At 42.2% G+C, this 113680-nt stretch carries 124 protein-coding genes and 3 riboswitches (2 of these 127 cut by a window edge); of the genes, 81 read left to right on the forward strand and 43 right to left on the reverse strand.

Features of this window, described 5'->3' with window-relative positions; all coding sequences use genetic code 11:
* The 4 genes from ACFX4I_RS02535 to ACFX4I_RS02550 form a co-directional block, all read left to right on the forward strand.
* Positions 1–1404 carry the 3' portion of a spore germination protein gene (locus ACFX4I_RS02535; protein WP_377418956.1) on the forward strand. 108 nt of this gene lie to the left of the window's left edge, so the window shows 1404 of its 1512 coding nt (coding positions 109–1512); its start codon lies beyond the left edge, outside the window; it ends in the stop codon at positions 1402–1404.
* Between the two features lie 23 nt (positions 1405–1427).
* Positions 1428–2528, forward strand: a complete 1101-nt coding sequence (locus ACFX4I_RS02540; protein WP_377418959.1) for a GerAB/ArcD/ProY family transporter — start codon at positions 1428–1430, stop codon at positions 2526–2528.
* On the forward strand, positions 2525–3604 hold the full coding sequence (locus ACFX4I_RS02545) for a Ger(x)C family spore germination protein (RefSeq protein ID WP_377418962.1): 1080 nt from the start codon (positions 2525–2527) through the stop codon (positions 3602–3604). Before ACFX4I_RS02540 ends, ACFX4I_RS02545 begins: the two co-directional genes overlap by 4 nt.
* 85 nt (positions 3605–3689) lie before the next feature.
* Positions 3690–5369, forward strand: a complete 1680-nt coding sequence (locus ACFX4I_RS02550) for a glycoside hydrolase family 13 protein (protein ID WP_377418965.1) — start codon at positions 3690–3692, stop codon at positions 5367–5369.
* 39 nt (positions 5370–5408) lie between these two features.
* Here ACFX4I_RS02550 and ACFX4I_RS02555 read toward each other — a convergent pair whose 3' ends face one another.
* Complete coding sequence (locus ACFX4I_RS02555) at positions 5409–6860, reverse strand: amino acid permease (protein ID WP_230300542.1); 1452 nt, start codon at positions 6858–6860, stop codon at positions 5409–5411.
* A 96-nt stretch (positions 6861–6956) separates the two neighbouring features.
* Positions 6957–7142: riboswitch (Lysine riboswitch) on the reverse strand.
* Between the two features lie 239 nt (positions 7143–7381).
* Positions 7382–8344, reverse strand: coding sequence for a LacI family DNA-binding transcriptional regulator (locus ACFX4I_RS02560; RefSeq protein WP_377418968.1), 963 nt, complete (start codon positions 8342–8344; stop codon positions 7382–7384).
* Positions 8345–9005: 661 nt separating this feature from the next.
* Here ACFX4I_RS02560 and ACFX4I_RS02565 point away from each other — a divergent pair.
* From ACFX4I_RS02565 to rodA, 5 genes are all read left to right on the forward strand, one after another.
* Positions 9006–9929: a metal ABC transporter solute-binding protein, Zn/Mn family gene (locus tag ACFX4I_RS02565; RefSeq protein WP_377418970.1), complete on the forward strand. Its 924-nt coding sequence runs from the start codon at positions 9006–9008 to the stop codon at positions 9927–9929.
* Between the two features lie 12 nt (positions 9930–9941).
* On the forward strand, positions 9942–10697 hold the full coding sequence (locus tag ACFX4I_RS02570; RefSeq protein ID WP_230300539.1) for a metal ABC transporter ATP-binding protein: 756 nt from the start codon (positions 9942–9944) through the stop codon (positions 10695–10697).
* 7 nt (positions 10698–10704) lie between these two features.
* Complete coding sequence (locus ACFX4I_RS02575) at positions 10705–11631, forward strand: metal ABC transporter permease (protein ID WP_214791276.1); 927 nt, start codon at positions 10705–10707, stop codon at positions 11629–11631.
* Positions 11628–12509: a metal ABC transporter permease gene (locus tag ACFX4I_RS02580; protein ID WP_377418974.1), complete on the forward strand. Its 882-nt coding sequence runs from the start codon at positions 11628–11630 to the stop codon at positions 12507–12509. The genes ACFX4I_RS02575 and ACFX4I_RS02580 overlap by 4 nt, the downstream gene beginning before the upstream one ends.
* Before the next feature lie 147 nt (positions 12510–12656).
* The gene (gene rodA, locus ACFX4I_RS02585) at positions 12657–13829 is read left to right on the forward strand and encodes a rod shape-determining protein RodA (protein WP_230300538.1); all 1173 of its coding nucleotides are present in this window, start codon (positions 12657–12659) and stop codon (positions 13827–13829) included.
* A gap of 81 nt (positions 13830–13910) precedes the next feature.
* On the opposite strand, the gene ACFX4I_RS02590 is transcribed toward rodA, so the two are convergent.
* Both ACFX4I_RS02590 and ACFX4I_RS02595 read right to left on the reverse strand, forming a co-directional pair.
* Positions 13911–14246: a spore coat protein gene (locus tag ACFX4I_RS02590; RefSeq protein ID WP_377418977.1), complete on the reverse strand. Its 336-nt coding sequence runs from the start codon at positions 14244–14246 to the stop codon at positions 13911–13913.
* Between the two features lie 13 nt (positions 14247–14259).
* Positions 14260–14538 carry a hypothetical protein gene (locus ACFX4I_RS02595; protein WP_377418980.1) on the reverse strand — a complete coding sequence of 93 codons (279 nt, stop codon included), beginning with the start codon at positions 14536–14538 and terminating at the stop codon, positions 14260–14262.
* A gap of 149 nt (positions 14539–14687) precedes the next feature.
* Here ACFX4I_RS02595 and ACFX4I_RS02600 point away from each other — a divergent pair, with 149 nt between their 5' ends.
* A complete protein-coding gene (locus ACFX4I_RS02600; RefSeq protein WP_377418982.1) occupies positions 14688–15605 on the forward strand; it encodes a proline dehydrogenase family protein in 918 nt (305 codons plus the stop codon).
* 49 nt (positions 15606–15654) lie between these two features.
* On the opposite strand, the gene ACFX4I_RS02605 is transcribed toward ACFX4I_RS02600, so the two are convergent.
* Complete coding sequence (locus ACFX4I_RS02605) at positions 15655–15789, reverse strand: YuzL family protein (RefSeq protein ID WP_072273724.1); 135 nt, start codon at positions 15787–15789, stop codon at positions 15655–15657.
* Between the two features lie 162 nt (positions 15790–15951).
* On the opposite strand from ACFX4I_RS02605, the gene ACFX4I_RS02610 reads away from it, so the two are divergent.
* The 22 genes from ACFX4I_RS02610 (at position 15952) to ACFX4I_RS02710 (ending at position 39294) form a co-directional block, all read left to right on the forward strand.
* The gene (locus tag ACFX4I_RS02610) at positions 15952–18381 is read left to right on the forward strand and encodes a 3-hydroxyacyl-CoA dehydrogenase/enoyl-CoA hydratase family protein (protein ID WP_377418985.1); all 2430 of its coding nucleotides are present in this window, start codon (positions 15952–15954) and stop codon (positions 18379–18381) included.
* 73 nt (positions 18382–18454) lie between these two features.
* Positions 18455–19633, forward strand: coding sequence for an acetyl-CoA C-acetyltransferase (locus ACFX4I_RS02615; RefSeq protein WP_377418988.1), 1179 nt, complete (start codon positions 18455–18457; stop codon positions 19631–19633).
* Positions 19634–19701: 68 nt separating this feature from the next.
* Complete coding sequence (locus ACFX4I_RS02620) at positions 19702–21489, forward strand: acyl-CoA dehydrogenase family protein (protein ID WP_377418991.1); 1788 nt, start codon at positions 19702–19704, stop codon at positions 21487–21489.
* Between the two features lie 141 nt (positions 21490–21630).
* Positions 21631–21987: an arsenate reductase family protein gene (locus tag ACFX4I_RS02625; RefSeq protein WP_230300582.1), complete on the forward strand. Its 357-nt coding sequence runs from the start codon at positions 21631–21633 to the stop codon at positions 21985–21987.
* Positions 21988–22082: 95 nt separating this feature from the next.
* Positions 22083–22466 (forward strand): glycine cleavage system protein GcvH, encoded by a 384-nt coding sequence (gcvH, locus tag ACFX4I_RS02630; protein WP_034310122.1) that lies wholly within the window; start codon positions 22083–22085, stop codon positions 22464–22466.
* 92 nt (positions 22467–22558) lie between these two features.
* Positions 22559–22924 carry a toprim domain-containing protein gene (locus ACFX4I_RS02635; protein WP_048688210.1) on the forward strand — a complete coding sequence of 122 codons (366 nt, stop codon included), beginning with the start codon at positions 22559–22561 and terminating at the stop codon, positions 22922–22924.
* Between the two features lie 3 nt (positions 22925–22927).
* Entirely contained in the window at positions 22928–23236 is a 309-nt protein-coding gene (locus tag ACFX4I_RS02640; protein WP_230300581.1) for a thioredoxin family protein, read from the forward strand.
* A 145-nt stretch (positions 23237–23381) separates the two neighbouring features.
* Positions 23382–23488: riboswitch (SAM riboswitch) on the forward strand.
* A 100-nt stretch (positions 23489–23588) separates the two neighbouring features.
* Positions 23589–24899 carry an O-acetylhomoserine aminocarboxypropyltransferase/cysteine synthase family protein gene (locus tag ACFX4I_RS02645; protein WP_283932353.1) on the forward strand — a complete coding sequence of 437 codons (1311 nt, stop codon included), beginning with the start codon at positions 23589–23591 and terminating at the stop codon, positions 24897–24899.
* Between the two features lie 117 nt (positions 24900–25016).
* Positions 25017–25129, forward strand: a riboswitch (SAM riboswitch).
* Positions 25130–25282: 153 nt separating this feature from the next.
* Positions 25283–26317: a methionine ABC transporter ATP-binding protein gene (locus ACFX4I_RS02650; RefSeq protein ID WP_283932352.1), complete on the forward strand. Its 1035-nt coding sequence runs from the start codon at positions 25283–25285 to the stop codon at positions 26315–26317.
* Complete coding sequence (locus ACFX4I_RS02655; RefSeq protein ID WP_230300530.1) at positions 26310–26978, forward strand: methionine ABC transporter permease; 669 nt, start codon at positions 26310–26312, stop codon at positions 26976–26978. The genes ACFX4I_RS02650 and ACFX4I_RS02655 overlap by 8 nt, the downstream gene beginning before the upstream one ends.
* A 15-nt stretch (positions 26979–26993) precedes the next feature.
* Positions 26994–27830, forward strand: coding sequence for a MetQ/NlpA family ABC transporter substrate-binding protein (locus tag ACFX4I_RS02660; protein ID WP_309519684.1), 837 nt, complete (start codon positions 26994–26996; stop codon positions 27828–27830).
* A gap of 673 nt (positions 27831–28503) precedes the next feature.
* Entirely contained in the window at positions 28504–28644 is a 141-nt protein-coding gene (locus ACFX4I_RS26385; RefSeq protein WP_483878221.1) for a YuzK family famiily protein, read from the forward strand.
* Between the two features lie 451 nt (positions 28645–29095).
* A complete protein-coding gene (gene sufC / locus ACFX4I_RS02665) occupies positions 29096–29881 on the forward strand; it encodes a Fe-S cluster assembly ATPase SufC (RefSeq protein ID WP_377418996.1) in 786 nt (261 codons plus the stop codon).
* A gap of 15 nt (positions 29882–29896) precedes the next feature.
* Complete coding sequence (sufD, locus tag ACFX4I_RS02670; protein WP_230300527.1) at positions 29897–31198, forward strand: Fe-S cluster assembly protein SufD; 1302 nt, start codon at positions 29897–29899, stop codon at positions 31196–31198.
* Positions 31198–32427, forward strand: coding sequence for a cysteine desulfurase (locus ACFX4I_RS02675; RefSeq protein WP_076368172.1), 1230 nt, complete (start codon positions 31198–31200; stop codon positions 32425–32427). Before sufD ends, ACFX4I_RS02675 begins: the two co-directional genes overlap by 1 nt.
* Positions 32417–32845, forward strand: coding sequence for a Fe-S cluster assembly sulfur transfer protein SufU (sufU, locus tag ACFX4I_RS02680; RefSeq protein WP_076368171.1), 429 nt, complete (start codon positions 32417–32419; stop codon positions 32843–32845). The genes ACFX4I_RS02675 and sufU overlap by 11 nt, the downstream gene beginning before the upstream one ends.
* 55 nt (positions 32846–32900) lie before the next feature.
* Positions 32901–34298: a Fe-S cluster assembly protein SufB gene (gene sufB / locus ACFX4I_RS02685; protein ID WP_061465485.1), complete on the forward strand. Its 1398-nt coding sequence runs from the start codon at positions 32901–32903 to the stop codon at positions 34296–34298.
* Positions 34299–34493: 195 nt separating this feature from the next.
* Entirely contained in the window at positions 34494–35342 is an 849-nt protein-coding gene (locus tag ACFX4I_RS02690) for a DUF72 domain-containing protein (protein ID WP_377419000.1), read from the forward strand.
* Positions 35343–35425: 83 nt separating this feature from the next.
* Positions 35426–36253 carry a sulfite exporter TauE/SafE family protein gene (locus ACFX4I_RS02695; RefSeq protein ID WP_377419002.1) on the forward strand — a complete coding sequence of 276 codons (828 nt, stop codon included), beginning with the start codon at positions 35426–35428 and terminating at the stop codon, positions 36251–36253.
* A 16-nt stretch (positions 36254–36269) separates the two neighbouring features.
* On the forward strand, positions 36270–37661 hold the full coding sequence (locus ACFX4I_RS02700; protein WP_377419005.1) for a bifunctional metallophosphatase/5'-nucleotidase: 1392 nt from the start codon (positions 36270–36272) through the stop codon (positions 37659–37661).
* A gap of 55 nt (positions 37662–37716) precedes the next feature.
* A complete protein-coding gene (locus ACFX4I_RS02705) occupies positions 37717–38019 on the forward strand; it encodes a YunC family protein (protein WP_230300523.1) in 303 nt (100 codons plus the stop codon).
* Between the two features lie 258 nt (positions 38020–38277).
* Positions 38278–39294 (forward strand): HD-GYP domain-containing protein, encoded by a 1017-nt coding sequence (locus ACFX4I_RS02710; RefSeq protein ID WP_377419008.1) that lies wholly within the window; start codon positions 38278–38280, stop codon positions 39292–39294.
* 22 nt (positions 39295–39316) lie between these two features.
* Here the strand turns inward: ACFX4I_RS02710 and yunB are convergent, their stop codons facing one another.
* Both yunB and ACFX4I_RS02720 read right to left on the reverse strand, forming a co-directional pair.
* Positions 39317–40066, reverse strand: coding sequence for a sporulation protein YunB (gene yunB, locus ACFX4I_RS02715; protein WP_230300522.1), 750 nt, complete (start codon positions 40064–40066; stop codon positions 39317–39319).
* Between the two features lie 87 nt (positions 40067–40153).
* The gene (locus ACFX4I_RS02720; RefSeq protein WP_377419011.1) at positions 40154–41143 is read right to left on the reverse strand and encodes a M23 family metallopeptidase; all 990 of its coding nucleotides are present in this window, start codon (positions 41141–41143) and stop codon (positions 40154–40156) included.
* Positions 41144–41330: 187 nt separating this feature from the next.
* On the opposite strand from ACFX4I_RS02720, the gene lipA reads away from it, so the two are divergent.
* Positions 41331–42245: a lipoyl synthase gene (gene lipA, locus ACFX4I_RS02725; RefSeq protein ID WP_230300521.1), complete on the forward strand. Its 915-nt coding sequence runs from the start codon at positions 41331–41333 to the stop codon at positions 42243–42245.
* Between the two features lie 37 nt (positions 42246–42282).
* Here the strand turns inward: lipA and ACFX4I_RS02730 are convergent, their stop codons facing one another.
* Positions 42283–42945, reverse strand: coding sequence for a YhcN/YlaJ family sporulation lipoprotein (locus ACFX4I_RS02730; protein ID WP_230300520.1), 663 nt, complete (start codon positions 42943–42945; stop codon positions 42283–42285).
* A gap of 113 nt (positions 42946–43058) precedes the next feature.
* On the opposite strand from ACFX4I_RS02730, the gene ACFX4I_RS02735 reads away from it, so the two are divergent.
* A complete protein-coding gene (locus ACFX4I_RS02735) occupies positions 43059–43334 on the forward strand; it encodes a YutD family protein (RefSeq protein ID WP_076368161.1) in 276 nt (91 codons plus the stop codon).
* Positions 43335–43364: 30 nt separating this feature from the next.
* Here the strand turns inward: ACFX4I_RS02735 and ACFX4I_RS02740 are convergent, their stop codons facing one another.
* Positions 43365–43652: a cytosolic protein gene (locus ACFX4I_RS02740; protein WP_377419014.1), complete on the reverse strand. Its 288-nt coding sequence runs from the start codon at positions 43650–43652 to the stop codon at positions 43365–43367.
* 71 nt (positions 43653–43723) lie between these two features.
* Positions 43724–43990: a DUF3055 domain-containing protein gene (locus ACFX4I_RS02745; protein WP_098371475.1), complete on the reverse strand. Its 267-nt coding sequence runs from the start codon at positions 43988–43990 to the stop codon at positions 43724–43726.
* 259 nt (positions 43991–44249) lie between these two features.
* Between ACFX4I_RS02745 and ACFX4I_RS02750 the strand changes: the two genes are divergently transcribed.
* Complete coding sequence (locus ACFX4I_RS02750; protein WP_377419017.1) at positions 44250–44834, forward strand: DUF86 domain-containing protein; 585 nt, start codon at positions 44250–44252, stop codon at positions 44832–44834.
* Positions 44835–44857: 23 nt separating this feature from the next.
* Complete coding sequence (locus ACFX4I_RS02755; protein ID WP_098371474.1) at positions 44858–45625, forward strand: TIGR01457 family HAD-type hydrolase; 768 nt, start codon at positions 44858–44860, stop codon at positions 45623–45625.
* A gap of 59 nt (positions 45626–45684) precedes the next feature.
* Here the strand turns inward: ACFX4I_RS02755 and ACFX4I_RS02760 are convergent, their stop codons facing one another.
* Positions 45685–46182 (reverse strand): phosphatidylglycerophosphatase A family protein, encoded by a 498-nt coding sequence (locus ACFX4I_RS02760; RefSeq protein WP_228467560.1) that lies wholly within the window; start codon positions 46180–46182, stop codon positions 45685–45687.
* A gap of 187 nt (positions 46183–46369) precedes the next feature.
* Here ACFX4I_RS02760 and yutH point away from each other — a divergent pair, with 187 nt between their 5' ends.
* The 5 genes from yutH to thrB all read left to right on the forward strand — a co-directional run bounded on the left by yutH (position 46370) and on the right by thrB (position 51880).
* Positions 46370–47371, forward strand: a complete 1002-nt coding sequence (gene yutH / locus ACFX4I_RS02765; RefSeq protein ID WP_230300519.1) for a spore coat putative kinase YutH — start codon at positions 46370–46372, stop codon at positions 47369–47371.
* 105 nt (positions 47372–47476) lie between these two features.
* Complete coding sequence (locus tag ACFX4I_RS02770; RefSeq protein WP_377419020.1) at positions 47477–48391, forward strand: L,D-transpeptidase family protein; 915 nt, start codon at positions 47477–47479, stop codon at positions 48389–48391.
* Between the two features lie 191 nt (positions 48392–48582).
* Positions 48583–49881 carry a homoserine dehydrogenase gene (locus ACFX4I_RS02775; protein ID WP_230300517.1) on the forward strand — a complete coding sequence of 433 codons (1299 nt, stop codon included), beginning with the start codon at positions 48583–48585 and terminating at the stop codon, positions 49879–49881.
* Complete coding sequence (gene thrC, locus ACFX4I_RS02780) at positions 49878–50939, forward strand: threonine synthase (RefSeq protein WP_230300516.1); 1062 nt, start codon at positions 49878–49880, stop codon at positions 50937–50939. The genes ACFX4I_RS02775 and thrC overlap by 4 nt, the downstream gene beginning before the upstream one ends.
* Positions 50936–51880, forward strand: a complete 945-nt coding sequence (thrB, locus tag ACFX4I_RS02785; RefSeq protein ID WP_377419024.1) for a homoserine kinase — start codon at positions 50936–50938, stop codon at positions 51878–51880. Before thrC ends, thrB begins: the two co-directional genes overlap by 4 nt.
* Before the next feature lie 192 nt (positions 51881–52072).
* On the opposite strand, the gene ACFX4I_RS02790 is transcribed toward thrB, so the two are convergent.
* Positions 52073–52309 (reverse strand): NifU family protein, encoded by a 237-nt coding sequence (locus tag ACFX4I_RS02790; protein ID WP_034310199.1) that lies wholly within the window; start codon positions 52307–52309, stop codon positions 52073–52075.
* A gap of 166 nt (positions 52310–52475) precedes the next feature.
* Here ACFX4I_RS02790 and ACFX4I_RS02795 point away from each other — a divergent pair, with 166 nt between their 5' ends.
* A complete protein-coding gene (locus ACFX4I_RS02795) occupies positions 52476–52805 on the forward strand; it encodes a YuzD family protein (RefSeq protein WP_377419027.1) in 330 nt (109 codons plus the stop codon).
* Between the two features lie 90 nt (positions 52806–52895).
* Here the strand turns inward: ACFX4I_RS02795 and ACFX4I_RS02800 are convergent, their stop codons facing one another.
* The gene (locus tag ACFX4I_RS02800) at positions 52896–53963 is read right to left on the reverse strand and encodes an NAD(P)/FAD-dependent oxidoreductase (RefSeq protein WP_214791220.1); all 1068 of its coding nucleotides are present in this window, start codon (positions 53961–53963) and stop codon (positions 52896–52898) included.
* 286 nt (positions 53964–54249) lie between these two features.
* Between ACFX4I_RS02800 and ACFX4I_RS02805 the strand changes: the two genes are divergently transcribed.
* Together ACFX4I_RS02805 and ACFX4I_RS02810 are read left to right on the forward strand one after the other, a co-directional pair.
* Entirely contained in the window at positions 54250–54486 is a 237-nt protein-coding gene (locus ACFX4I_RS02805) for a YuzB family protein (RefSeq protein WP_098371467.1), read from the forward strand.
* Positions 54487–54697: 211 nt separating this feature from the next.
* Positions 54698–55060, forward strand: a complete 363-nt coding sequence (locus ACFX4I_RS02810; RefSeq protein WP_098371466.1) for a HesB/IscA family protein — start codon at positions 54698–54700, stop codon at positions 55058–55060.
* Positions 55061–55185: 125 nt separating this feature from the next.
* Here the strand turns inward: ACFX4I_RS02810 and ACFX4I_RS02815 are convergent, their stop codons facing one another.
* The 3 genes from ACFX4I_RS02815 to ACFX4I_RS02825 all read right to left on the reverse strand — a co-directional run bounded on the left by ACFX4I_RS02815 (position 55186) and on the right by ACFX4I_RS02825 (position 56913).
* Positions 55186–55602, reverse strand: a complete 417-nt coding sequence (locus tag ACFX4I_RS02815) for an NAD(P)H-binding protein (RefSeq protein WP_377419030.1) — start codon at positions 55600–55602, stop codon at positions 55186–55188.
* Positions 55603–55610: 8 nt separating this feature from the next.
* Positions 55611–55766: a hypothetical protein gene (locus ACFX4I_RS02820; RefSeq protein WP_377419034.1), complete on the reverse strand. Its 156-nt coding sequence runs from the start codon at positions 55764–55766 to the stop codon at positions 55611–55613.
* 154 nt (positions 55767–55920) lie between these two features.
* Entirely contained in the window at positions 55921–56913 is a 993-nt protein-coding gene (locus ACFX4I_RS02825) for an NAD(P)/FAD-dependent oxidoreductase (protein WP_230300512.1), read from the reverse strand.
* A 472-nt stretch (positions 56914–57385) separates the two neighbouring features.
* Between ACFX4I_RS02825 and ACFX4I_RS02830 the strand changes: the two genes are divergently transcribed.
* The 4 genes from ACFX4I_RS02830 (at position 57386) to ACFX4I_RS02845 (ending at position 60567) form a co-directional block, all read left to right on the forward strand.
* Positions 57386–58600 carry an NAD(P)/FAD-dependent oxidoreductase gene (locus ACFX4I_RS02830; protein ID WP_377419037.1) on the forward strand — a complete coding sequence of 405 codons (1215 nt, stop codon included), beginning with the start codon at positions 57386–57388 and terminating at the stop codon, positions 58598–58600.
* Positions 58601–58839: 239 nt separating this feature from the next.
* Positions 58840–59319, forward strand: coding sequence for an NUDIX domain-containing protein (locus tag ACFX4I_RS02835; RefSeq protein WP_076368524.1), 480 nt, complete (start codon positions 58840–58842; stop codon positions 59317–59319).
* A 107-nt stretch (positions 59320–59426) separates the two neighbouring features.
* Complete coding sequence (locus tag ACFX4I_RS02840; RefSeq protein ID WP_230300510.1) at positions 59427–59744, forward strand: YuiB family protein; 318 nt, start codon at positions 59427–59429, stop codon at positions 59742–59744.
* A gap of 130 nt (positions 59745–59874) precedes the next feature.
* Positions 59875–60567, forward strand: a complete 693-nt coding sequence (locus ACFX4I_RS02845) for a 3D domain-containing protein (protein ID WP_230300509.1) — start codon at positions 59875–59877, stop codon at positions 60565–60567.
* Between the two features lie 74 nt (positions 60568–60641).
* On the opposite strand, the gene ACFX4I_RS02850 is transcribed toward ACFX4I_RS02845, so the two are convergent.
* Together ACFX4I_RS02850 and ACFX4I_RS02855 are read right to left on the reverse strand one after the other, a co-directional pair.
* Positions 60642–61445, reverse strand: a complete 804-nt coding sequence (locus ACFX4I_RS02850) for a cobalamin-binding protein (RefSeq protein ID WP_377419042.1) — start codon at positions 61443–61445, stop codon at positions 60642–60644.
* A gap of 9 nt (positions 61446–61454) precedes the next feature.
* Positions 61455–61937: a divergent PAP2 family protein gene (locus ACFX4I_RS02855; protein ID WP_230300507.1), complete on the reverse strand. Its 483-nt coding sequence runs from the start codon at positions 61935–61937 to the stop codon at positions 61455–61457.
* Positions 61938–62207: 270 nt separating this feature from the next.
* On the opposite strand from ACFX4I_RS02855, the gene ACFX4I_RS02860 reads away from it, so the two are divergent.
* Positions 62208–63713, forward strand: coding sequence for a leucyl aminopeptidase (locus tag ACFX4I_RS02860; RefSeq protein WP_377419046.1), 1506 nt, complete (start codon positions 62208–62210; stop codon positions 63711–63713).
* Positions 63714–63774: 61 nt separating this feature from the next.
* On the opposite strand, the gene ACFX4I_RS02865 is transcribed toward ACFX4I_RS02860, so the two are convergent.
* Positions 63775–64104: a YuzC family spore coat inner layer protein gene (locus ACFX4I_RS02865; protein WP_141992975.1), complete on the reverse strand. Its 330-nt coding sequence runs from the start codon at positions 64102–64104 to the stop codon at positions 63775–63777.
* 319 nt (positions 64105–64423) lie between these two features.
* Between ACFX4I_RS02865 and ACFX4I_RS02870 the strand changes: the two genes are divergently transcribed.
* The 6 genes from ACFX4I_RS02870 to ACFX4I_RS02895 all read left to right on the forward strand — a co-directional run bounded on the left by ACFX4I_RS02870 (position 64424) and on the right by ACFX4I_RS02895 (position 69324).
* Positions 64424–65173 (forward strand): GTP cyclohydrolase II, encoded by a 750-nt coding sequence (locus tag ACFX4I_RS02870; RefSeq protein ID WP_230300505.1) that lies wholly within the window; start codon positions 64424–64426, stop codon positions 65171–65173.
* 13 nt (positions 65174–65186) lie between these two features.
* On the forward strand, positions 65187–66287 hold the full coding sequence (ribD, locus tag ACFX4I_RS02875; protein WP_377419049.1) for a bifunctional diaminohydroxyphosphoribosylaminopyrimidine deaminase/5-amino-6-(5-phosphoribosylamino)uracil reductase RibD: 1101 nt from the start codon (positions 65187–65189) through the stop codon (positions 66285–66287).
* Between the two features lie 16 nt (positions 66288–66303).
* The gene (locus ACFX4I_RS02880; protein ID WP_377419052.1) at positions 66304–67401 is read left to right on the forward strand and encodes an FAD-dependent monooxygenase; all 1098 of its coding nucleotides are present in this window, start codon (positions 66304–66306) and stop codon (positions 67399–67401) included.
* A gap of 15 nt (positions 67402–67416) precedes the next feature.
* Positions 67417–67980 (forward strand): 5' nucleotidase, NT5C type, encoded by a 564-nt coding sequence (locus tag ACFX4I_RS02885; RefSeq protein ID WP_377419055.1) that lies wholly within the window; start codon positions 67417–67419, stop codon positions 67978–67980.
* Between the two features lie 127 nt (positions 67981–68107).
* Complete coding sequence (locus ACFX4I_RS02890) at positions 68108–68506, forward strand: hotdog fold thioesterase (RefSeq protein ID WP_230300501.1); 399 nt, start codon at positions 68108–68110, stop codon at positions 68504–68506.
* Between the two features lie 98 nt (positions 68507–68604).
* Entirely contained in the window at positions 68605–69324 is a 720-nt protein-coding gene (locus tag ACFX4I_RS02895) for an MOSC domain-containing protein (RefSeq protein ID WP_377419058.1), read from the forward strand.
* 53 nt (positions 69325–69377) lie between these two features.
* Here ACFX4I_RS02895 and mnhG read toward each other — a convergent pair whose 3' ends face one another.
* The 11 genes from mnhG to ACFX4I_RS02950 form a co-directional block, all read right to left on the reverse strand.
* A complete protein-coding gene (mnhG, locus tag ACFX4I_RS02900; protein WP_377419061.1) occupies positions 69378–69716 on the reverse strand; it encodes a monovalent cation/H(+) antiporter subunit G in 339 nt (112 codons plus the stop codon).
* Positions 69700–69936, reverse strand: a complete 237-nt coding sequence (locus ACFX4I_RS02905) for a Na(+)/H(+) antiporter subunit F1 (protein WP_370017115.1) — start codon at positions 69934–69936, stop codon at positions 69700–69702. Before ACFX4I_RS02905 ends, mnhG begins: the two co-directional genes overlap by 17 nt.
* A gap of 47 nt (positions 69937–69983) precedes the next feature.
* Positions 69984–70460 carry a Na+/H+ antiporter subunit E gene (locus tag ACFX4I_RS02910; protein ID WP_061465442.1) on the reverse strand — a complete coding sequence of 159 codons (477 nt, stop codon included), beginning with the start codon at positions 70458–70460 and terminating at the stop codon, positions 69984–69986.
* A 6-nt stretch (positions 70461–70466) separates the two neighbouring features.
* Complete coding sequence (locus ACFX4I_RS02915) at positions 70467–71948, reverse strand: Na+/H+ antiporter subunit D (protein ID WP_377419064.1); 1482 nt, start codon at positions 71946–71948, stop codon at positions 70467–70469.
* Entirely contained in the window at positions 71941–72282 is a 342-nt protein-coding gene (locus ACFX4I_RS02920; RefSeq protein WP_061465440.1) for a Na(+)/H(+) antiporter subunit C, read from the reverse strand. The genes ACFX4I_RS02915 and ACFX4I_RS02920 overlap by 8 nt, the downstream gene beginning before the upstream one ends.
* Complete coding sequence (locus ACFX4I_RS02925) at positions 72282–72704, reverse strand: Na(+)/H(+) antiporter subunit B (protein ID WP_098371445.1); 423 nt, start codon at positions 72702–72704, stop codon at positions 72282–72284. Before ACFX4I_RS02925 ends, ACFX4I_RS02920 begins: the two co-directional genes overlap by 1 nt.
* The gene (locus ACFX4I_RS02930) at positions 72701–75106 is read right to left on the reverse strand and encodes a Na+/H+ antiporter subunit A (RefSeq protein WP_377419067.1); all 2406 of its coding nucleotides are present in this window, start codon (positions 75104–75106) and stop codon (positions 72701–72703) included. The genes ACFX4I_RS02925 and ACFX4I_RS02930 overlap by 4 nt, the downstream gene beginning before the upstream one ends.
* A gap of 1055 nt (positions 75107–76161) precedes the next feature.
* A complete protein-coding gene (locus ACFX4I_RS02935) occupies positions 76162–76578 on the reverse strand; it encodes a penicillin-binding transpeptidase domain-containing protein (RefSeq protein ID WP_377419070.1) in 417 nt (138 codons plus the stop codon).
* The gene (locus tag ACFX4I_RS02940) at positions 76566–77021 is read right to left on the reverse strand and encodes a hypothetical protein (protein WP_377419073.1); all 456 of its coding nucleotides are present in this window, start codon (positions 77019–77021) and stop codon (positions 76566–76568) included. The genes ACFX4I_RS02935 and ACFX4I_RS02940 overlap by 13 nt, the downstream gene beginning before the upstream one ends.
* 30 nt (positions 77022–77051) lie before the next feature.
* Positions 77052–77435, reverse strand: a complete 384-nt coding sequence (locus ACFX4I_RS02945; RefSeq protein WP_377419076.1) for a transglycosylase domain-containing protein — start codon at positions 77433–77435, stop codon at positions 77052–77054.
* Positions 77436–77463: 28 nt separating this feature from the next.
* Positions 77464–77850 carry a transglycosylase domain-containing protein gene (locus tag ACFX4I_RS02950; RefSeq protein ID WP_377419080.1) on the reverse strand — a complete coding sequence of 129 codons (387 nt, stop codon included), beginning with the start codon at positions 77848–77850 and terminating at the stop codon, positions 77464–77466.
* A gap of 249 nt (positions 77851–78099) precedes the next feature.
* Here ACFX4I_RS02950 and kapD point away from each other — a divergent pair, with 249 nt between their 5' ends.
* Positions 78100–78723 carry a 3'-5' exonuclease KapD gene (kapD, locus tag ACFX4I_RS02955; RefSeq protein WP_377419083.1) on the forward strand — a complete coding sequence of 208 codons (624 nt, stop codon included), beginning with the start codon at positions 78100–78102 and terminating at the stop codon, positions 78721–78723.
* 40 nt (positions 78724–78763) lie between these two features.
* Here the strand turns inward: kapD and kapB are convergent, their stop codons facing one another.
* Positions 78764–79150 (reverse strand): kinase-associated lipoprotein KapB, encoded by a 387-nt coding sequence (gene kapB, locus ACFX4I_RS02960; protein ID WP_230300492.1) that lies wholly within the window; start codon positions 79148–79150, stop codon positions 78764–78766.
* Positions 79151–79328: 178 nt separating this feature from the next.
* Here kapB and ACFX4I_RS02965 point away from each other — a divergent pair, with 178 nt between their 5' ends.
* From ACFX4I_RS02965 to ACFX4I_RS02980, 4 genes are all read left to right on the forward strand, one after another.
* A complete protein-coding gene (locus ACFX4I_RS02965) occupies positions 79329–79919 on the forward strand; it encodes a peptidylprolyl isomerase (protein ID WP_098371439.1) in 591 nt (196 codons plus the stop codon).
* Positions 79920–80053: 134 nt separating this feature from the next.
* Positions 80054–80278, forward strand: a complete 225-nt coding sequence (locus ACFX4I_RS02970; RefSeq protein ID WP_063234074.1) for a hypothetical protein — start codon at positions 80054–80056, stop codon at positions 80276–80278.
* A 185-nt stretch (positions 80279–80463) separates the two neighbouring features.
* The gene (locus ACFX4I_RS02975) at positions 80464–80940 is read left to right on the forward strand and encodes a GNAT family N-acetyltransferase (protein WP_377419086.1); all 477 of its coding nucleotides are present in this window, start codon (positions 80464–80466) and stop codon (positions 80938–80940) included.
* A 28-nt stretch (positions 80941–80968) separates the two neighbouring features.
* Complete coding sequence (locus ACFX4I_RS02980; protein WP_098371437.1) at positions 80969–81583, forward strand: PH domain-containing protein; 615 nt, start codon at positions 80969–80971, stop codon at positions 81581–81583.
* Between the two features lie 40 nt (positions 81584–81623).
* On the opposite strand, the gene ACFX4I_RS02985 is transcribed toward ACFX4I_RS02980, so the two are convergent.
* Positions 81624–82481, reverse strand: coding sequence for a manganese catalase family protein (locus ACFX4I_RS02985; RefSeq protein WP_377419089.1), 858 nt, complete (start codon positions 82479–82481; stop codon positions 81624–81626).
* Positions 82482–82624: 143 nt separating this feature from the next.
* Here ACFX4I_RS02985 and ACFX4I_RS02990 point away from each other — a divergent pair, with 143 nt between their 5' ends.
* The gene (locus tag ACFX4I_RS02990) at positions 82625–83380 is read left to right on the forward strand and encodes a TraR/DksA C4-type zinc finger protein (RefSeq protein WP_377419092.1); all 756 of its coding nucleotides are present in this window, start codon (positions 82625–82627) and stop codon (positions 83378–83380) included.
* 42 nt (positions 83381–83422) lie between these two features.
* Here ACFX4I_RS02990 and ACFX4I_RS02995 read toward each other — a convergent pair whose 3' ends face one another.
* Positions 83423–84598, reverse strand: coding sequence for a MalY/PatB family protein (locus ACFX4I_RS02995; protein ID WP_377419094.1), 1176 nt, complete (start codon positions 84596–84598; stop codon positions 83423–83425).
* Positions 84599–84698: 100 nt separating this feature from the next.
* Here ACFX4I_RS02995 and ACFX4I_RS03000 point away from each other — a divergent pair, with 100 nt between their 5' ends.
* Positions 84699–84959: a DUF1871 family protein gene (locus ACFX4I_RS03000; RefSeq protein WP_230300488.1), complete on the forward strand. Its 261-nt coding sequence runs from the start codon at positions 84699–84701 to the stop codon at positions 84957–84959.
* Between the two features lie 128 nt (positions 84960–85087).
* Positions 85088–85279, forward strand: a complete 192-nt coding sequence (locus tag ACFX4I_RS03005) for a hypothetical protein (protein WP_377419097.1) — start codon at positions 85088–85090, stop codon at positions 85277–85279.
* Here ACFX4I_RS03005 and ACFX4I_RS03010 read toward each other — a convergent pair.
* Positions 85254–86096, reverse strand: a complete 843-nt coding sequence (locus ACFX4I_RS03010) for an alpha/beta fold hydrolase (RefSeq protein ID WP_377419100.1) — start codon at positions 86094–86096, stop codon at positions 85254–85256. The two genes, ACFX4I_RS03005 and ACFX4I_RS03010, sit on opposite strands and share 26 nt — an antisense overlap.
* 304 nt (positions 86097–86400) lie before the next feature.
* On the opposite strand from ACFX4I_RS03010, the gene ACFX4I_RS03015 reads away from it, so the two are divergent.
* Complete coding sequence (locus tag ACFX4I_RS03015) at positions 86401–86901, forward strand: Lrp/AsnC family transcriptional regulator (protein WP_230300486.1); 501 nt, start codon at positions 86401–86403, stop codon at positions 86899–86901.
* A complete protein-coding gene (locus ACFX4I_RS03020; RefSeq protein ID WP_230300485.1) occupies positions 86898–88067 on the forward strand; it encodes an aminotransferase in 1170 nt (389 codons plus the stop codon). The genes ACFX4I_RS03015 and ACFX4I_RS03020 overlap by 4 nt, the downstream gene beginning before the upstream one ends.
* Before the next feature lie 161 nt (positions 88068–88228).
* Here the strand turns inward: ACFX4I_RS03020 and ACFX4I_RS03025 are convergent, their stop codons facing one another.
* Positions 88229–88582: a helix-turn-helix domain-containing protein gene (locus ACFX4I_RS03025; protein ID WP_230300484.1), complete on the reverse strand. Its 354-nt coding sequence runs from the start codon at positions 88580–88582 to the stop codon at positions 88229–88231.
* Positions 88583–88723: 141 nt separating this feature from the next.
* Entirely contained in the window at positions 88724–90067 is a 1344-nt protein-coding gene (locus tag ACFX4I_RS03030; protein WP_230300483.1) for a sodium-dependent transporter, read from the reverse strand.
* A gap of 346 nt (positions 90068–90413) precedes the next feature.
* On the opposite strand from ACFX4I_RS03030, the gene yugI reads away from it, so the two are divergent.
* Positions 90414–90818, forward strand: a complete 405-nt coding sequence (gene yugI, locus ACFX4I_RS03035; RefSeq protein ID WP_063234086.1) for a S1 domain-containing post-transcriptional regulator GSP13 — start codon at positions 90414–90416, stop codon at positions 90816–90818.
* 147 nt (positions 90819–90965) lie between these two features.
* Here the strand turns inward: yugI and ACFX4I_RS03040 are convergent, their stop codons facing one another.
* Positions 90966–91199, reverse strand: a complete 234-nt coding sequence (locus ACFX4I_RS03040) for a DUF378 domain-containing protein (protein WP_063234087.1) — start codon at positions 91197–91199, stop codon at positions 90966–90968.
* 180 nt (positions 91200–91379) lie between these two features.
* On the opposite strand from ACFX4I_RS03040, the gene ACFX4I_RS03045 reads away from it, so the two are divergent.
* From ACFX4I_RS03045 to ACFX4I_RS03055, 3 genes are all read left to right on the forward strand, one after another.
* On the forward strand, positions 91380–92567 hold the full coding sequence (locus ACFX4I_RS03045) for an iron-containing alcohol dehydrogenase (protein WP_377419104.1): 1188 nt from the start codon (positions 91380–91382) through the stop codon (positions 92565–92567).
* A 147-nt stretch (positions 92568–92714) separates the two neighbouring features.
* Positions 92715–94061 carry a glucose-6-phosphate isomerase gene (locus tag ACFX4I_RS03050; RefSeq protein ID WP_377419107.1) on the forward strand — a complete coding sequence of 449 codons (1347 nt, stop codon included), beginning with the start codon at positions 92715–92717 and terminating at the stop codon, positions 94059–94061.
* Between the two features lie 229 nt (positions 94062–94290).
* Positions 94291–94695 carry a YugN-like family protein gene (locus ACFX4I_RS03055; RefSeq protein ID WP_377419110.1) on the forward strand — a complete coding sequence of 135 codons (405 nt, stop codon included), beginning with the start codon at positions 94291–94293 and terminating at the stop codon, positions 94693–94695.
* Here ACFX4I_RS03055 and ACFX4I_RS03060 read toward each other — a convergent pair.
* Both ACFX4I_RS03060 and ACFX4I_RS03065 read right to left on the reverse strand, forming a co-directional pair.
* The gene (locus ACFX4I_RS03060) at positions 94692–95684 is read right to left on the reverse strand and encodes a potassium channel family protein (protein ID WP_377419113.1); all 993 of its coding nucleotides are present in this window, start codon (positions 95682–95684) and stop codon (positions 94692–94694) included. The two genes, ACFX4I_RS03055 and ACFX4I_RS03060, sit on opposite strands and share 4 nt — an antisense overlap.
* A gap of 243 nt (positions 95685–95927) precedes the next feature.
* Positions 95928–97214, reverse strand: coding sequence for a glycosyl hydrolase family 18 protein (locus ACFX4I_RS03065; protein WP_377419116.1), 1287 nt, complete (start codon positions 97212–97214; stop codon positions 95928–95930).
* 166 nt (positions 97215–97380) lie between these two features.
* Between ACFX4I_RS03065 and ACFX4I_RS03070 the strand changes: the two genes are divergently transcribed.
* The gene (locus ACFX4I_RS03070; RefSeq protein ID WP_076368100.1) at positions 97381–97590 is read left to right on the forward strand and encodes an alpha/beta-type small acid-soluble spore protein; all 210 of its coding nucleotides are present in this window, start codon (positions 97381–97383) and stop codon (positions 97588–97590) included.
* Positions 97591–97650: 60 nt separating this feature from the next.
* On the opposite strand, the gene ACFX4I_RS03075 is transcribed toward ACFX4I_RS03070, so the two are convergent.
* Positions 97651–98394 (reverse strand): glycerophosphodiester phosphodiesterase, encoded by a 744-nt coding sequence (locus ACFX4I_RS03075; RefSeq protein ID WP_377419119.1) that lies wholly within the window; start codon positions 98392–98394, stop codon positions 97651–97653.
* A 153-nt stretch (positions 98395–98547) separates the two neighbouring features.
* Between ACFX4I_RS03075 and ACFX4I_RS03080 the strand changes: the two genes are divergently transcribed.
* The 4 genes from ACFX4I_RS03080 (at position 98548) to ACFX4I_RS03095 (ending at position 102846) form a co-directional block, all read left to right on the forward strand.
* Positions 98548–99375 (forward strand): undecaprenyl-diphosphate phosphatase, encoded by an 828-nt coding sequence (locus ACFX4I_RS03080; RefSeq protein WP_377419122.1) that lies wholly within the window; start codon positions 98548–98550, stop codon positions 99373–99375.
* Between the two features lie 376 nt (positions 99376–99751).
* Positions 99752–101074: an APC family permease gene (locus tag ACFX4I_RS03085; protein ID WP_230300476.1), complete on the forward strand. Its 1323-nt coding sequence runs from the start codon at positions 99752–99754 to the stop codon at positions 101072–101074.
* 148 nt (positions 101075–101222) lie between these two features.
* Entirely contained in the window at positions 101223–102413 is a 1191-nt protein-coding gene (locus ACFX4I_RS03090) for an MFS transporter (RefSeq protein WP_230300475.1), read from the forward strand.
* A gap of 103 nt (positions 102414–102516) precedes the next feature.
* Positions 102517–102846, forward strand: a complete 330-nt coding sequence (locus ACFX4I_RS03095; RefSeq protein WP_230300474.1) for a hypothetical protein — start codon at positions 102517–102519, stop codon at positions 102844–102846.
* 106 nt (positions 102847–102952) lie between these two features.
* On the opposite strand, the gene ACFX4I_RS03100 is transcribed toward ACFX4I_RS03095, so the two are convergent.
* Positions 102953–103096 (reverse strand): hypothetical protein, encoded by a 144-nt coding sequence (locus tag ACFX4I_RS03100; protein WP_230300473.1) that lies wholly within the window; start codon positions 103094–103096, stop codon positions 102953–102955.
* 144 nt (positions 103097–103240) lie between these two features.
* Between ACFX4I_RS03100 and ACFX4I_RS03105 the strand changes: the two genes are divergently transcribed.
* The 3 genes from ACFX4I_RS03105 to ACFX4I_RS03115 all read left to right on the forward strand — a co-directional run bounded on the left by ACFX4I_RS03105 (position 103241) and on the right by ACFX4I_RS03115 (position 107331).
* Complete coding sequence (locus tag ACFX4I_RS03105) at positions 103241–104104, forward strand: STAS domain-containing protein (RefSeq protein WP_283932326.1); 864 nt, start codon at positions 103241–103243, stop codon at positions 104102–104104.
* A 163-nt stretch (positions 104105–104267) separates the two neighbouring features.
* A complete protein-coding gene (locus ACFX4I_RS03110) occupies positions 104268–104705 on the forward strand; it encodes a hypothetical protein (protein WP_377419126.1) in 438 nt (145 codons plus the stop codon).
* A gap of 256 nt (positions 104706–104961) precedes the next feature.
* A complete protein-coding gene (locus ACFX4I_RS03115) occupies positions 104962–107331 on the forward strand; it encodes a penicillin acylase family protein (RefSeq protein WP_377419128.1) in 2370 nt (789 codons plus the stop codon).
* 53 nt (positions 107332–107384) lie between these two features.
* On the opposite strand, the gene ACFX4I_RS03120 is transcribed toward ACFX4I_RS03115, so the two are convergent.
* Together ACFX4I_RS03120 and ACFX4I_RS03125 are read right to left on the reverse strand one after the other, a co-directional pair.
* On the reverse strand, positions 107385–107603 hold the full coding sequence (locus ACFX4I_RS03120) for a hypothetical protein (protein ID WP_081395591.1): 219 nt from the start codon (positions 107601–107603) through the stop codon (positions 107385–107387).
* A complete protein-coding gene (locus ACFX4I_RS03125; protein ID WP_230300469.1) occupies positions 107596–108219 on the reverse strand; it encodes a sigma-70 family RNA polymerase sigma factor in 624 nt (207 codons plus the stop codon). The genes ACFX4I_RS03120 and ACFX4I_RS03125 overlap by 8 nt, the downstream gene beginning before the upstream one ends.
* A 156-nt stretch (positions 108220–108375) precedes the next feature.
* Here ACFX4I_RS03125 and ACFX4I_RS03130 point away from each other — a divergent pair, with 156 nt between their 5' ends.
* The 4 genes from ACFX4I_RS03130 to ACFX4I_RS03145 all read left to right on the forward strand — a co-directional run.
* On the forward strand, positions 108376–108540 hold the full coding sequence (locus ACFX4I_RS03130; protein WP_230300468.1) for a YvrJ family protein: 165 nt from the start codon (positions 108376–108378) through the stop codon (positions 108538–108540).
* A gap of 402 nt (positions 108541–108942) precedes the next feature.
* Positions 108943–109782: a GNAT family N-acetyltransferase gene (locus tag ACFX4I_RS03135; RefSeq protein WP_377419132.1), complete on the forward strand. Its 840-nt coding sequence runs from the start codon at positions 108943–108945 to the stop codon at positions 109780–109782.
* A gap of 11 nt (positions 109783–109793) precedes the next feature.
* On the forward strand, positions 109794–110252 hold the full coding sequence (locus tag ACFX4I_RS03140) for a DinB family protein (protein ID WP_309519694.1): 459 nt from the start codon (positions 109794–109796) through the stop codon (positions 110250–110252).
* Positions 110253–110600: 348 nt separating this feature from the next.
* Positions 110601–113680, forward strand: partial view of a bifunctional 2',3'-cyclic-nucleotide 2'-phosphodiesterase/3'-nucleotidase gene (locus ACFX4I_RS03145; protein WP_377419135.1) — the 5' portion only. 739 nt of this gene lie beyond the right edge of the window; the window shows 3080 of its 3819 coding nt (coding positions 1–3080); its start codon is at positions 110601–110603; the stop codon falls past the right edge of the window.

A 113680-nucleotide genomic window follows, 5' to 3' on the forward strand; every position in this document is an offset into this window, starting at 1 on the left:
CTTGCCTTCCAATTCCCGAATGATGATGGCTATACTATTTCCTACTTCAATTCACTGGTTAGTGTACAACAGCTTCATGAACAAGTATTGGCTGTCATGTCGAATCAACCAAAGAAGGATCTTATGCAATTAAAAGGCGATATTCCGATGGAAGATATGAAATTGACCGCTGATCTAAAAGACATTCAAAGGTTGGTTTTGGCAGGATCAATCATGATTCAATACAAGCAAGATGATGAAATGTGCTTGCTGATTCCATGTGTTCACAGTGTGAAAAGGCAAATTTCCACACCCGAGTCGGAGTATACGGTCGTTGGGTCCAAGGAGGCCTTTGTTGAATCGCTTGATTCGAATCTGAATTTGATCCGTAACCGGTTGCCCACTCCTGAATTGCAGTCCAAGGAATTCCGGGTCGGTAGCATCTCGCAAACAAGGTTAGCGGTTCTCTACATAGATGGGGTAGTAAATCAACAGTTCGTTAATACAGTCATGCAGAGAATAGATGATATTGAGTATGATACGATCGTCGATATTTCGTTTGTAAGCCAGATGATCACGGATAATCGGAATTCGATGTTTCCGCAACTGATTGATACGGAGCGGCCTGATCATCTGGCCAGTGTATTATCGGAAGGGAAAGTAGGGATCATGCTGGATGGATCTCCTCATGCATTAGTTGGTCCAAATACCATCATATCGTTCTTTTCATCATTTGAAGATTATTTTCAAATTTGGAATCTTGGCACCTCATTCCGTTTGATTCGGCTTTTCGCAGTGCTGTTTTCCGTTTTATCTTCACCTCTGTATGTTGCCGTTTTAACCTATCATTATCAAGTGATTCCAACGGATTTGCTGCCAATCTTAATTTCATCCAGGGGAGTGATCCCCTTTCCGCCGATCTTGGAAGCCATCTTGCTGGAAGGGACGATTGAATTGCTGAGGGAAGCAGCGGTCAGGCTGCCTGCTAAGGTTGGCTCCACCATTGGCATTGTTGGCGGTATAGTCATCGGTACAGCTGCTGTGGAAGCTGGATTTGTCAGTAATGTCTTATTGATGCTTGTCGCTTTGGCTGCCTTGGCTTCATTTACGGTGCCGATTTACCAAATCAGTAATACAATCCGCCTTATCCGCTTCCCTTTTCTAATTGCAGCCCAGTTATACGGTCTGTTTGGAATAGCTTTATGCAGTGCATTCATTTTAAGTCATTTATTGAAATTGACTTCGCTTGGCAGTCCTTATTTAGACCCGCTTTACCCGTTAAGAATTCATGACTTTAAAGATAGTCTCATTCGTCTCCCTTTTTCAAAGCAGAAAAAACGCCCTCAATTTCTGCGGACGGAAAATCCACTAAGGATAAGGAAGGAGGCGGAAAAGCGAAACTCCCATAGTGATATTGATGAATAAGGTGTAGAAAGCGGTGAGAAGGTATGGAAGTCAAACCAAATGAAACTAAACTAATATCTCCATTTTTTGTTTTTTTCCTCATGCCCGGCATGCAGATTGGGGTAGGGATATTGGGGTTTGAACGTGTCATAGCGAAAGAGGCTGGTCAAGACGCATGGTTATCTGTCCTCATATCAGGGTTGATCATAAATGTTCTGCTTTGGATGTGTTTCAAGCTTTTAGGCAGGGGTCCCCAAACACTTGATTTGGTCGCCATCCACAAAGATTTGTTCGGTAAATGGGTCGGAAATGCTTTCAATATATTATTCATCCTCTACTTTATAATGATCTCCATCATTCTTATCAGGACTTATTTAGAAGTCATTCAGGTTTGGATGTTCCCTGGTGTCAATGTCCTGATGCTAATAACCGTCATTCTTATTCTCGTGTATAGTTTTGTGGAGGGAGGGTTCAGGGTCATCACCGGTTTTTGCATAATCGGGCTTATTATCGGATCGCCATTATTCCTTTTGAATTATTTCCCATTGAAGTACGCCCACTTTGAAAATTTGGGTCCTTTTCTTGATCATTCCTTTTTGGAAATCATGAAGGCCTGTAAGAAAATGACCCTGAATTACCTTGGTTTTGAATTACTCCTCATTTATTACCCTTTCATTAAAAACGGTGAAAAATCTCAAAAGTGGGCCCACTTAGGGGCGGTGTTTACTATGGCGATATATTTAGTATCCATCATTGTTTCATTAGCCTACTATCATCAAGATCAACTGAAAGATGTAATATGGGCAACTTTGACGTTATGGAAAATTGTAGACCTTCCATTCATTGAAAGGTTCGAATACATAGGGATTTCCGTTTGGCTGTTCATGGTGCTGCCGAATGTTTGCATAGGGGTTTGGGCAGCGAGCAGGACAGCAAAAAGAGTATTTGGACTAAGGCAGAAAAAGATGTTGGTCTTCATTCTGCTAATCATTTTAGTTTCCTGCATTTTATTGGACAACCGCCATAGAATCGATAAGTTTAACACGATAAGTTCGGAAATTGGTTTTTATATCATTTATTTGTATCTTCCTCTCTTATTCATATGGCAGTCGATTGTCTATAAAGTTAGGGGGCATAAATCATGAAAACCCGACTTCTCTTGATAACATTGGCAGGTTTCTTGATGACGGCTTGCGGCGTGGAAAAGCAAATATTAGAAGATATTTTAATTGCTGAAGTCGTAGGTTATGATGCCGAAGACAAAAGAATCAAAGGTACGGTCGTTGTCAGCGTTCCTCAGCCTGGGGAGGAAGCAAACCTAGGTAAAGAAGTATATGAAGCGGTCTCACATGATATAAAGGCAGCCCGCCAGCATGAAAATGCAAAAACACCATTCCCGATTGTCGGTGGGAGACTGACGGTCATTCTCTATGGTGAAGAATTGGCAGGCAAGGGGTTGAATGATTATGTCGATACATATAGGCGTGACCCAATGGTGGGAAGGGATTTGTATTTAGCGGTCGTTCATGGCAAGGCGGAGGATGTAGTTAAAATGGAGCCGAAGTTGGTTAAAACTCCAGGGGTTCAAGTGAAAGAGCTGATCGAACAGAATATAAGGACTAATTTGCCTGATGTGGATCTTCACAGGTATTTATATGCGTGTCATGGTAAAGGAATCGACCCGGTCTTGCCCTTATTGGAAACGGCAGGGGACCAAATACAGGTAAAAGGGATCGCCTTGTTTAAAAAGGATCGTTATATTGGTAAATATATTCCTTATGAGGACGGATTTTTATTTAAAGTCCTTACTGAAAACTTTAAGATGGGGAGTTATGAAATTAAATGGAAGGAAAATGACTTTACAGATATCAATAACGTGGAGTCACGTGTCCATTATCATGTTTCGGATGCAAATCAAGACCCCAAGGTCAGGATTGAAGTGAAATTAAAAGCGAGTCTGCTGGAGGTCCAAGGCTATGACTTGGGCAAAGCGGTCGACCTGAATAAAATAGAGACCAAAGCCGAGCATGTCATTGGGAAAAAATTAAATGAGATGGTGACCATGTTTCAGGAGAACAATATCGATCCGATTGCAATCGGTGATCACGCTAAAAGTAAAACAAGAAATTTCGATCAGAAGCATTGGGAGAAGGCATATCCCTATATTCCAATCGAGGTGGATCTGGATATTGAAATGATTCAAACGGGAATAGCTGAATAAAAGTAGAATATTCTGAAGTTTCCCCCTTTATAATAGGGGTATTGGTGTAATGATTATATCAATGCGGCTAATGAGGGGGAAAGGCATGGACAAAGCATGGTGGAAAGAGGCAGTTGTGTATCAAGTGTATCCAAGGAGTTTTATGGATAGTGATGGAGATGGGATAGGGGATATAAACGGGATCTTGATGAAGCTCGATTATTTACAAGAGCTTGGTGTGAACGTGATATGGCTATCCCCTGTTTATCAATCTCCCAATGATGACAATGGGTACGATATCAGTGATTATAAATCAATCATGGCTGAATTCGGGACCATGGCCGATTTCGATAGGTTGTTGAAGGCGGTTCATGAACGTGGAATGAAGATCATGATGGACCTGGTGGTCAACCATTCTTCAGATGAACATCCGTGGTTCAAGGAATCCCGATCCTCAAAAGATAATCCGAAACGTGATTATTATATTTGGAAATCTGGCAGGAATGGAAAAGAACCGAATAATTGGGAGTCCATTTTTAAAGGGTCAGCATGGGAATATGATGAAGGAACGGATGAATATTATTTACATTTATTCAGCAGGAAACAACCGGATTTAAACTGGGAGAACCCTAAGCTCCGTGAAGAGATTTACAGCATCATGACTTGGTGGCTGGATAAGGGTGTCGATGGCTTCAGGATGGATGTCATCAACTTCCTTTCGAAAGATCAAAGCTATTCAGATGGAGCCGTTCATCATGAAAAACAGTATGGCGATGGAAGCCCCTTTTTCCTGAATGGCCCGCGCATACATGAGTTTATGCAGGAAATCAATCAACGGGCACTTTCTGGACATGACGTGATTACGGTTGGGGAGATGCCAGGCGTCTCACCGGAGGAGGCGCAATTGTTCACAGGTAAAGATCGTGGTGAGCTACATATGGTCTTTCAATTCGAACATATGGATTTGGGGAGCGGACCAGCAGGGAAATGGAGTAATGATAAGTGGAAGCTTACCGAATTAAAGCGAATTCTTTCCAAGTGGCAGACTGGTTTGGAGGGCGATGGCTGGAACAGTTTATACTGGAACAACCATGATCAGCCCCGGATTGTCTCAAGGTTTGGTAATGATGGAAAGTATCGTATTGAAAGCGCAAAGATGCTTGCAGCTTGCCTTCATATGCTTCAAGGGACACCCTATATATATCAAGGGGAAGAGCTGGGCATGACCAATGTTGCATTTGAAAGCATCGATGATTACCGGGATATCGAAACATTGAATTCATATGAAGAACTCGTCAATTCGCATGGCTGGTCAAAAGAGCGGATGATGTCAGCCATCCATGCCCGCAGCAGGGATAATGCGAGGACACCGATTCAGTGGAATGACTCCCGGAACGCAGGATTCACGAAAGGTACGCCTTGGATTAAGGTTAATCCCAATTTTCCCGAGATTAATGCAGAAAAAGCCTATAATGATCCGAATTCCATTTTTCATTTTTATAAAAAGCTCATCCAATTACGCAAGAAGCATGAAATCATCGTTTATGGTCGTTTTGAACTGCTATGGCCGGATGATGAACGAATATTTGCCTACACGAGATCGTTTGAAGAAGAAAAGCTGTTGGTGCTATGCAACTTTAAAGAAGAGCAGGCCTCCTATACTTTGCCTGAAGAGCTCCATGCATATTCAGCCACAAGGCTGATCGGCAATTATGATCAGGAGGAAGAAGGAATCTCCAGCAAACCTCTGCGTCCATATGAATGCCGTGTTTATCATTTGAAATGAAAAAAGGACCTGTTCTTCTTAGAACAGGTCCTTTGCGTATTATTTTGATTTAAGGTCACATTCCTCTAGGGGAATGATTTTCGTTTTATGCTTGATTTTATAGCCGAACCATAGGACGAAAAATAAAATCAAGCCAATGTAGGAAACAAACATTGAATTCCAGTCGATCCCATCGCTGCTGAAAGCTTGATAGCCTTGTCCGATGATAATGATAATACAAAGGACAAGGGCGAATATAGGCCCGAATGGGAAGCCTTTTGCCCGGAATGGTAAAGCATTCATATCAAGGCCTTGAGCTGCGTAAGCTTTGCGGAACCGATAATGGGCAATCGCAATCCCGACCCAGGTGACGAATCCCGCCATGCCTGAAGCGTTCAATAACCAGATATAAACGACGCCATCACCGAAAAATGAAGCTAAGAATGCAACGCAGCCTACTAAAGAAGTCACGATAAGTGCATTCACGGGTACTCCTCTTTTATCTAACTTGCCTAGGAATTTCGGTGCTTTCCCATCACGTGCCAAGTCCCATAGCATACGGGTTGAAGCGTACATGCCAGAGTTACCGGCAGAGAGTACGGATGATAGAATGATCGCGTTCATGATGGATGCAGCAAATGCAAGGCCGGCCCGTTCAAATACAAGCGTGAATGGACTTACGGCAACATCTTCACTCAATAAACGTGAATCGGTAAACGGAATGATCATTCCAATTACAAAAATGGCAAGGATATAGAATAAGATGATACGCCAGAAAACGGATCTGATCGCTTTTGGGATATTTTTTTCTGGATCTTCACTTTCACCAGCAGTCACTCCAAGCAATTCCGTACCTTGGAATGAAAAGCCGGCAGCCATGAATACGCCCAGGATCGTGAAGAACCCTCCGTTAAAGGGACCTTCGCCCATTGTGAAATTGGAAAAACCAATTGGGTCTTTCCCACCCATGATTCCGAGAATGATCAGAACACCCGTAATCAAGAAAATGACGACTGTCACGACTTTGATCATGGCAAACCAGAATTCTGTTTCCCCGAAACCTTTAACTGACATGTAATTGATAAGAAACATAATGATTAACGCAATGGCACTCCAGATAAACGAAGGGCTATCCGGGAACCAGAACTTCATAATTAAGACAACGGCTGCCAATTCAGCGGCAATGGTGATTGCCCAGTTATACCAGTAGTTCCAACCAATCGCAAAACCGAAAGACGGATCGACGAATTTGGATGCATAGACACGGAACGAACCGGCCACTGGCATGAACGCTGCCATTTCTGCAAGACTTGTCATTAAGTAATAAACCATGATGCCGATGACCGCGTATGCCACCAAGGCACCGCCGGGACCGGCTGAATGAATGGCACCGCCACTTGCTAAAAATAAACCTGTTCCAATCGTTCCACCTAATGAAATCATCATTAAATGACGCGCTTTCAGGCTCCTTTTCAGTTCAGTAGGGCTTGATGCTGATTGTGAATTTGACAATTGATGTTACACTCCTTTTTATTGGAAGGGAACGAAAAATAAAAAAACAGCAGTCGAAAAAGATCGACGGCTGTTTATAATAAACCCGTTTATCCTTCCGAAGATAGCTCCCCACGCTTTTTTGAAAAAACGTGACAGTGGTGTTCCTGTTCGGTAACACCGCCAGCAAGAATATACATGGAATATACCCTAACTTCGGCAAATTATCCTTTCAAACGGAGTCTTGAATTTTCCAGAATCTCGTCCGTTTTACTTTTATAAGCTGCAGCCTCTAACTCATCGGTAAATGAGGAAGTATTCAATTTTCTAAAATCGTTGCGCCAGCTTGGAAGTGACGTCGGACGCTAGTACTCATGAAATCGCAAATAGATTGCTAGTAATTGAGTAAACTTTACTATATCAAAATTATAAAATAATCTCGTGAATATCGCAATGATTATTTTATGTGGTTATTTTTTCCTAGTTAATGAATGATGGTGGCAAGGAAGAATTCGATATACCAAAAAAAAGCAATGTGATAACTAAACGGTCCTCCTTTTTATAAGGGCGTAGTCCAGCTTTACATGTTTGACCACTTCAGGATTCTCAAATAGGTCCACTGCCATTTTCCCAATCCATTCCAGCGGTAAGGAAATGGTCGTGATGTCGAGCATTTCACTCAGGCTATCATTATTGAAACCGAGAATGGCCACATCTTCCGGGACCCTTATACCCAATTTCTTAGCGGTAAGAATGAAGCCTGCCGCCGTGTCATCATTCGTGATGATGATGGCTTCAGGTTTATCTATCATCGAATTCCATTGTTGAAACAATTGTTCCCCGTCTTTGATGTGATAGCTGCCTTCAAACAGCCATTCCTTATTGTTTATCAGTTGATGTTTACTCATGATATCGTTAAAGGCCTTTGTACGATGGGAACTATTTCTGCTCTTTTTACGGCCGAGACTGTATCCGATTTTCTTATATCCTTTAGCAATCACGTACTCAAGGGCACAGGAGAAAGCTGCATAATGATCAATGCTGATGGATGAGAATTCAGCCGAGGCTGTATCTTCACATAAAATAATCGGTCCGTATTTTTGATAATCCAAAAGGATTTTCATTTCCGAAATCCTTGAACAAACGATAATGCCATCGAGCTGCTTCATTTGCAGCATATTAAAAGCCTGGATTTCCTTCTCTCTGTCATAATTTGTTTGAAAGATGACGATATGACAGCCAATTGCATTTGCCTGTTTAGTGATTCCGTTAACGATTGCCCCGTAATATGGGTGATTGTTGAAAGGGATGATGATGCCGATAAGATTAGTTTTACCTTTTGAAAGATGAATGGCGTTTATGTTTCTCGTATAATTCAAACGATTGATGGCTTCTAAGACGCTCTTTCTTTTATCGGGGCTTACATATGGATGATCATTCAATACACGGGACACTGTTGAGACAGATACACCGGCACATTGAGCTATTTCTTTAATATTTGTCATGGTATCACCGTTTTTTCTTTTTTTATATTGTACAGTATGAAACCCATTTCAGGGCAAGAGAACAGTATGGGGCTGCTGAAGATTTCTTCAAATAAGGTCTTGTTCTGGTATGGGTTTCATCCTTTAAGATTGTTTTAAGTCTTAGAGGAGGAGGAGACCATGATGTTCCAAACTTTAATCACCCTTTTTGTGCTTTGCGGAATCGAATTGGGATTTGCGTACTTGGCAATTTCCTTGAAAAAATGAGTGGAATAAGCGTTTACTCGTGAATTTTTGTACTTTACTCGTGAATTTTGCCATTTTACTCGTAAAGTTCGCACATTTACTCGTGAATTTCACACCGTCCCGAAATAGCCCCCATAGTTTATATTCACCATTAAAACCCCGCAATATAAATATAACTTCATCGTTACGTTTCATGTACGGAATGACTGACTGTCAGGATGCTCCCTAGTGGAGCTTCCTGACAGTTTTTGCTGTGTGTAAAAGTCATTGTTCTTTTTTGAAATGTTTGAAAAAATAGTTTCACTTTTTTTGTGTATAGTATAAAATAAGTTGTGCGTGGGAAACTTTTTAGCATTTACGACAATGTAAAAAAATTTACACTTAGTTTTGCACATGGCAAACTATTTTAGAGAGATGAAAAAGGGAGGGAATTTGGGTGGGTTTTCTGAAATCTATTGGGAGCTTGCTTGTTGCATTGCTGATTTTAACGGGGTGCGGCAATGCTACGGTCGAAAGTGATAAAGGCAATGGTAAGCTGAATGTCGTTACAACAACGGGAATGATTGGAGATTTGGTTGAGAATATCGGCGGTAAACATGTCGAGGTCACCAGTTTAATGGGTCCGGGAGTCGACCCCCATCTATATAAAGCGACACAGGGTGATGTTAAGACACTGGATTCGGCTGATATGATTTTTTATAACGGTGTGCATCTTGAAGGGAAAATGACGGATATATTTGAAATGATGAGCAAGGATAAACCGACGATTGCCGTCACGGAGGACTTCAAGGAGAACCAACTTCGCAAAGTGAGTGCAACGGAACATGATCCCCACGTATGGTTTGATGTAAAGCTTTGGATCGTTGCGGCAAAGGCAGTTAAGAAAGAATTGATTGCCAATGATCCGGACCATGAAGCAGAGTTTCGTGAAAATTATGAAGAGTACGTTCTGCAATTGGAGGAACTTGATAAATATGTTCAAGATGAAATTAATAAAATACCAAAAGATCAACGGGTGCTCGTTACAGCGCATGATGCTTTTGGGTACTACGGTCAGTCATACGGCCTGGACGTAAGAGGGCTCCAAGGGATCAATACATTATCGGAATATGGATCAAAAGATGTGACGGATATGCGGAATTATCTTGTGGAGAACAAAATTAAAGCGATTTTCATTGAGTCAAGCGTACCAAGGAAGGCCATCGAGGCTGTCATTCAAGGAGCAGGTAAGCAGGGTCACAAAGTGGAAATCGGCGGTGAATTGTTCTCGGATGCCATGGGTGAAAAAGGGACGGAAGAAGGAACGTATATCGGAATGGTCCGTCATAATACCGACATAATCGTCCGTGCTTTGAAATAAGGGGGAGAAACTATGAATCTATCAGCTTTGAAGGTCGAGAATTTAACGATTGCTTATCATAAGAAGCCGGTTGTCGAAGATGTCTCATTTGAGGTGCCGGAAGGGAATTTAATCGGTATCATTGGCCCCAATGGAGCAGGGAAGTCCACATTGATAAAGGGGATACTCGAATTGATCCCCAAAATATCGGGGCAAATCACAATAAAGGGTTCTACTTATAAATCGATGAGGAAGAGTATCGGCTATGTACCACAACGGGAGTCAGTGGATTGGGATTTTCCGACCAACGCACTCGATGTCGTGATGATGGGCAGATATGGTCATCTCGGATGGCTGAAGCGACCAGGTAAGTCCGAAAGGCAGAAGGGGATGGAGTGCCTGGAAAAGGTGGGGATGGCTGAATACGCTAACCGACAGATCAGCCAGCTATCAGGTGGACAGCAGCAACGGATATTCCTGGCCCGTGCTTTGGCACAGGAAGCGGATATTTATTTTATGGATGAACCGTTCGTAGGGGTGGATGCCGCAACAGAGAAAGCGATCATACAATTGCTGATGGAATTGAAGGAAAAAGGCAAAACCGTTCTGGTTGTGCACCATGATCTATCGACCGTGAAGGAATATTTCGACTGGACGATGTTATTGAATAAAAAGGTTATGAAAATAGGTCCGACGGAGGAAGTATTCATTCCCGAACACTTACAGGCAACATATGGAGGCCGCCTAGCGATACTATCAGACACGAAGTCCGGCCTTTTATTAAAATGAGGTGTACATGATGAACATACTGGATATTATTACTGATCCAAATACAAGGTGGATATTGCTTGGCACGATGTTCCTCGGATTAAGCAGCGGGGTCATCGGCAGCTTTGCCTACCTCAGAAAGCAGTCTTTGCTTGGCGACACGCTCGCACATGCAGCGTTACCCGGTATCTGTGTCGCCTTTATGTTAACTGGAGTGAAATCCACTTCCTACTTTCTAATAGGTGCTGCCCTGGCTGGCTTAGTGGCTGTCTTCTTGATCAGTGTGCTTACGAGATACAGTAAGATCAAGCAGGATGCGGCTTTGGGAATCGTCTTATCTTCCTTCTTTGGCTTCGGAATTGTCATGCTTACACAGATTCAGCAGAGTGAGTATGGAAACCAGAGTGGATTGGATACCTTTTTATTTGGGCAGACGGCCTCAATGGTCATGTCAGATGTATATATGATGATGACTGTTTCCTTTATTCTCATTTTCACTTGTACCGTATTTTTTAAAGAATTCAAATTACTGTCCTTTGACCCTGGGTTTGCTAAGGGGATGGGATTGCCGGTTGTTTTTCTGGATTATTTCATCATGATGCTGATCGTGGCAGCTGTGGTGATCGGTATCCAGGCTGTAGGCGTCGTATTGATGGCATCTTTACTGATCACGCCTGCGGTTTCTGCGAGGTATTGGACGGAGCGGCTGCATATCATGGTCATCCTGTCTGGTATATTCGGAATGTTGAGCGGTGTGTCTGGAACGTTGATCAGTACATCGGTCAATGATTTGCCTACAGGACCGTTAATTGTTTTATCCGCGACCGTATGGTTTTTCTTTTCCATGCTTTTTGCACCTAAACGCGGAGTGCTTTCATCTATATGGAGAAGGGTATCGACGAAAAAGAAATATTCTCTCGAACAGAATAGAAGGAAAGGGAGCCACTCATCATGAATGATTTTTGGATTATTTTAGTCGGAGCATTGGTGGCGAGTGCTTGCAGTGTATTAGGATGCTTTTTGATAGTCAGGAAAATGACGTTGATTGGGGATGCCATCAGTCATTCCGTTTTGCCGGGAATCGTATTGGCATTTTTAATAACCGGCACTCGTGACTCTGTTCCAATGCTGATAGGGGCAGCTGCGCTCGGTTTGCTCACCGTATTCTTGATCCAGCTTTTCCAATCGTCGGGCGTTCAATCTGACGCAGCGATCGGGATTGTATTCACTTCACTTTTTGCAACGGGGATCGTACTCGTGAGCTTGTATACGCAACAAATAGATTTTGACCTGGAACATGTCCTTTATGGCGAAATAGCCTATACCCCCTGGAACACGATGACAATAGCGGGAATCGAAGCAGGACCAAAGGCTGTTTGGATTGTCGGCAGTTGCTTTATCCTGAACCTCATACTGATCTTCCTTTTCTTCAAACAGTTTAAACTCGTGTCATTTGATTCATCACTTGCGGCTGCAATGGGAATTCCTGTACTGTTCTTTCATTACTTATTGATGAGCCTCATTTCACTGACAACTGTAGCTTCTTTTGATAGTGTAGGTTCCATTTTAGTAGTTGGAATGCTCATCATACCTGCGGCGACGGCCTATCTGCTGTCAGACCGTTTAAGCCGCATGATATTGGTCAGTATCGGGGTCGGGGTGCTAAGTTCCGTCATCGGCTACTATTCAGCCACCATTTTGGATGCCTCGATATCAGGTTGCATGGTGGGATCGGCCGCCATATTATTCGGATTGGCTTTTCTCTTTTCCCCAAGCAATGGATTGGTCAGCAGATTGCTGAAACGGAGAAAATCAAAGGAATTACATGCATAGTTCCCCCTGCCTACAGGCTTCATGGAAATAACTCCATGAAGCCTGTAAACAATTCTTCGATATAGTTGTGATTTTATTTGTTTAAAGTATAATGAATAAGTGTATTTATAGATGTATCGCAGGAGCCTTTTTAAGGGAGAGTTAAGTATGGAAGAACAAAATAAATTTTCATCTCGAATAGATTTTTCTTTGGTCACAATATTGCTGTTATTATGCGTTGGAAGTTGCCTAGCAATCTATAGTGCCCAAACGACTGGACAGTATGCTGAAAACTTCTTAATTAAACAAATTTTTTGGTATATAGTGGGGATTGGAATCGTATTAGGGTTCATCACACTGGATTCGGACCAACTGAAAAAAATCTCTTGGTATGCCTATGGGTTCGGATTGTTTTTGCTATTTTTGCTGATCATTATGCCAGAAAGCATCGTACCTAATATAAATGGTGCAAGAAGCTGGTTCAAAATTCCGGGAGTCGGTTCGATTCAGCCATCGGAATTCATGAAGGTTTTCCTGATTTTGGCTCTAGCCAATGTCATATCGAACCATCATCTCAAAAATACACTGAAAACGATTCAAACGGATATTTGGCTGCTTATTAAAATCGGTCTTGTGACCGGTGCCCCCTTAATGTTAATCATGCAACAGCCGGATTTGGGTACCTCGCTTGTCATCATGTCAATCATGCTCGGAATGATTTTCATATCAGGGGTAACATGGAAGATCCTGCTGCCGATCGTTTCGGGAGGAATTGCCGTCGCTTCAACGGTCCTTTACTTTGTTATTTGGAAGCCGGAGATCCTGGTAAAATACTTAGGGGTAAAAACCTATCAATTCGGACGTATCTATTCTTGGCTGGATCCATATAATTATGCGAGCTCCGAAGGGTATCACCTTACCAGATCCTTACTGGCTATCGGCTCCGGCCAGACCACAGGCAAGGGAATCGGTTCGAGGGAAGTGTATTTACCTGAGAGTCATTCGGATTTCATTTTCAGCATCATCGGTGAAGAATTCGGTTTCATCGGATCAAGCATCATCATTTCCTTGTTTTTCCTATTGATTTACCACATAACAAAAACGGGAATGGACACGAAAAATAACTTCTATACATATATCTGTGTTGGCGTTATAAGCATGTTGACGTTCCACGTTTTTCAAAATATCGGCATGACTGTAGGCCTTTTACCGATTACGGGGATTCCGCTTCCATTTGTCAGTTATGGAGGAAGCTCGCTAATGGGGAACATGATGGCCATGGGCTTAATATTCAGCATTCGGTATCACTATAAGAAGTATATGTTTTCAACGGATATCTAAAAATAAAGCCGGCCCCCCATGGGCCGGCTTTACTTGTAGCACAAAAACAAAAGGAGCAGAATCCACCCCTTGAATGTTTGCTTATTGAATGTTCGTTCCAGATGGAAATTGATTTTTATAACCGGAAAATTGTTGATACGATTGGCCTAAGCTGGTTGCTTGCGCCTTTTCCAAACTATACCAGCCTTTTTCGAACATAAGGTTATAGAGTTCTCGCTGCATCTCCTGATTTTCTTTGGAAACGGAGAAAATGTCTTGGAATAATGCTTGGTTACTCATTTCATGCAGGGCAACGGAAAGGGAGTTACAAAAGTACTTTTCAGTTGTGAGCATATCATTTATAAAATCCCTGTCATTCATTTGCGGTGTCTTTACTATGGGAGATTCTGGATTTTGGACTTTGTTTTCATTGGGCATCAAGAACCCTCCTTTACTGGTATTGTTGTTGACCCTGGTTTTGGTCCGGGTTCAAATGTTTCAAAATGGTATCGTAATGGCGTTGATGCATGAGTCCGCACCGATTTAACGCATCAATGATTTGCGGGTCCTTGCATTGTGTGGCAAAAAAATGTGCTTTTTTAACCGCATTAAGATTCCATGCAAGCATATCGGTTAAGTATAAGCTATCTTTCACCGAAACCATTTCCGGCGGCTGTTTCATAAAGCCGGCGGACTGCTGTAGGCTGTTAAACGAATTTTGCTGTTCCATCATTCTACCTCCTTAAGTGTTCTATAAACGAGCTTAATTTTCCCTTCATGAATATTTTTTATTCTTGATTCTAAATATCTGAAAAATGAATTAAATGGTAAAATAATCTTGTGCATCTATTTTCCAAAATGATTTGGAGGGGAATGCAGATGGAAAGAGCTTTGAAAAATCTATTCCTTTTTTTATCAAAGAATAAAGGCATGACAAAGGCAGCGAAAAAATACGGGCTGCGGTTTGGGGCATCTCGTTTTGTGGCAGGGGAATCCCTGGATATGGCATGTGAAGTGATTGCAGATCTTAACCGGAAAGGGCTTGCTGTCACCATTGATTATTTAGGTGAATTCATTGAAGATGAACAAGAAGCAAGGAAGATGGCAGATGAGTGCATCGAAGCGATCTGCATGATCGGCACAAATGAACTGGATTCACAGTTATCCCTGAAGCTGACCTCGATGGGCCTGGATGTGTCCGAGCGAGTCGTAATGAATAACATGCGGAGGATATTAGATGAAGCTAAAGCCCATCGTGTTTTCGTGACGCTTGATATGGAAGATTTTCCGCGCTGTCAGCCGACTTTGGATGTATTCAAAAACCTTAAGTCTGAATATAATGAATTGGGGACTGTCATCCAAGCTTATCTGTATCGGACTGAGAAGGATATTGAGGAACTGGATGCATACCAGCCGAATCTAAGACTTGTTAAAGGGGCTTATAAAGAACCGAGGGAAGTGGCCTTTCCCGAGAAAAAAGATGTGGATGAGAATTTCAAGAAAATCATCAAGAAGCATATGCTAAATGGCCATTACACAGCCGTTGCCACACATGATGATAAAATCATTGATTATACGAGGGACTTGGTCAAAGATCAGGGAATTCCCCTGGATCGATTTGAATTTCAAATGTTATATGGCATCCGCACTGAAAAGCAGCTTGAACTTGCTAAAGAAGGATATAAGGTAAGGGTGTATGTTCCATATGGTACGGATTGGTATGGATATTTCATGCGCCGCCTTGCGGAGAGACCTGCAAATATTGCTTTCGTTTTAAAAGGCCTATTCAAGAAATAGGAAGTGAGAGCCGCCCCGGAAAAGGAACGGCTGCTCAAATCAAGAAGGATTATCTTTTGAACTGATTGTTCTGGCTGTTCACTTTATTGATTCCATGTTGACGTTCGGCGCCAGGCCCGGCATTGCCTTTAACGCTTGCTGCGCTTACGGCTGCTTTAGAAGGATTATCTTTACGCTTCATTATATAGGTCACCTCCTGCCAGGTTATTTTTTGCTGAACGGAGGAGAAATAACCAAAAGAACCCGGAGAAAAAAATATTTTTTTCCTGTTTAATCATTGCGGAATTTCCAAATATATTCTATATTAGTAATAAGAAAAAATATTCAAAATTTTTTTGCATTAAAAATGAATGAGTATTCATTCAATAAATTACGTAAGGGGGATATAAACTTGGTTCGACAAATACGAAAGGCTGCTGTTCTAGGGTCAGGAGTTATGGGATCAGGGATTGCTGCACACCTTGCTAACATCGGCATTCCGACTTTATTATTGGATATTGTACCTCGTGAACTCACTGAGGATGAAAAGAAAAAGGGACTGACATTAGATAATAAACAAGTGCGTAACCGCATCAGCCAAACTGCGATTACGAAACTTTTAAAACAGAAACCAGCTCCGCTTTCGGCTAAGGGAAACATTGCGTTGATCGAGGCGGGAAACCTGGAAGATGATATAAGTCGTATAAAGGATGTCGATTGGATCATTGAAGTGGTCGTTGAGAAGCTTGAGGTTAAGCAAAGTGTGTTTGCCCAGGTTGATCAGCATCGTAAACCGGGAAGCATCGTGTCATCGAATACATCCGGAATTTCAATCGAAGCGATGGCAGAAGGCCGTTCGGAGGACTTTCAACAGCACTTCCTGGGAACCCACTTCTTCAATCCGCCCCGTTATCTTAAATTGTTGGAGATCATCCCTACTAAAGCAACTTCACCAGAAGTGCTCGAATTCGTGAAACGATTCGGCGAAGATGTACTGGGAAAAGGTGTCGTCGAAGCCAAGGATACCCCTAACTTCATCGCAAACCGCATTGGAACTTATGGTTTATTGGTCACTTTGCGGGAAATGCAAAAAGGCGGATACAGTGTTGGTGAGGTCGATTCGGTTACAGGTCCGTTGATTGGAAGGGCAACTAGCGCGACTTTCCGGACACTTGATGTAGTTGGATTGGATACCTTTGCACATGTTGCCAGAAACGTTTATGACCAGGTGGATGGAGAAGAAAAGGAAGTTTTCAAAATACCTGATTTCATGAATGAAATGCTTAAGAATGGGTGGCTTGGAAGCAAGTCAGGCCAAGGTTTTTTCTTGAAAAAAGGCAAGGAAATCCTTGAACTGAATCCCGAAACCCTTGAATATGATGCACGAAAAAGATTAAAAACGCCTTCCATCGAAATGGCTAAACAGGCCAAGGGCTTGGGAAATAAAATGAAAGCGCTTGTTTATAGTGAAGACCGTGCCGGCCAATTACTTTGGAATGTTCTGAATCCGGCGCTTGTGTATTCTGCCCAGCTGCTTGGGGACATCGCGGATGACATCGTGGCGATCGATCAAGCGATGAAATGGGGCTTCGGATGGTCCACAGGTCCCTTTGAAACCTGGGATGCGATAGGTATAGAAAAATCGGTAGCCCGAATGGAAGCGGAAGGCATCACCGTTCCGCAATGGGTTAAGGATATGCTCGCTAAAGGCATCACTTCTTTCTATAAAGAAGAAAATGGCATTGTTCACTATTATGATGATGGTGAATATAAAGAACTTGTCGAAAATCCTAAAGTGATCAATCTTAAAGCGATCAAGAAGCAAAAAGGCGTAATCAAGAAAAACAGTGGTGCAAGCTTGATGGATATCGGCGATGGAGTGGCTCTTCTTGAATTCACTTCACCGAATAATGCGATCGGTCTGGATATCATGCAAATGATCAATGCGGCGGTCGACGAAGCGGAAGCGAATTTTAAAGGCCTGGTCATCGGAAACCAAGGAAAGAACTTCTGTGTAGGCGCTAATATTGCAATGATGCTGATGGAAGCGCAGGATGACAATATTTTTGAACTCGATATGGTCATTAGCCAATTCCAAAAGGCGATGCTTAAAATTAAGTACAGTGCAGTTCCCGTAGTGGTAGCCCCGTTTAATATGACACTTGGCGGGGGTGCTGAAGTGTCACTTCCGGCAGCCCGCATCCAGGCAACGACTGAAACGTATATGGGGTTAGTGGAAGCTGGCGTAGGTTTGATCCCAGGCGGCGGCGGGACTAAAGAACTTTATGTGAAGACGTTGAAGAATATGCCGAAGGGCGTCGACTTCGACTTACAGAAAGTGGCCAATCAAGTATTTGAAACGGTTGCCATGGCAAAAGTTTCGACCTCAGCCGAGGAAGCGAGAGAGAATAATTTTCTTAATGCAGCTGATGGAATAAGCGTGAATGCGGATCATCAGCTATATGATGCGAAACAGGCGGTGCTTTCCATGCATGAACAAGGTTATACCGCTCCAGCCCGCACAAAGATCCCTGTCGTAGGTGAAACGGGATATGCCGCACTGCTATTAGGGGCGGAATCCATGCGCCTTTCAGGATTCTTATCAGATCATGACCTTGTCATAGCCAAAGAGCTTGCATACGTCCTGGCAGGAGGAAAACTCCCATTTGGCACGGAAGTAGATGAACAGTATATCTTGAACCTAGAAAAACAGGCATTTCTAAAACTGATTTCGACTCCGAAATCCCAGGCAAGGATGCAGCACATGCTTGTTAAAGGTAAACCACTCCGTAATTGATGAATAGATGAAGATATGGCCAAAAACGAAGATTAATAGTTCGATAGCTTAAAAATGAGTAAGGGGGATCCTCATGAAAGAAGCGGTAATAGTAGCTGGGGCAAGGACTCCGGTAGGAAGAGCGAAAAAAGGTTCTCTTGCTAGTGTACGTCCTGATGATTTAGGGGCTCTTGTTGTAAAGGAAACGTTAAAGCGGGCAGGTAAATATGAAGGCACCATAGATGACCTGATTATCGGTTGTGCAATGCCTGAAGCGGAGCAAGGGTTGAACATGGCGCGTAACATTGGAGCATTGGCAGGATTGCCTTATACAGTACCGGCCATAACGATTAATCGTTACTGTTCAAGCGGGCTGCAAAGTATCGCTTATGGAGCGGAAAGAATCATGCTCGGCCAAAGTGATACAGTCATTGCAGGCGGAGCGGAATCCATGAGCCTTTTGCCGATGATGGGCCATGTAACACGTCCGAACGCGAAACTTGCGGAAACGGCACCGGAATATTATATGGGCATGGGTCACACTGCTGAAGCCGTTGCAAAAAAATACGGCATTTCCCGTGACGATCAAGATGCATTTTCGGTTAGAAGTCATCAAAAGGCGGCTAAGGCCATTGCAGAAGGAAAGTTTTCCGATGAGATCGTACCGGTTGAAGTGACCCTCCGTTCAGTGGGACCAGATCTTAAATTAAAGGAAAAATCATTTACTTTTACACAGGATGAGGGCGTTCGTCCAGGCACGACTGCTGAAGTGCTAAAAAAACTAAGACCTGCATTCTCTGTTACGGGATCCGTAACAGCTGGGAATTCATCACAAACGAGTGATGGTGCAGCCGCGGTCATGGTCATGGATAGGGAAAAGGCCTCTTCATTAGGTATGAAACCGATGGGTAAGTTCCGTTCCTTTGCTGTAGCAGGAGTACCGCCTGAAATTATGGGCATCGGACCGATTGCAGCCATTCCTAAAGCTTTGAAACTAGCGGGTCTTGAGTTATCGGATATTGGTTTATTTGAATTGAATGAAGCCTTTGCATCCCAATCCATTCAAATCATTCGTGAGCTCGGATTGAATGAAGAGATTGTCAATGTAAATGGCGGAGCCATCGCCTTAGGCCATCCACTAGGATGTTCAGGAGCAAAATTGACATTGAGCCTGCTTCATGAAATGAAGCGCAGAAACCAACAGTTCGGAGTCGTGACAATGTGCATCGGCGGCGGAATGGGTGCTGCTGGAGTATTTGAATTATTGGCGTAATCCCACGCCTCCCGGAAGCTGTCATGCTTTCGGCGGTTTACCATCTTGAATACTTAGGAGGAAATAACATGTCAAATCAAACTACAGGTAACCTTATTAAAGGCGGAGCCTTTTTAGTGGACGATATTACGTATGATCAAGTGTTTACACCGGAAGATTATTCTGATGAGCATAAAATGATCGCCAAAACTGCCGAGGATTTCGTAGTGAATGAAATTCTGCCGCAGGTTGAACATTTAGAAAACCATGAATTTGACCGTTCCGTTAAATTACTGAAGCATGCAGGGGAAATCGGTTTACTTGGTGCTGATGTTCCTGAGGAATACAGCGGATTGGGTCTTGATAAAATCAGTTCGGCATTGATTACGGAAAAAATGGCGCTTGCAGGCGGGTTCGGAATTACACATGGTGCACATGTAGGTATCGGATCTTTGCCGATCGTATTATTCGGGAATGAAGAACAAAAGAAAAAATACCTCCCTTTACTGGCGACGGGTGAGAAGATTGCTGCGTATGCCTTAACGGAACCAAGCTCAGGTTCAGATGCCTTGGGAGCAAAAACGACGGCGAAATTGAATCCAGAAGGTACACACTATATTTTAAACGGTGAAAAACAATGGATTACAAATGCCGGTTTTGCAGATGTCTTCTGTGTATACGCCAAAATCGACGGCGAACAATTCTCCGCTTTCATTGTTGAGCGCGATTATAAAGGCGTATCAACTGGTGCTGAAGAGAAGAAAATGGGGATCAAAAGCTCATCCACACGTACATTAATACTTGAAGACGTACATGTACCAGTCGAAAACCTTTTGGGTGTAGCCGGAAAAGGGCATGTCATCGCTTTCAATATCCTGAATATCGGCCGCTATAAATTAGGCGTCGGTGCGGTTGGCGGATCTAAACGTGCCCTTGAGATTACAGCTGCTTATACGAATCAACGTCAACAGTTCAAAACGAAAATTTCCGATTTTAACTTGACGAAAGAAAAACTTGCAACAATGGCTGCTAAAATATATGCAGCAGAAAGCTCTGTATATCGTACGGTTGGCCTTTATGATCAAAGACAAAGCAAATTGACGGATGAGCAAGTGAAAGATGGGAAATCAATGGCGGCTGCAGTTGCTGAGTATGCCATTGAGTGTTCATTGAATAAATTCTTCGCTTCCGAAGTATTGGATTATGTTACGGACGAAGGCGTACAGCTTCATGGCGGTTATGGTTTCATGCAGGAGTATGAAATTGAAAAAGCATATCGCGATTCCCGTATTAACCGGATCTTTGAAGGTACAAATGAAATCAACCGATTGCTGGTCCCGGGAACTTTCCTGAAGAAAGCACTTAAAGGGGAATTGCCGCTTCTTCAAAAAGCTCAAGGCTTGCAAGAGGAATTAATGATGATGATGCCGGAAGAACCTGGCGATGAGCCACTGGCACAAGAAAAAATGCTTGTTAGGAACGCTAAGAAAATCGGTATTTTGGCAGCTGGACTAGCGGCACAGAAATACGGCAAAACTCTTGATCAAGAACAAGAAATCCTCTCTAACATTGCCGATATCGTATCCCTTGCCTATGCAGCTGAATCCGTGGTATTGCGTACGGAGAAAGCCATTGCAGCTACAGGCCTGGAGAAGAACAAACAAAAGGTGCTTTACACTGAAATCTTCGTTCAGGAAGCTTTCAATGAAATAGAACAGCATGCAAAAGAAACATTGATTGCAGTGGAAACAGGCGATACTCTTCGCATCATGCTTTCGTCGCTCCGCAAGCTGACAAGACACAATCCGATCAATGTCATTGCGAAAAAACGTGAAGCTTCCATCAAGGTAATCGAAGCGGAAAAATATGCTCTTTAAGCAATGAATCAGAAACTGTAAAGGGAATGCCCGTAAAGGCATTCCCTTTATTTCCTTTGATGAAATCGCATTGGAAATTCAAAAGACATTTCATTGTATTGCGTGCTGAAAACGGGTATTCTATTGATAGGTGGTGAAATGATGGGCTTAACATTATATTGGTACCCAAAATGCGGCACATGCCGTAACGCGAAGAAGTGGCTGGATAATCAAGAACTGCAATATGAAGCGATCCATATAGCGGAAAATCCGCCTTCGCGAACAGAAATAGAACAACTATATAAAATCAGCAATTTGGAATTGAAGAAGTTTTTCAATACTAGCGGTCAAAAATATCGGGAGCTGGGCTTAAAGGATAAGCTGAAAGAAGCTTCTGAAGCAGAGATGCTTGATATATTGTCCACGGATGGCATGCTTCTGAAAAGACCGATTGTTACAGATGGCACCAAAGTGACGGTAGGTTTCAAAGAAGAGCAATTCGAACAGGTTTGGAACTGAAATTTCACAAAATATTTGGTTAATTCCTTACTTAAACAAACAATCTACCTTATAATGTAATAGATAAAATAAGATGTACATATGGAGGGTTAATAATGACAACAACACCAAAAGAACTTCGTTACACTAAAGAACATGAATGGGTCAAAACGGAAGATGGAACAGTGCGCATTGGGATTACGGCTTTCGCACAGTCCGAGCTTGGGGACATCGTATTCGTTGAGCTTCCGGAAATCGGCGATGAATTGAAAGCGAACGAACCATTTGGAAGTGTTGAATCCGTTAAGACCGTTTCTGAGCTTTATGCACCTATCAGTGGCAAGGTTGTTGAAGTAAACGAAGATTTAAGTGACAACCCTGAATATGTAAATGAGTCTCCTTATGAAAAGGCATGGATGGTCGTGCTTGAACCATCTAATAGCAGTGATATTGAAAACTTGATGAGCGCTGAAGAGTATGAGAGTTTAATCAACGGTTAAAAAGAAGGAGAGGGGGGACTGAAAAGGCCTGCTCTCTTTTTCATTTTGTACAGCGGCAGTTGCGCACATAATTCGTGAGATGGAGTGATGACATGGAGTGGGGCGAATTCGATAAAGTGATCATTGTAGAAGGCAGTTCCGATAGAAGAAAAGTTGCCTCCGTTTTAAATGAAGATGTGGAAATAAGATGTACGAATGGGACCATATCATTAACTAAGCTGGATGAATTAGTGGATGAATTGATGGATCGTGATGTTTATCTCCTTTTTGACGCAGATGAATCAGGAGAAAAGCTGCGGAAGCAGTTCCGAAGGGAAATGCCGGAAGCGAACCACTTGTATATTAATAAAATGTACAAAGAAGTGGAAAGCTCACCCGAACATCATATCGCAACTGTGCTACTATCTGCCAATATGAATGTGAAAATGAAATTTTTAAGTCAAAGGGTGAACGATTAATTGATGCAGGAATGGAAAGAAGAAGAGTGTAAGCTTGCTGTTAAAAATGGGGAAACCTTTTGCTTATATTTATATACGCCTTTATGCGGCACTTGTCAGGTTGCCTCCAAGATGCTGACGATATCCTTGGAGCTGTTCCCGGAATTGAAGGCAGGCAAAATGAATATGAACTATGTCCAAGCAATTGCCGAATCATATGAAATCGAAAGTGTGCCTTGTTTATTGCTTTTCAAACAAGGACAGCTGCAAAAAAAAATATATGCCTTTCAATCCGTTCCTTATTTGTACGGATTGCTTAAGGAAATCAGCTAAGAAACCAATCAGAACCGTGGTTGGTTTCTTTGTTGCGGATATTTGAATGCGAGATCGGAATTAAACAAAGAATATTCTAACAATTCATTGACTGATTTATTCTAAAATGATATATTTTGAATTAAGTAATGGCAGAATTTAATAGTTCTTATCAAGAGTGGCGGAGGGACTGGCCCGACGAAGCCCGGCAACCGGTATAAATTTTATATACGGTGCTAATTCCAGCAGAGTGTTGGCTCTGGTAGATGAGGTGTGTTCTTGAGACCTCTTCTTATTGAAGTGGTTTTTTTGTTTATAAATGGCCAGATTTCATATAATTCCAACTAAATCCATAGAAAAAAGGTGAAATAATATGTCAGAGAAAAAGTTGCGTTTCGAAACATTGAGTGTTCATGGCGGTCTGCAAGCTGATGAAACAGGTGCACGTGCAGTTCCTATCTACCAAAGCAATGCATACTTGTTCAAAGACACCGACCATGCAGCGAATTTATTTGGCCTAAAGGAGAATGGCTATATATATACACGACTTCATAATCCCACGGTCAGCGTTTTTGAGGAAAGAATGGCCTTATTGGAAGGCGGTATCGGCGGATTGGCAACAGCAAGCGGAATGGCTGCCATCTCACTTTCAATCCTGAATATTGCCGCTGCAGGTGATGAGATTGTTTCAGCCTCTACATTATATGGCGGTACGTATAACCTTTTTGAAAATACTCTTCCTAAATATGGGATTAAAGTGAAGTTCGTTTCTCCCGATGACCCTGAAAATTTCAAAAGGGCGATTACGCCAAGAACTAAAGCCATTTTTGCTGAAACGATCGGTAATCCAAGTTTGAGGGTGCTTGATATTGAAGCGGTAGCGGAAATCGCCCATGATGCCGGCATACCTTTAATCATTGATAATACCTTTGCGACACCGTATCTTTGCAGACCAATTGATTTTGGAGCGGACATCGTCATCCATTCCGCTACAAAATGGCTTCTGGGAAATGGAACGACACTAGGCGGTGTCATCGTGGATGCAGGGAAGTTCGATTGGAACTCGCCAAACTACCCTGGCTTCACGGAGCCTGACCCAAGTTACGACGGTCTGGTATACGCCGAGGCAGTTGGACCTGCCGCATTCATAACGAAAGCTAGAGTCCAGTTACTTCGTGATTTAGGCCCTGCGCTAAGTGCCCAAAGTGCATTCCAGTTTACGCTTGGACTTGAAACGCTGCACGTAAGGATGAAAGAGCATCTATCAAACACCAAGTCTGTCATTAAATATTTAAAAAACCATCCTGCCGTGACTTGGGTTTCGCATCCTGGTGATGAGGATCATCCCGATAAAGCCCTTGCGGATAAATATTTGCCTAAGGGAGCTGGATCTGTCGTGACTTTTGGAATACAAGGTAATCGCGAAGCTGGGGCAAAACTTATCAATTCGGTGGAATTATGGTCCCATGTGGCGAATGTAGGGGATGCGAAGAGCTTGATCATCCACCCAGCCAGTACGACCCATCAACAATTGAATGAGGCGGGTCTTGCGAAAGCGGGTGTACGTGCCGATCAAGTCCGATTATCCATTGGGATTGAAAATGTAGACGACTTAATAGAAGATTTGGAGCAGGCGATTGAAAAAGCGACGAATATCGTCTCCTTGACTTCCAAAACGCTTTAAGCAAAGTTCCTGTTCATTCTTGAACTAGAAATAATATACATTGCGCTCCTTTTTTATCTATGATAAAATTTCTCCATACTAAAGAACTTAATGATGTACAAATATTCTATATATTAGCTCTTATCAAGAGAGGTGGAGGGATGTGCCCGATGAAACCCGGCAACCGACAAGGAGATTTCCTTGGAAAGGTGCCAATTCACACAAAGTTTAATTACTTTGGAAGATGAGAGAAAGGCCTGCTTTTTCACCTGCCTTTCTGCTCATGCAGAAAGGTTTTTTCTGTTTTAATGGGGAAAACATGTGCATGATATGAGAAACAGACTAATAATGTAGAGAAATCAACTAAGTTCATAGGTTTTATTGGATAAAAGAGGTGAGGATTAATGATTACATTGACGAAAGTCAGTAAGCTGTTCCTAACAGGAAAAGGAAACAGTGAGACGATCAAGGCTGTAAATAATGTGAATGTTGAAATAAATAAAGGCGAGATTTTCGGAATCATCGGTTACAGTGGAGCGGGGAAAAGTACTTTGATCAGAATGCTCAATGGATTGGAAACACCCACAGAGGGATCCGTTGTGGTGGCTGAGAAGGAAATTTCAAAAATTAAAGGGGCTCAGCTCCGTAAGGCCCGTCAAGAAATCAGCATGATTTTCCAACATTTCAATCTATTATGGTCAAGGACCGTTCAGGAAAATATTTCTTTCCCATTGGAAATTGCAGGAGTTTCTAAAACTGAACGAACCAAGCGTGTGAACGAATTGATCAAGTTAGTCGGACTGGAAGGCAGGGAAAAGGCCTACCCTTCACAATTAAGCGGAGGGCAAAAGCAAAGGGTGGGTATAGCCAGGGCTCTGGCAAATAACCCTAAAGTGCTTCTGTGTGATGAAGCGACATCTGCCTTGGATCCGCAGACTACCGATTCCATACTCGAATTGCTTGTTGACATCAATCAGCGCCTGGGATTGACGATCGTCTTGATAACACATGAAATGCATGTAATACGTAAAATCTGTCATCGCGTCGCCGTGATGGAAAACGGGCAAGTTGTTGAACAGGGTCCTGTCCTGGATGTTTTCAAGAATCCTAAAGAACAAATGACGAAGCGTTTCGTGCAACAGGTAACGGAACCAGAAGAAACGAAAGAAACGATGGACCATTTGCTCGAACGTTATCCTGCAGGAAAAGTGATTCAATTGACCTTTGTAGGTGATCATGCAGAAAGCCCGTTGATCACCAAGCTTGTACGTAACTTCGAGTTGGATGTCAATATCGTTCAAGGTAAGATATCCCAAACAAGAAGCGGTTCATATGGAACATTGTTTATCCATCTTGATGGCACAGAGGATGAAATGCTCCGCGCAATCGAATTCATTAAAGCACAGCAGGTAGGCGTGGAGGTGATTACTCATGCTTGAAGAATTATTGCCGAATGTTGATTGGGAAGACATTATTGAAGCAACGAAAGAAACGCTCTACATGACAAGCGTCTCTGTAGTGGCAACCCTTTTTATAGGCATAATATTAGGGTTGATCCTGTTCCTGACAGGGAAGGGTAATATGTGGGAAAACCGGGTAGTCAACGGGGTCATGAGTGCTGTCGTTAATATATTCCGTTCCATTCCATTTCTTATTTTGATCGTGCTGCTCATTCCTTTCACTAAAGCACTTGTCGGATCTATGATCGGAGAGAACGCTGCACTGCCGGCACTTATTATCGGTTCGGCCCCATTTTATGCGCGTATGGTTGAAATCGGCCTTCGTGAAATCGATAAAGGTGTAATTGAAGCCGCTAAATCTATGGGTGCAAAAACGAGCACGATCATTTGGAAGGTCCTTCTTCCAGAGTCGATGCCTGCCCTTATTTCCGGTATAACGGTAACATCGATTGCATTGGTTGGATATACCGCAATGGCCGGGGTCATCGGCGCAGGCGGACTTGGTAATCTAGCCTTTTTGGACGGCTATCAAAGAAATCATAATGACGTTACGCTTGTAGCGACTATCGTTATTCTGATTATCGTCTTCATAATTCAAATTATTGGAGATGTGATTACATCTAAATTGGACAAAAGATAAAGGGAGATGAATAGGATGAAAAAGTTTTTAGGATTTGCATTAATTTTAGTGTTATCTATCGCTTTGGCTGCTTGTGGAAGTGAAAAGGATAAAAGCGGCAGCGATACGGAAAAAGAACCGAAGAAATTAGTTGTAGGGGCTTCCAATGTACCGCATGCTGAAATCCTTGAGGAAGCTAAGCCGCTTCTTAAAGAAAAAGGAATCGAATTGGAAATCAAAACATTCCAGGACTATGTTTTACCGAATAAGGCGTTGAATGATAAGGAATTGGATGCCAACTATTTTCAACATATACCTTTCTTAGAGTCGGCAATTAAAGAGAATGGATATGATTTCGTCAATGCGGGCGGGATCCACATCGAGCCTATCGGTTTATATTCACAAAAATATAAAAGCATCGATAAACTTCCTGATGGAGCAACGATCATTTTAAGCAGCTCTGTCGCTGACCATGGGCGTGCTTTATCACTTTTGGAAAAGAATGGCCTCATCAAGTTGAAAGAGGGCGTCGATAAAACGACAGCTACAACTAAAGACATCATTGAAAATAAGAAAAACCTTAAATTCGACGCTGAATATGAAGCGGCATTACTTCCGAAAATCTATGAAAGCGGCGAAGGCGATGCTGTTTTGATCAACTCAAACTATGCAATCGACGCTGGATTGAATCCATTGAAAGATTCAATTGCGATTGAAGATTCCGAATCACCTTATGTGAATGTCATCGCAGTAAACAAAGGCGATGAAAATAAAGAAGAAATCAAAGCGCTTGTAGAAGTGTTGCATTCTAAAAAAATTCAAGATTTCATTCTTAAGGAATACAAAGGTGCGGTTGTACCGGCGGATAAATAATTCAAGAATGGCGGCCTGATTTAATTCAGGCCGCAGTTTGTAGACAAAAAGGTTTCGGAATGGTCTCATTCCGAAACCTTTTTGATTTTTTATTGGATTTGAAGCAGTTTGAAATGAATAGGCAAACTGTTTTGTTCGTTCATCTTTTACATAATGCGTCGCTCATATTTTTTCCAAACTTAGAGAAGTGGGGCACTTTATCATGGAACCCGAAACCTAAAAACTAACGGTATCATGTTGATTCCAACTCCTTCAATCGTTTTATGCATGGAGCGAATAAAGACTGTAAGCAAAAGGGGTTCTATCTGATTGTTTAGTCTTAGTGGATTGGAACGGAAGGTACGAGACTCCTGCGGCAAAAGCGAGTCCAAGGGAGACCCCGCAGTGCGCTAAAGCGCCGAGGAGGCTCCCGGACCGCCCGCGGAAAGCGAGTGCCTGAAGTGGAAAGTAACGTTCGAATTTTAAAAACCTAAAAAAAACTGTAGACAAACTCAATTATCATCGAGTTTGTCTACAGTCTGCGAACTGATTTAATTCATGTCGTTTTTTCATGTTTAATCATGAAAGTGAAGGGTATAGAGTAATGAAGGTAATAAAATGATACACAAATTTGAAAGGATGGTTCACTATCAATACTCTAGATTTAAATGTAACAAGCGAAATGGAAAAGGCGATGCAGTCTTCACATGGGGTTGGCTACAATGAGTACAGTAGAAACTTAGACCTCCGTATCGAGGTTGAGAAGGAACGGGATAGGGAACATGTAAAGTGCAATAAAATGGTCCAGGACCTACAACGCAAAATTCACGGATAAGTATATAAAAGAGTTCTTTAAAAGATCGGTCTGTAGAGGTAAAATGGAAAGTGGTCCATAAATAAGGGGTGCCTTATTGGATAAACTTACATAATGCCTGACAGTCCGATTTTTTTCTTTTTAAAGCGGAACGTTCATACCTTGCAATCGAATTCTTTGAACATATATTAATAAGGACGAAGATTTGCTGAATAATAAGATAATTTTAACAAAAACTAAAATAACTATGAATATGCAGATAACAGGCTATATCTGTTAGTATTGTAAGAATAGGATGGGTTTTAAACATGGCAGAAGTGGAAACCCTTATCTATTTAGTTGATTCTAAATTGGATTTGTTATAAAATTGGAATGAGAATAAAGTGAGAATGCTTTTACGTAAAATTACAGTAAAGAAAGTAATCTTTACTTTCTGGTAATAAAATTGGAATTAGTTCACGGAGGTATTATTATGTCAGCTTCTACATTAACGGTTAAAGATCTTCACGTATCAATTGAAGGTAAAGAGATTTTAAAAGGGGTAAACCTTGAAGTCAAGGGTGGAGAAATCCATGCGATCATGGGACCAAATGGAACTGGTAAATCCACTTTATCATCAGCAATCATGGGTCACCCAAAATATGAGGTGACTAGCGGAACCATCACATTCGATGGCAAAGATGTATTGGAAATGGAAGTAGACGAGCGCGCTCGTGTCGGTCTATTCCTAGCTATGCAATATCCAAGTGAAATCAGCGGTGTTACAAATGCTGACTTCTTGCGTTCTTCCATTAATGCACGCCGTGAAGAAGGCGATGAGATTTCATTGATGAAATTCATCCGTCAAATGGACCAAAAAATGGAGTTCCTTGAAATGGATGAAGATATGGCGCAACGCTATTTGAATGAAGGTTTCTCAGGCGGAGAGAAAAAACGTAACGAGATTCTTCAATTAATGATGATCCAACCTAAAATTGCAATCTTGGATGAGATTGATTCAGGTCTAGATATCGATGCACTTAAAGTCGTTTCAAAAGGAATCAACGAAATGCGCGGAGAAGACTTTGGATGCTTGATCATCACTCACTACCAACGTCTATTAAATTACATCACTCCTGATTTTGTACATGTTATGATGCAAGGACGTGTCGTTAAATCAGGCGGTCCTGAACTTGCTGCCCGCTTGGAAGCGGAAGGTTATGACTGGATTAAACAAGAATTGGGCATTGACGACGAAACTGTTGGCGAAGAAGCGTAAGTAGGAGGATTTGCAATGACTACAGAAACGAAATTACCGTTTGAACAAGAGGATATAAGCTCCTATTCAACTAAAAATAATGATCCAGCTTGGTTATCCGAGCTTCGGATTCAAGCGTTTTCTGAATTAGAAAAGCTCCCGATGCCAAAGCCGGATAAAACGAAAATCGATAAATGGAATTTTACTTCTTTCCAGACCCATACGGTTGATAGTGACGCTTTTGCCTCTTTAGAGGAGCTTCCGGAAGAAATTAAATCCATCATTGAAGAAAATGAAAACTTATACATTCAACGCAATAATACGCCGGCACATATCAATCTGTCAGCAAATGTGAAAGAACAAGGCGTCATTTTTACGGATATTTTAACAGCGGCTCGTGACCATGCTGAGCTCGTGCAAAAATATTTCATGAAAGACGGCGTTAAGATAAATGAACATCGTTTAACGGCACTTCATGCTGCATTAGTTAATGGAGGTGCATTCCTTTATGTTCCGAAAAATGTAGAAATCAAAGAGCCGATCCAATCGGTCTTCCTATTGGATAATCCAGATACTACACTTTTCAACCATGTCTTGATCGTAGCGGAAGATAATAGCTCTGTCACATATGTAGAGAACTACTTCTCAAGCGTTGAGTCTAACGAAGGTATTGCCAACATCGTAACGGAAGTATTTGCAAATGCGAATGCCAAAGTGGAGTACGGAGCAGTCGATACCCTTTCTAAAGGCTTCACGACATACGTTAACCGCCGTGGAGTGGCAGGTCGTGACGCTCGTATTGAGTGGGCACTTGGCCTGATGAACGATGGAAATACGATTTCAGATAATACAACATATCTAATGGGCGATGGCTCTCACGGTGATACTAAAACCGTTGTAGTCGGACGCGGGGAACAAAAACAGAACTTTACGACAGCGATCATCCATTATGGCAAACGCTCTGAGGGCTATATCCTTAAGCACGGTGTCATGAAAGAAGCCGCATCCTCCATTTTTAATGGAATTGGGAAAATAGAGCATGGCGCTACAAAGTCAAATGCCGAACAAGAATCACGCGTATTGATGTTAAGTGAAAAAGCACGCGGGGACGCCAATCCAATCCTCTTGATTGATGAAGATGATGTAACGGCTGGCCATGCTGCTTCCGTCGGTCGTGTCGACCCTCTTCAACTGTATTATTTAATGAGCCGTGGTATTACTAAGAAAGAAGCAGAAAGACTTGTCATTCACGGATTCTTGGCCCCTGTTGTTAACCAGCTTCCAATTGAGGGAGTTAAAAAACAATTAGTAGCGGTCATTGAAAGGAAAGTGCAGTAATGAACCCATACGAAATTCGTAAGCTTTTTCCGATATTAGATCAAGAAGTCAATGGTCAGCCATTAGTTTATTTAGATAGTGCTGCAACCTCTCAAAAACCGGCTGCAGTGATTGAAGCGATTGAGCAATATTACCGCGGATACAACTCGAATGTTCACCGCGGGGTGCATACACTTGGAACAAAAGCTACGGATGCGTATGAAGGTGCACGTGAAAAGGTACGTAAATTCATTAATGCTTCTTCTACAGAAGAAATCATCTTTACAAGAGGCACAACGACTTCTTTAAATACTGTAGCAAGAAGTTACGGTGGTGCAAATATTAAAGAGGGTGACGAAATCGTCATCTCCTACATGGAGCATCACAGTAATATCATTCCGTGGCAGCAGCTTGCCAAAGAAAAAGGCGCTGTACTGAAGTATATTCCGCTTCAAGAAGATTGCACGATTTCCCTTGATGATGTTAGGGCAACCATTACGGACGCAACGAAAATCGTTTCCATCATGCAGGTTTCGAATGTACTTGGTGTTATCAATCCAGTGAAGGAAATCGCGAAAATTGCCCATGAACACGGTGCTGTAATGGTAGTCGACGGGGCGCAAAGCACGCCGCACCTAAAAGTGGATGTCCGTGATCTGGATTGTGATTTCTTTGCCTTCTCAGGTCATAAAATGGTCGGTCCAACAGGTATCGGCGTATTATATGGCAAAAAAGAACTCCTGGAAAAAATGGAGCCGATTGAATTCGGCGGAGAGATGATCGATTTTGTAGGTTTGCATGAATCTACATGGAAAGAACTCCCGTGGAAATTCGAAGGCGGTACTCCAATCATTGCCGGCGCCATCGGCCTTGGTGCTGCAATTGATTTCTTGGAAGAAATCGGCTTGGATAATATTGAACGGCATGAGCATAAGCTTGCCGCTTATGCAATGGAAAAAATGTCAGCAGTCGAAGGGCTGACCATATTCGGTCCTAAAGATGCTGAAAAGCGTGCGGGTGTAATAACCTTTAATATTAATGACGTACATCCACATGATGTCGCTACCGTTCTTGATGCAGATGGAATTGCTGTCCGTGCCGGTCATCATTGCGCACAGCCATTAATGAAATGGCTTGACGTATCATCGACGGCAAGAGCAAGTTTCTATCTATATAACACGGAAGAAGATATTGATAAGCTCGTATCCGGGCTTGTTAAAACGAAGGAGTATTTCAGTAATGTCTTTTGATAACCTAGATACACTTTACCGACAAGTCATTATGGATCACTATAAGAAACCACGTAATAAGGGCATGCTAGAGGATGGCAGCATGACTATCGATATGAATAATCCAACTTGCGGCGATCGGATTCGTTTAACGATGAAGATTGAAGATGGCAAGGTCAGCGATGTTAAATTCGATGGTGATGGTTGTTCGATATCGATGAGTTCGGCTTCCATGATGACTCAGGCCATTAAGGGCAAAGACGTTGATACTGCCCTAGCGATATCCGAGACTTTTTCCTTAATGATCCAGGGAAAAGAATACGACGATGAGATGGACCTTGGGGATATTGAAGCCCTTCAAGGTGTCTCTAAATTCCCAGCCCGAATCAAGTGTGCTACCTTAGCTTGGAAAGCCATGGAAAAGGGATTGAAGGAATAATTAAATTAAAATGAGCTGTTGTAATTCAGCCATTTGAAATGGAGGAATACGAGCTATGGCAAAGAAAATGCCTGAAATCGGCGATTATAAATATGGCTTTGCGGATAAAGATGTTTCCATCTTCCGTTCAAAGCGTGGTCTGACAAAAGAAATCGTGGAAGAAATTTCTCGAATGAAGGATGAACCGCAATGGATGCTTGATTTCCGTTTGAAATCATTGGAGCATTTTTACAACATGCCAATGCCTCAATGGGGCGGCGACATGCAGAGCCTGAATTTTGATGAAATCACATACTATGTTAAGCCGTCAGAGAAATCAGAGAAATCTTGGGATGAAGTTCCTGAAGAAATCAAACAGACTTTTGATAAATTGGGAATTCCTGAAGCCGAACAAAAATATCTTGCAGGCGTATCTGCTCAATACGAATCAGAAGTGGTTTACCACAGCATGAAAGTAGAATTGGAAGATTTGGGTATCGTCTTTAAAGATACGGACTCGGCACTTCGTGAAAATGAGGATATCTTCCGTGAGCACTTTGGAAAAACGATCCCGCCCACTGACAATAAATTCTCTGCATTGAACTCGGCAGTTTGGTCAGGCGGATCTTTCATCTATGTACCAAAAGGCGTTAAAGTGGATACTCCGCTTCAAGCTTATTTCCGGATCAATTCTGAAAACATGGGGCAATTCGAACGTACGCTAATCATTGTTGATGAAGGCGCATCCGTTCACTATGTAGAAGGTTGTACAGCTCCTGTTTATACAACTAACTCCCTTCATAGTGCGGTTGTTGAAATCGTCATCAAGAAAGATGCTTACTGCCGTTACACGACGATCCAAAACTGGGCAAACAACGTGTTTAACCTGGTTACGAAACGTGCGGTTTGTGATGCTAATGCAACAATGGAATGGATCGATGGTAACATCGGTTCCAAATTGACAATGAAATATCCTGCTGTCATCTTAAAAGGTGAAGGTGCTCGCGGAATGACATTATCGATTGCCATTGCCGGCAAAGGGCAACACCAAGACGCTGGAGCAAAAATGATTCACCTAGCGCCAAATACATCTTCAACGATTGTATCAAAATCAATTTCTAAACAGGGCGGTAAAGTAACATACCGTGGTATCGTTCATTTCGGACGTAAAGCGGATGGAGCTCGTTCCAACATTGAATGTGATACATTAATCATGGATAATCAGTCTACATCTGATACAATCCCTTACAATGAAATCTTGAATGATAACATTTCCCTTGAACACGAAGCGAAGGTTTCCAAAGTATCTGAAGAACAATTGTTCTACTTGATGAGCCGCGGAATTTCTGAGCAAGAAGCAACGGAAATGATCGTAATGGGCTTCATCGAACCATTTACAAAAGAACTTCCAATGGAATATGCGGTTGAAATGAACCGTCTGATCAAGTTCGAAATGGAAGGCTCAATCGGTTAATAACCGATTGCCCTGCCTGTAAGGCGATTTAGGATAACCATTCATACAAAAAGCCTGCCGGGTCTGTCTGGCAGGCTTTTTGCTTTTGATATTCACACCCCTATACCAAAGATTAGATATGGCTCAATAAGGGTAAAAAATAATAAAAGAAGAAGTCCAGTAATTGGGGCCTGTCCCAAAGGAGTGATGATGCAGATGATTTATGTTGGTGTGACCGGTTGGGGTGATCATGATAGTTTGTATCATGGCGGTGTGTCCCAGCGTGATAAACTCAAAGAGTACGGTGCTCATTTTCCCGTTGTGGAGGTGGATGCCTCATTTTATGCAGTCCAGCCAAAGAGGAACAGTGAAAAGTGGGTATCCGAGACGCCTGCATCATTCCAGTTTGTCGTTAAAGCCTATCAAGGGATGACAGGACATCAGCGTGGGGAAATCCCATTTGAAAGTAAGAAGGAAATGTTCAAGGCATTTTGCGGCTCTCTGGAAGCTTATCAGAAGTCCGGCAAGCTCGCGATGGTCTTATTTCAGTTTCCGCCATGGTTTGATTGTAAACGGGAAAATGTGAATTACCTGCGATGGTGCAAAGATGAAATGGGCGATATTCCAGCTGCCATTGAATTTCGGAATCAAAGCTGGTACAGGCCCAATGTATTCCAGCAAACTTTGGACTTTATCGAAAAGGAAGGCTGGATCCATACTGTATGCGATGAGCCGCAGGCTGGAGAGGGATCCATTCCTGTCGTTCTGCATGCCGCCGATAAAGATAAAACCCTGATACGCTTTCATGGCCGTAACCTGCATGGTTGGCAAAGGCCTGCTTCAGGTGATAATTGGCGTGAGGTCAGGTACTTATATAGATATAATCATCAGGAATTGACAGAATGGGTGGAGAAAATCAGGGAATTGGAAAAGGAATCCAAGGAGTTATATGTCCTGTTCAATAATAACTCAGGAGGAGATGCCGCTGATAATGCCAAACAAATGATTGAGTTGCTTGGTATAGAATATGAAGGGCTGGCTCCTAAGCAGCTTGGTTTGTTTTAAGGGGAATTATATAATTAATAAAGAGATGATGTGACAAGCTAGAGAGGTAATATCCTAACAAACAGGTAAAGGCGGATTTCTTCATGGTATGGTTAGTATTAGTGGGTATTGGATTATTAGCGGGAGGAATCGGCGCTCTTGTCGGTCTGGGCGGCGGCATCATCATTGTGCCTTCTCTTTTATATTTAGGTACATCTACGAATATTATCGATGAGCTGACTCCTCAGGTCGCCGTAGGTGTTTCAACCGTAATCATGATTTTTACCGGCTTATCTTCTACTTTATCTTATTTAAAACATAAAGTGGTGGATTATAAGGCCGGCTTAATCTTTTTTATTGGCAGTGCACCTGGTGGAATAATAGGGGCTTATGTGAATAAAAACCTTAACGCCGAAGCTTTTTCATTGTACTTTGGAATTTTCATGGTTTTCATGGCTATCGTGTTATTAGTGAAAAATCGTTTGAAGCCAATGCTTTTCAAGCCTGGAAAAGGGAAAATAGTGAAGACGTATAAAACTGAAAATGGACATTCATTTTCCTATGGTTACCACCCTCTTTTGGCTGTATTGATTTCTTTTGTCGTGGGATTCAGCTCCGGGTTATTTGGAATTGGCGGTGGGGCCTTAATGGTTCCCGTCATGATGCTTCTATTCTTCTTCCCTCCGCATATGGCTGTAGCGACTTCGATGTTCATGGTATTTCTATCTTCCATCACTAATTCGATTACGCATATTTCCCTTGGAAATGTAAATTGGCCATATGCTTTTGCCCTGATTCCGGGTGCTTGGTTCGGTGCTAAATTGGGCGCATTCATCAATACGCGCCTAAAGAGTGCGTCGCTGGAAAATATGTTGAAAATAGTGCTGATAATCATTGGTTTACGTCTTATATATCAAGGTATTACAGGATAAACGAGGAGGAGAAATGATGTCAGAAATCATTCATTTGTATCACACCAATGATCTCCATAGTCATTTTGAGAATTGGCCTCGTATTGATAAGTTTCTTAAAGAAAGAAGACAACTTCATCAAGAAACGGGAGAAGAAGCGATCATACTGGATATAGGCGATCATGTGGACCGCTGGCATCCATATACAGAAGGTACGTTGGGTAAAGGAAATATTGAACTGCTTAATGAAGCTGGCTACCAATATGTGACCATCGGAAATAATGAAGGGATCACTTTACCTCATGATGCGTTAGACTCCTTATATGATCATGCAAAGTTCAAGGTCTTGGCAGCCAATATTTATTACGGTGATTATGAAAGGCCGGAATGGGCGCTGCCATATTGGATACATACGACGGTAAAAGGCACCAAAATTGCCATTATAGGTTTGACAGCCTTTTTTCAAAAGTTTTATTCTGCGATGGGCTGGGAAATAACAGAACCATTCGTGGAGTTAAAGGCACAGCTCGAAAAGGTCAAAACAGAGGCGGATGTAATCATCATCCTTTCCCACCTGGGCATCCATGATGATGAGAGGATGGCAGAGGATTTTCCGGAGATTGACATCATACTTGGCGCGCATACCCACCACATCCTCCACCAAGGTAAATTGATCAATGATACACTCCTTTGCGGTGCAGGGAAATATGGCTTCTATGTTGGACAGGTGGAAATGACCGTCAATCAGGAAAAGAAAGTTAGCCATAAGAGTGCCATTCTTTATGATACCAATGACTTTTTGGAATTGGAGAATGAACGGTCATGGATTGAAGAGATATACCAGGCCGGAGGGGAAACGCTAAAACAGGTTGCAGTGGATTTACCCGAAGCACTGGATAATGATTGGTTCAAAAGAAGTCCTTTGACTGAACTCCTTGGGGATGCCCTAAGGGAGTGGACTCAGGCGGATTGTTCCTTTTTGAATGCCGGTCTTCTGCTCGATGGGCTGCCAAAGGGACCTGTCACAAAAGGGGATATTCACAGAATTTGTCCACATCCCATCAATCCTTGCGTCGTTGAAGTTAATGGGAATGAATTAAAAGAAATCTTAATGCAATCGAGAAATGAGGAATGGCCTCATGTTCAGGTGAAAGGTTTCGGTTTCCGCGGAAAAATCATGGGAGTCATGCATTATGATCAAATTGAATTTAACGAAATGGAGAATGGAATCGTAAAAGGGATACTTATAAAAGGGGAGAAACTGCAGGCGGATAAGTCCTATAAACTGGCAATACCTGATATGTTCACGTTTGGACACTTCTTTCCAAGTATCCAGCGCTCCAATCGCAAGAAATATTTCCTACCGGAATTCTTACGGGATATCCTTTTATGGAAGCTGGATAAAATATACACCAACACCAAACTCTAAATCACGGTTTCGCCCTTTTTTTCATAAAGTATCGGGAAGAGAGGGGCGAAACCAATTGATTAACATGATACCAATAATTCTTGATAATCATACATTCCTAGCCATTTCTGTCCGACTTCCCAAAACGCATTTACTTGCTGTCGCGTCCGAAAAAGGGTATATAATGTGCGGTGCGTTAGATGTTGGACTGCTGAATGATAAATTGAGAGATCGTAAAATCCTTGCAGGAAGGGCCACAGGAGTTAAATCGATTGAAGAACTATTGGAAGCGCCGCTTGAATCAGTTACCTGGGAGGCTGTGGAAAAGGGCATTCATCCAGGAATGATTGGTAAAGAGGCATTAATCAAAATGATTTGAAAAGGGGGGCTTTCTTTTTTCCAAAAGAGGGCCTTATTTTTTTATCAAAAAAAATGCTGATATTTTTTCAACAAATGCGTTCAAACAGATTCATTTATCTAAATATTTTCCGATAATCCTAATAAAGGAAATAAACGGTCAGATTTACAAATATCGAATGGGAAAATGGAGTACAAGTAAGAGGCTAGCTATTACAGAGTCCCTAAGGCCTGGAGCGAGGCTCGGTAAAAACATCTATAACGAGCGGGCCATATCCTATTGTGCGAGGGTCTTCCATTAACGCAGAAAATGATCAATCGACTGGTGTCCCTTAATATTCCCTTTGTTTACCTTCAAGATTCCAGGACGGATGACATTATTCCCATGCCCCCAGCGTCAGGGAAACTACGAAGAGAAGCCATTAATACGATTGAAACCACTTTCCTGGACATGAAAAACAAAATGAACCTTGCAGGGTCATTCACGATAGAGCAGGCTAACGTCAAGTTCATTCAAATAGTTCGGAACATCATGGGCGAGCTGAAAAGGAATAAAGAGTTAATGACTTTATTGGCTGACGTTTATACATACGATGACTATATCTTTACTCATTCCTTCAATGTGACCTTATATACCCTGGCAATCGGGATGGAATTGAATATCAATGATAAGAATCTCGAAATTCTTGGGCTTGGAGCGATTTTACATGATGTCGGCAAAATGCTCGTGCCTTTGGAAATCCTCCATAAACCCGATAAGCTGACGGAAAGTGAGTTTGAACAAATCCAAAAACATGCCGATTACGGATTCCATCTAATCAAAAATGTTCATACCGTTTCCCTTTTAGTTGCGAATTGTGCCTATCAGCACCATGAACGGTTAGATGGATCTGGATATCCCCGAGGGATAAAAGGGGATGAAATCCATTATTTCGGCAAGATCATTGCCGTTGCCGATGTGTTTGATGCCGTGACTTCCAACCGCGTTTACCATAAGGCCGTGCTGCCGCATCAGGGATTGGAAGTCCTTTATGCCGGAGGCGGGAAAAAGTTCGACAATACGATCATCGAGGCTTTCCGCCGGGCGGTTGCCATTTATCCTAATGGTCTATCCGTTGAATTGAATGATGGAAGGAAAGGGGTAGTTTCCGCTCAGAACGAGGGGATAGGAGACCGCCCCATGATAAGGATTCTTGAAGAAGATGGGGAGCAAATCAAGGAGCTGTATGAAGTGGACTTGAATAAAAACCTGCATTTGCTTATCATGAAATGTCTCAATATACAAGAACCAGCCTAACCTCAAGGATAAGCTGGTTTTTTCATTCCTTGTTTTCCTTCATGATGGGAGGTGCCACCGAACCGTTTCCATTACTAAAATAACTTGGAACATCACCTTCGATCAGCAGGCTTCCGACTGTCACTTCCTGACTCACCTTGGTCTCCTTTGTGAACGAGGGGATGACGATTTGAATATTGACATCAAAATCCACAATCAATTCATAATAAACATTATTGATGCCTGCGTTTGTCAGTTTTGTCCTCAAATCCGATTCAACATTCCCGATGACCGACATTTTCACTGGGATTTCAGGTCCGTAATTGGAAAGAAGGTTATTCCCGGTTACGACACCAAATGGTATATAATAGACCACACTTTTATATTGTTCATCATTTATTTTGGCTGAACCTGTTTTAAAAGGATTTCCCTGTTTGATGCCAAGCTTTTTTTGAATATCATTCGTAATGTTAGCCCGCAATTCACTGTATATGACCGGATTGAAGCTATAGGAAGAACTGGAGTCCTTACCACCCTTGTTATTGGTGATGATTTTGTTCATATCAATCTTCGCTATATTTTCATCAACCGATTCATGAATCGTTTCCGTTGCAATCCGTTTGATTTCATATTCGGCTACACTCATGATCACGGGTTCGATTGATTTGTCCACGTACCAAAGAGTCATGATGCTTGATATGATAAACAGGATAAATGAATAGAGAAATACTTTTCGGGTGGGAAGAGGCCCCTTTTTTCGGAATTTCTTCGTTCGAAATCTTTTTCGGAACACGCTTTAGCCCCCTTTACTAATAACTATGCATTAAGTTCAGGGGTTTATGTTTTGAATCAAAAAAAAGCGGCGTAAAATTCACGCCGCTCACTTTTGCTTTTTAGCCAGATCTTTCCTTTCCCACAATCGTAAATAGGGGTAAGGGTCAAAGCTCCATTCTGTGATTCCGTTGTCTTTGTACATTCCGTAATGAAGATGGGGAGGGAATTTTCCGGAAGTTCCTGGAGGGCCGTAACCTGTACTGCCGACACCTCCGATGACTTGTCCGGGCTCGACGATTTGTCCGACTTTCAAGCCTTTGGCAAAGCCGCTTAAATGGGCAAAGTAATGATAGGTATTATTTAAATCCCGTATCCCAATCCGCCAACCGCCGAATTTATTCCAGCCTTTCATTTCGATGATTCCATAGCTCGTGGAACGAACTGGAAGGCTATAATCCGCAAAAATATCAGTGCCCTCATGGATTCTCCTTCCGCCCCATCCACGAGCGCTTCCCCATGTATTTAAGTACGTATAATGAGTTCGTACTGGAACCGGGAAGGCCTTTTCATGTAGATCCAACCGGCCATATTTCTTATAAATCTCGGCATTGCCGATAATGATGCTGACGGCTTTATCTCGTTTATAATAATCCCACAAGCCAATCCGGATATTATCTTCATCAGCACCATAAGATTGGAGATGCTTCGAAAAAGCATACAATCGATCTGTATCATTAGTGATATCAGCTTTGCCATCCCCATTTCCATCCTGGCCCAATCCATCAAAAAATGTGATCGTGAGCGGGTTCACGTCGTTTAAGTCAGGATTGAGGGCCCCGCTCCACTTTGAAGGCTCGATGTGGATGCCTATTAAACCCTTTGCAGGCTCTAAATCCCTTCGGGCAGCCCTGAGGCTGTGCTCATATTGATCAGCTCCAGCAAGGTAATACCACGGGATTTGAAGGGTAGCCTCCATATTTTTATATAGCTCCATTCTCCCGGCATAAACATCTGGGTTATCAGCAGCATTAGCCACTTGGCCTGGTGCATTCAAAATAAACAAACAAGTAATGGTAAGAAGGAATAATTTTTTCAACGGGGCAGGCTCCTTTCATGACATTCTCCGTATTTAAAAGACATCAGTCCATCCATCTTTTATAGTTTTGCTGATTTAGCTATAAACATGAAAAATAAATAATGGGAAACCAACTATAACTTGTATAAATGCTTTTTTATTGTTAAAGTAGGGTGTGTTAATTTCTATAGAATGGAGTGGCATTTTCATGTCTTCTACAAATAAAGAAATTCTTCGTAAACCAGATTGGTTGAAAATAAAGCTTAATACTAACGAAAATTACCTCGGTTTAAAAAATATGATGCGCGAGAAAAATCTTCATACTGTCTGTGAAGAGGCAAAATGTCCGAATATTCACGAATGCTGGGCAGTGAGAAGGACGGCTACTTTCATGATCTTAGGTGAAATCTGTACAAGGGCTTGCCGTTTTTGTGCTGTTACAACCGGACGTCCGAATGAATTGGACTGGGCTGAACCTGAGCGTGTTGCCGATTCCGTTGTTTTGATGAATTTAAAGCATGTCGTCATTACAGCTGTTGCCCGTGATGATTTAAAGGATGGAGGCGCTGAAGTTTTCGCTGAAACGGTCCGTGCCATCCGACGCAAAAATCCATTTACATCAATTGAAGTATTACCGTCTGATATGGGCGGGGTGTTTGAAAATATCAAGACTTTGATGGATGCTAAACCAGATATCCTGAACCATAATATAGAGACTGTCAGAAGTTTATCCGACCGTGTACGGGCTCAGGCCAAGTACGAACGTTCATTGGAGCTTTTAAGAAGAGCCAAGGAACTGTATCCGGAAATCCCGACAAAGTCCAGTTTAATGGTAGGTTTGGGTGAAACTCGGGAGGAAATCCTCGAGACCATGGATGACCTAAGGGCTAATAATGTGGATATTATGACGATCGGCCAGTATTTGCAGCCAACTAAAAAGCATTTAAAGGTGCTGAAATACTACACGCCTGAGGAATTTGCCGAGCTGAAGGAACGTGCATTGGAAAAAGGCTTCAGCCATTGTGAATCCGGTCCGCTTGTCCGTTCATCCTACCATGCGGATGAACAGGTTAATGCTGCGGCAAAACATAAGCAAAACAAAGGTGAAGGATTATTGAAATAGAGTGAAATAAAGGACCGAAAAATTCGGTCCTTTTTTATTAACGGTTATCCATTTTTTGGTTTATGTTATCGTGATGATCTCTTTTATCGTTAACCATTTCCCCGTTTTCATTTTCTTCGTCACTCATTTTGTATCCTTGAGGCGACTTCAGCATTCTTTTGATGGTTTGTTCGATCGTATAGTCGATCCCTTTGCTGCCGGATTTCAATGTAGAGAAATTCTCGACATCTTGGGCAAGGGTTTGATAATCATCACTGACGTAGACATGATAATAGCGAGGCACGACGGACATGGCAGTGCGTTTGACTTGGTCTGCGGTTTCCGTCCGATCCTTGGCATTGGTATCATATACGACAAGCACTTCCTCATCAGTAACGAGGGTAGCGGCATCATTGACATTTGGAATCTGAACACTCAGTTTAGAAATGACATCAGAAAGTTGTTCACGGTCAATGGAAGCAGCTTTGTTGGAAATGTTACGGCCATCAATGGTTGCACTATTAGTGCGGGTAAAACCGAAATCATCACTTTTATTATCATTATTACGATAATCCTCATCATAATATTGAGTTGGATTATTTACGTTTGTTGGGTTACCGGCATTGTTTTTTGCACCGAGCCCCTGATCTTTTTCTTTATCAGTACATCCGGTTAGTGCAATAATCGAGCTTAAACCTATCGTTATTATTGTTTTTTTCATCAATAACACCCCCGTAACTTTAGGATGAACATATTTCTCTATTTTTCGCTTAGTAATTGATGGGGAATCAGTTATAATTTAAAGAAGGAATGTATATATGAGAGGTGAAAACAATGATTAACATCAATAACATGACCTATGAAATAATTGAGAATGAAAGGGAAGGCTATAATGAAGAAGCGTTTAAGGCCAGATACAGTGAGATTTTAACGAAGTATGATTATATAGTAGGGGATTGGGGTTACGGGCAATTGAGGCTGCGTGGATTTTTTGATGATAATAATCAGAAAGCGACCTTTGATACGAAAATAAGCACGCTTAGTGAATATTTATATGAATACTGCAATTTTGGCTGTCCTTATTTCGTCGTGAAGAAAATAAAGAAATAAAAAGGCCAGAATTCACTCTGGCCTTTCATGTTAAGAGTTACCATATCCTTTATATGGAGGCTGTTCATCTTTTTCCGAATCGTCATGTGTCGGATGAGCACCAGGATATTTTCGAGGTAAATCTTCGTGCAACGATTTATTTTCATAATTAAAGGCACTTTGATATCGTTGCCCTTCCTGCCACGGGGTGTTTTTATTCTGAACTGGTGCATCTTTTGCTATGGCTGATCCAAAAGGTCCTTCGGGAAATTCTTCAGGAATTAAATAATCCCTCTGTTTTTCGACATTGGAAAAATCGTGGTATTCTTCTTTGTCCAAGATAATCCCCCCTCATGTAATCGGTCTTACATTCAGTAGGTTTCCCGTTTAAGATAAAAAAACTTCAGCACTCAGACGATTTCCATTAAAAAGTGACGCAGTTCTTCGGCTTCCGCTTCTGATAACTGAAAGGCATGCTCAAGATAGCCTTCCTCTTCTAAATCATCAGGCCCAATAATCGCGAAACGATTACTCTGCATATTTAAAACAAGCTTCTTTCCATAAAAACGATCGGTAGTCGTAATGGCCAGATCGAATCTTGATTCCTCTCCCATGAAGCTTATGAACCGGGTTTTTGAATCAACGACGTCATTGTATAAATAAAAACGATCTTCCATAGTATCATTCCCTTCTTATCTTCACATTTGTAGTTCCATCATAACAAAGTGACCTCAATAGGGGAACAGTACATTTTACGGGGCTTCTGCCTGAGAACCTCGTCGCTCCTCATAATGCCTTAGGAACCTCCGGCAATGATAAGCGTTCATCGATTAAATGAAAATGGTAAGAATATAAATGGGATCGTGAATTGGGAAATGCACACATTGAAAAGGCAATGTGTAACACACCCGCTTCTGTTAGTTATTGGATGGTACAATGGTTGTGGTTGAAGGAATTGAGAGTAAGGGAGAAGCTATGGTATTATCAAGGAATAAGGTTGGTTCGGCACAGGGTTTTAACGATGCCGCTCATTCGACCATTGATTCCCTATATCATCTTAGATCAGAAAGGATCTGGAAAAAAATGTACTTTGTAGACCGCCAAAAGATTGAACAAATATTAGGTTTTCTTGAAAAGCAGCTTGGACTTTTTGAAGGTCATGATAATTGGGATGGAGATCTTTCGGAACTTATCGCTGAAAGGCTCATACAAACTTCCATCGATTCCGTGTTGGACGTAGGAAATGCGGTAATTGATGGTTTTATTATGCGTGATCCAGGAAGTTATGAAGATATTATCGATATCCTTCAAGATGAAAAAGTCATTTCTGAAGAAAAAGCGATACAATTCAAAAAGGTCTTGCCGCTAAGGAAAATGCTGGTTCAAGACTTCATTGAAGTGAATCACAAAGAACTGCATGCCGTATTTTCGGAAAATATCGAGGCATTCAAGCAATTCCCGGATTTGGTGAGGAACTATTTAACAAATGAATTGGGACCTGTATCAGCTTTTAAAAACTAGCAGCGTTAGGAAGGCGAATTCAAATGAAGTCTTATAAAGGATATTTAATTGACTTGGATGGCACCATGTATCGCGGAACTGAACAAATTGCGGAAGCGGCAGGGTTTATTAATGACCTAAGGAAAAGGGATATCCCTTATTTATTCGTCACCAATAATTCATCCAGGACTCCGGCACAGGTGGCGGATAAATTGAGAAGCATCGGCATATCGACGGAAGATGACCAGGTTTTCACGACAAGCATGGCAACTGCCAATTACATAGCTGAACAAAAGAAAGATGCATCGGTTTATGTGGTGGGTGAAGAAGGTATCATCGAGGCTCTTAAGGAAAAAGGAATGAAGCTTGTGGAAGAGCATCCAGACTTTCTGGTAATGGGCATCGACCGCGGGGTCAATTATGAAAAGTTATCAAAAGCCTGTCTTGCTGTAAGAAATGGCGCTGTTTTCATTTCGACCAATGGTGATATTGCCATTCCTACTGAGCAAGGCCTTTTACCGGGGAATGGTGCCTTGACCTCCGTAGTTTCCGTTTCGACCCAGGTACAGCCGATTTTCATTGGAAAACCTGAATCCGTCATAGTGGAGCAAGCTCTAAGAGTATTAGGGGTACCTAAAGAAGAGACAATCATGGTTGGAGATAACTATGATACGGATATCCTTGCCGGCATCAATGCAGGGATCGATACATTGCTTGTACATACTGGAGTAACGACAAAAGAACGCTTAAAGCAATATAAGGAGCAGCCGACGCATGTGGTGGACACCCTCGACTTATGGCGCTTCGAATGAAAAAAACCAGGGCTGCGAATGCAGCCCTGGTTTTTTATGTCGTGAATATCATAAGTTCTCTATTCAGCATTTTCGGTTCTATGGGCAAGCCGGCTTGAAGCGGCAGCTGCAATTGCCCCAACGATATCATCTAAAAAGGTGTTCACCTTACCCGTGCTTTTATCGTTTAAATATTTTAAGATACCCGGCTTTTGTTTATCGATGAAACCATAGTTGGTAAAACCGATCGATCCATAAACATTCACAATTGAAAAAGCCAATATTTCATCGACCCCATATAGGCCTTCATCTATTTCAATGATGCTCTGCAAAGGCTCCTCGAGCAGTTTTTTCTCTGCTAAAATATCCAACTGAATGCCGGTAAGGATGGCATTTTGGACCTCGCGTTTTGAAAGGACCCGTTCGACATTGTGAAGGCAATCGGACATTTGGAGATTTTCATGGTAGCCTGATTGCAAATACATGACAAGCTCAGCGATATCCTCCAATTTCACCCCTCGGTCAATTAGCCATTTTCGAGCAGTTTTTTCAGACATTGATTGTTCAATATTAGCCATGTCATCACCCATTTCTCTATATTTTAAAGGGAAAGTTCTAATTAGGTAGTTTGATTTGATTAAACGTTTTGATTGGAATTTCTAATAAGGTTTCGATAATCATTCAGAAAACGGGTTATTCCACATATATATAAGTTTATGATGTCCAATATTTCTATTATATCCATTTGATGAAGGGGGCCATTCCATGATAGAAGAAATCATTTTTAATAATTATGGTATACAGGTGGAGCTTGAAGAAGCCAATGTCAGGTTTCCGAGCTTCCGTTCAGGGAATATGGTGTACAGTATCGTTCCCATTGAAAATATGGAGCAGGAGGAATTAGTGGAACGTTATAAAATGTCTCAACATCTGATTTCACAAGGTGATCGTCACGTATCCGCCTTTGTCCTTGCCAATCATGGAAGCTATGTTTCGGAAGCGGATGAACAATTATTCATCCTTCTTGCCAATCAGGCATTGGAAGGTCCGAAAAATTTCAACCCAGGAAGGCGTCTGGCAAGGTTCCATCAGCGTGGGAGAACTATTAATGATACGATTCGAACATGTTCAAGGATCGGTAAATGGAAAGAACTCTGGGAACAAAGGATCGATCAGTTAGAAAAGATTTGGCGGGATAAGCTCAACGCCCATCCTGATAACCAGTTTGAAAAATTATTTATAGAAACCTTTCCCTATTATATGGTCCTAGGTGAAAATGCGATTCAATATTTAGTCGACACAGAAATCGATGATACCCCGCAAATTGTCGATAGTGGAACGGTATGTTATGAACGTTTTTTACATGATACCTGGAAAAGCAATAAGTGGATGAAAAATCCGTTCGATTGGGTATTTGACCACGGAACCAGGGATGTCGCGGAATGGGTGAGGGAACATTATTTTCAAAACGTGCATACCCATCAGCGGGGAATTGCCCATTTCTTTCACGAATATCAGTCCATAGAACCGTTCTCAAGCTTTTCGGCCCGGTTGTTATATTCGAGGATGCTATTTCCCATTCATTATTTTGAAACTGTGGAAGAGTATTTTTCAAAAACGACGGAAACAAGGTCGAACCAATTGGAGGATAAAATATCTTCGATCACGAAATCCTCCCAACAATATGAGTCATTCCTCAAACATTTTTATGAATTGGCAGAAGTCCCTGCCAAGCAATATGATTTGCCTAAAATTGACTGGATTTAGATAAAAACGGGAAAGAAATATGATCCATCCTTACTTACTATGTTATGATGATAACAAGATTTTTTAGAATAATTAGATATTTGATCACTATGGAAGGATGGGACCATGAAAAGATTGATGATGGCCGCCTTTATAGCCCTTTTAATCATCCAAACGGCAAATCTTGTGAAAGCTGAAACGAAAACAGGCTGCGAAGCAACTCAATTCAAGATTGTCATGAAGTCTGAAGCGGATGTGAAGGAAAAGGCGTCGGCTTCAAGTAAAACGTTAAAAACTTATAAGAAAAATAAAGAATTATCGGCAAGCGGAAGAACTGGAAGCTGGTATAAGGTCTGTCACTCAAATAAGACCGCATATATCAATATGGCAGATGCAAAAGAGGTTTTCAGTTCCGGTGAAAAAGCCATTTTGAAGAAATTCGATGGGAGAAATGGCGTTAACCAAGTTGTATCTGTGACAGGTAAAGCGATGAGTGATACGAAGGTCACGATCCAAACTTATGAGAAGAAACAGGGGGAATGGCGCCGGGCATTGAAGAAGATGGCGGGTGTCATTGGGAAGAACGGCTTCACGAAGAGCAAAAAAGAGGGTGATGGGAAATCCCCGGTCGGGATTTATTCATTTGGTAAGGCCTTTGGAAGCGAAACGAAGCCGTCAGGAGTGAAAATGAGTTATAAGAAAACGACCAAATATGACTACTGGATTGATGATCAGACATCCACGGATTATAACAAGTGGAAAACCTATAAAGGAAATCCTGCAGTTAAATGGAAGTCTTTCGAAAGGATGAATCATGAACTCTATAAGTATGGGGCAGTCATCAATTATAATACGAATCCCATCGTAAAAGGAAAAGGAAGTGCAATCTTTCTTCATATATGGAGAGGGAGTACAAAACCGACGGCTGGATGTACAGCCACGGCCGAAAAGAATGTCGTCAGTTTACTGAAATGGATGGATCCCGTGCAAAAGCCACATATTGTAATGGGTACAAATGATTCATTGAAGAGCGTTAAGTAATAATCATCAAAATGGTTTTCCCATAAAAAATTTAGCTTTACCCGTTCTTACTCGTTCAAGGGATGGACGAAAAAAGTTCGTGCATCCATCTTTTCTAACTATTGATAAATATATGAATTAAACTTATAATGTCTACTATACAAATACAAACGTCTTCTTCAGGAAAACAGTTTTTAAGGGGGAACCAAAATATGAAAGCCATCTCGATCGGTTTATTGGGGTTAGGTACAGTTGGATCAGGAGTCGTACAAATCATTGAAAGGCATCAGGACAAGCTCATGCACCAAGTGGGCTGTTCCATATCCATTAAGAAGATACTAGTCAAAGACACGACGAAGGAGAGGCTTGTCGAGATCGATAAAGGTATGTTAACTGACAATCCTGAGGATATCCTATCGAATCCCGAGATTGATGTTGTAATAGAAGTGATGGGTGGAATCGAAGAAACACGCGGTTATCTGATAGAGGCAATAAAGAATAAAAAGCATATCGTTACGGCCAATAAAGACCTGATGGCTTTATATGGACCGGAATTGCTGGAATTGGCCACCGAGAATCAATGTGATTTGTTCTATGAAGCAAGTGTTGCAGGGGGAATTCCGATTTTACGAGGACTTGTGGATGGGTTATCTTCTGACCGCATCACGAAAATGATGGGAATCGTCAATGGAACGACAAACTTCATTTTAACGAAGATGAGCAAGGAAGGCAGAGCTTATGATGACGTATTGAAGGAAGCTCAGGAGCTGGGATTTGCTGAAGCCGATCCGACAGCCGATGTAGGCGGTTTGGATGCGGCCCGTAAAATGGCGATCCTTTCCACACTTGGGTTCTCAATGAACATTGGCTTGAATGATGTTGAGGTACAGGGCATTACCGAGATATCCGAAGAGGATTTGAGATATAGCAAGAAGCTTGGTTATACAATGAAATTGATCGGCGTCGCTTCCAGGGCAGGTGATAGGGTCGAGGTAAGTGTCCAGCCTGCACTGCTTCCTGAAGCACATCCGCTAGCATCGGTAAATAATGAGTATAATGCTGTATACGTTTATGGGGAAGCCGTAGGGGAAACGATGTTTTACGGACCGGGGGCTGGCAGTCTTCCTACTGCGACTGCAGTCGTTTCGGATATGGTGACGGTCATCAAGAATATGAGGCTGGGAGTAAATGGCCGCAGTGCCGTATCACCTCAGTACCCGAAACAATTGAAAGATGGGACTGAGATTTTCGCTAAGTTCTTCATTCGATTACATGTTCAAGATGAAGTTGGCGTTTTAGCCAAAATCACGAATTTATTTGCCGAGCATGGGGTAGGATTCGATAAAATCCTTCAATTGCCTCTGGATGAAAAGGAATCTTCCGAAATCGTATTGGTTACGCATACTGCCACAAAGGCTGCATTTGAGCAAATAATACAGAAATTAAATGATTACAATATGGTAAGAGAAGTGAAAAGTACATACAGAGTTGAAGGAGAGGACATCAAATGAGCTGGCAAGGACTTATAAGCACGTATAAAGATTTTTTACCCGTTAATGAAAACACACCTGCACTAACCCTTTTGGAGGGTAATACACCTTTAATCAGACTGAATCGATTATCCGAAGAGTGGGGAATCGACTTACATGTAAAATATGAAGGGGCAAATCCAACTGGGTCGTTTAAAGACCGCGGAATGGTCATGGCTGTTGCCAAAGCGATAGAAGAGGGCAGCGACACGATCATCTGTGCTTCCACCGGGAATACATCAGCAGCTGCAGCAGCTTATGCGGCCCGTGCCAACCTGCGCTGTATCGTTGTCATCCCGGAAGGTAAAATAGCCATGGGCAAGCTTGCCCAAGCCGTTATGTATGGTGCGGAAATCATCTCGATCGAAGGGAACTTCGACCAGGCTTTAAAAATCGTCCGTTCACTTAGTGAGAGCTCTCCGATAACCCTTGTGAATTCGGTCAACCCATACCGGATTGAAGGGCAGAAGACAGCGGCTTTCGAAATTTGTGATGCTCTCGGCTCGGCACCGGATATTTTGGCGCTTCCAGTCGGGAATGCAGGTAATATAACTGCTTACTGGAAAGGGTTTAAAGAATATAACGAATCGAAACAAACGGGCCTTCCTGAAATGAGAGGGTTCGAAGCTGAAGGTGCGGCTGCAATTGTCCGGGATAGCATCATTGAAAATCCCGAAACGATTGCAACAGCCATCCGGATTGGAAATCCTGCAAGTTGGAACTTTGCTGTGGAAGCAGCAAATGAATCCAAAGGAAAAATCGATGAGGTGACAGACGAAGAAATTCTGGAAGCCTATCATTTCCTCGCTAAAAAAGAAGGGGTATTTGCAGAGCCGGCATCATGTGCTTCCATTGCAGGTATCTATAAGCAATTAAAAAGCGGTGAAATCAAAAAAGGAAGTAAGATTGTTGCTGTATTGACTGGAAATGGATTGAAAGATCCGAATGTGGCAGTCGATACAAGCACGATTCAACCGACATTGCTGCCAATGGATGAAGAAGTCATTTTAGAACATCTGCAGGGTGTGAAACAGGCATGAGTGCAGAATCGGAGATGTTCTTGATCCGTGTGCCAGCAAGTACGGCCAACTTAGGACCAGGATTCGATTCCATCGGCTTGGCGCTAGGCCTTTACTTGGAAATACACGGATCTTCATCAGATCATTGGGAAGTCGTTCCACTTTCAGAGGAAATGTCTGTTTTTCCAAGGGATGATCGTAATTATATCGTCCAAATTGCCAAGGAAACGGCGGCTTCCTATGGAAAGGAACTATCCCCATGCCGGCTTTTCGTCTCTAGCGAAATTCCACTGGCACGGGGTCTTGGAAGCAGTGCCTCTGCCATTGTGGCGGGGATTGAATTGGCGAACATCGTTGGTGAGCTTCATTTATCCGATGATGAGAAGAATAGGCATGCTTCCCTCTTTGAAGGGCATCCGGATAATGCGGGGGCATCTGTGTATGGTGGATTGGTCGTGGGCCTTCACACGGATGAAAGAACGGATGTCGTGTCGTTTCCGATCGAGGGAGTTAAGGTGATTGCTGTCATTCCTGATTTTGAATTGCTAACTGAGGATTCAAGAAATGTCCTTCCGAATTCGCTTTCCTATAAAGATGCGATAAGCGGAAGTGCAGCCGCAAATGTTTTGCTGGCGGGAGTTCTATCAAAAGATTGGAAGCTTGTTGGTGAAATGATGCAAAGTGATCGTTTCCATCAACCATATAGAGCGGAGTTGGTCCCTCATTTAGCGCTTATAGAAGAAGTTGTCCTTAATGAAGGCGGATTTGGTGCAGCACTAAGCGGAGCGGGACCAACTGTTTTATGCTTATCATCCGCAGAAAAAAGTGAAAGTTTGCTCACTGGATTGAAGGATAGGTTTCCGGAATTTCTTGTGAGAGAATTGGAAATCGATAATGATGGAAGTTATACGGCAATCCTTTCAGAACAGGAAAAAAAGGAATTGAAATTTTTGAAATCGTGAGCCATGCTTCATTCATTGTCCATATAAAAAAGCTGACTCGCGTCAAGCCGTATCAATTTGATAGGGCAAAAGCCGAGTCAGCTTTATTTTTCATGCAGTCCAGAAAAGATTCCGGCCTGCATGAAAAAAAGGTTGAACGTTTATTGATGAAGTGATCCTTCATCAATACGCTGCATGTTATTTAAAGGGCTATTAGAAAACTTGTTCAACTTCCACTACACCAGGGACTTCTTCAAGAAGGGCACGCTCAATCCCAGCTTTTAGCGTAATGGTCGAACTAGGACAGCTTCCGCAGGCTCCTAGTAATCGTAATTTTACAATTCCATCTTCTACGTCAACTAGTTCACAGTCACCGCCATCACGAAGAAGAAACGGACGAAGCTTATCTAGGACTTCTTGAACTTGAACTTCCATTGTTTGTTCAGACATTGCAATCGACTCCTTTCCTAATCATATTATAAAGCGAAGGTAGTAAAAAATCCAACTGTAACTTTGCGGAAATATAATCTATATTATTCTGGTATGATTGAAACAGGTGAAGTTTTTAAACATTATTCAAAATGAAGCAAATATACTAAAATGAAGGAGGAAGATTATGGAAATGAAAGAAATTGAGATAGAAGTGTATGGAGCGGAGCAAATTTGCGCGAGTTGTGTGAATCTACCTTCTTCGAAAGATACCTGTGAGTGGCTTGAGGCCGCTTTAACGAGAAAGTTTCCTGAACAGAAATTCAAAATATCCTATATAGATATGTATAATCCACCAGAAACGCTGAAGCAAAAGAACTTTGCTGCGAAGATGATCGAAGATGATTTGTTTTATCCACTGGTCCTCATCGAAGGTGAAATCATTGCAGAAGGAAATGTGCGTCTCAAAAAAGTGGTGGAAACAATGGAAAAATATGGATACACGATGCAAGTGTGATATATAATGGAAGAAATAAGAAAAACTGGCCCGTGAGCTGCATGCAGCTCATGGGGCCAGTTTATGAAATGTAGCATGGTTAGGTTGGAATCAACCGTTATGGTATTTATACATCCAGAGAATGCCTGATTTCATCAGGCGTGCCACTCTGCCTGTGATTGGGCGATTTGCAACAAGACCAAAACCTTGTTTCTTCCCAAGGGAACCTAATGTTCCTTTTAATTTCATTGTAGGGAAGCTTTCTGGAAGTGGTTCATTTGCCCATTTCTTCACAAGAACTTGGACGATTTGCTCTGCTTGGGACTCCGCTAATTGAGCACTAGGCGCATGAGGCAGGCTCGCACAGTCGCCGACGACAAAGATGCTGTCATCATTAGGAAGGAAATGCTGAGGAGTCAGAACTGCTCTTCCTTGGCGGTCTTTTTCAATATCCATATCGCGGATGATCTTACTTGGCTGTATTCCAGCTGTCCAAACGATGACGTCGCTTTGAACGGCTTCGTCGCCATTATAAAGAAGGTTTGGCTCAACTTTCGTTATATTTGAATGATGGACGATTTCGATTGTATGTTTATCGAACCATGATTCAACAAAAGTACTTAATCTTTCTGGGAAAGCAGATAGAATATGCGGTCCACGGTCGAATAGCTTAACGTTTAAATCTGAACGGCTTTCAATCAACTCACTTGCAAGCTCAACACCACTCAGTCCGCCGCCAACGATAGAAACGGTTGCACCAGCACCTAAATTATTCAAAGCTGAATATGTGCGGCGTGATTTATCGATAGTTTGGATACTGAAAGTGTGTGTGTCTGCACCAGGAATATCGTGGTATTTATCTTCGCAGCCAAGGCCAATGACTAAATCATCATAAACGACAGGATCTTGATTTTCTATAATGACCTGTTTATTTTCCATATCGATGGAAAGTACTTCTCCGTATACGTTCTTCAAGCGAGGATGTTCAGGAAATGCAACACGGATGTGCTGATCTGGAATGGTACCTGCTGCTAAAGCATAATATTCCGTTTTTAAGCAGTGATAAGGATTACGGTCGATAAGCGTGATGCTCACATTTTCAGGAAGCTGATTAGGCAGCAATCTTTGCAACATGCGCATACCACCATACCCGCCACCAAGTATGACTAGATTCTTCATATGATTTTTCCCCTTTATTTGATCTCTTAAAAATTTGACTAGCATTTAACTATAGGATTCCCCCAAATGGTCCCCTTTAAAGTTTAAATAAATATATATACCCCAATTAGTAACAAGAATAAAAAATTAGATGATTTTCTTTTTTTACGTACCCCGACAAAAGTATAACGAATATAAAAGGAAATCACAACCGATATCTTGAAATCGGCTGATTTTTTATGCGTAAATATTGACTGTAAATGGGAAAAGTAATAAGATGGTTTGTTAGTAACTGTGAGGTGAAACAATGTACCCGATTATTGAATTTTGTGTAAGCAATCTGGCCAGTGGCGCTCAGGAGGCTTTGGAAAGATTGGAGCGGGATCCGAATTTAGATATCATAGAATATGGTTGTCTGGGATATTGCGGCAGATGCTCCAGTAACTTATATGCTCTTGTAAACGGTGAAGTGGTTTTTGGTGACACAACGGATGAATTGGTGGATAAAATATATAAGTACATTGATGAATATGAAATGTTCTAATCATCAACGGCGAATAAAAAGGCTGATCCCTCGATGGAACGGCCTTTTTATTTATCAGTTTTGCAGCATTAGTATAAACTAATTTTTTGGTAAAATAGGTGGGGGAATATGAATATTTTCAAGCTGGAAAATTGAGCGTGGGAATTTCTTTGGTATATACTATAAAGAGAAATAGTTCTATCTCACATATCAGAAGAAGGAGGGATTTATTGTGAGTGAAGTTGTTCAAATAACGGAAGCTGCCGCTTTTCAGATAAAAGAAATGATGAAACATAATGGCGAAGAGGGTTCATTTTTAAGAGTGGCCGTTAAAGGCGGAGGCTGCAGCGGATTATCCTACGGAATGGGTTTTGAACAAGAGCCTGGAGATAAAGATAGCCAGCTGGAACAGTTTGAAATTAAGATCCTTGTTAATGCCGAGGATGCAGATATATTGAATGGAACGGTAATTGATTATAAACAAACGATGATGGGCGGAGGCTTTACGATCGAAAACCCAAATGCTATCGCTTCATGCGGTTGCGGGTCTTCCTTCAAAACGGCAAAAAACGCCGGTACGCCGGAGAACTGCTAAGAAACTCCAATACTTTGGAAAAGGGGGCACTTTAACAAGTGCCCCTTTTTTATGCTTGTTTGCTGTCTTAAATATTGTACAGGGCATCTTTGATTGGGAGGGTGCCGCTGAAAATCTCGAATGTTTTATTGAATGTTTTTTCCTCTGTGACTGATTGGGCAAGAACGGCGGCGACATCGGCCCTTGGAATGGACCTTATTAGTATGATCCACTTTCACATCCGTAAAGATTTTTCCGATGGCTTGTTCATTTGTCAAAGCAACCGGCCGGACAATCGTGTATGTAAGCCCGCTTGCTTTTATATGTTCATCGGCATCATGCTTTGCTTCGAGATAATGTCGCATTCCTTCTTGGGCTTGTTCCGGATTATCAGAACCGGCAGAGCTTAACATGACAAAACGTTCGATACCCTTCTTCTTGGCGGCATCAACCAGTTTAATGGCTCCATTCTTATCCACAGCTGTTGTTTTATCGGGCCCTGTTTTTGGTCCAGATCCGGCGGCAAAAATGATGGCTTGCATGTTATCCACTGCTTTATCCACATTTCCCTCTAAACCTGAAAGGATTGGATGCCCGCCAGTTCTTTTATCGTTTGAGCCTGTTCCTCTTTCCAGATCATCCCGTATACAGTCATTTGCGGATTTTTTGATAATTCCCCAATGATCTGTTTTCCGGTCCCGTTGGCTCCTGCAATTAAAATATTCATATAGAAGCATTCCCCTTTCATGGCTTATCCCACTCTTTACCCTTAGAATGACAAGGGTAAGTACTGTGGATAACTAATGGAAATAAGTTATCCACAATCATCGAATTGGGGACAACAAAAAACCCGGCTGTAAAAGCCGGGTTTTTGCGTGATTTTAAAACATGGAAGAGCTGTGCATCGGCTGAACTTTTGCTTTTGGGTCAATATATTGTTTGGCGTGATTGACGGCAGTGGGTGCCTCACCAAAACCACTTGCAATCAATTTTACTTTGCCATCATATGTTGCAATATCACCCGCTGCATAAATTCCCGGGATATTCGTTTCCATTCTGGAATTCACCAAAATACTGTTCTTCTGGATTTCGAGTCCCCATTCCTTAATGGGACCAAGGGAAGAAACGAAGCCGTAGTTGACGATGACTGCATCTACCTCCATCGTCTCTGTATCTTCACCATTTGTATCCTTGATGACAATTGTATGGATTCGTCCGTCTGTACCAATCAACTCTGAAGGTATGTAAGGAGTCTTTATTTCAACTTTTGAATTTTTAAGTGTTTCTACACTATGTTCGTGGGCACGGAATTTATCTCTTCTGTGTATGATGCTCACTTTCTCGGCGATCGGCTCCAGCATCAGGGCCCAGTCCACTGCTGAATCTCCACCTCCGAAGACCACCACTTTTTTGCCGGCAAAATGATTGAGGTCATCGATGAAATAGTGAAGGTTACTGCTTTCATATTTTTTTGCATCATCAATTTCGATGCGGCGGGGTTGGAAAGCCCCGTTTCCAGCTGTGATGATAATCGTTTTGGAGTAATGGATTTCTTTATCAGTCGTTAACTTGAAAACTCCATCGGCTTGCTTTTCCACTTCTTGAACGGCCTGCTCCAGGACAACATCCTGTTCGAACTTTGCCATTTGTTCTTTCAAATTATTCACTAGCTCCTGAGCGCGAACTTTGGGGAAACCAGCGATATCATAGATGTATTTCTCAGGATAAAGGGCCGACAATTGTCCGCCTAATTGTGGTAGGCTCTCGATGATTTTTACGGATGCCTGTCTCATTCCCCCATAAAATGCAGTGAACAATCCAACTGGGCCTCCGCCAATGATGGTAATATCATAAACTTTTTCATTAACTTCCAACGTTATCCCTCCGATATACTAGGTTTGCTGAAATTTATTCTCTTATTTTAACATAGATGATCTTTTAAAAAACGGGAAAGTTAGAAAAGTGAGAAAGTTTTGACTATATATGGGCGGTTTCATGATGAATGTTCTTTATCTCTTTCATAAGTGGGTAAAATTACTCTTTACCAATGTTGAGCATATCGTATAAATATTGTTCGGGACTGGGTGAAAAGTAACGTTTTTCGGCTTGTTTTAAACCGAAAAAGTTCGGTTTGTTACTTGAAAAAGGTATGGAAAAAGACTAATATTTACTTATACATCATTTGGTAAAATTTTTATGAATTTTTTATGATATTTATGAAGTATTACGTGAAATACGTCACAAATGTATAAGAGTGCTTTTTATAATGGAAATTAATAAGATAGACAATATATTTTAGTTATGGAAAGCATCACAAGAAAATATCGTAAAGGTGGACGAATACTTTTGAAAAAGCCAACTATCGTTGTTTTGGGAGCAGGTTATGGTGGATTGATGACTGTTACTCGCTTACAGAAGGCATTAGGTCAAAATGAAGCAGAAATCGTATTAGTTAACAAAAATGATTACCACTATGAAACAACATGGCTGCATGAAGCATCCGCTGGAACTCTTCATCATGATCGTGTGCGCTATCCAATCAAAAGTGTCATTAACAGCAAAGTTAAATTCATCCAGGACTCTGTTTTGGAAGTGAAAACAGAGAACAAAAAAGTCATCCTTGAAAACGGCGAAATTTCTTATGATTACTTAGTGATTGGACTTGGACCAGAATCGGAAACATTCGGTATCCAAGGGCTAAAAGAATATGCTTTCTCTATCTCTAACGTGAACACTGCACGAAAAATCCGTGACCATATCCAATTGCAATTCGCTACTTACAGTACCGAGGTCGAGAAGAATGAAGACCGCTTGACGATCGTTGTTGGAGGAGCAGGATTTACGGGTATCGAATTCCTTGGCGAATTGGCTAACCGTGTCCCTCAACTTTGTAAAGAATACGACATCGATTTCCAAAAGGTCCGTATGTACTGTGTGGAGGCAGCTCCAGCCGTCCTCCCTGGCTTCGATCCGGAATTGGTGGATTATGCAGTATCTTACCTTGAGAAAAAAGGTGTGGAATTCAAGATCGGTACACCGATCAAGGGGGCGACTCCCGAAGGAATCATCGTGGCAAAAGGCGAAGATGAAGTGGAAGAAATCAAAGCGGGGACCGTTGTATGGGCAGCTGGCGTACGTGGAAACTCCGTGATAGAGGCTTCCGGTTTTGAAGCTATGCGCGGACGTATCAAAGTGAACCCTGACATGCGGGCACCGGGTCATGACGATATTTTCATCGTGGGGGATTGCGCTTTGATCATCAACGAGGAAATTAATCGTCCATATCCACCTACTGCCCAAATCGCCATGCAGCAAGGTGAGGTCATTGCGAAGAACCTGACTAAATTGGTTCGTAATGAAAGCGACCTTGAAACGTTCACTTTCGAAAACAAAGGAACGGTATGTTCACTTGGTGAAGACAACGCGATTGGTGTTGTCTTCGGCAAGAAGGTTACAGGTAAGACTGCATCATTCATGAAGAAAATGGTTGATAACAGAGCATTGTTATTGATTGGCGGAGCTTCCCTTGTTGCTAAAAAAGGTAAATTCAACGTCCTTTAATTTTTTCGGTATATAAATAATGGCCATTTGGGGATTGTCCCTGAATGGCTTTTTCATTGGAATCTCATTCCATCGATGAGTGTGTCATAGTGGTGTATGCACTTTTTTTAAGTGGAATATAATGGGGATAAGGATGGCGAAGCTACATCAAGAAAGTCCTTACCTTTGGCACTATCGTGTGTTCTTCTGCTGTTTGGAGTTTACACTTATTATAATGAATGTAGGGGAAGTGGGTTTTGGTGGAACGATGCAAAAATGTTTGGCTGGCAGTGTCCGGCCTTGTGATATCTGATAAAGGTGAGTGGCTGGTCGTGAATAAAAGGTATGGCGGATTGAAAGGGCAATGGTCGCTTCCGGCAGGTTTTGTCAAAAATGATGAAACCGTCGATGAAGCTGTCGTAAGGGAAGTGTTGGAGGAGACGGGTATTCAAACAGAAATCGAAGGCATTGTAGGAGTGAGAAGCGGAGTCATCAAAGGGGATATAAGTGATAATATGTTGATATTTTTACTTAAACCGGTCAGTTTTGAAGTAACCGCTCAATTGGATGAATTATATGAAGCTAAATTTTATGACCCTGATTTACTCATGCAGGAGGGGAAGCAATCTTTACTATTGGAACAGCTTTTAGCTTTTAAAAAGGAAAGAATGCAGACGATGCTTGACGGGTTGAACCCGGGAGATCAATTTGGATATACATCCTATAAATTATTCATGTGATTTGGGTAATTATCTTTTCTTCGGTATTATTTGGTATAAGTCGTTGACGCAGCAATTATTTTTTCAGTAAACTAAAGGTGTCGCTTTTAAGGAGGGTCAAGAATAACATGCCATTGCCTGTTTTAATTATCTCAATACTCTTATTTTTCATATTGTTTTTCGGAATTGGCTTTTTGCTGAATATGCTCTTTCGTTCTTCTTGGATCATGGTCATCTTATTTCCGATCGTCTTCATCATCATTGTCAATGAAACAAAGCTAATAGAATATTTTAGAAATCCGGGAATCTCTTTTTCCAATCTTGGAACGAACCTTACATCCCTTCATACGGCAGACATCATTATTTTATCAAGCGGGCTGCTTGGCGCGGTTTTAGCGGGTGTGGTCATCAGGATTTTAAGGAAAAAAGGATATCAAATGTTTTGATAATGGAAAGGGCCGTCATTTATGGACGGTTCTTTTTTTGTAGGGAAAATTCGATCTTTCCATGCTTTATGAATACTTTCACTCTGGAAAGGGAACAAATATCCTTGTGAGAGGAGTGGAATTAATACATATGAAAATTGTAAAGGCATTATTTTTGAGGGTTGCTATTATCATATTATTTATCTTGGCCATCGAATCAACCTTAAATCATGTTTTTGGGGCTGTGCCTGAAGATCATCCTTTTGAAGAGGCAATGAGACAACATCGCATGCTTGGTCTCGAATATAAAGCGATCCATAGTGGAGGTCAAGTGGCAACGCTAATGGCATCGGCATCCACGAGCAATGGCCCCACGACGATAGCGGAGGCAATCGAGCTCTCGAAATACCCGAAGCATGAAGTTTTGGCTACAGGATATACAGCAGGGTATGAATCGACAGGAAAGTACCCGGAAAGCCCATCCTATGGAATCACTTATTCAGGGGTGAAGGTGAAACGGGATCTGTTTTCCACCATTGCCGCCGATCTTACCGTATTCCCTCTCGGAACCATCCTTTGGATTCCGGGCTATGGCTATGGGGTTGTAGCGGACAAAGGTGGCGCAATCAAAGGAAACCACCTGGACCTATACTATGAAACGGTACAAGATGTATACGAGAACTGGGGCAAGAAAACCCTTGAAGTATATGTTGTGCAAAAAGGGAATGGCGAGTTATCTGAAGAACAGTTAAGCAAGTTGAATGAAACCAAGATCAAGCAGGTATTCAAGCCGAAAATCGCTCAGAAAACATTGAACGAGAATGTAGCTTCCTTTGCTTTTTGATGATTGATAGACAAATCGGAGAAAGTGAAGGTGAAAGGCTGCCTCGATTGAGGCAGCCTTTTTGATTGTCTGTTTCAGTTGTGACGCCCTAAGGACATGCTTTTGTAGGCTTCAGGATGCAGGGTCTTTGCCAATTTGGAAAGCCCATCCAGCAAACGCGGAGAAGGCCGGCAGAATAATGGTTCTTCCATGATGTGAATATTGTTATCCCGGACGGCCTTCATATCAGCCCACCCTTTCCGTTTCTTGACAAGCGCCGGGTTTACTTTTCTTAAAGGGACACCGACCCAAGCTAAGCAAATATGGTCGGGATCCCTTTTTTGGACATCTTCGGAAGTGACTTGAATGCTTGCCATGTCGACATCTTCGAAAAGGTTATATCCTCCCGCAAGCGTGCTGATCTCGGATAACCAATTAACTCCCCCTGGGCTGAATAAGGGATTAGGCCACCATTCCCAATACAGGGAAGGCTTTGTTTCGATTTTGTCGGCGACGTTTTTATATTGAAGGATGGCATCACGGAATTTGGCAGCCTGTTCCTCTGCTTTTTCCTTAAGATCCATGGCATCGCCCAAGGTCAATAAATCTTTTGCGATATCTTCAAGTGATTGCGGGTTGAAGATGATATGAGGGATGTTCCGTTCTTTTAACCCCTCAATATTTTTTTCCATGCCCGGTACACTCAGTGAGGCCAGCACCAAATCGGGTTTTAGTGATTCAACATGATCGATGTCGATCAATAAGTCGGGCCCCACCTTAGGAAGGTGCTGTATGGTTTCAGGCCAATCGGAGTAGTCATCGATGGCGATCAGCTGATCTTCAATCCCTAGATATGTGCATAGTTCCGTATTGCTGGGGCAAAGAGAGATTATTTTCAAATTGAACACCTACCCTTGAAAGATGAAAAAGTGAAGAGCCAGTGCAATGAATACTCCGGTCAAGGCTCCGAAAAATACCTCGATTGGCTTATGGCCCAACAGTTCCTTTAATTGTTGCTGTTTCTGTTTATCTGCTTTTTTCTGCCAGTTCTTTGCTTGCTCGACAAATGTATTGAAGTCGGTAACGAGCTGGTTCAAGACGGCTGCCTGTTCTCCTGCCTGCCGTCTCACTCCTGTCGCATCGAACATCGTGATGACTGCAAAGATCGTGGCAACCGCAAATACGGGGGAATCCATTCCGGTTTCGATTCCTACCGCTACGGTTAGGGCTGACACGGCCGCAGAGTGGGAGCTTGGCATACCGCCTGTGGAGTTAATGAGTGACCAGTTCACTTTACGAAATGCTATGAAGTGGATGGGCACTTTAATGAATTGAGCAAAGAAAATGGCAATCAATGCTGCGATTAAAGGGAAGTTGAGTAATAATTCCAAGAGTATCAGCCTTCTTTCTAGTTATAAGTAAAGATGAAATCCATATCTGGGTAAATACATCCTGCTCGGAATAAGGCCCTTATTTATTAGTTCCATTCAGTCCTGTCGATTCCCTGCTGGTAATAGTAAAATATGAGCTTTCTTATACTATTACTCTAAAGTCACCCATTCTAAACAATATCCCTTTTTATTATTATTTACGCGGACCTTATTCGAAAATTTTTGAAGATTTCGTTATAATGAATGTAATTGAATGGAGGAGGTAGCAGAATGTTCACAGTAAAAGATTCCCTGAATATAGATTTGATTGACGAATGCCTGATTCTAGGCGTATTTGACAGACCCGTAAAATTTACAGGCATAGGAAAAGAAGCGGATGAACGATTGGACGGCCAGCTTACAGAGTTAGTGAAAGCCGGAGAAATCTCTTCCAAGAAAAAATCAGTGGTCAAAATACATACATTAGGTAAATTAAGCGTAAAGAGATTGATTTTTGTAGGGTTGGGCAAGGAAAAGGAGCTATCCTTTGAAACCCTGCGCGAAGCGTTGGGAAAAGCGCGTAAGACGATTAAAGAATCCAAGATTACGACTCTTTCGATCGCTTTGGATACATTCACGACTGAAAATCTGGATTCATTGGACGCAGCGCATGCTTGTTCCGAGGCTTTCGAACTTGCTTCCTATAAATTTGACGGATACAAGCAAAAATCGAACCAGGTCGAAAAAAGCCTCGAATCGATTACGGTTTACAGTGAATATGATCAAGAAGAGGTCGGTGCCGCGCTTCATGTAGGAAGAATCTTCGGAAGGGCGACGAACTCAGCCAGAACATTGGTCAACACACCAGGCAATTTGTTGACTTCCACGGATTTGGCGGATTATTCATCCGCCTTGGGCGAACGTTATGGTTTTGAAGTGGAGATACTCGAGAAGGGAGATATGCTCAAGTTGGGAATGGGCGCCCTCCTTGCTGTCAATAAAGGTTCGGTCGAGCCTCCGAAAATGATCGTCCTGAAGTATCAAGGTAAGGATGAATGGAAGGATGTTATCGGGCTGGTCGGTAAGGGCATCACATTCGATACGGGTGGATACTCATTGAAAACGAAGGCTGGAATCGTTGGGATGAAGACGGATATGGGCGGTGCGGCAGCAGTTTTAGGTGCAATGGAAATTATCGGCGAATTAGGACCGGATCAAAATGTCGTGGCTGTCATTCCATCCACTGATAACATGATCAGCGGTGATGCATTTAAGCCGGATGATGTGATCACTGCCATGAGCGGCAAGACGATAGAGGTATTGAATACGGATGCGGAAGGCCGGCTGGTTTTGGCGGATGCCATGACTTACGCTAAACATCATGGTGCTGACTATCTTATTGACGTTGCCACTTTAACGGGTGGTGTAATAACGGCACTGGGCATGGATATGACGGGTGCAATGACAAATGACACGGAATTCTATGAGCAAGTGGTCAAAGCCTCAGAGGAGGCCGGGGAGCCCATTTGGAGATTGCCGATTACAGAAAAGGATAAAGAACGGGTACGCAATAGTAAAATAGCGGATTTGAATAATTCACCTGGAGGGGCAGGACATGCGATCATGGGCGGGGCCTTCATCGGCGAATTTGCTGAAGACACTCCATGGGTCCATCTGGATATTGCCGGAACTTCCACGACCTCGAGCAGCTCCGAATTGTGCACGGCGGGGGCTACCGGTGTCATGGCACGAACGCTTGCACTATTGGTTGAAACCTTTGAAACGAAAACAAGTTGAACCTAAATATCCGAAGCCGAAAATAGGCTTCGGTTTTTTTACCAAAAGAGTGTGTTGGACGTTATACATCACTCCATTTCAAGCTGACGATGATATGACAATTTTCTTCTCCCGCTTTAGGATAGAAATCAAAACGGATCCCATCGGGGTTATACGTGATATCAGGTTCATTCTTAATTCCTATCTTTCGGATCATATCGATCACGACACTCTTTTCCGATGCTTGGGCAGCAGTCATCAACCGGTTCGAGAAAGGCTTCGATGTGGCTAAAGTATCCATGACTTTTTTTACATCAAGCATTAAAGATTGCGAGGTCTTTGCCGATTTAACCAGCAGATCTGGGTTGGGTGCCGAGTAGGGACGCAATGTTCCTTCCCGTTCCCGATTCATATTCATTGCCCAGGCGTGAGGAGGAAATAGAATAGGGTCATAAAAAAAATAAGGGAAATCCTCCAAAAGGTTTCCGTCCTTTCCTTAAGTCTGTCTATAGACACGTTTTCGTTATACGTTAAAATATGTATATAGGCCAGCCGATATGATAGCGGTTTGTGAATGACCTTTTTTCTGCAAAAACTTCTTGAAAATTATAATCAAATACACACTATTATTTGTAAACTGCTTCATTGACAGGTATAGTGTATAGTAATATACTTACTTACCTAAAGTAAGGAGAAGGCACACTATAAATTATAAAATAGGTGATGTTAACATGAAAATAACCGAGGATACAAAAAACCTTTTAATAGATAAAATGAATATCATCAAAACCCCGGGAAAAGCTGATATATGCCTTGTGGGGCCTGTGAACCTGCCTGTTGAACAAGGAGATTTCTCAACGGTTTTCCAATGGTATACATGGCTTCAGCTTGACGGCGCGGTTAATGACAAGGAAGCGGTGCTTGATTCGCTTTCGGAAGCCAACCTCGCTTTTGGACAGCAATCCTCCGTATTGGTGTATGGAGATTTTAAAAATTCGGGGGATGCACTTGTCCGCATGCATAGCATCTGTCACACGGGTGATATCTTCGGCAGTAAACGCTGTGATTGCGGCTACCAGCTCCACCAATCGATGAAGATGATAGCCGAGCATGGGTGCGGGGCCATCTTTTACCTTGCGGACCATGAAGGAAGAGGGATCGGCCTGTTTTCCAAATCCCTTGCCTATTTGCTTCAGCAGGAGGGTTATGACACGGTCGAGGCGAATGAGGCTTTAGGATTCGAAGATGATACGCGATCTTACGAGGGAGCCATTCGAGTGTTGAGCGAACTGCGCGAGGATCCGGTGACTTTAATCACGAACAACCCCAAAAAGCTGGACGCCCTCATGAAGCATGGACTTGCGGCAAAGGACCATATTCCGCTTTGGGGCGGTTTGACGGAAGATAATAGTTTCTATCTGGATACAAAGGTTAAGAAGTCTGGACATATTCCCCAAAAGAAGCCAACTTTGATTGTATAAGGAGAGCTATAGTATGAATGATGATCAATATTACATGAAGCTGGCACTGGATTTGGCGGCCAGTGCAAAAGGAAAGACGAATCCGAATCCAGTGGTCGGTGCAGTCATAGTCAAAGACGGTGTGATAGCCGGGACAGGGATTCACCGTAAAGCGGGTGAACCGCATGCGGAAGTACATGCTTTCAAAATGGCGGGTGAGTATGCAGAAGGTGCAACGCTATATGTGACTCTTGAGCCTTGTTCGCATTATGGAAAGACACCTCCTTGTGCAAATTTGGTGAAAGAATCAGGTGTGCGAAGAGTTGTGGTGGCTACTCAAGATCCGAATCCGGAAGTAGCCGGCAGAGGGATATCGATCATAAAGGATGCGGGCATTGAAGTGGAAGTTGGCATCCTGGAAAAGGAAGCTCAAAGGCTGAATGAGCGTTTCATTCACAATATGCTGACGAATCGGCCATTTGTCATATCGAAGTATGCGATGACGCTCGATGGAAAACTTGCAACCCACAAAGGCCATTCAAAATGGATAACAGGGGAAGAATCACGTCATTCCGTTCATTTGCTGCGTAATGAGGTGGATGCCATTCTTGTTGGTATCGGGACAGTATTGGCCGATGATCCATCACTGACGACCAGACTTCCGGTGGGCGGAGGGAAAAATCCGATCCGGATCATTTTAGACAGTGAATTACGTGTTCCCTTGGATGCCAATGTTGTACAAGTAACAGAAGCGAAAACCTTGATCGTAACGCATGAAAATGCATCTGCGGATAAAATGGACCTTTTACGTGAAAAAGGGATCGAATTCATTTTCGTCCCCAAAAACGAGACGGGACTGAATCTAAGGGCTTTGATGGAAGAATTGTATAAAAAGGGGATTACGGATGTCTTGCTGGAAGGCGGAAGCGAAGTGAATGCCTCTTTCCTTAGGGAAGGGCTCATCGATAAATACTTGATTTATATAGCTCCTAAACTATTGGGCGGAAGAAACTCACTAACACCGTATACTGGAATGAATGTGGATACGATGGATGAAGCGATGGATGTTTCCTTCTCTGGCGTGGAAACGTTTGGCGAGGACATACGCATCACGGCTTATCCTAAATTAAAATAGACAACAGGTGATAGGCATGTTGGTTAAATCAGATGTATGCATAGTCGGATCAGGACCTGGAGGAGCCCTGCTGGCCTACCTATTGGCCAAGCAGGACATTTCAGTCGTATTGCTTGAGAGGCATTCTGAGGTTTCAAGGGAGTTCAGGGGCGAGTTCTTGAACGATGAAGGAGAGGGCATTCTTAAAAAGCATGGTTTATTCGAGAGTGTGGAAAGACTAGGCTTGCTTAGAATGGGACAAATTGAATATTGGAATGACGGCCAATTATTCAAAAAGATTTTCCCTGAATGGCCTGTCGATCATGTTGGGATACATGTCCCTCAAAATCATCTGCTTACAGCTATATTGAATGAAGCTGAAAAGCTGGACTCTTTTCAATTGATGATGAATACGAGGGTTACGGACTTGATACAGAATGAAATGGGTCGTTTTACGGGTGTCAAGGCTCGAAATGGCGGAAATGACCTGGAAGTGCAAAGTTCATTGATAATCGGAGCGGACGGCAGATTTTCCATCGTTCGAAAAAAAGCGGGGATTCCAGTCGTGATTAAAAATCATGGTTATGATTTACTGTGGGCAAAGATTCCAGCTCCCGAGGGATGGAAGCCTTCGATCAAGATGGCATTGGTCAATGGCTCACAGGTTGCCCTCTTCACTCAGGCTGGAGGTTTCATCCAAATTGGCTGGAATATAGAACATGGTTCGTTTCCCCATTTGCGAAAACAGCATTTTGATCCGTTCATTGAAGATTTGCTTTTTGCCTTTCCTGAATTAAAAAAGGTTGTGAGTGAAAATATCCGCTCTTGGCAGGACTTCATTTTATTGGATGTTTACAGCAGCTATTGTGAAACATGGACAAAGGATTGTGTTGCATTATTAGGTGATGCAGCCCATACGATGACACCTACAGGTGCGTTCGGACTCAATTGTGCCATGAAGGATGCCGATATATTAGCCGGGCTTATTTCTGGATGCATCCTGCAGGGGGATACTGGTTTCCTTGGGCTTAAAATGGCTGAGCCAAATAGAAAAGCCGAAATTGAAAGATTACAGGCCATTCAGGTGGACAAGGAAATTTCCTTCGCATCACAGTTTGCCGCCGCTTATGTTTGAATGGGAGTGAAGGATATGAAATTTGGTTTTGATATTGACGATACCCTTATTAACTTGAGGGAGTTCGCGTTCCATCTTTATAATGAAAAGCTTAATACGAACATAGAGATAACGAAATTCAGAGCTTTAAAGACGTTGGAGATCCATGAAGCTTTCGGGCTTGATAAAGAGGCTGGAGGCAAGATGTGGAACAGCCTTGCCGATGAAGTGTATTATTCATCCTGTCCAGCCTTCGAGGGCGCAGTGGAAACGCTGCAGGAGCTTGAACGCGATGGTCATGAAATCTATTACATCACCGCCAGAAAAGCGGAGCATGGTGAACGGACGAAAAAATGGCTGATTGAAAACGGCTTTCCGGTTAAGGATGACCATTTTTACTGCGGTATGAAGGATCATGAAAAAATTGATACGATCCGCAAATTGGAATTGGATTATTATTTTGATGATAAACCGGCAGTGCTGGAAACTTTATTGGATCTTCCAACGAAAGTGTATGCAATGGATAACTCCTATAACAGGGAATTGGAGATTCCAAGACTGACAAGCTGGTTTGAATTAAAAGAAATCCTCTCCAAATAATACAATTCACATTATTGACGGATGACTTAATAGACTTGGGTCATCCTTTTTTTGTATACTGATATGAATAGTGATTCATTTTTTGATGTAAATGGCAAGGAAAAACATGAGAGTTGGGGGTAATGGGATGGAGAGAAATATTGAAAAGTCATTGATAGGCACGCTTGGGATAGAAATGAAAGAAGTCGGTGACGGGAAAGTCATTGCGACGATGCCGGTGGATGAACGAACTAGGCAGCCGTATGGTTTATTGCATGGGGGAGCGTCCGTTGCCCTTGCGGAATCTGTTGCAAGTTTTGGCGGCATGCAGCTGGTGGATAGTACAAAACAAGCTGTCGTCGGCCTTGAAATCAATGCCAATCATGTAAGGGGCGTCCGTTCCGGTTTTGTTACCGCCGAAGGGAACATCATCCATCGCGGGAAGACGACGATGGTGTGGGACGTGAAAATCCGTGATGAAGAGGATCATCTTATCTGCGTTTCACGCTGTACATTGGCCGTTATCGACTTACCAAAGCCAAAGTGATTCAAAAGAACAATTGCAATAAAGTGGTGTAATGATTCTACAATGTTCGGTTTAAGTATAATATGGCGGTAGACTATTGTATGAAAAGAGGTATTTTTATGCTGGTGGGTCATATACAAGAAATCACCCGTCATCCTGTAAAATCATTCACTGGTGAACAGGTACAGAAAACGAGGGTGATGGATTATGGACTATATGGAGATCGCAGTCATGCTTTTAAGGGCAAAAACGGGAAGTTCCTGACGATAACCCAAGTCCCGGAAATGGTCCGTTATCAAGCTGCTTTTTCTGGTGAGGAAACCCTTGACCAATATCCGGAAATCAAGGTGAAGACCCCTTCAGGACAGGTGCTGACATGGGGAGGGGAAGCCTTTCATGAGGAAATGGAGCGGTTGTTAAACCAGGAGGCTACGACCATTGTTTATCCGCCTGGACATATCCCATTGGGGGCAATTGAAGAAGAAAACATCCTGCTTGTCAGTGATGCCTCGATTGGCGAATTGACAAAGCTTTGGGGAAAAGAACTGGATGGCAGGAGATTCAGGCAAAATTTGGTGCTATCTTTAGTGAACAAAACGCCATTTTTAGAAGAGCGATGGTTCGGAAAAAGGATTCTAATCGGAAATGAAGTGGAATTGGAGATCAAAAGGCATTGTGAGCGTTGTATGATCATAACAGTCGATCCAAGCGATTCCCATAGAGATCCAACTCTTCTGAAAACTGTCGTCAAGGAAAGGAACAATCATTTTGGTGTATATGCCTCGGTCATCAAAACAGGTGAAATCAGAGTGGGCGACCAGGTATTTTTAAAGGATTGAGACAGAAAAGAGCTGCTCCTGTAATCAGGGCAGCTCTTTTGCAATGGCAGGTATCACCGGGTTTTCTTTAAATCATCCTGGACACTCCGATCCCACATCTTGACGCCAGAATCATAAGCCGAGCGATTGATTAAATGCCCGGCAACAGGGCTTGTCATGAAGATAAAGATGATCGCGAGCACGACCCGGAAATCGAAAAGGCTATGTTTATAATAAAAATATAACAAGGTGCCAATCAGGATGAACATGATCCCAAGTGTCGAGCTTTTTGAGGCAGCGTGATTTCTTGTATAGACGTCGGGCAGACGGATGACACCGAAAGCCGAGACTAAAAAGAGAAAGACCCCCATTAAAAGGAATAGGGCTGATAGTATTTCAACGATTGCGGTCATCTTCGATAATCTCCCCTTTCTCAAGGAATTTGGCGAAAGCGACCGTTCCGATGAATGATAGGATTCCGAGCAGAAGAATGGCTTCCAGATATGCGCTTGTATCCATGACAATGGAGGCAAGTGCAACGATTGCGATAAGATTTATTCCCATCGCATCGAGCGCGACGACCCGATCCGGTACGGAAGGCCCTTTGATTAAACGGTATAAGAATCCTATCATGGAAAGCGAAACACCGAGCAACGCGATTTTAAGTATAAGATCGAACATTATTTGCTCACCTCCATGATCGCCTTTTCAAATGTATTTTTAATGCTGTCCACGGCTTCTTCTTTGTCGGCAATATCCATCGCATGGATATAAAGAATCCGATTATCTTCCGATACTTCAACGACAAGTGTTCCTGGTGTCAACGTAATTAAATTCGATAGTATCGTAATTTCCCAATCCTTAGTTAGCGCGGTTTCGAATGCGAATATGCCAGGTCTCATATCCAGGTTCGGTTTAAGCACGACCTTAAGGACGCTAACGTTGGAAAGGAAGAGTTCCCTTGCGAATATAAGCAGCAATTGAACGACGGCATTCACCCTGTTCAGGTAAAAACGGTCATTGAAAAAATGACGGAAGACGAACATGATGCCGAGCCCCAATACATATCCGATGATAAAAGTGCTCCCGTTAAACTCATTTTTCAAAAACATCCAGATAAACGCAAGGAACACATTCAGTAAAATTTGGAATGACATCAGGCACTACTCCTTTAAAACCGCTTTGTTATAGATTTCGGGATTCATTAATGAATCTACAGCTTGTGTAATGAATGGGTAAATTGATTCAGTTCCTACTCCGAATAAAACGGAAATGATCACAAGTAGGACGGCAGGAACCAGCATTTTATTAACCGTTTCATTAGTTAAGGCATAATCAGCTTTGGGGGTTCCCCAGAAGCCATTCATGAATATTTTCATGACGGAATATAGAACCATCAAGCTAGAAAGTAAGACAACGGCCATTCCAAAGTAGGCCCCTTTTTCGGCAGCTCCCTGAAGGATCAGGAGCTTGCCGGCAAAACCGCTGAATGGCGGGATTCCCGCCAATGATATGGCAGCTATGAAGAAGGTCCATGCAACGGCCGGGTATTTCTTGATCAAGCCGCCCATGTCCCGTAAATCATCCGATCCGCTGATTTTGATCATGATGCCAACAAGCAGGAAGAGTGCAGCCTTGATCAGCATGTCATGAATGATATATAGGATGGAGCCCGATAAGGCCTGTTCATTCATGACGGAGATGCCGAAAATGATAACCCCGACGGCGATGATGATATTGTAAATGATGATTTTTTTAACATCCCAATAGGCTATCGCACCAATGACACCGATGATGATGGTCAAGATCGCAAGTATCGCAAGGAAAGTATGGGTGAAATCCTGGTCATGGTAAAACATGAGTGTATAGGTCCTGAAAATGGAATATATCCCGACCTTTGTCAGCAATGCCCCGAATAGTGCCATCACTGGGATTGGTGGAGCATAATAGGACCCAGGGAGCCATTGGAATAGCGGGAAAATGGCTCCCTTCAAACCGAATACGATCAAGAAGCCAATTGCTATCACCGAGATGATTCCAGGCTGGTTTACCTCCGCTATCCTTTGGCTGATGTCCGCCATGTTCAATGTACCTAGAACTGAATAAAGGTACGCCACCATGATGACGAAAAAGGAAGAGGAAAGCACATTGACGATGATATACTTCAATGATTCCCTCAGTTGGATTTTCGTCCCCCCCAGTACAAGCAGCACGTAAGAAGCCATCAGCATGACTTCGAAAAAGACGAATAGATTGAAAAGATCCCCCGTAAGGAAGGCACCGTTTACACCAATCAGCAAGAATTGAAATACAGGATAATAATAGTGTCTTTCACGTTCTTCACCTATGGAGTGAAACGAGTAAAGCAGTATGGCAAATCCAATGATATTCGTGGTCAGGACCAGCAGCGAAGAAAGCATGTCTGCGACGATCACGATCCCGAATGGCGCATCCCAGCTGCCGACACCGAGAGTCAAGATCCCATGAGCATGAACCGAGAACACTAGATAAAGGGAAATCGCAATTCCTATAAGAGAGGAAAAAAGGGATATCCCTCTTTGCAGCTTGATTTTTTTTGAAAAGAAAATAAGAAAGATGGCTGTGAAAAGCGGCCATAAAACAGGCATGAAAGTAAGATTATTCATTCGTTTCCGTACCTCTCATTTCTTCCATGTCATCCGTACCGAGTTCCTGGTAGGTCCGGTAAGCAAGAACCAACAGAAATGATGTGACCCCGAAACTGATGACGATCGCAGTCAAGATAAGCGCTTGGGGAAGCGGATCGACATAGGATGCAACTTTATCACTTAGCAATGGAACGGAATCGCCTTTGAGACCGCCCATCGTCAAAATCAAAAGGTGGGCGCCGTGACTGAGCAGCCCAGTACCGATTATGATTCTTAAAATGCTTTTGGAAAGCATTAAATAGGTCGCACACATAAATAGTATTCCAATGACAATGGCCATTAAAAGTTCCATTATTCACTCTCCCCTATCGTTTGAATAATGGTCATCGTTACACCAACAACCACAAGATAAACACCCAAATCAAAAAGTACCGCGGTATGAAGCGAGATGTGCCCAAGAAGCGGTAAATCAACATAATGATAAACATGTGTCATGAGGGGCACCCCAAACACGAGCCCACCGGCTACGGTCAGGCTTGATATGAACAAGCCTGAACCGATCATTAACTTATAGTCAATCGGCAAGATGCCGGTAACGGTCTTAATGTCGAAAGCGAGCAACAGCAGAACAATAGCGGCTGAAGTCATTAAACCGCCGACAAACCCGCCTCCTGGCGAATAATGCCCGCCTAAAAAGATGGCAACCGCGAACAGCAGGATAACAAAGGCGGCGACTTTCGTAACCGTTTGTAGAATCAGGTCATTTTGCTTCATGATTTATCTTTCCCCCCCGTCAAACGCAATTTGATCATCGCGAAAATTCCGAGCGCAGCGATGGAAAGGACGCTGATTTCAAACATCGTATCAAGTCCGCGGAAGTCTACGAGAATGACATTTACGACGTTTTTCCCGCCTGCTTCCTTATAAGCATTTTCAAGATAGTAACTGGATATGGAATCAAATAGTTTATTGCTATGTGCCGATAAGGCAATCAGTGTCACGATGACCCCTACTCCAATGGATATCAAGGCGTTATTCAACTTGAATGTCATCCGTTCTTCCTTTCTGCTTGCCATTAACGGAAGGTGGAAGAAACAGAGCAAAAACAGGGATACCGAAATCGTTTCGATGACCAGTTGAGTCAAGGCTAAATCCGGTGCCCGCAACAATACGAAAAATAGGGAAATCGTATAACCGACCGCTCCTAGAATGATAATGGAAGTTAAACGGGACCTTGCAAACAAGATGGCGATCGAGCTAATCACGATGATTGCCGCTAATACCAATTCATATAAGCCGATCGGGGCAAATTTTCCTGTATCCAATTTAAAGGCATCCTTCCAATAGAGTGTAAAGCCCAATGAAAGAATGAAGAAAAGGAATATGGAAAGCAAATACGTCCGAATCGAACCTGTCATTAAAAATTTCATGACGGAGGATGCTGAGCGTTCTAGCCCCTTTATCCCGTTATCATAAAGAGCATTCAGTGATAAACGTTCAGGCATCCACTGGTGGATTTTTTGCCACCTCGGAAACGTTTTGTATAAAATGATTCCAAATGCAATGATGCCGACCGTCATCCAAAATTCAGGTTTGAATCCATGCCAGAATTCGATATGGACTTGGAAATCCGGACCCGCCAAGCTTGGCTGTATACTAGCTACCGCAGGTTCAATGATCGATGAAGATAGCAAGTTTGGAAAAATACCGAAAATGATGACCAACGAAGCAAGGATGACCGGGGAAATCAACATCCCGATCGGTGCCTCGTGGGGCTTCTTGTCCAATAGTTGTAACTGAAGTTTGCCTGTAAAGGGCTTGAGCACGACGATCATGCTGTAAATAAAAGTGAATACACTGGCAACCCATGCTATAACAGGGAACAGTATGCCCCATGTCTCCATATTGAAGATATTCAATTTCAATACATTCACCATGCTGGCCAAGAACATTTCCTTGCTTAAAAAACCATTGAAGGGCGGAAGTCCAGCCATTGAAAAAGCGCCTATGATAGCGACGGTGAAAGTGATCGGCATCAACTGCATCAATCCGCCAAGCTTTCTGATATCACGTGTACCGGTTTCATGATCAATGATGCCTGCGACCATGAAAAGGCTGCCTTTAAAGGTCGCATGATTAATCAAGTGGAATACTGCAGCAACCGTGGCTGCCAAGTATATATTTTCCCCAAAAGATTCATAGTGGAGGGCAGCTGCACCAAGTCCCAAAAGCGACATGATCAATCCGAGCTGACTGATGGTGGAAAAAGCGAGAATCCCCTTTAAATCAGTCTGCTTGATTGCAGAGAATGAGCCCCAGAAAAGGGTGATCAATCCGGTGATCGAAACGAGCCAGAACCATAATCCTGATTCTGCAAAAACAGGGCTTAATCGGGCTACCAAATAAATTCCGGCCTTGACCATTGTGGCGGAATGAAGGTAAGCACTGACCGGTGTCGGGGCTTCCATCGCGTCAGGAAGCCAGATATGGAACGGGAACTGTGCGGATTTGGTGAACGCGCCAAGCAGCACAAGCAAAAGAGCAGGAATGAAGAGCGAGTGGTCCATAAGTTCCCCGCTTTGGGCAATCAATTCACGAATGCTGAATGTGTTCCCCATAATGGAAAGGAGAATGATGCCGCCAAGCATGCTTAAGCCGCCAAGCACAGTGATCAACAGGGATTTCTGCGCCCCATAACGTGAACGCTCCCTTTCATTCCAATATCCTATCAATAGAAAAGATGATAAACTCGTGAATTCCCAAAATGAATAAAGGACAATTAGATTATCGGATAGGACGACACCAAGCATCGCTCCCATGAAAAGCAAAAGGAAGACGTAAAATTGGTTCAGCCTTTCTTTCTCTTTCGATAAATAGAAAATTGAATACAGAACGACGAGTGAACCTATACCTGTAATGAGCAAGGCGAACAAAAGTCCCAGTCCATCTACATAGAAATCAACATGAATTCCGAGAGAAGGAATCCATGCTGCCCTTTCCGTAACGATATCCCCTTGTTTGGTCAAGGAAATGAACCTTGAAAAATAGGTGAAAAGGATAATCGGTAAAATCAATACAAACCATCCTGTATGTATTTGTCGAAATAGTTTGTATAATATTGGTACAATAAATGCTAATAGAAACGGTGATAATACCGCCCAATGAAGTAAAGACATAAACTCCCCCCTTTTTTAAAAACGAAGTCAGTCGTCTTATTATGCTTTTTCCGCGCAATCCTAGACGTTAGGAAATCTTCGTTGAATATGTAATTTTTTATCGAATACTTGCCTCGCTTAAAAGTATAACGCAATTTATATGGGTTTGCATGGCTTTAAAAACCGGTGAAGGCCAACTTGAATGATGTTTTATATATAGGTAGAAAAGTAGGGGGAACTGTCCAGAAAAATTTATAAAAAAAGTTTTTCAAGGGTGAATTAGAAGAGTATCCATTGTTAAATAGTGGTTATCTTGCATAATGTAGGATAAAAGACGCATGGATGGAGAAATCATGAAAAACACATATTCACTTAGCTATTTACCAATCATTTCAATCTTATTATTCAGCCTCTACTTTGCCGTTTATGGGGCAGTTCAACTCGATAATCATTGAGTGTGCCTGCAGTTTTTTTCTGAAAAACGTTCCAGTTGTCTTCAGAAATCCGCTCCCTTTCCGCCGACTGTCTGCCAAGCTTCATCAAAGCAAGCGTCTATGGGGTCTCGGCTAGCCAGTTATTCGGCAGGATTGTCGCAAATTTCTTCAAACTAGTAAGGGTTTCATCCATATAAAACAGTAAAAAAACATGATAACCAAGTTTTCTGTTAACATCATGATTCGGGATGAGAACAGCCTTCAGTTTTTTCTAAAACAAACATTCCAGTTGATTGGAGCGAGTGCCCTACATTCCAAGCAACATAATTTCACAAACCCTCAAAAAAACATTCCTTGTTATTTTCATCCCATATAAAACAGTGAAAAATCATGGAGTATAACCATGCCTTGTTTCAAAATCATAGTAATGATTCCCTTGATAAAATCGTGTCAGGGATATCGACAAACTAAAAAGGTGCCATCTCGGCACCTTCTTTTTTCACTCGGCTGTCTTGCTGATATCTTTCCAAATCAATACATGGGGTGAATGTGAATTAATGGATTGTAGATTGGATGGCTTGTCCTTTCCAACCCAAACCCCCGTTGTATAATTTGCAGTCAGACCGACAAACCACATGTCTTTCACGTCATTGGTGTACCGGTTTTACCGCCGACATAATCTGTAGGAAAGTAGGCTTTGCGGGCTGTCCCTGAAAGGGTTGTTTCGTGGAGCAGCTGCCGCATCTTGGCTACGGTGACTTTGTTCCATATCTCCTTGGAACGGTCTTTCCATTTATAAAGGACTTTACCTTCTTGATCGGTGACTTTAGTAATGGCGCGCGCTGGCTGATAGTTTCCGTCATTGAAGGAAGTATAGGCATCCGTCAGTTCAAGGGGAATCATGCCAATGGCCGAACTTGTAGAGTGGTCTTTTTTGCTCACCTTTTTAAAGTCGGAAGCACCCAGGTACTTGAAGCTCGTTTCCACCCCCGTCTTTTCAAAAAGCCTTATGGCGTGTGTGTTATAGGATTGAGCGAAGGCAGTTCTTAGTGTGACCATACCGTAGCTGTCGCCGCTATAATTCTTTGGACAATAGCTATTGCTGCAATAGCTTGCTCCGCTAACGAGCTGATTGATGTCGGCATCCGTTTCTCTAAATGGGGAGCATAATCGAGAAGTGGCTTAATGGCTGATCCTGGCTGCCTATAGCTTTGGTATGCCCGATTGAAAGAATTTTTTTTATAATTCTTTCCCCCAATCAAAGAGACAAGCTCGTGCGTATGATGCTGTATAACCACTAAAGCTCCTTCGATATCATTGACACCAAGTTTTGATTGAACAGCAGTCTTTGACTGTGTTTGCAGTTTAGTATCGAGGGCGGTATGGATGGTTACACCGGAATTCAATAGCTTTTTTACCTTTTTATCCAGCTCGGCTGCCGCTTGCTTACGTATAGCGACATCGGGGCTTTGCAGATTTGTCGAGACCCTCGGAGGATGCAACCAGGTTTTTCAATTCCTGATGAATATACGTCATGTAATCGGGATATAACTCGACCGGGGTGGACAAGTACTTTTGATAAGCTTTTCGTACTCGTCCTGTTCTAAATCACCTTCGGCCACCATTTGTTTCAGTAATCTTTCCTGACGCTTTTTCGTCGCATCGAAATGTTTAAGAGGATTATAGTTTTCCGGATTATTAGGGATTGCGGCCAGGAAGGCAAGTTCCGCCTTGGATAACTCTCCAGTCGGTTTACTGAAATAATATTGGGAAGCAGCTTCGATTCCATAAGCTCCATTACTGAAATATATGGCATTCAAATACAGCTCCATGATTTCCGGTTTTGATTTTTTTCGCTCTATCTGATAGGCGTAAATGAGTTCACTGAGTTTTCGGTTATACGTCTGTCTTATCATGTGAGAGATAAACATTCCTGGCCAGTTGCTAGGTAATGGTACTGCCGCCTTGTTCGATTGTTTTATTTTGTGAATTCATAAGAAGCGTCCTGCTTATGCCGGAAAGGTCAACGCCTGCATGGTCATAAAATTTCTGATCCTCTGTAACGATGAACAGATTTTCCAGGAAAAGGGGGATGTCTTCAAGTTTTAGGTAAGTCCGTTTCTCACCAGTGGAAATTTCACTGATGACCTTTCCATTTGCGCCCTTCATGTAACTATTCTGAGCCAGTTTTATCGATTCAATGGGAATTCGCTCGTCGAGTACATGATAGGGAGATTGCGCTAAGGACCACTCCTGATAGGAAAGGAAAATGAAAAGGAACAATACGGGAACTAAGAGGAAAATCGTGATATAACCAAGATGCGTGCGCATAGTTCAACTTCCTAACTAATATATTTTTAGTATGTCCTTGGAATGAAGGGATGAAAAAATGGTCCTTTTGAAATAAGGTAGACAAAAAGAGTTTTGGGTAAATTAGGTATGCAGGCAGCAGCCGTATCAGAATGGTGTGTAACGATCCTAAGAAAAAACTTTCTAAATTTTCTGTTATAATATTCTCGTGAGAAAAAAACCATTTTTTGTTTATATGTTGATGTCACGAATATGAAGGGGGTCATAAAAATGGAGGAACAACAGCAATATGTATTCATTGATTTTGAATTTACGATGCCGGAAGGAAAAGCCAATCCAGTAGGGTTTTATCCGGAAATCATTGAGGTTGGTTTAGTTACCGTCATTAATGAGACCATTCAGGAACAATTCTCATCTTTTGTTAACCCAATGAAATTTCCAGTTTTAACGGGAAGATGCAAGAAGTTCTTGAACATTGGCCAGGATCAGGTGGACCGGGGGATTTCATTTGAAGAGTTGGTTACTTTATTGAAGAATATAGATGAGCAGCACCCGACGTCGATTGTTACCTGGGGAAATATGGACATGAAGGTGCTTCGTCAGAACTGTCAGAAAGCAGGGTTGGATTTCCCTTTTTCAGGGAAACAAATTGATCTTTGTCTGGAGTATAAACGCTTTTTCGGGGATCAAAATCAAACCGGACTTTGGAAAGCTGTACAGGCCTATGGCAAAGAAGGGACAGGCAAGCATCATAGGGCGCTGGATGATGCGATTACGACATATAATATCTTTAAGTTAGTAGAGAAAGATAAAAGTTATATGAAAAATCATGAACCGACGACAATTGGCGATCGCATTGATTTATCAAAGGTATTGAATCATTTAGCGTTATAAAAGCCAAATCATATACTACTGATTTGGCTTTTATCATGCTTTATTTGAAATAATCCGCCGCTAGATCTTCAAGCAACTGTAAGCTTTTATCATTCCACTCTGTTTGGGCTTCGCTTAAAGTGCATTTCATTTTCTCAACAGCTTCTCTTAAGGATTCCTTATACTCAGGAATCTCCTCATCGAAGTTCCTTACCATATTCTTCGGTACATTGGTTTGCTCCCGGAATGCAAGAGCACGCCGCTGATGGAACATGGACACTTCCGTTTGCTTCGGGTTATGAAGATCTCCCTGCATGGGATGCTTCAAGACAGCCAACACTTTAACAAGATATGCAGCTGGTCTGATATCGGTGACTTCCCCGATATATTTTCCAGTTTTATATATGGCGGTAACCTTATCGCCGATTTTAAAATCCTGTTCTGACATTTCCCTACCACCTTTCTTTTAACTTCCTTCATGATACATAAGAACAACGATTTTTCACAGCGAATTTGTTCCATTTCGTAAAGATGCTTTTTTTATGAAAATCGTGTAAAGTGTACAAATGAAGATGAAAAATGGTGTTTCATGCCATTTTATTTTAAAAAGAAAGAGGTTATGTACAATGACAAACTTTCCACAATTAACAAGTGAAGTTTTGGAAAATGAAAAAGCGGTCATCATGCAAACGACAATGGGCGATATAAAAATTAAACTATTCCCTGAACTGGCTCCGAAGACAGTGGAGAATTTCCTGACACATGCTGAAAACGGTTATTACGAAGGAATCATCTTCCACCGTGTCATCAAGGATTTCATGCTTCAAGGCGGAGATCCGACAGGGACTGGAATGGGTGGAGAAAGTATCTGGGGAACTCCATTTGAGGACGAGTTCTCCATGCAATTATTCAATTTGCGCGGAGCTCTTTCCATGGCTAATGCAGGCCCGGGAACAAACGGCAGCCAATTCTTCGTCGTACAAGCCCAGCATGTGGATAGCAGGATGGGTGAGCAAATGAAGCAAGCCGGTTATCCGGAGGAAATCATCAGTGCTTATATGGAACAAGGAGGCACACCATGGCTGGATCATAAACACTCTGTTTTTGGACAAGTGGTCGAAGGTATGGACGTTGTTGATACGATTGCTAACGTGGAGACAGTTGCGGGAGACAAGCCAGCAGTGGACGTGGTCATTAAAGGGATCACCATTTTATAAATAAAAGAGAAGCGGGGGGCTTACTGCCTCGCGTTTTTTTAGGTTTTAGTGGATTAGGCCCACTAGTGGATTGTTCTGGTAATTGATATAATGGGATAATGCAGTTTAATTCCCTATCAGGAAGGATGTATCGGATGGACTTTCTCAATCATGCTTTACTGGGTTTGTTTCTTTACTTTCCAGAAGACAAGACTGAATATATCTCGGCTGGTATAACTTGCTTCATTTTTTTAGTGGCAGCCGTTTTTACGATGAGGGCAATTATAAGATATTCAAAGAAGGAAGAAATGAAAACCAAGCAATTCGAAGATGAGGTCACCAAAAGGAACCAGCGAATCAAGGATGATACCATTTCTTGATTCCGGAAGATGCGAGTGGATTCACTAAAGTTCCAGCCTTTTTTTTTGCTAATTAAAATATGAATGGTATTATGTTTTGTTAGAAGGCCGTAAAGGACCTGAATGAAGAATAAACTGTTCCCTTATCAGCATAAGCAATTTATACTATAAGCATAGAGATAGAAACTTTGGGGGCGTAATTGGTTATGCAAATCATAGCGAAAAGAATGATTGCGGCAGATACGGTTAAGGATTTTTTCATTCAGCATTGGGAGACGACTCAAGTCGTTTTTTCAAGAGGCTTGTTTCATTATGCGGAACTTGAGGGTTTTGGGGTGATGGACGAGAATGAAAAAATCACGGGGTTGGGAACATTCAAATTATCCGACCATGTTTGTCAGATCATCTCTTTGAATAGTGAGCATGAGAATCAAGGTGTGGGCTCATCGTTGCTTTATGTGATGGAAAATATCGCTAAGGAAAAAAATTGCCATACTATTAAAGCGATTACAACGAACGATAATTTACAGGCATTGAAGTTTTTTCAAAAGCGTGGTTATGTCATTGCGGAAATCGTTAAAAATGCGGTTGAAGAATCACGGAAAGTCAAACCTGAAATACCATTTTACAGTTTTGAGGGAATTCCTATCCGAGATGAGATAATACTGGAGAAATACTTATAATACCTGAATTTTGATAGGGGGAATAGGGATGTTTAAGAAAATGGCGGCGGATGCCCTTGGTCTTAGTGATATTGGAAGTGTGATTAAGCCTGCCGATTATGACAAGGTGGATGCAGATGACTATATCATGCATGAAGATGGGGAAAAAATTTATTTCCTGATCAAATCGAAAACCGATGAGTATTGTTTTACGAATCAAGCGTTCATACATTTGGACGGCACAAGTGCCATAAGCAAAAAGCGTACACTTACAAGATATAGCTACAGCCAGCATAATATTTCCAACGCTACGCTTGAAACCGCAGGGACCGTGGATTTGGATGCGGAAATTAAATTTTCGATCGGTGCAAAGACTTTCTCGATTGATGTCCATAAGAAATTCATTGAAGAATTAAAAGACTTATTCAAATCACTCGTGAAAATATCGGAAATTTGCCATGAGAATGAGTATGCCCTTCAATATGCCCAGCAAAGCGTAAACCTTGCTTCTTCCACTTTGAACCAGGTTCGAACTGATGGAAGCCAAATGGCCGCAAGTTTCAAGGAAATTAATTCTGCAGCTTTCGAATGGTTGATGGACAGCCGGAAAAAGTACCATGTTAAAGATTTTGGCTTTGTTTTCGAGAAATATATCAATAATTAAAAAAGGAGGCGAACACGGAATGATGTGTCCGCCTTCTTTTTTAATTGTTCAAATCACTCAAGCCAGGGCTATGTTCATTTGGCATATCCAGCATTTCAGGGACAGGGAATCCTTTTGGAGGATCGGTAACAGCAAGGTTTCCGCCATTTCGGCTAGGTGTCTCCCCTTTGAAAATCTCGCCGATTTGTGTTTGGTCCAACCGGAAATTGAATTGGGCGTTATGGTAGCCTAAATCCACATATTTGCGGCATTCAGGATATTTGTTCAAATCATAATTAGGTACAGGGAAGATTTTCCCCCAGTCAACCCCAAGAGTTTCTAATGCCTTGGCAAATGCATTTTGGTGGGCATTGTCGCGAACCATTAAAAATGCCAGTGTTTCGCGCATTGATTTATTGGAACTCATTTCATAAATCCTGGACTTTTGCAGGACCCCCGTGGATTCAAGCATGACATTGTTCAGAAGGTTAGCCACAAGATTACCGTGATCATAAACCCATGATGCATTCCATGGATTGCCACCAGCATCGACGGGCAGGGATGCTTTCGCACCGATGATGAAGTGATGGGGGTTTGCGCCGCCTTTGATGACTTCATCCAAAGGGGCACCATCGATAGCGGAATCTCCAGGCATATTCCCGCCAGCACCATTCAGCAGCTGGTTGATGGTTGATTGGACAAGTTCAACGTGGCTAAGTTCCTCCAAGAAAACTCCACGGAGTAAATCACGATATTGTTTAGCCTTGCCGCGGAAGTTTGCACTTTGGAAAGAATACTGCATCATCGTCCGCATTTCACCGAATTGCCCTCCAAGCGCTTCCTGAAGTACTTTTGCTGCATTCGGATCAGGATTATCGGGAACGATCATATTGATTAAGTCTTCTTTATAGAAATACAAATGGAAGCCCTCCTTGAAGTTAATATTTCTACGTTAGCTTCTGTTATCTGAATTAATTTATCCCTAAGGTAAAAAGTACCTTTATGGAATGACGGGAAGAGAGAAATACTAGAGGGAAGAACGATTTTGAAAGGATGTTGCACATGCTATCCAATCAGCAGCTTAAAGAATTTCAACAGCAATTGCAGCAAACGAAGCAAGAGTTGGAAGAGCGATTAAGTGATTCAGGCGACCACGATTTAAGAAGAAGCTTGGAGGATTCGACAGGTGAGTTATCGAGTTACGATAATCATCCCGGCGATGAAGGAACCGAGTTATATGAACGGGAAAAGGATTTGGCCCTTTCCGAGCATGATCGCGATGAAATAAAGGATATTGAACGAGCGCTTTCCGCCATCGAGGCAGGGGAGTATGGAAAGTGTGAGGTTTGTTCAAAGGAAATACCTCTTGAACGTTTGAAAGCCATCCCTACCACTACTTATTGTGTCGAGCATACCCCATCACAGGAAACTTCGGACAATCGGCCGGTGGAAGAGGAAGTGCTGGGACCCCCATTTGGAAAGTTTGATTATGATGACCGTCACGAATCGGTTGCATACGATGCGGAGGATTCTTGGCAGGATGTTGCCAGTTATGGAACATCTGAATCGCCTTCCGATTTTGTAAATCCGCCAAACGATTACGAAGATATGTATGTCGAGTCCGAAGAAAATATCGGATATGTCGAAGATTATGAAAATTTCGTCGGCGTTGATATATATGGAAAAGAGATAACGGTTTATCCAAACTCCCAATATCAAGAATTGAAGGAAGAACTTTTTGAAGAAAATATTCAAACCCCGTTTGGGGATTTGCCACGATATGAGCATGATCCTTATGTCGATGAAGAGAAAGATTGAAAAAGAAGAACCAGGAAATTGAAGCCTGGTTCTTCTTTTTATTTATGAAAACGCCAATTTCAAACGTTTTAGCCCTTCCATCAGGACGGTGCGTGAACAACCGAGATTCATTCGGACGAAACCTTCTCCGCCAGGTCCATATTTTGAACCAGGTTCCAATGCGAGCTTCCCTTGATGGATCAGTCGATCCTTAATTTCCTTGTCGGTCAATCCAAGATCACGGCAGTCAATCCATAAAAGGTAAGAGGCTTCCGGATGCATGACATGCAGTGAAGGAATTTCAGCAGCAATGAATTCCTCTGCCACTTTTATATTTTCCTCAATGTAGCCAATCATGTCTTCAAGCCATTCCAGGCCCTCTCGATACGCGGCTTCCATTGCTGTTAAGGCAAAGATATTAAGACCATGGAAGGCCAGTTTTGTTTGCGCCTTTTGCAGTTGCTTTTGCAATTTTTCATTACTGGCGATCAGGAATGAAGCCTGAAGGCCGGCAATATTGAATGTTTTGCTTGGCGCCATCAATGTAACGGTAATGTCCGCCAAATTTTTTGAAAGCGAGCCGATCGGATAATGCCTTGAAGTTTTATGGAATAAGTCGGCATGTATCTCATCACTGACGATGACTACTTCATATTTTTCACATAACTCCCCGATTCGTAACAGTTCGTCCTTTGTCCAAACACGTCCGCCAGGGTTATGCGGACTGCAAAAAAGGAATAGTTTCACTCCGCTTTTCAGCTTGTCCTCAAAATCGGTGAAATCAATCTCGAAGCGGTCCTTTTCCATGATAAGGGGACTATTGACCACTACCCGGTCATTATTTTTGATCATATCAAAAAATGGGTTATAGACTGGAGATTGTAACAATATTTTATCGCCCGGGTTCGTGAATGCTTGGATCGTTGTACCGATTGCAGAAACGACGCCGGAGCTAAATGAGATCCACTCTTTTTCGATTTGCCAGGAGTGCCGGTCTTTAAGCCAGCTTTGAATTTCGGTGAAAACCGTATCAGAAGGGACCGTATAGCCGAAAATTGGATGGTTCAAGCGTTCCATCAATGCCTTTTGAATGCCCTCAGGAGATGGGAAGTCCATATCGGCAACCCACATCGGGAGAACATCTTCGCGCCCATACAATGATGTGAGCGAGTTTTTATCCCATTTTGCAGACCCGGAATTTTCCCTGTTTATTTGTTCTTCAAATATTGACTTGTTCAAAATATCCACCACCGAATAAAATTTGTCATTTCGCGAAAAGCCTGTTGTTATGATACTATGAAATCATGTTCTTTGAAAATATTGAGCAGGTGATGATTATATGGATACACAGCAAATGAATCTAGCGTTGGTTGCCGTATTGCAAGATTGGGACCCATTCAAGATAGGATGGGATCTTTATGAGCCGGAAATTGCAGATACGGTCGTAGCAATCCGGGATATAGATGATCCAAAGGAACTGGCGGAAAAAATAAAATCCATTTACGAGTTCTCGTTCGATGAATCCGTTCAGATGGAAAAGTGCCTGGAAGTTGCACAACAGCTGCTCATCATAAAAAATGATGCCAGCTGTTCGATCTAAAGGTGAAAAAGGGTGTACCCATCAGGGGCACCTTTTTTACGTTGTTTTTTACTCTATACTCGTAGTTTGTGCAGTTAACTCGTAGTTTGTGCAGTTAACTCGTAGTTTGTGCAGTTAACTCGTAGTTTGTGCAGTTAACTCGTGAGTTTGTGCAGTTAACTCGTGAGTTTGTGCAGTTAACTCGTGAGTTTGTGCGATTTACTCGTGAGTTTGTGCGATTTACTCGTGAGTTTGTGCGATTTACTCGTGAGTTTCGGCGATTTACTCGTGAATTTCGCCCATTTACTCGTGAGTTTACGTTGGGGTGGCCACTCCAATAAACCCTTTAATTAATTGATACACTTCTTCCGGCTTCTCCTCTGGAAGAAGATGCCCGGAATCTTCAAGGACAACAAGCTTGGAATTAGGCAGGTCTTCATGGAGCCTTTGGCCAATATTCAATGGCACCACACGATCATGTCTTCCCCAAATTAGCAGGCATGGTGTATGAATTTCACTTAGGTCCTCCTTCAACAAATCGACTTCCTTATCTCGAAGCATCCTCCCCAATGCCCGGAAAATATCATGCTTCTTTATGAATGGCCCTAGATACCCCTGTCGCATTTCATCGTCAATCATGGCCGGGTCATGGACGACATTTTTCAAATTCTTTTCGATACCTGATTTTTGTAGATACCTTTTTATCCCGAATGAAAAGAAAGGCAGGTAACTGACCATCTTCATTTTTTCCGAATAGCCGGGCTGATAGCCTGAACCGGCAAGAAGAATGGCCTGGTCGACAAGTTCAGGATATGATTTGATGAGCTGCAGGGAAATCTGCCCGCCCATGGAATGGCCGATGGTGCTGAATTTCCTGATGTCTTTTCCCTCTAAGAACATAACGACGGATTTAGCGATGTTCCGGAATGAATATGTATATCGAAAATCTTTTCCGCTTTGCCCGAATGGCGGGAGGTCTATGGAAATCACATTGTATTCCTTGATTAAATAGGGCACTAATTTACGGAAACTGAAGCTCGACGACAAAAATCCATGAAGCAGGACAAGGGTGGGGAGGGAATCATCGATTCGGTCATATTCAAAATAGATTTCAATATTACCCACCCGTTCGACGCCTTTGATTGTATGACTTTCCATAAAAGTTCATCCTCCGTTATTGGTCAATGATAAAAATCCATGTTTCCCTTGATATTCCAAAAAAGGTCCTTTAATACTGTTGCATAACAGTAATTGTAATAATAACGATGAAAAAAGACAATTACTATAACAGGTCACCAATCAATTTTGATATAATAGTGTAAGTTTATCCTGACAGAATAGGACTTATTAAATTATATTGTCATATAGGTTTTTAAAAAAGTCTAATAAAGTAATTCATGAGACTATCTGCCAGCCAAACCATCACATCTAAATTAGTGAATTCCAAAAGGGGGGTTTTCCAATGCACTTGAATGAAGAGGAATTGGAAGTCTTGAGAATCATTGAAAATAACAGCCGGATTGATATGAAGGATTTGGCTAAAATGACCGATCAATCAGAATCGGACATTGAAATTACATTGAAGAAATTAGAAGATATGCGGGTCATTGTCCGTTATTTAACAGTCATTAACTGGGCTAAAGTGGATGAATACCATGGTGTCACAGCGATGATCGATGTAAAAGTCACTCCTAAACGCGGCGTCGGTTTCGATGAGGTCGCAAAAAGGATTTACAAATTCAAAGAAGTCGAGTCCGTTTATTTAATGTCTGGGGCTTATGATCTTTCGGTCATTGTCGAAGGACGTTCGATGAACGAAGTGGCAAGCTTTGTTTCGGAAAAGCTTTCGACACTGGATTCCGTCATTTCTACGACGACTCACTTCATTATGAAAAAATACAAGCATGATGGCACCATTTTCGAGCAAACTGAAGAAGATAAGCGGATAGTGGTGTCACCATGATTAAAACGAGTTATGTTTCAAAAACGATTGCAGAGCTTAAACCATCAGGCATCCGCCGCTTTTTCGACTTGGCAGCCAATTTGGAAGGGGTCGTCTCCCTTGGTGTGGGTGAACCGGATTTCGTTACATCTTGGGCAGTAAGGGAAGCGGCAATCAACTCCTTGGAGGAAGGGTATACCTCTTATACGGCCAATGCCGGATTATATGAATTAAGGTCGGAAATCAGCGGGTATATGGAGAAGCAGTTCCATGTTTCGTATAGACCGGAAGATCAAATCATCGTCACGGTCGGAGCGAGCCAAGCCCTCGATATTGCCCTGAGGACCATCTTGAATCCGGGTGAAGAAGTCATTGTCGTAGAACCTTGTTTCGTCGCCTATTCACCGCTTGTGACCATGGCAGGGGGAATACCGGTCACGGTCCAAACATCCAAGGAAGATGACTTTAAGTTGACTCCCCAACAACTCGAGGCGGCGATCACGCCTAAAACGAAGGCCGTTTTAATCTGTTCACCGAATAACCCGACGGGAACCCAACTTGGGCAGGAAGAATTAGTGATGCTTGCTGACATCGTTAAAAAGCATGACTTGCTGGTGATTTCCGATGAAATCTATGCAGAACTTGCTTATGATGAGACATTCACTTCTTTTGCTGCCATTGACGGCATGCTTGAGCGGACAATTGTCATCAATGGGTTTTCGAAAGGGTTTGCGATGACTGGATGGCGTCTTGGGTTCGTTTGTGCACCTAAGGAAATTTCCGAGGCGATGCTTAAGCTTCATCAATATGCGATGATGTGTGCGCCGACCATTGCGCAGCATGCTGCATTGGAAGCTTTAAAGCACGGAATGCAGGATGTGGAGGAAATGCGTCGGAGTTATCGGAGAAGACGAAATTATATCGTGAAATCATTTAACGATATGGGTCTGGATTGCCATAATCCTGGCGGGGCTTTTTATGCTTTTCCTTCCATAGAGAAAACAGGGATGACTTCGATGGAATTTGCTGAAAAACTTCTGACGGAAGAACTTGTAGCCGTTGTGCCAGGAGATGTGTTCGGGGAAAGCGGTGAAGGTCATATCCGCTGTTCCTATGCATCCTCAATGGAACAGCTTCAAGAAGCGCTTAGAAGGATGGAACGTTTCATGAAGAATCATTGCCAATAAAAGCAAAAAAATAGGGATCCGGCCGTTTCAAGCAGCCGGATCCCTTTCCATAGGGGGAATTAGAAAAAAGAGTTAATCTAAAGGATTAACATAGAAAGTGTTAATCATAGTATATCCAGTACCCTGAAAAAAAATACACATACTACGACCTATTTTTTGAATTAAGCTTGTGTATTATATAAAGTATGCATAACATTCAGAATTTGGTCTTCGCTAAAGTCCTTGGCTGTTCTTAGAATGAGCTCAGCTTTTTTTGTTCCGATTTCTTCAATCAGTTTTTTTATGTCCTCGTCGATACCAGCGGCGTTCCCAGTTTGGGCATCCTTCAGGAATTCTGAAGCTGGAATGTCAAGAACGGTGGAAAGCCGTAAAATGGTTTGTGTATCAGGAACCGATTCACCCGACTCATACTTTTCTATTTTCTTCGTGCCGATTCGTAATTTCAAAGCCAGTTCCTGTTGAGTGAGGTTGTGATTCTCTCGATATTGCCGGATATTCTTCGCGATATTTGACATAGTCAGACACTCCTTTTTCAGGAAATATATTTTCTTTATGTCATTATTTTACCATATTATTACTAAAGGGATGTGACTGAATATGTAGGTTTTGTGAAAAAAAATGCCGCATCGAGTAATATCGAAACGGCACGTTGAATGTTAAATGAGATTAGTGGACCTAAGGAATACGAGTATGATCATGATCGGCACGATGTAGCGAATCAGGAAATACCAAAGTTTAAAAAGTGATCGGCCGGAATCATCGCCAGATTCGAACTCCTTTTGTACCTCGATCCTTTTCATTTGATAGCCGATGAAAAGGGATATGAACAAGGCACCGACTGGCAGCGCGATATTGCTTGTCAGATAATCGGCGAAATCGAATATGGATAAATTGAAAATCTTCACATCCGAAAGCACCCCAAATGATAATGCGCTAGGAATCCCAATCAGGAAAACGGTGATACCAGCTATCCAAGAAGCCTTCTTCCGCTTTGCAGCATCACCCTTGATCATGGCTGCAACGACGATTTCGAGAATGGAGAATGCCGTCGTAAGGGTGGCAAATAATAATAATATGAAGAAAATGACCATGAAGATCCCGCCAAGCGCCATTTCATTGAAGACGGCAGGCAACACGACAAATACTAGTCCAGGCCCGCTTGAAGGGCTGAAACCTAGTGCGAAAACAGCCGGGAAGATGACCAAACCTGCCAGCAAGGAAATGAAGATATTCAGTCCAACTACCGAAAAGGCCGATTTTGTAATATTTTCTTTTTTACTCAAATAGGATGCGTAGGTTACCATCACGGAAACACCGACACTTAGTGCAAAGAAGGATTGGCCAAGTGCCAATAGGATCGTTTCCTTTGTTAATGCGGAAAAGTCCGGCTTCAAGAAGAATTTAACACCCTCGATTGCTCCATCCAGAGTCAAGGAACGGATAAGAAGAATGATGAAAAGAATGAACAAGGAAGGCATCATATATTTATTCGCCTTTTCAATTCCCTTGGAAACCCCGCCTTGCACGACCCAAATGGTAAAGACCATGAATAATAACTGAGCGATAACGGTTTCATAGGGATTACTGATTATCGTATTGAAGAAGTTCCCATATTCTTCTTGCGTCAAGTTTGAAAGGGAACCTTTAAAGCTTCTTGCTAAATAAGAGATGATCCAGCCTCCAACAACACTGAAGAAGGAAAGAAGAATGATTGAAGCGACGACACCGCCATATCCAATCAATGCCCAAGGTTTTCCCGGGGCGATATGTTTATATGCGCTAATGGCATCTTTCTGTGCATTGCGGCCAATCGTGAATTCCGCTATTAATATCGGTGCACCGATAAGTAGGGTGAATAAAATGAAGAGCAGGAAAAAGACCCCTCCACCATTTGCCCCAGTCATATATGGGAGCTTCCAGATGGCACCCAATCCAATAGCGGATCCCGCGGCTGCCAGGATGAACCCAAGTTTTGAAGTCCATTGATCTTGTTTTGACATGATGTTAAAACTCCTTTAGATGTAAAGAATATTTAGCTGTATATTACTTTTGTTAAAACATTTTCTCATCTTACTATGATTATGAGGGATTGGATAGTGTTTTAATATTACAATCTTTAGAAAAATGAGTAAATATTTTAAGGGAAAAAGAGGTTATTTGCAAATTTTTAGGATAAGTTATAAATAAAGATCTTATAATATTTATTATTTCCAAAAAACAAACATTTTTAATGAGTAAAATCCCAAAAAGTATGGTATACTTAACTTTGATTATTTTCCAATTATGTGATATAATTTTTTATTGCGTGAAAAGACGAAAAAATATATATAAAATAGGAGTGTTACCATGTCTGAAAAATTCGAAATTGGTGCGGTAGTTGCTGGTAAAGTAACCGGTATTCAACCATACGGTGCATTTGTTGCTCTAGATGATTCAACTCAAGGTTTAGTTCATATTTCTGAAATTACTCACGGCTTCGTTAAAGATATCAACGAACATTTAAAAGTGGGCGATGAAGTGAAAGTTAAAGTTCTTTCCATCGATTCAGCTGCTGGAAAAATCGGCTTATCGATCCGCGCTACAGAAGAAGCTCCTGAGCGTACTGAAGCTCCGAAAAAAGCTCCGAAAAAACGCCAAGCTTCTGTTAAAGCTACATCTCACATCGAATCTACTGAAGGTTTCAACACATTGAAAGACAAACTTCAAGAGTGGATTGAACAATCTCAACGCGAAGACTTAATCAAAAAATAATTTTGGGAACCGGCAGATCCTTCGATCAGCCGGTTTTTTTTGTCCATTTCATGGCCGGGAGTGGGTCATATGAATGAAATAAAGCCGGGTCATGTGATTATCCATGGTCCGGCTTTATTTTATAAAACATAAACAATGTCGATGACATCAACGAGTCGGTTTAGTTTCAGGCTCTCTGGAAATTTCAGGGCTTGGTTTAAAGAGAAGACCAAGATTAATGAGACCGGCAATTCCGACCAATCCATAAACGATACGGGCTAATCCAGCATCTTGCCCTCCGAAAATCGAAGCGACCAAGTCAAATTGGAAAAAACCTATTAATCCCCAGTTGATTGCCCCAATTATTGTAAGAACAAGTGCAGTTCTTTGTATTCCACTCATTGTACTGCCTCCTTTTTTTTGAAAAAATCAGTTCTTTATTTATCATGCTTTTTCATCATGTAAATATACATCACTACAAAAGTTCCGGGCGGATATTTTGTATTTAAATGGAACATTGGTCATAATGAATAAAAGAAAAGCTAGCACTTGCACTTTGGACAATTCAAAAACGGAGTCAATATGGCATTAAAGGAGAGATATCCATTGGAGAATTACACTTATAAAAATCCTACTAAAGTCATTTTCGGGAAAGGTCAGCTTGAAAGCTTAAAAACTGAAATTCCTGCGTATGGCGATAAAGTTTTACTTGTATACGGTGGAGGAAGCATAAAGAAAAATGGCTTATATGAAAAAGTGGTCAATACCTTGAAAGTGATCGATGCAGAAGTGCACGAACTTTCCGGAGTTGAACCGAATCCACGCATCTCAACAGTCCGAAAAGGTGTTGATCTTTGTAAAGAACATGGTATCGACTTTGTCCTTGCTGTTGGGGGAGGAAGCGTCATCGACGCTACAAAGGCCATCGTTGCGGGTGCTAAATATGAGGGCGATCCATGGGATCTTGTCATTAAGAAGGCACCAGTCGAAGAGGCGCTTCCATTCGGAACGGTGCTGACTTTAGCTGCAACCGGCTCTGAGGCGAATTCCGGATCTGTCATAACAAACTGGGAAACGAAAGAGAAATATGGATGGGGAAGTCCATTGGTATTTCCGCAATTCTCCATTTTGGATCCTGAAAATACTTTTTCAGTACCAAAGGACCAAACGGTATACGGAATGGTCGATATGATGTCACATGTGTTCGAAACGTACTTCCATCCGGAAACGCATGCGCCGCTTCAAGACCGTTTTTGTGAATCGCTGTTATCGACGGTGATTGAAACGGCACCTAAACTATTGGAAGACCTGGAGAATTATGAGCACCGGGCTACTATCCTGTATGCCGGAAACCTGGCATTGAATGGGTCGCTTGGGGTCGGTTACAGCGGTGATTGGGCAACGCATAACATTGAACATGCCGTTTCAGCTGTTTATGACATCCCGCATGCAGGAGGATTGGCCATCTTATTCCCAAATTGGATGAAGCATGTGCTGCATGAAAATGTCGCACGCTTTAAACAAGTGGCAGTCCGTGTATTCCATGTAGATCCTGAAGGTAAAACGGATGAGGAAGCGGCCCTTGAAGGCATTGGAAGACTTAGGTCATTTTGGAGCAGCTTAGGGGCGCCGACCAATCTTTCGGATTATGGCATCGATGACTCACAATTGGAAGTCATGGCTGATAAAGCGATGAGCAGAGGGGAATTTGGAAAATTCAAAGTCCTGAACCGTGAAGATGTCCTTGCCATTTTACGGGCTTCATTATAAACAAGTGATATGATCCTTTCTCCCGCCTTGTCAGGTGGGAGATTACTTTATATGCATAATTCCTTATTTACTTGATTGATTTCTTGATTATGAGAATTACATCAGATAAAGTGAAAGGGAAACTAAAGAATTCAAGGAGGAATTTGAATGGCCCATATTCGTTTCGATTATTCAAAAGCCCTGCCGTTTTTCGGGGAGCATGAAATTACCTATTTACAGGATGCTGTAAAAGTGGCACACCATTCCCTGCATGAACAGACAGGGGCAGGCAATGAATACCTTGGCTGGCTTGATTTACCCGCCAATTATGATAAAGAAGAGTTCTCAAGAATCAAAAAAGCGGCCGCGAAAATAAAAGAAGATTCAGAAGTGCTGCTGGTTATCGGAATCGGTGGATCATATCTGGGAGCGCGGGCAGCAGTTGAGATGCTTCAACATAGTTTTTATAACATTTTACCGTCGGATAAAAGAAATGCACCGCAAATTTTATTTGTGGGTAATAATATAAGCTCTACATATATGCAGGACGTAATGGACCTATTGGAAAATAGGGATTTCTCGATCAATGTCATCTCTAAATCCGGTACGACCACGGAGCCTGCACTGGCCTTCAGGATTTTCCGGAAACTGCTGGAACAAAAATACGGCGTTGAAGAAGCTAAGAGCCGCATTTATGCTACCACTGATAAAGAGAAGGGTGCATTAAAAACGGTAGCGACGGAGGAAGGTTTCCAAACTTTCGTCATTCCTGATGATGTTGGCGGACGTTACTCGGTCTTAACGGCTGTAGGGCTGCTTCCGATTGCGGTCAGCGGGGCGGATATCGATCAAATCATGGAGGGAGCCGAGCGCGCTAGGGTGGACTTCAGTTCTTCCGAGTTAGGTGAGAATCAGGCATACCAATATGCGGCGGTTCGGAATATCCTTTACAATAAAGGGAAAACGATTGAAATGCTGATAAACTATGAGCCTGGACTTCAATACTTCTCTGAGTGGTGGAAACAATTATTTGGGGAAAGTGAAGGAAAGGATCAAAAAGGGATATTCCCTTCATCGGCTAACTTCTCGACTGACCTGCATTCATTAGGGCAGTATGTTCAGGAAGGACGGCGTGATCTTTTTGAAACAGTCATCAAAGTGGAAAAGGCCCGTCATGAAATCTTGATTGAAGAAGCGGCCAATGACTTGGATGGCCTGAATTACCTATCAGGTGAAACGGTGCAATTCGTGAATAATAAAGCATTTGAAGGTACGCTGTTAGCTCATACGGACGGTGGCGTTCCTAACCTGATCGTAACGGTTCCGCAGCTCGATGCTTATACTTTTGGCTACCTTGTATATTTCTTCGAGAAAGCTTGTGCAATGAGCGGATACTTACTGGGTGTAAATCCATTTGATCAGCCTGGAGTGGAAGCCTATAAGGTGAACATGTTTGCTCTTTTAGGAAAGCCGGGTTATGAAAAGAAAAAGGCGGAGCTCGAACAGCGATTATAATATAAAAGGCATCAGGCCGGAATAACTTCCTGCTTGATGCCTTTTTTTGTTGAAAGCTAAAGCAGTGCCATCAAGGAAGCGACGAAGAGAGAGAAACTTCACAAAAGCATAAGGGAGGCTTGGAGGCCAAATTCCTTTTGCCAATCGAGGGAACAATAGAGGCATTCCAGTTTTTTTTTAAGGCACTTTGGTTAAGCTAATAGAAAATTAGCGAAAGAGGTTTTATACAATGATTAAAATTTCTTCTCAGTTGGAAGGGAAAACATTTGGTTTGTTCGATCTGGAGACGAAGTTAAAACCGGAAGGATATGTGATAGGCGGGGGATGGGACTATGACCACGGGTCTTTTGATTATAAGATCGATGGCAGTGATGGCTACCAATTCTTGCGAGTCCCTTTCAGGGCTGTTGATGGTTCACTCGATAAGGATGGGGTAATGGTCGAACTTTTACAACCGTTTTTGTTATCTCATAAGTACGAGGACGGGATGGATGATGAAGGAAATATCGGAAATCTCTCCGCTTCCTTCAATCAGTTTGCTGAGCCTGAAGATCCGGATGCCGAATTTCCGGAAAACTATATCACACTTGGAAAAGCGCTTGTCCGTGATTTGGAGAAGCTTTTATTACATTAATCTTCAATGATGAGCAAGGTGTCATCACGATGTATGATTACATCTCCAGGGGGCTTGATTAATGTCTTGCCTCCTGAAATGATGCCGACCAATAAAATGTCTTGATCGAATAGCTTAACGTTCAACTGTTTAAACGTCAATTCAACCCAGTCATCCTGGATGGGCAGCTGCTTGATGTTCAATCCATCCCGCTCTTTTTGCTCTTCGGCTTCCGCAAGGATCCCCTTCGATAAGCAATCCTGCATATATTCACTCGCAAATTTATTCGTTTCCACGATACCGTCCGCCCCAGCCCGTAAAGCATTTTCCTTTTGTTCATGCGTTAATATTTCCACAAGACAATATACATCAGGATTCAGCCCTTTGACGGCCAGTAATGTTAATATCGAGAACATATCCGTTTGCAGCTCGTCTTGCTTAAGGTCAGCCGTGATCAGGACGCGTATGGCTTGTTTTACATTTGCTTTCTGCAAAACGGAATCCAATGTAGCTTTTCCTTGGATAAAGTGGATATTCGTTCTTGGAAGCGGGTGCTTTTGCAGCGTATCATCTATAAGGACAATGGATTGATGATGTTTACGATCATGAATGTTTTGGATGATTCTCTGGGAACGGCCATTCCAGCCCACAATGATAATATGACCGCCGCCGCCGAATACTTTCTTTCCTGTTAGAAATTGCTGTTCATTGGAAATGGAAATCTTTGCAATGTACGCAAAGTAAGAGGTAATCAGGCCGGCTCCTGACAAAATAAGGACCATTCCAATGACTTTTCCAAGATTTGTAACGGGAGTGAAATCTCCGTAACCCACCGTTGACATAGTCACGATTGCCCACCAGATGCCATCAAGTAAAGTAGGGAATCTCTCCGGCTCCACAAAGTGTATCAAGACCCCGAATGAAAGTAAAAATAATGCGATGGTGGATAGCAATCTGATGAAACGCGGAAATCTGGGAACGATGCTTGTGTATGGACCGATTCGAATCATGTTTTTCACACCCCTTAAGCTGTTCCTTTTAGTATGGTCAAAAAAGGCTTGGCTCATAAGGATGCGGACAGACAAACTTTGAATGATGATATTGGAAAGTTGCCATTATATTTCGGGTAAATGATAAAAGCCTTCCAGATGATGTCGGAAGGCTTTATGGTTGAGTCACATGTCCTGAACTGGACTTCATGCTCGATGATTGATTATATGCCCGTTTGCGTTTCTGTATTCCTTCATCTTTTTTTAGACCCTTCTCCGTACGTTAAAGTTATCACTGATTAGCAGCCAGTTTTGAGGGAAGGCTAAGCCGAGCTTCCAATAACTCATTCCCCTTAGATTCAGTTCTTTGATTAAATCGAATTTTGCCTGAATGGATCTGGCATCTTCAAACCACACCTCATGCTGCCTATCCTCTATATCGGTATAGTTGAAGTGCGGGGCCTGTGCGGTTTCATCATACTCGATGGCAACATTATTGGCCGCCGCAATCTGGATGGCCTGCTGCGGACTCACGGCCTTGGCAGTGGATCCCTGTACAAAAGGCAGGGTCCAATCATAGCCATATAGATTCTGCCCCATCAGGATCTTGTTGGAGGGAATATCGGTGATGGCATACTCGAGAACTTCCCGAACAGGTCCAATAGGAGACACAGCCATTGCCGGTCCTCCGCTATATCCCCATTCATAAGTCATGATGATAACGAAGTCGACGATTTCACCATGTGCTTTATAGTCATGTGCCTCATACCAACGGCCTTTTTGCTCAGCACTTGTTTTAGGGGCAAGTGCCGTGGAAATGAACCATCCTTCTTTCTTGAATCGTTCCTTGGCTTTTCGGAGAAATTGATTATACGCTTCTTTATCGGCCGGCCTTAAAAACTCAAAGTCAAAGTGGATATCCCGGAATCCATATTTCTTTGCCGTTGTAACGATATTGTTCAGGAACTTATTCTGGACGGAAGTATTCGTTAAAATGATTTGCCCGAGCTCATCGCTGAATTGGTCATTTTCCTGATTCGTGATCACCATCATCAGGACATTTTTATTTTCTCTGGCGATGGCAGGGAATTCATTGAGCAAAGGCTCTTTTAAGGAGCCGTCACGAAGCGCCTGGAAGCTGAATGGGGCTAAATAGGTTAAATAGGGCCCAGCTTCCCTGGCGGCCGTTTCAAGGGCCGGTGCAACCGATGTACCCCGCGGCTCGACATAACCGTTGAATTCGGCGGTCCTTTTCTTTCGTGCCGGAATATAGAGCCGGTATCCAACGGATAGGTTTTGATTTTCGGGAATGCCATTTATTTTTGCCAACTCTTGAAAAGGGACATCAACCTTTTGGGAAATGGAATAAAGACTATCACCCGGTTGAACGAAATAATAACTGCCGACGATTGGAATGACAAGGGCCTGCCCCGAAACAAGATTATTTGGGTTAGGGATCTTATTTGATTCGACGAGCCTGTCAACGGTTACGCTGTATGTCTGGGCGATGCCATATAACGTCTGGCCTGGCCTAACCACATGTATTTGCAATTCTTTTCCCTCCTGTACTGAAAGTTTCCTAACAGTTTATGAACAAAAAAAGAAAAACATGATAAAGAGCTTTGGATTGAAGGACCGTAAAGAAGAAAATACAATAAATTGGCAATAATAATTTAAGCTTAAAATGCTAATTAATATTAGTAGGAGGTGAAAACACATGGCAAACAACAATAACAGCAATCAACTAGTAGTAGCTGGTGCAGAACAAGCTCTACAACAAATGAAGAATGAAATCGCTAGTGAATTTGGTGTAAACCTAGGTGCTGACACTACTTCTCGCGCTAACGGATCTGTTGGTGGGGAAATCACAAAACGTTTGGTTCAAATGGCTGAACAACAATTAGGCGGTTCAAACTTTTCTCGTTAATTAATTGAATAAATATGGATTAGAAAGAGAAGGGGCATCGCTCCTTCTCTTTCGCATTGTTCAGCTAGTTGCCTGCCAAGCCTTTAAAATCTTGATTGCCTTTTCAGGAAAATCGGTCATGATGACGTTGACACCCAACTCTGCCAGCTTGACGATGTCGGCTTCATCATTGGCGACCCAAGGCCGGATTTTATATCCAAGTTTTTTCGCTTTTTCATTAACTTCCGGGGTCAGGCTGTTTTTATCTGGATGAAAACCCGCTTCTTTTTTATCACGTAAGATCTCTTCGTAGTTTTCAGGTAGCCCCTCGAACAATAATGCACGTTCAAGGTCTGGGGCAAGCATCTTCACTTTTTCAATGGATTGATGGTTGAAGGAAGAGAGGATCACCCGATTTTCCATTTGATATTGACGAATCAAATCAATGATCCTCTGTTCGATTCCTTCGTAAGTGAGTTTATCCGTTTTGATTTCGATATTCATCAATAAAGCATTTCCCTTAGCCCAGTCGAACACTTCATTTAAAAAAGGAATCCGCTCCCCAAGGAATTCCTTGGAAAATTTGCTCCCGGCATCCGCCGTTTTCAGCCTTTGTGCCGAATGCTCTTTTACATAACCAGTAAGGGTCGTCGTTCGATCTAGTGTTTCATCATGGATGATGACCAATTCCCCATCAGAACTGAGATGGACGTCGAACTCGATCCCCTCGGCCCCGATTTCTGCCGCCTCTTGAAATGCAGCCATGGTATTTTCAGGATGCGTCCCCTTGGACCCTCTATGGGCGAAAATCAGTATGTTTTGCAAAATCATCACTTCCCCTTTAAACTTTATCTTGAACCCTATCATACATGTACCCGTAAATTGTTTCAGCAATGTTTAATAGACAATATTTTAAACAACGAGTAAAATACATATGGTATTTCCATAAATAGGTGTTCGAATTATGAGGTGAATAAAATGAATATGTGGGAAATTTTTGTTGCAGTTATTCTTGGTCTTGTAGAAGGATTAACTGAATTTGCTCCTGTATCATCTACAGGGCATATGATTATCGTCGATGATTTATGGCTGAAATCAACTGAGCTTTTCGGAAGTGAAGTGGCCAATGCCTTTAAGGTGGTAATCCAGCTTGGTTCGATACTCGCCGTTGTCGTGCTCTTCTGGGGACGATTCATGGACTTGCTTGGTTTAAGGAAGCTAAAAGGCACATCCGCTGTGAAGGGCCCAAAGCTTAACCTATTGCAGATCTTTGTCGGATTGTTACCGGCGGGCGTTTTAGGTCTATTATTCGAAGATTACATTGATGATCATTTATTTACGATGAAGACGGTTATCGTCGGATTGTTCCTTGGCGCGTTTTTGATGATTGCTGCGGATAAATTCCGTCCAAAGCTGACTGCAGAAACGGTTGACCAAATCACTTATAAACAAGCTTTCGGTGTAGGGTTAATTCAATGTTTGTCACTGTGGCCGGGATTCTCGCGTTCAGGTTCAACCATTTCCGGAGGAGTGCTTTTAGGAATGAGCTATCGCGCTGCTTCCGATTTCACGTTCATCATGGCAGTGCCGATCATGGCTGGTGCCAGTCTGTTGAAAATTGTGAAATACTGGGATTCCTTTACGCCAGAAGTTCTGCCATTCCTTATTGCAGGTTTCATCAGTGCATTTATCTTTGCGTTATTCTGTATCCGCTTTTTCTTGACTTTAATCAATAAAGTTAAATTGACTCCTTTTGCCATTTACCGGATCGTCTTGGCGGTTGTGCTTCTATTCATTATTTGGTAATACGAAAAGAAGCGTGAAATAGGAGAGGAACCACCCCGTTGATTCGGGGTGGTTTTTTTGCGTCCCTAGAAAAATGCTGGAATCTCACAAAAAAATATAACGAATGATAACTGTATTTTGTTGTTTTTAATTCGTAATTATTGAGCTAAATAACGAATAATCTTTTGTAAATAAAAAAATATTCGTCTTTTAGCGTAGCTTCAGTCATTTTTAGTAAAAAAAATATAAATGTAATAAAGCGCCCTGAGCGTAGTAATACCAATGTGTCTGAGTTTTTGTTGGAATATTCAAATGATTGCATAAACTATTCTCATATAATTTATATGATATAATTTTAGTATAAATAAAATACATGTGTACACCTGGGGAGGACAACATGGGAAATGACCAATTGAAGAAAACGATTGGCTTTTGGGTTGGAACATCAATTGTAGTTGGTACAGTTATCGGTTCTGGTATTTTCATGAGACCTGGTGACGTGCTTGAGTTAAGCGGTAATTCAACCATGGCCTTATTAGCTTGGCTGATAGGTGGCCTGATTACCCTTGCAAGCGGGTTGACGATTGCGGAAGTGAGTACACGTATCCCTAAAACGGGAGGCTTATATGTCTATATGGAAGAAGTGTATGGAAAAGCATGGGGATTCCTATGCGGCTGGGTTCAGACATTGGTATATGGACCTGCAGTCATGGGCGCACTAAGTTTATACTTCGGGTTATTAGTCGCAGGAATATTTAATATCGCTTCAGGCTACACTTTGGCGATAGGGATTTTTACGATCATATTTATTGCAGGCATGAATCTTCTGGGGACAAAATACGGCGGTATCATACAAACCTTATCGACCGTTGCTAAATTAATCCCCATCATTTTCATAGCGGTGTTCGGTATCGCACAAGGTGATATGCCTGTATTCAATATCGATAGTGAAAGTTCAATGAAAATCAGTATGGCCGGTGCGATTTTGGCTACGCTCTGGGCGTATGATGGCTGGATGAATGTCGGCTTCATGGCTGGGGAAATGAAAAACCCGCAGAAAACGCTGCCGCGGGCAATCATAACGGGATTAGTCGTGGTCATGGTCGCTTACTTGGCTGTGAACCTTGCCATGCTTCATGTATTGGGTGCGGAGGGAGTCATAGCTCATGGTACGAATGCAGCGAATGTTGCGGCAACGCTTCTATTTGGTGAATTGGGCGGGAAATTGATATCAATCGGAATAGCGATTTCAATCTTCGGTTGCTTGAACGGAAAGCTTTTGACCTTTCCGCGCATTACCTTGGCGATGGCGACTGATAAAATGATGCCAGGCCATAAACAAATCGGGAAAATATCGCCCAAGTTTAAAACGCCAATAAATGCGACGATATTGCAAGTGATCATTGCAATCATCATGATGGTTGCAACAGACCCTGACAAACTTACCAATATGGCCGTATTCTCTGTCTTCTGTTTTTATGGATTAGCCTTCTTTGCGGTCTTCATCTTACGCAGAAAAGATCCGGATGCAAAAACTTATAAAGTGCCGTTTTACCCATTCATCCCCATCGTGGCGATTGCTGGTGCAATATATATTGTTTTAAGCACATTAATCCAAACACCTTTAAATGCCCTGTACTCGGTGATCATCCTCATTATAGGAATGCCTGTGTACTGGCTGCTTAAAAAAAGTGAGCGGAATGATAAACGGTCATATTAATGAAAAACCCTTCACTGCATGCAGTGAAGGGTTTTTTGCAAATTACTGGAACGAAACTTTCCCTTTGGACAAAAGTGGCGAAATAGACAACTCGGGAAGTTCGTATTAACATAGGGGGAAAGTTAAATAGTGAAGGGTCTGAACAAAAGTGAATTATATCGAGCCTGCTGGTAAATCATTCAGGAAAACAATCTTGGCTTTATTTCTTGGTAGCTTTGTAACGTTTGCGGATCTTTATAGTACCCAACCGGTCATTCCGGTTTTCGCAAAGCAATTCGGAGTCTCTCCTGCAATGGCAAGTCTTACATTATCATTCGCAACAGGAACGCTTGCCATCTGTTTATTGCTTGTTTCCTTTTTCTCAGAAAATATCGATAGGAAAAAAATAATGGGGACGGCCCTCACTCTGTCTGCATTGTTATCCATATGCGTCAGCTTCATCCAGGATGACCTGTACATCCTTATCGCAATACGGGCGATTCAAGGAGCGGTGCTTGCAGGTTTCCCGGCAATTGCGATGGCCTATATCAATGAAGAATTTCATCCGAAAAGCTTGGGCTATGTGATGGGGATCTATGTGAGTGGTTCGAGTATCGGCGGATTGGCAGGCAGGCTGATTGTCGGGGTGCTGACCGACCATTTCTCATGGAACATAGCGATAGGAAGCCTTGGGGCTTTAAGTTTGATCATCAGTCTGGCTTTTTGGTGGATGCTTCCGCCTTCGCAGCATGCCATCCGCGCAGGGGCCTCATTTTCGAGAATCAAAACCTCCCTTATTAATAACTTAAGGAATGGCAGACTAGTACTCTTATTCGGCATGGCCTTCCTATTAATGGGCTCGTTCGTTACCGTTTATAACTTTGTGGGCATACCTTTAATGGGACCGCCATATCATTTATCACAAACATTGATTGGCTTCATTTTCATAATCTATCTTGTGGGGACATTCAGTTCCACATGGATGGGGAAGCTTGCCGATCAATATGGTCGGAGGCATGTACTTCTTATCGGAATCGCAATCATGCTGATGGGCGCCCTTTTAACCTTATTGGATCCGCTTTTGCTTAAAATAATGGGGCTTGCCTTGTTTACATTTGGTTTTTTTGGAGCTCATTCAATTGCGAGCAGCTGGGTCGGAAGGTTGGCTGATAAGAGTGAAAAGGCACAAGCGTCCGCTTTATATCTCCTGTTTTACTATGCGGGATCAAGTGTAGTGGGGGCATCAGGCGGTTTATTCCTGATGAAGTTCGGCTGGGGAGGGGTCATCTCGGCTGTATCCATTCTGATCATCCTGGCTGCCGTTTGTGCAATGATGGCTGGAAAAGTGAAATCCGTTTAAATAAAATGATCTTTTCTATCATGTTTTTCTGGAAACCTGAATATAATCTAGTGAAAATGGATATTGAATAATAGATTGATAAGAGAAGAGGGTAATTGATAGAGTGAAACGAAAAGCAGTAATTCTCATTGGGTTAATAGCCGTTTTAATTATATTATTCGTTGTATACTTAACAAGTCCGGGCAGATTGGAAAAGGTGGAGATTGTTGAAAAATACTATCCTCATTTCTCCGATGGCAAGGCAGTCGGTTTTAAGACGAACGAAGTCATTGATGTGACGGAAACCGAAGAGGGATCCAATTGCGCAATGAAATTCAACAATGGGAAAACGTTGGAAATTGATTGTGACCGTTATTTAACATACAAAATTGGTGAAACAGTCTATATTACTACTGAAGGGAACCATGTGAAGGAAATCCGGAGAAAAAGGTAGAGGCTATCAATATTCAATGACGGGAGAGCTGGGTTTGCATAAGAAAGCAACTCAGCTCTTTATTTTTATCCACTCAAAAACCCAGACCGTTTTGGACTGGGCTTTTTCATTTTTTATCTTTGGTTTTACTTTTAGCCTTTTTATTACGCCGAAGTACATCCAAGATTCTGCGGCTGTTATTTTTACTGTTTATGAGCTCGACTAAATCGCTCATGTTTTCAGATTCAAAGTCTTGTTGATCTTTTTTCATGATAATCCCTCCAAGTCATATATCATAATACCCTTATGTATAAAAGGGTAAACGTCTATTATCATACTGGTAATAGGAGGATTTTTTATCCTTAACCATTCATTATTTGATAAAATGTATAAAAGCCCTGTATGGGAGGTCCATATGGAAGAATTAAGAATGATCGGTGAAAAAATTGAAAAATTTAAATATATCTTAGTGGAGCATATCGAGTTGTTTGAAGAAGAGGAACCGCTCTATGATTTTGAAACGAGTAAAGAGGTACGGTCAAAGCTTATTCAAATACATGCAGATGCCTTGATTCTTGGAAAGGCACAAGCGATGGAAAGTATGAAAATAACGGGTATGGAAATAGGTAAGCGCATCGTGGATATGGGCATTCCTTTAGATAAGAATATTGAGGAAGCTCAAGCGATACGTAATCTTTTCTGGAGTTTCATTGAAGAAGAGGTAAGCAATCGCTATTACTCCATTGAAATTCTGCTAAAGGCAAGCTCGATAATAGATGCAATCCTGGACCAATTCATACACTGTGTGAGTATAAGTTACGTGAATCATTATAAAGAAATGGCGAAAATGGCAAACGATTCTTTGCGGAAGATAAAAGAAAACCAGGAAGTCATGGAAGAACTGTCCACCCCGATTGTTCAGACCGTATTAAAGGATGTGCTGCTCTTACCATTGATCGGACGGATTGACGATTGGAGAATGGAGTCGATGCAATCGACTGTACTGCAAAAATGTGCAGATTTGCATGCGGAAGTATTGATCATGGATTTCTCCGGAATTACCTTTACGAAGGAAAGCAATATGCTCTCCCTGCTGGATCAATTAGTGGGGGCACTGGCGTTGATGGGTACGGAAACGATTTTTGTCGGTTTTACCCCTGATGTCGTGAAAGAGATCGTCAAACTTGATTTTGCAAATCGGGTAAAAGCCTTTCTATCGTTCAGGCAGGCTATGGAATATCTGTTTAAACAAAGGGGACTGGCTCTTTTGCCAGTATGAGAGGTATCCTTTTTCAGGGTATCTTTTTTCTATGTCAGGCTAACATTCATTTTATCGCCCATCTCTATTTCTCCATGTTATAGTGTAATGACGTGGGCGGACATGTTGATTTTCATTTGAATTAAATAGGACATGTAAAGCTTGTAAGGAAGGTGGATGAAGAGTGTTTTTCAAGAAAAGCGAAGAACCTGATCATAATGAAAAATGGTATTGTGTAGGAATCATGACGGATAAAGGGTTGGAGGATGAAGAATATGATGTTTTGTCCAAACGCATCCTCGACTCGGTCCAAAATATCTCGGTCATATCGGACTTGATAAGGGTGGAATGGGATCGGGATAAATTGCGAGCCTTGAACGAACGTTTTCAGACCCCTTCATTTTCCGACCCATGTTTTATCATAAATGAATTCATACCAGAGGATATAAAAAGGGAAAGAAAACTTCTGGAGAAAACTCATAAATGGAAGAGGCTCTTTGGTCTCCTCTCCCGGATTGAATACATGGAAGCCGAGACGAAGGCGGCCCATGACTTTGATAAAGCTCTCTTTTATACAGACGATGCAGATAAAGTGATTGAATACATTCTTGCAAATAGCTAGCATCCCCTGCCACATCGATACATTGTATCGGTGTTTTTGCATTTGATTCAAAGTTTATCGGAGCAATTTTTCGGTAGTAATTCGACATTGCTCGGAATAATCCGTCCTTTTGCGAGTGAAATCCGACCTTGCGCCTTTCCAACCTTTCGAAAATAAAGAGAGAGAATGTAAGGAAGTTGGTAGGAAAGATGGGGATAAACGCGGAATATCTAAAATAGAAAGAAAGAGAGTTTTAAGGGGAGAGGAAGATGAAGCGATGGAAGTTGCCATACCTCAGCAAAAGCCAAAACGGAAGTGGAGAAAGCGTGCGCTATGGAGTTTTGGTATCCTGATTATTCTTTTGCTGTCCGTTTTGATAGCTGCAAATGTATTTCTTTCAAGATCCTTGCCGGAAACAAAGGGGGAAATATCGCTTCCAGGTCTTTTGAAACCGGTTACGGTGGTGAGGGATTCAAGTGGGGTCCCGCATATCAACGCAGCGAATGAACATGATTTGTATTTAGCCCAAGGGTATATCCAAGCACAGGACCGCTTATTTCAAATGGATTTAAGTAGGCGTCAGGCGTCAGGAAGATTGAGTGAAGTGATTGGTGAGAAAACCGTCAAAAATGATAAGTATTTCCGCACACTTGGCTTGAGGCGGGCGGCTGAAGCCTCTTATGCAGCATATTCAAATGACGGGAAAGAAGCCTTGGATGTGTTTGCCGAGGGGGTAAATCTTTATATCGATGAATTGATGGAGAATGGGAAATGGCCGGCGGAGTTCACTCTGCTTGGATACGAACCAGAGCCTTGGACACCAGTCGATTCGCTGACCATCGGTAAATATATGGCCTTTGATTTAGGTGGGAACTGGGAGGATCAGGCGTTTAGGCAGTACTTGCTGCAAACGTTCCCAAGGGAAAAAGCATATGATTTATTTCCTGATTATCCAAAGAGCGCTCCATATATCATCAGCAAGGAAGAACTGGATATTGAAAAAAGTTTTGCCGGGGCCGTTATTCCTTATGAATTCAACGGCAGCAATAATTGGGTCGTTTCAGGCAAGAAAACGGATTCCGGTCAGCCGTTATTGGCGGATGATCCCCATCTGGAATTAGCTACACCATCCGTTTGGTATCAAATGCATTTGGAGGCCCCGTCAGTCAATGTGAGCGGTGTTATTTTTGCCGGGATTCCGGGAATCATACTTGGTCATAACGAAAAGGTCGCTTGGGGTGTGACCAATACTGGTCCGGATGTTCAGGATCTGTATATCGAGAGGAGAAACCCGGAAAACGAGAAAGAATTCTCCTACAAAGGTAAATGGGAAAAAGCCGATATCTTGGACGAACCCATCAAGGTGAAGGATGGTAAAACACTTGACTATCAAGTGACGGTTACCCGCCATGGACCTGTGGTCTCCGAGTTTGCCGGGAAAAGCGGAAAAGATACCGTGCTTGCATTAAGGTGGACGGCACTTGATCCATCCGCCGAGCTTGAAGCTGTACTGAATATGAATAAAGCGGGAAGCTGGAAAGAATTCGAAAAGGCCCTCTTGAAATTCGAAACGCCGGCACAGAATTTCGTCTTTGCCTCAGCCGATGGGACCATTGCCTATAAGGCGAATGGGAAAATCCCAATCCGGAAAAAAGGCGATAGTATGCTGCCTGTACCTGGCTGGACGGATGAATTTGAGTGGAAAGGCTTTATTCCCTTTGATGAACTTCCAAAAACGGTGAATCCGGAAGAGGGATTCATTTCGACAGCGAATAATAAAGTCATCTCGGATGATTACCCTTACCATATCAGCAATAACTGGGCGCAGCCGTACCGTCAGATGAGGATACAGGAGTTTTTAAAAGCCAATAAAAAGCTTACGGCCAAGGATATGCAAAGCCTGCAGATGGATAAGGTGAATTTGCAAGCCAAGGAGTTTGTTCCTCAATTCGTGGATGTATTGAAAGGTCCATCGGGGAAACAGGAAGGCCAGGCACTAACGATTCTGAAGAAATGGAATCATATTGATTCCGTTGATGAAGCGGCACCGATGATTTTTAATGTCTGGATGAAAAAAATAGGGGATGTTCTGCTTACGGAAGAAATACCGGAGGAAACGCTCAACCTCTTTAATGGAAGGCGTTCGGCCGTTGATGAACTACTAAGGCGTGCGCTGGACGGTAAGCCGGGCCCTTGGATTGAAGAGGCAGGCGGGCTTGAGCAGGTGCTTGCCAAGTCGTTACAGATGACGTTAACGGAACTTGAAGAATCACAAGGAGACGATATAGCTGATTGGGAATGGGGAGACTATCATCAGGTCAGGTTTAACCACCCGCTATCGAGTGTCGCCCCGTTAAATTATTTATTTAACACCGGCGGCGGAATACCGGTAGGCGGTAGCAGTGTCACCGTACAGGCAGCGGCATTTTTAGATGATGGAACCGTTAATCACGGTGGCTCCTGGAGATTCGTCATCGACCTATCAGACATGAATCAAGGATATCACCTCGTTGGCCCGGGTCAATCAGGTAACGTTAAAAGTGAGTGGTACCACGATCAGCTTGATGATTGGGCAGAAGGTACTTATCACAAAACCACAATGGACGATCCAAAAGGTGATAAGCTGACATTGAAACCATCATACTGATATCCAGAAAAAAATACCAAGTCCAGCATCCTTGCTCTGGACTTGGTACTTTTTCATTGTTTTTGCTTAGTAAAGAATTCTGCAAGGAACTCCTCAAAATTAGGGGCCTCGATTGCTGCGATTTTTTCATATGATTCAATGATCTTGAGTTTAATTTCTTGCTCCAAATCATTTCGGTCTTGATAGTTCGTGTTTTTTAACGATTTTTTTATTTTAGGATTCAAAGAGTCTATGAGATCCAACAATTCTTCTTTTGACAGTTTTTTATCCACAATGGCTTTTCTCCTTTCTAACATATACCTCATCCATATAGTGCTTTCGAAGTTTTTTTAGAGCTTGTTTACGGATGCTTGAGATATTCTGTGGCGACTCATGGAAATAGGCAGCAATTTCCTTGTTGGATAGGCCGTAGGAAAAGATCATGGTCAATACCAGGCTTTGTTTGGCTGTTAACTTCTTCAAGGCTTTTATCATCTCTTCATCACTTATGTGTGAAGCGAGTTCATTCGTTTCCCCCATCTTTTCAAGTTGAACGTCCAAGGTGCCGATTAGATCGATCAATCCGCCGGTATCCCTTGGTGTCGCATCAAGTACCATTCGATAGCGTTCCCGCTGCTTCCGTGCCCTTTTATCAAAATCAACAGAGAAAAAGTAAATTAAGGAGCACATGTATTTGTATACTTTAGCCCGGTAATAGAAAATTTTGAAAGTCTCGTTGAGATGACTAATGTTGTGGGATGAAGGGGAATCAAGAGTTTCAGTAAAAATCTTTAAATGCTCTGGGTTCTGTAAAAATACTTGAATGATCGGTTGTTCAAAGAAAGATGAGTACTGTTGCTGCAGAAACTCCAATGAATGAGAAAAAAAATGAGAAGTTAATTGGTTCATTGTTATCCCTCCTTTAATTAATAAAGTGATAGACAAGGGGAATAAATCAATTATATAGGAACATTTGTTCTTTTTTCCATAAATCAATAGTGCTAGATTGATTTTTTTAAACAAGTTTCACTTTAGATATCAGATACAAGAAAAGGGGTGAAGAGGATGATGATTGAGGATGCTAGTGTGTGGGTTTCATTAGTTAGCGAATTTGGCTATCCATTCGTCGTTTCTATGTTTTTGCTCTTCCGCTTCGGTAAACAATTAAAAGAACTGACAACGGACGTAGAGAACTTAAAAAAGTCCGCTCATAAAACGAAAAGACGATAACCTCAGGACGTAATGTGCCAGGTGATAAACACCGAATTTCGGATTCTAATCCTAAAAAGGGTCCGGAATTCGGGTATAAAGAAATGGGTACACTGAAAATCAAGACATAATTAATTCCCTCCCTTGAACTCAAGTAAAATAATGGTAAACCATTATTTGGAATATAGCATAAAATAGGTAAAAAATAATCGTCATTTGGAATCATTTTACTACTATAATTCATCCGACAATGGAATTAGATAGGAAATCCTCCCCTCGTACGATTTTAGTTTTATGGATTAAAGTGAAAATACTTTTAAAAAAACAACATACATCAATAAACTTATGAATAGTATGCGGCATCCAAGTAAAAGGATGCTGCTTTTCTTATTTTTGGTAATAAAATGATAATATGGAAAAGGGGTGGAGAATTTGAAGGATAAACAGCTAGAAGATATTCGAATCCTACAGCAAGAATGTGAACGGGAAGGTTTTACTTTAAAGCTGAACTGGGAAACGCTTCGCAGTCGAAATGGTGTGCATAAGAATGACTTTTTTCACTATGATGGATTGAAGCTTGTTGGTTTTATTGGTCTTTACGATTTTGGAAACAAAGTGGAGATGTGCGGGATGGTGCATCCTGATTACCGGAGGCAGGGCATTTTCACAAAGCTTATGGAAGAGGCTATAAGGAGTGCAGTGGAGCGCAACTATAAGTTGATTCTCTTGAACTCACCTGCCCAATCCGATTCAGGGACTGCATTTTTGAAACAGCTACCATGTGAGTTTGCTTTTTCTGAGTTTCAAATGAAGTGGTCCGAAACGGAGCTTTACGATTATGGTGATGCAGTCGTTCGCCCTTCACGGAGAGATGATGAGGAAACGGAAATTCAGCTGGATATTCAATGTTTCCAATTTACGAAACAAGAGGCGAAGGATTATTATCAGCGCATCCTATATGAGGATACTCTGAAAACCATGATGATTGAAAAGGATGGCCGCGCAATCGGTAAGATCCGTGTTGATCACTCAGACCGGGAAGCATGGATTTATGGATTTTCCATTTTGCCAAAATACCAGGGAAAAGGACTTGGCAGAAAGGCATTGAAAAAGGTAGTAGCCGAACAATGCCAGCTGGGATATGATATTTTTCTCGAGGTCGAGGCGACTAATGAGCATGCATTAAGACTCTATGAATCTTGTGGATTCAAAACCATCCAAAGACAGGATTATTATCAATACAAGGGGACGACAAAGAGTTAGGGGCTGGGATGATGTTGACATTATTCATTTATAACTGGCAGGTGCGAAGTGAGTGGTTCAAATGGTGCAGGGCCTTACCGAGTGAGGAACTGAAACGGCAGCGCACAGGAGGGATGGGCAATATACTGAAGACACTTGCCCATATTATCGATGTCGAATGCAGCTGGATCAAGGCCATACAAGGGAAGCCTGATGTAGCGATCGATTTGGACGCTTATGATACGATCGAAAAAGTGGAAGATCTATCTATCCGTTATCAATCTGAGGTCATGGACTATTTGAATTCCCATTCCATTGAAGATGAGCAAGGAATGATACAGCCATCTTGGATGGAGGGGACATACGAAAAAGGCATGATACTGCGCCATCTGATAGCGCACGAAATTCACCATATAGGCCAGCTGTCCATCTGGTCGAGGGAAATGGGCATCGAACCGGTATCAGCCAGTTTAATAAATCGGGCTTTATAGGCTTTTATACTTGTAAAACTGGTAATGCAACCTGCATTACCAGTTTTTTATTTTGAAAGGAATTCCCAGTTTTTTTCAAAATGTTTCATTGAAGTATAGACCTTAACTTTGATATCTATCTAGGCCAGATTTTTATTAATAGGGAACTTTCTCCCTAAGGATTCAATCGGATTCGATGATGATTATATACAAAAATGAAGGTATAACGAGCTATTGTCTCTGAATGGAAATGGTTAAAAAGTACCATTTATTCAAAATTCATAATATTAAGGTAAATTTTGGCGCTTATTCGACAAAATCATGATATATTATTCTAGCATTTTACAAAAAATAGAAGGGTTGTGAAGTATGTCGTTCAAGATGCATGTTAATAAGATGCTCGCCCCGATTCTTGCTGTGAGTTTGGTTGCAGCCCCATTTACCTTACCGGGGGAGACCTCCGCAAAAGAGACTAACAAGAAACCGGTCACGACTGAACCATTTATCATTACAGCTCCTACTGTTAATTACACAAAAGGCACAAAAGCGACTGTAACGGTCACACCGAAGAAAGGGAACAAAGGAAATGAAACCGTTGTATTCCAATTGATGAATGGGACGAAGGTCATTTCACAGTCAGCCATTGAGGCGGATATTAAATCGGCCCAAAAATTCTCTGCATACTTCAACTCGTACAAATCGGGTTATTGGGTCAAAGTATCGATTGTCTCCAAGTATAACGGCAATACTAGTAACTTCGGCAACAGCCTGGCAGCCTCCGTTTCGGATGCACCATTTCAACTAAGGATCATGGAAACGACGGATATACACACTAATCTAGTAAGCTATGATTATTATAAGGATGCCGTATCAGACTCCGTCGGTTTTTCGCGGACGGCAACATTAATCAAACAAGCACGAAAAGAAGTGAAAAATAGTGTTTTAGTGGATAATGGCGACCTTATTCAAGGGACCCCGCTAGGTACTTACAAAGCGAATATAGCACCACTGAAAAAAGGGGAGGTCCACCCTGTCTATAAAGCGATGAACTTGCTTGATTATGATGTGGCCACATTCGGCAATCACGAATTCAATTATGGTTTATCTTATTTAGACGAAGCCATCAACGATGCGAACTTCCCTTATGTCAATGCCAATGTTTATAAAAAAGATAAAGATAACAATCCAAAGAATGATAAAAATAAATATACGCCTTATAAAATCGTCACTAAGAAGGTAAAAGACATCAATGGAAATGAAAAGTCAGTGAAAATAGGCTATATTGGATTTGCCCCTCCGCAAATCATGGATTGGGATAAAGCGAATCTTGACGGTAAGGTCATTACAAAGGAAATCGTCACGACAGCGAATAAATATGTACCTGAAATGAAGAAAAAGGGCGCGGATGTCATCGTGGCGCTCACACATTCCGGGTTTAATGGCGACACCAAGAATACCGAGGATGTCATCTATTCATTAAGCAAGGTATCCGGCATCGATGCCATCACGTTCTCCCATACGCATAAGGTCTTTCCGGCACAAGATGAGGCTTCTTTAGACAGCCTATTCAAAGATGGCCAAGGGAAAATCCTTAAAGGCGTGGATAATGAAAAGGGTACCATCAATGGTGTACCAGCCGTTCAAGCAGGATATGGCGGCAGTAATCTCGGGATCATAGATCTTGATATCCAAAATATCAAGGGAAAATGGAAAGTCGTCAATTCCGATTCATCAACTCGGGCAATCAACGATAAAATAACAGGAAAAAAAGCAGCTGAAGATGCGTCTGTCGTCAAAGCCGTGAAGAAGGATCACGAAGGAACGATCAAGTATGTTAATACGCCAATTGGAACGACTACAGCCCCAATTCATAGTTATTTCGCCCTTGTGCAAGACGATCCTTCCGTACAGGTCGTGACGAGCGCACAGAAATGGTATGTAGAGAAATACATCCAAAGCAACCGCCCAGAATACAAAGACTTACCCATTCTCTCTGTAGGAGCCCCTTTCAAAGCGGGTCGCAATGGAGTCGAGGAATTCACCGAGATCAAGGAAGGCGGACTGACCATTCGCAGCGCCGGTGATCTATATTTATACGATAATACCTTGAAGGCAATCAAGATCAAAGGGTCCGTGGTTAAAGAGTGGCTTGAGATGTCTGCAGGGAAATATAATACAATCGATCCTGCCAAGTCTGAGGAACAGGAGCTGCTTAATGGAAAATTTGCCGTCTATAATTTTGATGTGATTGACGGCGTCACGTACCAAATCGATGTCACCAAGGCTCCGCGCTATGATGAAAAAGGGATAAAAGTGTCGGATTCCAGCAGGATTGCAGATTTGAAATATAATGGTGAACCAGTGGATTCGAATCAAGATTTCATCGTCGTGACGAATAATTACCGTGCTTCGGGCGGGGGGAACTTCCCGGGCGTCAAGGGCAGCGAATATGTAGTTGACTCTGCGGATGAAAATCGCCAGATCTTGATGGATTACATCACACAAGAGGGTGAGATCAATCCAACCGCTGATAATAACTGGTCGATCGCCCCGATTTCAGGCAAGGTGAACGTTACCTTCACCTCATCACCAAAAGGTGCGGAATATTTAAATGAAGACAGCGCGATTTCCTATACAGGCAAAAAGGATGATAAAGGCTTTGGCATTTACAAATTCAATTTGGGGAAAGAAAACGTCAAGGTGCAACTGCTCGGGATCAATGATCTTCACGGCCAGCTTGATACCACTTCCGATTTTGGCGGTATCAAACAAGGGCGTGCTGATTATTTAGCTGCGCACTTGAAGCAGCGTAAAGCTGAAAATCCTGAAAATACACTTTTATTATCAGCAGGGGATGCTGTTGGGGCAAGTGCTCCCGTTTCTTCTTTGATCCAGGACAAACCGACGCTTCAGTTTTTGAATAATATGAAGTTCGATGTCGGCACTGTCGGGAACCATGAATTCGACAAAGGGGTAGAAACCCTTATGGCTCAAATCAATGGCGGTAAGTCACCAACATCCGATGTGTTATTCGATAAATTGAACTTCCCGTATGTAGTAGCCAATGTCGTATATAAAGACACGAAAAAACCGATTTTGGACCCTTACGTCATAAAAAAGGTCGGCGGGGTCGATATTGGGTTCATAGGTGTAGTCACGAATGCGACACCTCAAAAAGTAAGTCCGGATGGCATTAAGAATGTGGAATTCATAGAACAGGCACCTGCCGTAAATAAGGCGGTTAAAGAGTTGAAAGATAAAGGCGTCAAATCGATTGTGGTCATCTCACATGACCCAGGCACGGAAAAGGAAGGGGTCATCACAGGCGAAGTGGCTGATTTAGCTAATGCCGTGGATGATGAAGTAGATGTGATCTTAGCCGGAGATAATCATGCAAAGGTCAACAACTATGTGGATGATAAATTGATTGTACAAGCTTACTCTTATGG

The organism is Peribacillus sp. YIM B13472, assembly GCF_042788005.1.
GTDB classification, from domain to species: Bacteria; Bacillota; Bacilli; order Bacillales; family DSM-1321; genus Peribacillus; species Peribacillus simplex_E.

Bases quoted from the DNA above. Each gene is read 5' to 3' on its own strand.
- ACFX4I_RS02650 (WP_283932352.1), top strand. From the start codon at position 25,283: ATGATTACATTGACGAAAGTCAGTAAGCTGTTCCTAACAGGAAAAGGA.
- ACFX4I_RS02745 (WP_098371475.1), bottom strand. From the start codon at position 43,990: ATGGAAGATCGTTTTTATTTATACAATGACGTCGTTGATTCAAAAACC.
- ACFX4I_RS02870 (WP_230300505.1), top strand. From the start codon at position 64,424: ATGAAAATAACCGAGGATACAAAAAACCTTTTAATAGATAAAATGAAT.
- ACFX4I_RS02805 (WP_098371467.1), top strand. From the start codon at position 54,250: ATGTACCCGATTATTGAATTTTGTGTAAGCAATCTGGCCAGTGGCGCT.
- ACFX4I_RS02625 (WP_230300582.1), top strand. From the start codon at position 21,631: ATGGGCTTAACATTATATTGGTACCCAAAATGCGGCACATGCCGTAAC.
- ACFX4I_RS02950 (WP_377419080.1), bottom strand. From the start codon at position 77,850: ATGCGCACGCATCTTGGTTATATCACGATTTTCCTCTTAGTTCCCGTA.
- mnhG (WP_377419061.1), bottom strand. From the start codon at position 69,716: ATGACCGCAATCGTTGAAATACTATCAGCCCTATTCCTTTTAATGGGG.
- ACFX4I_RS03025 (WP_230300484.1), bottom strand. From the start codon at position 88,582: ATGTCAAATATCGCGAAGAATATCCGGCAATATCGAGAGAATCACAAC.
- ACFX4I_RS02925 (WP_098371445.1), bottom strand. From the start codon at position 72,704: ATGAAGCAAAATGACCTGATTCTACAAACGGTTACGAAAGTCGCCGCC.
- yutH (WP_230300519.1), top strand. From the start codon at position 46,370: ATGATAGAAGAAATCATTTTTAATAATTATGGTATACAGGTGGAGCTT.
- ACFX4I_RS02895 (WP_377419058.1), top strand. From the start codon at position 68,605: ATGCTGGTGGGTCATATACAAGAAATCACCCGTCATCCTGTAAAATCA.
- ACFX4I_RS02620 (WP_377418991.1), top strand. From the start codon at position 19,702: ATGTCAAATCAAACTACAGGTAACCTTATTAAAGGCGGAGCCTTTTTA.
- thrC (WP_230300516.1), top strand. From the start codon at position 49,878: ATGAGCTGGCAAGGACTTATAAGCACGTATAAAGATTTTTTACCCGTT.
- yugI (WP_063234086.1), top strand. From the start codon at position 90,414: ATGTCTGAAAAATTCGAAATTGGTGCGGTAGTTGCTGGTAAAGTAACC.
- ACFX4I_RS02920 (WP_061465440.1), bottom strand. From the start codon at position 72,282: ATGGAACTTTTAATGGCCATTGTCATTGGAATACTATTTATGTGTGCG.
- ACFX4I_RS02640 (WP_230300581.1), top strand. From the start codon at position 22,928: ATGCAGGAATGGAAAGAAGAAGAGTGTAAGCTTGCTGTTAAAAATGGG.
- ACFX4I_RS02635 (WP_048688210.1), top strand. From the start codon at position 22,559: ATGGAGTGGGGCGAATTCGATAAAGTGATCATTGTAGAAGGCAGTTCC.
- ACFX4I_RS03015 (WP_230300486.1), top strand. From the start codon at position 86,401: ATGCACTTGAATGAAGAGGAATTGGAAGTCTTGAGAATCATTGAAAAT.
- ACFX4I_RS02590 (WP_377418977.1), bottom strand. From the start codon at position 14,246: ATGCCCAATGAAAACAAAGTCCAAAATCCAGAATCTCCCATAGTAAAG.
- ACFX4I_RS02550 (WP_377418965.1), top strand. From the start codon at position 3,690: ATGGACAAAGCATGGTGGAAAGAGGCAGTTGTGTATCAAGTGTATCCA.
- ACFX4I_RS02820 (WP_377419034.1), bottom strand. From the start codon at position 55,766: ATGAATATTTTAATTGCAGGAGCCAACGGGACCGGAAAACAGATCATT.
- ACFX4I_RS03080 (WP_377419122.1), top strand. From the start codon at position 98,548: ATGAATATGTGGGAAATTTTTGTTGCAGTTATTCTTGGTCTTGTAGAA.
- ACFX4I_RS02695 (WP_377419002.1), top strand. From the start codon at position 35,426: ATGGTATGGTTAGTATTAGTGGGTATTGGATTATTAGCGGGAGGAATC.
- ACFX4I_RS03020 (WP_230300485.1), top strand. From the start codon at position 86,898: ATGATTAAAACGAGTTATGTTTCAAAAACGATTGCAGAGCTTAAACCA.
- kapB (WP_230300492.1), bottom strand. From the start codon at position 79,150: ATGTCAGAACAGGATTTTAAAATCGGCGATAAGGTTACCGCCATATAT.
- ACFX4I_RS02775 (WP_230300517.1), top strand. From the start codon at position 48,583: ATGAAAGCCATCTCGATCGGTTTATTGGGGTTAGGTACAGTTGGATCA.
- ACFX4I_RS02910 (WP_061465442.1), bottom strand. From the start codon at position 70,460: ATGTCATTCCAAATTTTACTGAATGTGTTCCTTGCGTTTATCTGGATG.
- ACFX4I_RS02760 (WP_228467560.1), bottom strand. From the start codon at position 46,182: ATGGCTAATATTGAACAATCAATGTCTGAAAAAACTGCTCGAAAATGG.
- ACFX4I_RS02885 (WP_377419055.1), top strand. From the start codon at position 67,417: ATGAAATTTGGTTTTGATATTGACGATACCCTTATTAACTTGAGGGAG.
- ACFX4I_RS02915 (WP_377419064.1), bottom strand. From the start codon at position 71,948: ATGAATAATCTTACTTTCATGCCTGTTTTATGGCCGCTTTTCACAGCC.
- ACFX4I_RS02615 (WP_377418988.1), top strand. From the start codon at position 18,455: ATGAAAGAAGCGGTAATAGTAGCTGGGGCAAGGACTCCGGTAGGAAGA.
- ACFX4I_RS03115 (WP_377419128.1), top strand. From the start codon at position 104,962: ATGGAAGTTGCCATACCTCAGCAAAAGCCAAAACGGAAGTGGAGAAAG.
- ACFX4I_RS02880 (WP_377419052.1), top strand. From the start codon at position 66,304: ATGTTGGTTAAATCAGATGTATGCATAGTCGGATCAGGACCTGGAGGA.
- ACFX4I_RS02790 (WP_034310199.1), bottom strand. From the start codon at position 52,309: ATGTCTGAACAAACAATGGAAGTTCAAGTTCAAGAAGTCCTAGATAAG.
- ACFX4I_RS02700 (WP_377419005.1), top strand. From the start codon at position 36,270: ATGTCAGAAATCATTCATTTGTATCACACCAATGATCTCCATAGTCAT.
- ACFX4I_RS02990 (WP_377419092.1), top strand. From the start codon at position 82,625: ATGCTATCCAATCAGCAGCTTAAAGAATTTCAACAGCAATTGCAGCAA.
- ACFX4I_RS03105 (WP_283932326.1), top strand. From the start codon at position 103,241: ATGGAAGAATTAAGAATGATCGGTGAAAAAATTGAAAAATTTAAATAT.
- ACFX4I_RS02930 (WP_377419067.1), bottom strand. From the start codon at position 75,106: ATGTCTTTACTTCATTGGGCGGTATTATCACCGTTTCTATTAGCATTT.
- rodA (WP_230300538.1), top strand. From the start codon at position 12,657: ATGGAAGAACAAAATAAATTTTCATCTCGAATAGATTTTTCTTTGGTC.
- ACFX4I_RS03085 (WP_230300476.1), top strand. From the start codon at position 99,752: ATGGGAAATGACCAATTGAAGAAAACGATTGGCTTTTGGGTTGGAACA.
- ACFX4I_RS02795 (WP_377419027.1), top strand. From the start codon at position 52,476: ATGGAAATGAAAGAAATTGAGATAGAAGTGTATGGAGCGGAGCAAATT.
- ACFX4I_RS03055 (WP_377419110.1), top strand. From the start codon at position 94,291: ATGATTAAAATTTCTTCTCAGTTGGAAGGGAAAACATTTGGTTTGTTC.
- ACFX4I_RS02595 (WP_377418980.1), bottom strand. From the start codon at position 14,538: ATGGAACAGCAAAATTCGTTTAACAGCCTACAGCAGTCCGCCGGCTTT.
- ACFX4I_RS02770 (WP_377419020.1), top strand. From the start codon at position 47,477: ATGAAAAGATTGATGATGGCCGCCTTTATAGCCCTTTTAATCATCCAA.
- ACFX4I_RS02905 (WP_370017115.1), bottom strand. From the start codon at position 69,936: ATGATAGGATTCTTATACCGTTTAATCAAAGGGCCTTCCGTACCGGAT.
- ACFX4I_RS02970 (WP_063234074.1), top strand. From the start codon at position 80,054: ATGGACTTTCTCAATCATGCTTTACTGGGTTTGTTTCTTTACTTTCCA.
- ribD (WP_377419049.1), top strand. From the start codon at position 65,187: ATGAATGATGATCAATATTACATGAAGCTGGCACTGGATTTGGCGGCC.
- ACFX4I_RS26385 (WP_483878221.1), top strand. From the start codon at position 28,504: ATGCAGTCTTCACATGGGGTTGGCTACAATGAGTACAGTAGAAACTTA.
- ACFX4I_RS02980 (WP_098371437.1), top strand. From the start codon at position 80,969: ATGTTTAAGAAAATGGCGGCGGATGCCCTTGGTCTTAGTGATATTGGA.
- ACFX4I_RS02570 (WP_230300539.1), top strand. From the start codon at position 9,942: ATGAATCTATCAGCTTTGAAGGTCGAGAATTTAACGATTGCTTATCAT.
- thrB (WP_377419024.1), top strand. From the start codon at position 50,936: ATGAGTGCAGAATCGGAGATGTTCTTGATCCGTGTGCCAGCAAGTACG.
- ACFX4I_RS02890 (WP_230300501.1), top strand. From the start codon at position 68,108: ATGGAGAGAAATATTGAAAAGTCATTGATAGGCACGCTTGGGATAGAA.
- ACFX4I_RS02755 (WP_098371474.1), top strand. From the start codon at position 44,858: ATGAAGTCTTATAAAGGATATTTAATTGACTTGGATGGCACCATGTAT.
- ACFX4I_RS03140 (WP_309519694.1), top strand. From the start codon at position 109,794: ATGTTGACATTATTCATTTATAACTGGCAGGTGCGAAGTGAGTGGTTC.
- ACFX4I_RS03125 (WP_230300469.1), bottom strand. From the start codon at position 108,219: ATGAACCAATTAACTTCTCATTTTTTTTCTCATTCATTGGAGTTTCTG.
- sufB (WP_061465485.1), top strand. From the start codon at position 32,901: ATGGCAAAGAAAATGCCTGAAATCGGCGATTATAAATATGGCTTTGCG.
- ACFX4I_RS02735 (WP_076368161.1), top strand. From the start codon at position 43,059: ATGATTAACATCAATAACATGACCTATGAAATAATTGAGAATGAAAGG.
- ACFX4I_RS02545 (WP_377418962.1), top strand. From the start codon at position 2,525: ATGAAAACCCGACTTCTCTTGATAACATTGGCAGGTTTCTTGATGACG.
- ACFX4I_RS02645 (WP_283932353.1), top strand. From the start codon at position 23,589: ATGTCAGAGAAAAAGTTGCGTTTCGAAACATTGAGTGTTCATGGCGGT.
- ACFX4I_RS02580 (WP_377418974.1), top strand. From the start codon at position 11,628: ATGAATGATTTTTGGATTATTTTAGTCGGAGCATTGGTGGCGAGTGCT.
- ACFX4I_RS02675 (WP_076368172.1), top strand. From the start codon at position 31,198: ATGAACCCATACGAAATTCGTAAGCTTTTTCCGATATTAGATCAAGAA.
- ACFX4I_RS02935 (WP_377419070.1), bottom strand. From the start codon at position 76,578: ATGGTCACACTAAGAACTGCCTTCGCTCAATCCTATAACACACACGCC.
- ACFX4I_RS03070 (WP_076368100.1), top strand. From the start codon at position 97,381: ATGGCAAACAACAATAACAGCAATCAACTAGTAGTAGCTGGTGCAGAA.
- ACFX4I_RS03000 (WP_230300488.1), top strand. From the start codon at position 84,699: ATGGATACACAGCAAATGAATCTAGCGTTGGTTGCCGTATTGCAAGAT.
- ACFX4I_RS03050 (WP_377419107.1), top strand. From the start codon at position 92,715: ATGGCCCATATTCGTTTCGATTATTCAAAAGCCCTGCCGTTTTTCGGG.
- ACFX4I_RS02730 (WP_230300520.1), bottom strand. From the start codon at position 42,945: ATGAAAAAAACAATAATAACGATAGGTTTAAGCTCGATTATTGCACTA.
- ACFX4I_RS03030 (WP_230300483.1), bottom strand. From the start codon at position 90,067: ATGTCAAAACAAGATCAATGGACTTCAAAACTTGGGTTCATCCTGGCA.
- ACFX4I_RS03060 (WP_377419113.1), bottom strand. From the start codon at position 95,684: ATGATTCGAATCGGTCCATACACAAGCATCGTTCCCAGATTTCCGCGT.
- ACFX4I_RS03040 (WP_063234087.1), bottom strand. From the start codon at position 91,199: ATGAGTGGAATACAAAGAACTGCACTTGTTCTTACAATAATTGGGGCA.
- ACFX4I_RS02610 (WP_377418985.1), top strand. From the start codon at position 15,952: ATGAATGAGTATTCATTCAATAAATTACGTAAGGGGGATATAAACTTG.
- ACFX4I_RS03130 (WP_230300468.1), top strand. From the start codon at position 108,376: ATGATGATTGAGGATGCTAGTGTGTGGGTTTCATTAGTTAGCGAATTT.
- ACFX4I_RS02975 (WP_377419086.1), top strand. From the start codon at position 80,464: ATGCAAATCATAGCGAAAAGAATGATTGCGGCAGATACGGTTAAGGAT.
- ACFX4I_RS02840 (WP_230300510.1), top strand. From the start codon at position 59,427: ATGCCATTGCCTGTTTTAATTATCTCAATACTCTTATTTTTCATATTG.
- ACFX4I_RS02800 (WP_214791220.1), bottom strand. From the start codon at position 53,963: ATGAAGAATCTAGTCATACTTGGTGGCGGGTATGGTGGTATGCGCATG.
- ACFX4I_RS02845 (WP_230300509.1), top strand. From the start codon at position 59,875: ATGAAAATTGTAAAGGCATTATTTTTGAGGGTTGCTATTATCATATTA.
- sufU (WP_076368171.1), top strand. From the start codon at position 32,417: ATGTCTTTTGATAACCTAGATACACTTTACCGACAAGTCATTATGGAT.
- ACFX4I_RS02660 (WP_309519684.1), top strand. From the start codon at position 26,994: ATGAAAAAGTTTTTAGGATTTGCATTAATTTTAGTGTTATCTATCGCT.
- ACFX4I_RS03100 (WP_230300473.1), bottom strand. From the start codon at position 103,096: ATGAAAAAAGATCAACAAGACTTTGAATCTGAAAACATGAGCGATTTA.
- ACFX4I_RS02600 (WP_377418982.1), top strand. From the start codon at position 14,688: ATGGAAAGAGCTTTGAAAAATCTATTCCTTTTTTTATCAAAGAATAAA.
- ACFX4I_RS02965 (WP_098371439.1), top strand. From the start codon at position 79,329: ATGACAAACTTTCCACAATTAACAAGTGAAGTTTTGGAAAATGAAAAA.
- ACFX4I_RS02690 (WP_377419000.1), top strand. From the start codon at position 34,494: ATGATTTATGTTGGTGTGACCGGTTGGGGTGATCATGATAGTTTGTAT.
- ACFX4I_RS03010 (WP_377419100.1), bottom strand. From the start codon at position 86,096: ATGGAAAGTCATACAATCAAAGGCGTCGAACGGGTGGGTAATATTGAA.
- sufD (WP_230300527.1), top strand. From the start codon at position 29,897: ATGACTACAGAAACGAAATTACCGTTTGAACAAGAGGATATAAGCTCC.
- ACFX4I_RS02945 (WP_377419076.1), bottom strand. From the start codon at position 77,435: ATGATAAGACAGACGTATAACCGAAAACTCAGTGAACTCATTTACGCC.
- ACFX4I_RS02860 (WP_377419046.1), top strand. From the start codon at position 62,208: ATGTTCACAGTAAAAGATTCCCTGAATATAGATTTGATTGACGAATGC.
- lipA (WP_230300521.1), top strand. From the start codon at position 41,331: ATGTCTTCTACAAATAAAGAAATTCTTCGTAAACCAGATTGGTTGAAA.
- ACFX4I_RS02575 (WP_214791276.1), top strand. From the start codon at position 10,705: ATGATGAACATACTGGATATTATTACTGATCCAAATACAAGGTGGATA.
- ACFX4I_RS02750 (WP_377419017.1), top strand. From the start codon at position 44,250: ATGGTTGTGGTTGAAGGAATTGAGAGTAAGGGAGAAGCTATGGTATTA.
- kapD (WP_377419083.1), top strand. From the start codon at position 78,100: ATGGAGGAACAACAGCAATATGTATTCATTGATTTTGAATTTACGATG.
- ACFX4I_RS02865 (WP_141992975.1), bottom strand. From the start codon at position 64,104: ATGAATCGGGAACGGGAAGGAACATTGCGTCCCTACTCGGCACCCAAC.
- ACFX4I_RS03045 (WP_377419104.1), top strand. From the start codon at position 91,380: ATGGCATTAAAGGAGAGATATCCATTGGAGAATTACACTTATAAAAAT.
- gcvH (WP_034310122.1), top strand. From the start codon at position 22,083: ATGACAACAACACCAAAAGAACTTCGTTACACTAAAGAACATGAATGG.
- ACFX4I_RS02540 (WP_377418959.1), top strand. From the start codon at position 1,428: ATGGAAGTCAAACCAAATGAAACTAAACTAATATCTCCATTTTTTGTT.
- sufC (WP_377418996.1), top strand. From the start codon at position 29,096: ATGTCAGCTTCTACATTAACGGTTAAAGATCTTCACGTATCAATTGAA.
- ACFX4I_RS02560 (WP_377418968.1), bottom strand. From the start codon at position 8,344: ATGACAAATATTAAAGAAATAGCTCAATGTGCCGGTGTATCTGTCTCA.
- ACFX4I_RS02655 (WP_230300530.1), top strand. From the start codon at position 26,310: ATGCTTGAAGAATTATTGCCGAATGTTGATTGGGAAGACATTATTGAA.